The sequence below is a fragment of the Nonomuraea sp. NPDC049504 genome (assembly GCF_040676845.1).
GTDB lineage: Bacteria > Actinomycetota > Actinomycetes > Streptosporangiales > Streptosporangiaceae > Nonomuraea > Nonomuraea salmonea.
This window is the reverse complement of sequence record NZ_JBFAPT010000007.1, coordinates 167,725-278,516: the sequence shown is the minus strand read 5'-3', so window position 1 is coordinate 278,516 and position 110,792 is coordinate 167,725. Positions and strand designations below refer to the sequence as shown.

108 protein-coding genes, 1 tRNA gene, 1 pseudogene and 1 riboswitch (2 of these 111 only partly in view) are annotated in these 110,792 nt (G+C 71.6%); of the genes and pseudogenes, 59 read left to right on the top strand and 51 right to left on the bottom strand.

The window, feature by feature from the left end; genetic code table 11:
- The 3 genes in view from AB0K28_RS16570 to AB0K28_RS16560 are tightly spaced (at most 19 nt apart) and all read right to left on the bottom strand, a layout consistent with a single transcriptional unit that may run on beyond the window.
- Nucleotides 1-1,465 carry the 5' portion of an ABC transporter substrate-binding protein gene (locus AB0K28_RS16570; protein WP_364370260.1) on the bottom strand. 137 nt of this gene lie to the left of the window's left edge, so only the first 1,465 of its 1,602 coding nucleotides appear in the window; the start codon lies at nt 1,463-1,465; its stop codon lies off the left edge, out of view.
- Between the two features lie 19 nt (nt 1,466-1,484).
- The gene (locus tag AB0K28_RS16565) at nt 1,485-3,014 is read right to left on the bottom strand and encodes a hydantoinase/oxoprolinase family protein (protein WP_364370257.1); all 1,530 of its coding nucleotides are present in this window, start codon (nt 3,012-3,014) and stop codon (nt 1,485-1,487) included.
- On the bottom strand, nt 3,007-4,065 hold the full coding sequence (locus AB0K28_RS16560) for a DUF917 domain-containing protein (RefSeq protein WP_364370254.1): 1,059 nt from the start codon (nt 4,063-4,065) through the stop codon (nt 3,007-3,009). The genes AB0K28_RS16565 and AB0K28_RS16560 overlap by 8 nt, the downstream gene beginning before the upstream one ends.
- 139 nt (nt 4,066-4,204) lie before the next feature.
- Between AB0K28_RS16560 and AB0K28_RS16555 the strand changes: the two genes are divergently transcribed.
- The 4 genes from AB0K28_RS16555 (at nt 4,205) to AB0K28_RS16540 (ending at nt 9,960) form a co-directional block, all read left to right on the top strand.
- A complete protein-coding gene (locus tag AB0K28_RS16555) occupies nt 4,205-4,639 on the top strand; it encodes an RpiB/LacA/LacB family sugar-phosphate isomerase (RefSeq protein ID WP_364370251.1) in 435 nt (144 codons plus the stop codon).
- A gap of 149 nt (nt 4,640-4,788) precedes the next feature.
- Nucleotides 4,789-5,967 carry an amidohydrolase gene (locus tag AB0K28_RS16550; protein ID WP_364370248.1) on the top strand — a complete coding sequence of 393 codons (1,179 nt, stop codon included), beginning with the start codon at nt 4,789-4,791 and terminating at the stop codon, nt 5,965-5,967.
- A gap of 27 nt (nt 5,968-5,994) precedes the next feature.
- Complete coding sequence (locus tag AB0K28_RS16545; RefSeq protein ID WP_364370245.1) at nt 5,995-8,568, top strand: Tex family protein; 2,574 nt, start codon at nt 5,995-5,997, stop codon at nt 8,566-8,568.
- A 585-nt stretch (nt 8,569-9,153) separates the two neighbouring features.
- Entirely contained in the window at nt 9,154-9,960 is an 807-nt protein-coding gene (locus AB0K28_RS16540; protein ID WP_364370243.1) for a hypothetical protein, read from the top strand.
- Between the two features lie 146 nt (nt 9,961-10,106).
- Here AB0K28_RS16540 and AB0K28_RS16535 read toward each other — a convergent pair whose 3' ends face one another.
- From AB0K28_RS16535 to AB0K28_RS16525, 3 genes are read right to left on the bottom strand one after another with little or no spacing between them, the layout of a single operon-like run.
- Entirely contained in the window at nt 10,107-11,156 is a 1,050-nt protein-coding gene (locus tag AB0K28_RS16535) for a spore photoproduct lyase family protein (protein ID WP_364370241.1), read from the bottom strand.
- Nucleotides 11,157-11,192: 36 nt separating this feature from the next.
- Nucleotides 11,193-11,939 carry a DNA-formamidopyrimidine glycosylase family protein gene (locus AB0K28_RS16530; protein ID WP_345388714.1) on the bottom strand — a complete coding sequence of 249 codons (747 nt, stop codon included), beginning with the start codon at nt 11,937-11,939 and terminating at the stop codon, nt 11,193-11,195.
- Nucleotides 11,940-11,949: 10 nt separating this feature from the next.
- A complete protein-coding gene (locus tag AB0K28_RS16525; RefSeq protein ID WP_364370238.1) occupies nt 11,950-12,708 on the bottom strand; it encodes a TetR/AcrR family transcriptional regulator in 759 nt (252 codons plus the stop codon).
- A gap of 103 nt (nt 12,709-12,811) precedes the next feature.
- Here AB0K28_RS16525 and AB0K28_RS16520 point away from each other — a divergent pair, with 103 nt between their 5' ends.
- Together AB0K28_RS16520 and ilvD are read left to right on the top strand one after the other, a co-directional pair.
- On the top strand, nt 12,812-14,032 hold the full coding sequence (locus AB0K28_RS16520; protein WP_364370235.1) for a saccharopine dehydrogenase C-terminal domain-containing protein: 1,221 nt from the start codon (nt 12,812-12,814) through the stop codon (nt 14,030-14,032).
- 76 nt (nt 14,033-14,108) lie between these two features.
- Nucleotides 14,109-15,758 (top strand): dihydroxy-acid dehydratase, encoded by a 1,650-nt coding sequence (ilvD, locus tag AB0K28_RS16515; protein WP_364370232.1) that lies wholly within the window; start codon nt 14,109-14,111, stop codon nt 15,756-15,758.
- Nucleotides 15,759-15,994: 236 nt separating this feature from the next.
- On the opposite strand, the gene AB0K28_RS16510 is transcribed toward ilvD, so the two are convergent.
- From AB0K28_RS16510 to AB0K28_RS16480, 7 genes are all read right to left on the bottom strand, one after another.
- Entirely contained in the window at nt 15,995-16,888 is an 894-nt protein-coding gene (locus tag AB0K28_RS16510; protein WP_364370229.1) for a sigma-70 family RNA polymerase sigma factor, read from the bottom strand.
- Between the two features lie 9 nt (nt 16,889-16,897).
- Nucleotides 16,898-17,284, bottom strand: a complete 387-nt coding sequence (locus AB0K28_RS16505) for an STAS domain-containing protein (RefSeq protein WP_169789150.1) — start codon at nt 17,282-17,284, stop codon at nt 16,898-16,900.
- 41 nt (nt 17,285-17,325) lie between these two features.
- On the bottom strand, nt 17,326-18,303 hold the full coding sequence (locus tag AB0K28_RS16500; protein WP_364370226.1) for a phosphotriesterase-related protein: 978 nt from the start codon (nt 18,301-18,303) through the stop codon (nt 17,326-17,328).
- A gap of 59 nt (nt 18,304-18,362) precedes the next feature.
- Nucleotides 18,363-19,763 (bottom strand): methionine--tRNA ligase, encoded by a 1,401-nt coding sequence (locus AB0K28_RS16495; RefSeq protein ID WP_364370223.1) that lies wholly within the window; start codon nt 19,761-19,763, stop codon nt 18,363-18,365.
- A 137-nt stretch (nt 19,764-19,900) separates the two neighbouring features.
- A complete protein-coding gene (locus AB0K28_RS16490; protein WP_345388735.1) occupies nt 19,901-20,359 on the bottom strand; it encodes a universal stress protein in 459 nt (152 codons plus the stop codon).
- Between the two features lie 46 nt (nt 20,360-20,405).
- Nucleotides 20,406-21,020, bottom strand: coding sequence for a DUF998 domain-containing protein (locus AB0K28_RS16485; protein ID WP_364370221.1), 615 nt, complete (start codon nt 21,018-21,020; stop codon nt 20,406-20,408).
- A gap of 186 nt (nt 21,021-21,206) precedes the next feature.
- On the bottom strand, nt 21,207-22,130 hold the full coding sequence (locus tag AB0K28_RS16480) for an anti-sigma factor RsbA family regulatory protein (RefSeq protein WP_364370218.1): 924 nt from the start codon (nt 22,128-22,130) through the stop codon (nt 21,207-21,209).
- 179 nt (nt 22,131-22,309) lie between these two features.
- Here AB0K28_RS16480 and AB0K28_RS16475 point away from each other — a divergent pair, with 179 nt between their 5' ends.
- The gene (locus AB0K28_RS16475) at nt 22,310-22,864 is read left to right on the top strand and encodes a DUF1707 domain-containing protein (protein WP_364370215.1); all 555 of its coding nucleotides are present in this window, start codon (nt 22,310-22,312) and stop codon (nt 22,862-22,864) included.
- Here the strand turns inward: AB0K28_RS16475 and AB0K28_RS16470 are convergent.
- Nucleotides 22,834-23,946, bottom strand: a complete 1,113-nt coding sequence (locus AB0K28_RS16470; protein ID WP_364370212.1) for an aromatic ring-hydroxylating dioxygenase subunit alpha — start codon at nt 23,944-23,946, stop codon at nt 22,834-22,836. The genes AB0K28_RS16475 and AB0K28_RS16470 overlap by 31 nt on opposite strands.
- A gap of 64 nt (nt 23,947-24,010) precedes the next feature.
- Entirely contained in the window at nt 24,011-25,102 is a 1,092-nt protein-coding gene (locus tag AB0K28_RS16465; protein ID WP_364370209.1) for an NAD(P)/FAD-dependent oxidoreductase, read from the bottom strand.
- Between the two features lie 51 nt (nt 25,103-25,153).
- On the opposite strand from AB0K28_RS16465, the gene AB0K28_RS16460 reads away from it, so the two are divergent.
- Together AB0K28_RS16460 and AB0K28_RS16455 are read left to right on the top strand one after the other, a co-directional pair.
- The gene (locus AB0K28_RS16460) at nt 25,154-25,717 is read left to right on the top strand and encodes a TetR/AcrR family transcriptional regulator (RefSeq protein WP_364370206.1); all 564 of its coding nucleotides are present in this window, start codon (nt 25,154-25,156) and stop codon (nt 25,715-25,717) included.
- 88 nt (nt 25,718-25,805) lie between these two features.
- Nucleotides 25,806-26,177 (top strand): hypothetical protein, encoded by a 372-nt coding sequence (locus AB0K28_RS16455; RefSeq protein WP_345388751.1) that lies wholly within the window; start codon nt 25,806-25,808, stop codon nt 26,175-26,177.
- Nucleotides 26,178-26,697: 520 nt separating this feature from the next.
- Here the strand turns inward: AB0K28_RS16455 and AB0K28_RS16450 are convergent.
- Nucleotides 26,698-27,789 (bottom strand): glycosyltransferase, encoded by a 1,092-nt coding sequence (locus AB0K28_RS16450; protein ID WP_364370202.1) that lies wholly within the window; start codon nt 27,787-27,789, stop codon nt 26,698-26,700.
- Nucleotides 27,790-27,827: 38 nt separating this feature from the next.
- Here AB0K28_RS16450 and AB0K28_RS16445 point away from each other — a divergent pair, with 38 nt between their 5' ends.
- From AB0K28_RS16445 to AB0K28_RS16435, 3 genes are all read left to right on the top strand, one after another.
- Nucleotides 27,828-28,646 (top strand): PIG-L family deacetylase, encoded by an 819-nt coding sequence (locus tag AB0K28_RS16445; RefSeq protein WP_364370199.1) that lies wholly within the window; start codon nt 27,828-27,830, stop codon nt 28,644-28,646.
- A gap of 62 nt (nt 28,647-28,708) precedes the next feature.
- Nucleotides 28,709-29,764 carry a lysylphosphatidylglycerol synthase domain-containing protein gene (locus AB0K28_RS16440; RefSeq protein ID WP_364370196.1) on the top strand — a complete coding sequence of 352 codons (1,056 nt, stop codon included), beginning with the start codon at nt 28,709-28,711 and terminating at the stop codon, nt 29,762-29,764.
- A gap of 81 nt (nt 29,765-29,845) precedes the next feature.
- Nucleotides 29,846-33,241: a BTAD domain-containing putative transcriptional regulator gene (locus tag AB0K28_RS16435; protein ID WP_364370193.1), complete on the top strand. Its 3,396-nt coding sequence runs from the start codon at nt 29,846-29,848 to the stop codon at nt 33,239-33,241.
- Here the strand turns inward: AB0K28_RS16435 and AB0K28_RS16430 are convergent.
- A complete protein-coding gene (locus AB0K28_RS16430; protein ID WP_345388761.1) occupies nt 33,210-33,731 on the bottom strand; it encodes a hypothetical protein in 522 nt (173 codons plus the stop codon). The genes AB0K28_RS16435 and AB0K28_RS16430 overlap by 32 nt on opposite strands.
- A 167-nt stretch (nt 33,732-33,898) precedes the next feature.
- On the opposite strand from AB0K28_RS16430, the gene AB0K28_RS16425 reads away from it, so the two are divergent.
- Nucleotides 33,899-34,432, top strand: a complete 534-nt coding sequence (locus AB0K28_RS16425; protein WP_364370189.1) for a VTT domain-containing protein — start codon at nt 33,899-33,901, stop codon at nt 34,430-34,432.
- Here AB0K28_RS16425 and AB0K28_RS16420 read toward each other — a convergent pair whose 3' ends face one another.
- Nucleotides 34,433-34,633: a DUF1508 domain-containing protein gene (locus tag AB0K28_RS16420; protein ID WP_345388765.1), complete on the bottom strand. Its 201-nt coding sequence runs from the start codon at nt 34,631-34,633 to the stop codon at nt 34,433-34,435. It lies immediately after the preceding gene.
- A 110-nt stretch (nt 34,634-34,743) separates the two neighbouring features.
- On the opposite strand from AB0K28_RS16420, the gene AB0K28_RS16415 reads away from it, so the two are divergent.
- Nucleotides 34,744-35,583, top strand: coding sequence for a serine hydrolase (locus AB0K28_RS16415; protein WP_364370186.1), 840 nt, complete (start codon nt 34,744-34,746; stop codon nt 35,581-35,583).
- A 104-nt stretch (nt 35,584-35,687) separates the two neighbouring features.
- Here AB0K28_RS16415 and AB0K28_RS16410 read toward each other — a convergent pair whose 3' ends face one another.
- Nucleotides 35,688-36,479 (bottom strand): hypothetical protein, encoded by a 792-nt coding sequence (locus tag AB0K28_RS16410; RefSeq protein WP_364370183.1) that lies wholly within the window; start codon nt 36,477-36,479, stop codon nt 35,688-35,690.
- A gap of 193 nt (nt 36,480-36,672) precedes the next feature.
- Between AB0K28_RS16410 and AB0K28_RS16405 the strand changes: the two genes are divergently transcribed.
- Nucleotides 36,673-36,966 (top strand): hypothetical protein, encoded by a 294-nt coding sequence (locus AB0K28_RS16405; protein WP_345388771.1) that lies wholly within the window; start codon nt 36,673-36,675, stop codon nt 36,964-36,966.
- Nucleotides 36,967-36,973: 7 nt separating this feature from the next.
- On the opposite strand, the gene AB0K28_RS16400 is transcribed toward AB0K28_RS16405, so the two are convergent.
- Nucleotides 36,974-37,216, bottom strand: a complete 243-nt coding sequence (locus AB0K28_RS16400) for a DUF4235 domain-containing protein (RefSeq protein WP_364370180.1) — start codon at nt 37,214-37,216, stop codon at nt 36,974-36,976.
- A gap of 72 nt (nt 37,217-37,288) precedes the next feature.
- On the opposite strand from AB0K28_RS16400, the gene AB0K28_RS16395 reads away from it, so the two are divergent.
- Nucleotides 37,289-37,429 carry a hypothetical protein gene (locus AB0K28_RS16395; RefSeq protein ID WP_364370177.1) on the top strand — a complete coding sequence of 47 codons (141 nt, stop codon included), beginning with the start codon at nt 37,289-37,291 and terminating at the stop codon, nt 37,427-37,429.
- A gap of 14 nt (nt 37,430-37,443) precedes the next feature.
- Here the strand turns inward: AB0K28_RS16395 and AB0K28_RS16390 are convergent, their stop codons facing one another.
- Entirely contained in the window at nt 37,444-38,319 is an 876-nt protein-coding gene (locus AB0K28_RS16390; RefSeq protein ID WP_364370174.1) for an RNA methyltransferase, read from the bottom strand.
- Nucleotides 38,267-39,040: a DUF4184 family protein gene (locus AB0K28_RS16385; RefSeq protein WP_364370171.1), complete on the bottom strand. Its 774-nt coding sequence runs from the start codon at nt 39,038-39,040 to the stop codon at nt 38,267-38,269. Before AB0K28_RS16385 ends, AB0K28_RS16390 begins: the two co-directional genes overlap by 53 nt.
- A gap of 142 nt (nt 39,041-39,182) precedes the next feature.
- On the opposite strand from AB0K28_RS16385, the gene AB0K28_RS16380 reads away from it, so the two are divergent.
- From AB0K28_RS16380 to AB0K28_RS16325, 12 genes are all read left to right on the top strand, one after another.
- Complete coding sequence (locus AB0K28_RS16380) at nt 39,183-39,821, top strand: hypothetical protein (RefSeq protein ID WP_364370168.1); 639 nt, start codon at nt 39,183-39,185, stop codon at nt 39,819-39,821.
- A 225-nt stretch (nt 39,822-40,046) separates the two neighbouring features.
- Entirely contained in the window at nt 40,047-41,729 is a 1,683-nt protein-coding gene (locus AB0K28_RS16375) for a substrate-binding domain-containing protein (RefSeq protein ID WP_345388781.1), read from the top strand.
- 111 nt (nt 41,730-41,840) lie between these two features.
- Nucleotides 41,841-43,427, top strand: coding sequence for a sigma-70 family RNA polymerase sigma factor (locus AB0K28_RS16370; protein WP_364370166.1), 1,587 nt, complete (start codon nt 41,841-41,843; stop codon nt 43,425-43,427).
- A gap of 265 nt (nt 43,428-43,692) precedes the next feature.
- The gene (locus tag AB0K28_RS16365) at nt 43,693-44,064 is read left to right on the top strand and encodes a hypothetical protein (protein WP_355418680.1); all 372 of its coding nucleotides are present in this window, start codon (nt 43,693-43,695) and stop codon (nt 44,062-44,064) included.
- Nucleotides 44,061-45,191, top strand: coding sequence for a GNAT family N-acetyltransferase (locus AB0K28_RS16360; protein WP_364370163.1), 1,131 nt, complete (start codon nt 44,061-44,063; stop codon nt 45,189-45,191). The genes AB0K28_RS16365 and AB0K28_RS16360 overlap by 4 nt, the downstream gene beginning before the upstream one ends.
- 153 nt (nt 45,192-45,344) lie before the next feature.
- Complete coding sequence (locus AB0K28_RS16355) at nt 45,345-46,178, top strand: glycosyltransferase family 2 protein (protein WP_364370160.1); 834 nt, start codon at nt 45,345-45,347, stop codon at nt 46,176-46,178.
- Nucleotides 46,179-46,190: 12 nt separating this feature from the next.
- Entirely contained in the window at nt 46,191-47,132 is a 942-nt protein-coding gene (locus AB0K28_RS16350) for a glycosyltransferase family 2 protein (RefSeq protein WP_345388791.1), read from the top strand.
- On the top strand, nt 47,129-47,932 hold the full coding sequence (locus AB0K28_RS16345) for a polysaccharide deacetylase family protein (protein WP_364370157.1): 804 nt from the start codon (nt 47,129-47,131) through the stop codon (nt 47,930-47,932). The genes AB0K28_RS16350 and AB0K28_RS16345 overlap by 4 nt, the downstream gene beginning before the upstream one ends.
- A complete protein-coding gene (locus AB0K28_RS16340; protein ID WP_345388795.1) occupies nt 47,925-49,241 on the top strand; it encodes a polysaccharide biosynthesis C-terminal domain-containing protein in 1,317 nt (438 codons plus the stop codon). The genes AB0K28_RS16345 and AB0K28_RS16340 overlap by 8 nt, the downstream gene beginning before the upstream one ends.
- Before the next feature lie 86 nt (nt 49,242-49,327).
- The gene (locus tag AB0K28_RS16335) at nt 49,328-52,186 is read left to right on the top strand and encodes a hypothetical protein (RefSeq protein WP_364370155.1); all 2,859 of its coding nucleotides are present in this window, start codon (nt 49,328-49,330) and stop codon (nt 52,184-52,186) included.
- A gap of 84 nt (nt 52,187-52,270) precedes the next feature.
- The gene (locus tag AB0K28_RS16330; protein ID WP_364370152.1) at nt 52,271-53,167 is read left to right on the top strand and encodes an alpha/beta hydrolase; all 897 of its coding nucleotides are present in this window, start codon (nt 52,271-52,273) and stop codon (nt 53,165-53,167) included.
- The gene (locus AB0K28_RS16325; RefSeq protein ID WP_364370149.1) at nt 53,160-54,446 is read left to right on the top strand and encodes an acyltransferase family protein; all 1,287 of its coding nucleotides are present in this window, start codon (nt 53,160-53,162) and stop codon (nt 54,444-54,446) included. Before AB0K28_RS16330 ends, AB0K28_RS16325 begins: the two co-directional genes overlap by 8 nt.
- Here the strand turns inward: AB0K28_RS16325 and AB0K28_RS16320 are convergent.
- From AB0K28_RS16320 to AB0K28_RS16310, 3 genes are all read right to left on the bottom strand, one after another.
- Nucleotides 54,418-55,806, bottom strand: a complete 1,389-nt coding sequence (locus AB0K28_RS16320) for a xylan 1,4-beta-xylosidase (protein WP_364370146.1) — start codon at nt 55,804-55,806, stop codon at nt 54,418-54,420. The genes AB0K28_RS16325 and AB0K28_RS16320 overlap by 29 nt on opposite strands.
- Before the next feature lie 142 nt (nt 55,807-55,948).
- A complete protein-coding gene (locus AB0K28_RS16315) occupies nt 55,949-56,701 on the bottom strand; it encodes an SDR family NAD(P)-dependent oxidoreductase (RefSeq protein ID WP_345388809.1) in 753 nt (250 codons plus the stop codon).
- 30 nt (nt 56,702-56,731) lie between these two features.
- A complete protein-coding gene (locus AB0K28_RS16310; RefSeq protein ID WP_364370143.1) occupies nt 56,732-57,769 on the bottom strand; it encodes a phosphotransferase family protein in 1,038 nt (345 codons plus the stop codon).
- Nucleotides 57,770-58,046: 277 nt separating this feature from the next.
- On the opposite strand from AB0K28_RS16310, the gene AB0K28_RS16305 reads away from it, so the two are divergent.
- Both AB0K28_RS16305 and AB0K28_RS16300 read left to right on the top strand, forming a co-directional pair.
- On the top strand, nt 58,047-59,006 hold the full coding sequence (locus tag AB0K28_RS16305; RefSeq protein WP_345388813.1) for a GNAT family N-acetyltransferase: 960 nt from the start codon (nt 58,047-58,049) through the stop codon (nt 59,004-59,006).
- A complete protein-coding gene (locus tag AB0K28_RS16300; protein ID WP_345388815.1) occupies nt 59,003-60,127 on the top strand; it encodes a DegT/DnrJ/EryC1/StrS family aminotransferase in 1,125 nt (374 codons plus the stop codon). Before AB0K28_RS16305 ends, AB0K28_RS16300 begins: the two co-directional genes overlap by 4 nt.
- A 31-nt stretch (nt 60,128-60,158) precedes the next feature.
- On the opposite strand, the gene AB0K28_RS16295 is transcribed toward AB0K28_RS16300, so the two are convergent.
- Nucleotides 60,159-61,544 (bottom strand): PLP-dependent aminotransferase family protein, encoded by a 1,386-nt coding sequence (locus AB0K28_RS16295; RefSeq protein ID WP_364370138.1) that lies wholly within the window; start codon nt 61,542-61,544, stop codon nt 60,159-60,161.
- 71 nt (nt 61,545-61,615) lie between these two features.
- On the opposite strand from AB0K28_RS16295, the gene AB0K28_RS16290 reads away from it, so the two are divergent.
- The 10 genes from AB0K28_RS16290 (at nt 61,616) to lat (ending at nt 72,413) form a co-directional block, all read left to right on the top strand.
- Complete coding sequence (locus AB0K28_RS16290) at nt 61,616-62,254, top strand: pyridoxamine 5'-phosphate oxidase family protein (protein ID WP_364370135.1); 639 nt, start codon at nt 61,616-61,618, stop codon at nt 62,252-62,254.
- Between the two features lie 85 nt (nt 62,255-62,339).
- Nucleotides 62,340-64,745 (top strand): protein kinase, encoded by a 2,406-nt coding sequence (locus AB0K28_RS16285; RefSeq protein WP_364370132.1) that lies wholly within the window; start codon nt 62,340-62,342, stop codon nt 64,743-64,745.
- Between the two features lie 181 nt (nt 64,746-64,926).
- Nucleotides 64,927-66,483 carry a serine/threonine-protein kinase gene (locus AB0K28_RS16280; RefSeq protein ID WP_364370130.1) on the top strand — a complete coding sequence of 519 codons (1,557 nt, stop codon included), beginning with the start codon at nt 64,927-64,929 and terminating at the stop codon, nt 66,481-66,483.
- Nucleotides 66,484-66,621: 138 nt separating this feature from the next.
- Nucleotides 66,622-67,983, top strand: coding sequence for a hypothetical protein (locus tag AB0K28_RS16275; protein ID WP_364370127.1), 1,362 nt, complete (start codon nt 66,622-66,624; stop codon nt 67,981-67,983).
- Nucleotides 67,984-68,029: 46 nt separating this feature from the next.
- Entirely contained in the window at nt 68,030-69,130 is a 1,101-nt protein-coding gene (locus AB0K28_RS16270; RefSeq protein ID WP_364370124.1) for a DUF2510 domain-containing protein, read from the top strand.
- 69 nt (nt 69,131-69,199) lie between these two features.
- A complete protein-coding gene (gene orn, locus AB0K28_RS16265; protein ID WP_345388831.1) occupies nt 69,200-69,793 on the top strand; it encodes an oligoribonuclease in 594 nt (197 codons plus the stop codon).
- 67 nt (nt 69,794-69,860) lie between these two features.
- A tRNA-His gene (locus AB0K28_RS16260) sits at nt 69,861-69,936 on the top strand.
- A gap of 211 nt (nt 69,937-70,147) precedes the next feature.
- On the top strand, nt 70,148-70,372 hold the full coding sequence (locus AB0K28_RS16255) for a helix-turn-helix transcriptional regulator (protein ID WP_347699805.1): 225 nt from the start codon (nt 70,148-70,150) through the stop codon (nt 70,370-70,372).
- Nucleotides 70,373-70,543: 171 nt separating this feature from the next.
- Nucleotides 70,544-71,086: an HdeD family acid-resistance protein gene (locus tag AB0K28_RS16250; RefSeq protein ID WP_364370120.1), complete on the top strand. Its 543-nt coding sequence runs from the start codon at nt 70,544-70,546 to the stop codon at nt 71,084-71,086.
- A gap of 58 nt (nt 71,087-71,144) precedes the next feature.
- Complete coding sequence (gene lat / locus AB0K28_RS16245; RefSeq protein ID WP_364370117.1) at nt 71,145-72,413, top strand: L-lysine 6-transaminase; 1,269 nt, start codon at nt 71,145-71,147, stop codon at nt 72,411-72,413.
- A gap of 6 nt (nt 72,414-72,419) precedes the next feature.
- On the opposite strand, the gene AB0K28_RS16240 is transcribed toward lat, so the two are convergent.
- From AB0K28_RS16240 to AB0K28_RS16230, 3 genes are all read right to left on the bottom strand, one after another.
- Complete coding sequence (locus tag AB0K28_RS16240) at nt 72,420-73,640, bottom strand: NAD(P)/FAD-dependent oxidoreductase (RefSeq protein WP_364370114.1); 1,221 nt, start codon at nt 73,638-73,640, stop codon at nt 72,420-72,422.
- Nucleotides 73,641-73,733: 93 nt separating this feature from the next.
- Nucleotides 73,734-74,381 carry a hemolysin III family protein gene (locus tag AB0K28_RS16235; RefSeq protein ID WP_345388849.1) on the bottom strand — a complete coding sequence of 216 codons (648 nt, stop codon included), beginning with the start codon at nt 74,379-74,381 and terminating at the stop codon, nt 73,734-73,736.
- A 200-nt stretch (nt 74,382-74,581) separates the two neighbouring features.
- On the bottom strand, nt 74,582-76,114 hold the full coding sequence (locus AB0K28_RS16230; protein ID WP_364370111.1) for a penicillin-binding transpeptidase domain-containing protein: 1,533 nt from the start codon (nt 76,112-76,114) through the stop codon (nt 74,582-74,584).
- A 50-nt stretch (nt 76,115-76,164) separates the two neighbouring features.
- Between AB0K28_RS16230 and AB0K28_RS16225 the strand changes: the two genes are divergently transcribed.
- The 5 genes from AB0K28_RS16225 to AB0K28_RS16205 all read left to right on the top strand — a co-directional run bounded on the left by AB0K28_RS16225 (nt 76,165) and on the right by AB0K28_RS16205 (nt 80,645).
- Complete coding sequence (locus AB0K28_RS16225) at nt 76,165-76,986, top strand: fused MFS/spermidine synthase (protein ID WP_364370425.1); 822 nt, start codon at nt 76,165-76,167, stop codon at nt 76,984-76,986.
- Between the two features lie 434 nt (nt 76,987-77,420).
- A complete protein-coding gene (locus tag AB0K28_RS16220; RefSeq protein WP_364370108.1) occupies nt 77,421-78,371 on the top strand; it encodes an SPFH domain-containing protein in 951 nt (316 codons plus the stop codon).
- A gap of 3 nt (nt 78,372-78,374) precedes the next feature.
- Nucleotides 78,375-78,626 carry a hypothetical protein gene (locus tag AB0K28_RS16215; RefSeq protein WP_345388859.1) on the top strand — a complete coding sequence of 84 codons (252 nt, stop codon included), beginning with the start codon at nt 78,375-78,377 and terminating at the stop codon, nt 78,624-78,626.
- A complete protein-coding gene (locus tag AB0K28_RS16210) occupies nt 78,601-79,251 on the top strand; it encodes a GPP34 family phosphoprotein (protein ID WP_364370104.1) in 651 nt (216 codons plus the stop codon). The genes AB0K28_RS16215 and AB0K28_RS16210 overlap by 26 nt, the downstream gene beginning before the upstream one ends.
- A 236-nt stretch (nt 79,252-79,487) precedes the next feature.
- On the top strand, nt 79,488-80,645 hold the full coding sequence (locus AB0K28_RS16205) for a DUF418 domain-containing protein (RefSeq protein ID WP_364370101.1): 1,158 nt from the start codon (nt 79,488-79,490) through the stop codon (nt 80,643-80,645).
- 4 nt (nt 80,646-80,649) lie between these two features.
- On the opposite strand, the gene AB0K28_RS16200 is transcribed toward AB0K28_RS16205, so the two are convergent.
- Complete coding sequence (locus tag AB0K28_RS16200; protein ID WP_364370099.1) at nt 80,650-81,324, bottom strand: response regulator transcription factor; 675 nt, start codon at nt 81,322-81,324, stop codon at nt 80,650-80,652.
- Nucleotides 81,317-83,068 (bottom strand): histidine kinase, encoded by a 1,752-nt coding sequence (locus tag AB0K28_RS16195; RefSeq protein WP_364370096.1) that lies wholly within the window; start codon nt 83,066-83,068, stop codon nt 81,317-81,319. The genes AB0K28_RS16200 and AB0K28_RS16195 overlap by 8 nt, the downstream gene beginning before the upstream one ends.
- 161 nt (nt 83,069-83,229) lie before the next feature.
- Between AB0K28_RS16195 and AB0K28_RS16190 the strand changes: the two genes are divergently transcribed.
- The gene (locus AB0K28_RS16190) at nt 83,230-84,627 is read left to right on the top strand and encodes a serine hydrolase (RefSeq protein ID WP_364370093.1); all 1,398 of its coding nucleotides are present in this window, start codon (nt 83,230-83,232) and stop codon (nt 84,625-84,627) included.
- A gap of 220 nt (nt 84,628-84,847) precedes the next feature.
- Here the strand turns inward: AB0K28_RS16190 and AB0K28_RS16185 are convergent, their stop codons facing one another.
- The 4 genes from AB0K28_RS16185 to AB0K28_RS16170 all read right to left on the bottom strand — a co-directional run bounded on the left by AB0K28_RS16185 (nt 84,848) and on the right by AB0K28_RS16170 (nt 87,994).
- The gene (locus AB0K28_RS16185) at nt 84,848-85,411 is read right to left on the bottom strand and encodes a superoxide dismutase family protein (RefSeq protein ID WP_364370090.1); all 564 of its coding nucleotides are present in this window, start codon (nt 85,409-85,411) and stop codon (nt 84,848-84,850) included.
- Between the two features lie 85 nt (nt 85,412-85,496).
- On the bottom strand, nt 85,497-85,781 hold the full coding sequence (locus tag AB0K28_RS16180) for a 4a-hydroxytetrahydrobiopterin dehydratase (protein WP_345388873.1): 285 nt from the start codon (nt 85,779-85,781) through the stop codon (nt 85,497-85,499).
- Between the two features lie 53 nt (nt 85,782-85,834).
- Nucleotides 85,835-87,049 carry an aminotransferase class III-fold pyridoxal phosphate-dependent enzyme gene (locus tag AB0K28_RS16175; RefSeq protein ID WP_364370087.1) on the bottom strand — a complete coding sequence of 405 codons (1,215 nt, stop codon included), beginning with the start codon at nt 87,047-87,049 and terminating at the stop codon, nt 85,835-85,837.
- A gap of 30 nt (nt 87,050-87,079) precedes the next feature.
- Nucleotides 87,080-87,994 (bottom strand): carbohydrate kinase family protein, encoded by a 915-nt coding sequence (locus AB0K28_RS16170; protein WP_364370084.1) that lies wholly within the window; start codon nt 87,992-87,994, stop codon nt 87,080-87,082.
- 46 nt (nt 87,995-88,040) lie between these two features.
- On the opposite strand from AB0K28_RS16170, the gene AB0K28_RS16165 reads away from it, so the two are divergent.
- Together AB0K28_RS16165 and AB0K28_RS16160 are read left to right on the top strand one after the other, a co-directional pair.
- Entirely contained in the window at nt 88,041-88,661 is a 621-nt protein-coding gene (locus tag AB0K28_RS16165) for a TetR family transcriptional regulator C-terminal domain-containing protein (RefSeq protein WP_364370081.1), read from the top strand.
- 19 nt (nt 88,662-88,680) lie between these two features.
- On the top strand, nt 88,681-89,313 hold the full coding sequence (locus tag AB0K28_RS16160) for a class II aldolase/adducin family protein (RefSeq protein ID WP_364370078.1): 633 nt from the start codon (nt 88,681-88,683) through the stop codon (nt 89,311-89,313).
- A 6-nt stretch (nt 89,314-89,319) separates the two neighbouring features.
- Here AB0K28_RS16160 and AB0K28_RS16155 read toward each other — a convergent pair whose 3' ends face one another.
- A complete protein-coding gene (locus AB0K28_RS16155) occupies nt 89,320-90,888 on the bottom strand; it encodes a DUF885 domain-containing protein (protein ID WP_364370075.1) in 1,569 nt (522 codons plus the stop codon).
- A 22-nt stretch (nt 90,889-90,910) separates the two neighbouring features.
- On the opposite strand from AB0K28_RS16155, the gene AB0K28_RS16150 reads away from it, so the two are divergent.
- Nucleotides 90,911-92,119 carry a DUF4032 domain-containing protein gene (locus tag AB0K28_RS16150; protein WP_345388885.1) on the top strand — a complete coding sequence of 403 codons (1,209 nt, stop codon included), beginning with the start codon at nt 90,911-90,913 and terminating at the stop codon, nt 92,117-92,119.
- A 19-nt stretch (nt 92,120-92,138) separates the two neighbouring features.
- On the opposite strand, the gene AB0K28_RS16145 is transcribed toward AB0K28_RS16150, so the two are convergent.
- Nucleotides 92,139-92,744, bottom strand: coding sequence for an NAD(P)-dependent oxidoreductase (locus tag AB0K28_RS16145; RefSeq protein WP_364370072.1), 606 nt, complete (start codon nt 92,742-92,744; stop codon nt 92,139-92,141).
- 54 nt (nt 92,745-92,798) lie between these two features.
- On the opposite strand from AB0K28_RS16145, the gene AB0K28_RS16140 reads away from it, so the two are divergent.
- Nucleotides 92,799-93,155: a helix-turn-helix domain-containing protein gene (locus AB0K28_RS16140; protein WP_364370069.1), complete on the top strand. Its 357-nt coding sequence runs from the start codon at nt 92,799-92,801 to the stop codon at nt 93,153-93,155.
- 33 nt (nt 93,156-93,188) lie between these two features.
- Here the strand turns inward: AB0K28_RS16140 and AB0K28_RS16135 are convergent, their stop codons facing one another.
- From AB0K28_RS16135 to AB0K28_RS16120, 4 genes and pseudogenes are all read right to left on the bottom strand, one after another.
- The gene (locus AB0K28_RS16135; RefSeq protein WP_364370066.1) at nt 93,189-94,034 is read right to left on the bottom strand and encodes an alpha/beta hydrolase; all 846 of its coding nucleotides are present in this window, start codon (nt 94,032-94,034) and stop codon (nt 93,189-93,191) included.
- Between the two features lie 164 nt (nt 94,035-94,198).
- Nucleotides 94,199-94,624 (bottom strand): annotated as a pseudogene (locus AB0K28_RS16130) (hypothetical protein); the annotation flags it as partial.
- Between the two features lie 245 nt (nt 94,625-94,869).
- Nucleotides 94,870-95,010: riboswitch (cyclic di-AMP (ydaO/yuaA leader) on the bottom strand.
- Nucleotides 95,011-95,177: 167 nt separating this feature from the next.
- The gene (locus AB0K28_RS16125) at nt 95,178-95,378 is read right to left on the bottom strand and encodes a DUF5302 domain-containing protein (RefSeq protein WP_364370063.1); all 201 of its coding nucleotides are present in this window, start codon (nt 95,376-95,378) and stop codon (nt 95,178-95,180) included.
- 48 nt (nt 95,379-95,426) lie between these two features.
- Complete coding sequence (locus tag AB0K28_RS16120) at nt 95,427-96,896, bottom strand: MDR family MFS transporter (RefSeq protein WP_364370060.1); 1,470 nt, start codon at nt 96,894-96,896, stop codon at nt 95,427-95,429.
- 56 nt (nt 96,897-96,952) lie between these two features.
- Here AB0K28_RS16120 and AB0K28_RS16115 point away from each other — a divergent pair, with 56 nt between their 5' ends.
- Nucleotides 96,953-97,453, top strand: a complete 501-nt coding sequence (locus AB0K28_RS16115) for a PadR family transcriptional regulator (RefSeq protein WP_345388896.1) — start codon at nt 96,953-96,955, stop codon at nt 97,451-97,453.
- On the opposite strand, the gene AB0K28_RS16110 is transcribed toward AB0K28_RS16115, so the two are convergent.
- Nucleotides 97,446-97,601 carry a hypothetical protein gene (locus tag AB0K28_RS16110; protein ID WP_364370057.1) on the bottom strand — a complete coding sequence of 52 codons (156 nt, stop codon included), beginning with the start codon at nt 97,599-97,601 and terminating at the stop codon, nt 97,446-97,448. The two genes, AB0K28_RS16115 and AB0K28_RS16110, sit on opposite strands and share 8 nt — an antisense overlap.
- A 19-nt stretch (nt 97,602-97,620) precedes the next feature.
- Nucleotides 97,621-98,220, bottom strand: a complete 600-nt coding sequence (locus AB0K28_RS16105; RefSeq protein ID WP_364370054.1) for a class I SAM-dependent methyltransferase — start codon at nt 98,218-98,220, stop codon at nt 97,621-97,623.
- 121 nt (nt 98,221-98,341) lie between these two features.
- On the opposite strand from AB0K28_RS16105, the gene AB0K28_RS16100 reads away from it, so the two are divergent.
- Both AB0K28_RS16100 and AB0K28_RS16095 read left to right on the top strand, forming a co-directional pair.
- Entirely contained in the window at nt 98,342-99,295 is a 954-nt protein-coding gene (locus tag AB0K28_RS16100; RefSeq protein WP_345388900.1) for a rod shape-determining protein, read from the top strand.
- A 30-nt stretch (nt 99,296-99,325) separates the two neighbouring features.
- Complete coding sequence (locus tag AB0K28_RS16095) at nt 99,326-99,838, top strand: VOC family protein (RefSeq protein ID WP_364370050.1); 513 nt, start codon at nt 99,326-99,328, stop codon at nt 99,836-99,838.
- Here AB0K28_RS16095 and AB0K28_RS16090 read toward each other — a convergent pair.
- Nucleotides 99,835-100,125 (bottom strand): antibiotic biosynthesis monooxygenase, encoded by a 291-nt coding sequence (locus AB0K28_RS16090; protein WP_345388904.1) that lies wholly within the window; start codon nt 100,123-100,125, stop codon nt 99,835-99,837. The genes AB0K28_RS16095 and AB0K28_RS16090 overlap by 4 nt on opposite strands.
- A 60-nt stretch (nt 100,126-100,185) precedes the next feature.
- Between AB0K28_RS16090 and AB0K28_RS16085 the strand changes: the two genes are divergently transcribed.
- Together AB0K28_RS16085 and AB0K28_RS16080 are read left to right on the top strand one after the other, a co-directional pair.
- Nucleotides 100,186-100,818: a TetR family transcriptional regulator gene (locus AB0K28_RS16085; RefSeq protein WP_364370046.1), complete on the top strand. Its 633-nt coding sequence runs from the start codon at nt 100,186-100,188 to the stop codon at nt 100,816-100,818.
- Between the two features lie 42 nt (nt 100,819-100,860).
- The gene (locus tag AB0K28_RS16080) at nt 100,861-101,310 is read left to right on the top strand and encodes a hypothetical protein (protein WP_364370043.1); all 450 of its coding nucleotides are present in this window, start codon (nt 100,861-100,863) and stop codon (nt 101,308-101,310) included.
- An 84-nt stretch (nt 101,311-101,394) separates the two neighbouring features.
- Here AB0K28_RS16080 and AB0K28_RS16075 read toward each other — a convergent pair whose 3' ends face one another.
- From AB0K28_RS16075 to AB0K28_RS16060, 4 genes are read right to left on the bottom strand one after another with little or no spacing between them, the layout of a single operon-like run.
- Nucleotides 101,395-102,603, bottom strand: a complete 1,209-nt coding sequence (locus AB0K28_RS16075; RefSeq protein ID WP_364370422.1) for an ABC transporter permease — start codon at nt 102,601-102,603, stop codon at nt 101,395-101,397.
- Nucleotides 102,604-102,611: 8 nt separating this feature from the next.
- Nucleotides 102,612-103,307 (bottom strand): ABC transporter ATP-binding protein, encoded by a 696-nt coding sequence (locus AB0K28_RS16070; RefSeq protein WP_345409363.1) that lies wholly within the window; start codon nt 103,305-103,307, stop codon nt 102,612-102,614.
- Between the two features lie 8 nt (nt 103,308-103,315).
- A complete protein-coding gene (locus AB0K28_RS16065; protein ID WP_364370040.1) occupies nt 103,316-104,404 on the bottom strand; it encodes a peptidoglycan-binding protein in 1,089 nt (362 codons plus the stop codon).
- Entirely contained in the window at nt 104,404-104,931 is a 528-nt protein-coding gene (locus AB0K28_RS16060) for a hypothetical protein (RefSeq protein WP_364370037.1), read from the bottom strand. The genes AB0K28_RS16065 and AB0K28_RS16060 overlap by 1 nt, the downstream gene beginning before the upstream one ends.
- Before the next feature lie 152 nt (nt 104,932-105,083).
- Between AB0K28_RS16060 and AB0K28_RS16055 the strand changes: the two genes are divergently transcribed.
- Complete coding sequence (locus tag AB0K28_RS16055) at nt 105,084-105,740, top strand: response regulator transcription factor (RefSeq protein ID WP_345388918.1); 657 nt, start codon at nt 105,084-105,086, stop codon at nt 105,738-105,740.
- Entirely contained in the window at nt 105,737-106,990 is a 1,254-nt protein-coding gene (locus AB0K28_RS16050) for a HAMP domain-containing sensor histidine kinase (protein WP_364370033.1), read from the top strand. The genes AB0K28_RS16055 and AB0K28_RS16050 overlap by 4 nt, the downstream gene beginning before the upstream one ends.
- A gap of 86 nt (nt 106,991-107,076) precedes the next feature.
- On the opposite strand, the gene AB0K28_RS16045 is transcribed toward AB0K28_RS16050, so the two are convergent.
- Complete coding sequence (locus tag AB0K28_RS16045; RefSeq protein ID WP_364370030.1) at nt 107,077-107,490, bottom strand: RidA family protein; 414 nt, start codon at nt 107,488-107,490, stop codon at nt 107,077-107,079.
- A gap of 126 nt (nt 107,491-107,616) precedes the next feature.
- On the opposite strand from AB0K28_RS16045, the gene AB0K28_RS16040 reads away from it, so the two are divergent.
- Together AB0K28_RS16040 and AB0K28_RS16035 are read left to right on the top strand one after the other, a co-directional pair.
- Nucleotides 107,617-108,405: a hypothetical protein gene (locus AB0K28_RS16040; RefSeq protein ID WP_364370027.1), complete on the top strand. Its 789-nt coding sequence runs from the start codon at nt 107,617-107,619 to the stop codon at nt 108,403-108,405.
- A 23-nt stretch (nt 108,406-108,428) separates the two neighbouring features.
- Nucleotides 108,429-108,560, top strand: a complete 132-nt coding sequence (locus tag AB0K28_RS16035) for a hypothetical protein (RefSeq protein WP_364370024.1) — start codon at nt 108,429-108,431, stop codon at nt 108,558-108,560.
- A gap of 19 nt (nt 108,561-108,579) precedes the next feature.
- On the opposite strand, the gene AB0K28_RS16030 is transcribed toward AB0K28_RS16035, so the two are convergent.
- Complete coding sequence (locus tag AB0K28_RS16030) at nt 108,580-109,638, bottom strand: hypothetical protein (RefSeq protein WP_364370022.1); 1,059 nt, start codon at nt 109,636-109,638, stop codon at nt 108,580-108,582.
- Between the two features lie 32 nt (nt 109,639-109,670).
- On the bottom strand, nt 109,671-110,792 hold the 3' portion of the coding sequence (locus AB0K28_RS16025) for an ATP-binding protein (RefSeq protein ID WP_364370019.1). It continues 9 nt past the right edge of the window; 1,122 of the gene's 1,131 nt are visible here — the last part of the coding sequence; its start codon lies off the right edge, out of view; its stop codon occupies nt 109,671-109,673.

Here is a 110,792-nt window from a genome sequence, read left to right as displayed (position 1 = left end):
TCCGCTGCAGCTCCTCATAGGAGTCCGCGGCGGCCGAGACGTCCGTCGCGGTCAGCTCGGGCAGTTTGTCGATGGCCGCGTCGATCTCGGCGTTCTTGAGGTAGGACAGGTTGAACTGCGGCTTGTCCGCGCTCTTGAACACGTTGAGGAACCACGAGTAGGCGTCCGGATAGTCCGGGTACCAGTACATGACGAAGATGTCCTGGCCGCGCTTCTTGCCGAGGTCCCACTGCGCGCCCCAGTTCATGGGCTTGGCCTGGAGCGTCACGTTGAGCTTCTGCAGCGCCGAGCTGAGCAGCGTGACCAGCAGCTTCTGGTCCTCGTCGCCGATGCCGTAGGTGAGGCTGAGCTCCAGCTCGGGGTTGTCGGGGCCGTACCCGGCCTCGGCCAGCAGCTCCTGCGCCTTGACGAGGTCCTGCTTGGGCTGCATGTTCTCGGCGTGCCCGAGCAGGCCGGGCGGCACCAGGCCGCTCGCCTTGTGCCCCGCGCCCTCCAGCGCCGCCGACAGGCCGTCGTAGTCGATGGCGAGCTGCAGCGCCTGCCTGATCCTGACGTCCTTCGCCGGGCCCTCGGCGGTGTTGAAGAGCACCAGCAGGTTCTGGAACGACTCCGTCTCCTTCACCTGCACGCCCTGCGTGTCGCGCGCCTGGTCGAACAGCTGCGGGTTGAGCCGCTCCACGAAGTTCACCTCGCCGCGCTCCAGCAGCTGCCAGGCGGTGGTGATCTCGGGCGTGACGCGGAAGGTCACCTTCTTGTACTGCTCCGGCTTCCAGCCGCCCCAGTAGTCCTCGAACGCCTTGAGCGTGAGCTCGTTCTCCTTGCCCTTCTGCCAGGAGTCGATCGTGTACGGGCCGGTCCCGGCGGTCTTCTCTCCGTCGGCGTCCACCGCGTCCACATCGTAGATCCAGGCCGCGTAGCCGGAGGCGGCGACGAGGTCGAGCGGGGCGGCGTACTTGAGGTCGAAGACGACGGTGCTCGCGTCGGGCGTCTCGATCTTCTCGACCGGGTCCCAGATGTAGGCGGCGCCGCCCTTCTTGTCCTTCGTGCGCTCGATGGCCTTCTTGACGGCCTCGGCGTCCATCGTGGCGCCGGAATGGAACTTGACGCCCTGCCGCAGCGTGAACGTCCACTGCTTGCCGTCGCCCGACGACTTCCACTCGGTGGCGAGGCGCGGCTTTGCCTGCTTGGCCTGCGAGTCGTACCTGGTCAGGCCCTCGTAGATGTTGGACAGCGCGATGATCTCGTTGGAGTAGGAGGTCGCGGGGTCCCAGTCGGTGACCACGTCGTGGTTGGGGGCGTAGACGAACGTGCTGTCGTTGACCTGCCCGCCCGCCGGGGCGCCCGTGCTCGCGCGGGGCTCTGGGGTGCCGCCGGCGCCGCGTACCTGGCCGCCCGCGCACGCCGACGCGGTCAGAGCCAGGACACCGGCCACCCCGGCGACGAACAGTCGCTTGTGCCAGCGCATGGGGGGATCCTTTCGATATTCACCGGGCGAGGGGTCCGGCTGCTTTGACGTGCACCCGCACGGCGGGCTCGGAGAGATAGCTCAGCGGCACCTCGAGGAGGTCCACGATCTCCACCGTGGAGGGGTCGGCCCCCGCCGCCACGGCCCGCGTACGCGCCTCCTCTTTAGCGCTTTCGATGGCCTGTGTCCGGCTTTCTCCCGCAGGCAAGATCGTATCGACTCTGCCGCTCGCGAGGGCGATGGCGGCCCCCACCGCGTTGGCCACCTCGGCGTGCTCCGGCCTGATCACCCGGCTCACCCCGGGGATCTCGGCGGGCAGCAGGAACGCGCCGCCGCCCACCGCGACCAGGGGACGGTCGGCGCGGCCGAGCGTCATCCTGTCCACGGCGTCGGCGACCAGCTCGTCGGCGACCGCGACCGCGCCCGTCAGCACGTCGTCACCGCGCAGGCGCTCCTGCCAGTCGTCGGCGCCCGCCGGCACGCGGCCCGCCGCGACCGCGGCGTCCGTCATCGTCGCCGTCGTCCCGCCGAACACCAGCGCCTCCGTGGCGATCCGGTAGCCCACCGAGTCGGGGCCGAGCCCGCCGGGCCGGACCACGGTGCCGCCGCCGAGCGCGATGGCCAGGATGTCCGGCATGCGGAAGTTGGTGAGCACGCCGCCGATCTCGGTCGCCGCCGCCGACTCCCTCGGGAACCCGCCGACCAGCACCCCCAGGTCGGTGGAGGTGCCACCGACGTCCACGACGATCGCGTCCGGCACCCCCGACAGGTACGCGGCGCCGCGCAGCGAGTTCGCCGGGCCCGAGCCGATCGTGGAGACCGGCAGGCGGGCGGCCTGCTCCAAGGTCATCAGGGTGCCGTCGTTCTGCGCCAGGTAAGGGCGTGCGCTCAGGCCGCGCTCGGCCAGCGCCGTGACCAGGGCGTCGGTGACGTGGGCGGCGACGCCGTACAGGGCGGCGTTCAGCACGGTCGCGTTCTCGCGTTCGAGCAGGCCCAGCGAGCCGATCTCGTGGCTCACCGACACCGGCAGCCCGTACTCGGCCGCCACCAGCTCCGCCACCCGCCGCTCATGGGCGTCGTCGGCCGGGCTGAACACGCCGGTGACCGCCACCGCGTCCGCCTCGACGCCGTCGAGGAAGCGGCGCACGGCGTCCAGGTCGAGCGGGCCGATCTCGCGGCCGTCCACGTAGTGGCCGCCCGGCACGATCGCCTCGCCGGCCGAGACGACCTCGCGCAGGTCGTCCGGCCAGTCGGACAGCGGCGGCACCGCCGTGGTGGCGGGCGCGCCGAGCCGCAGCACGGCCACCCGGCCGAGCGCGCGGCGCTCCAGGATCGCGTTCGTGGCGTGCGTGGTGCCCAGCATGACCCGCGTGACGTCGGAGCGGTCCTCGACCTGCTCCAGTACGGCGTCCAGCGCGGCGCGCAGGCCGTCGGTCACCTGGGGGGTGGTCGGCCGCTTGGCCTTGGCGAGCACCCGGCCGTCCGCGTCCAGCACCACGGCGTCGGTGTTCGTGCCGCCGACGTCGATCCCGATGCGCAGGTCAGCCACGCGCGTTCAGCTCCTCAACGGGGACGTAGTCCAGGTCGTATCCGAAGGCACGCGGGCCCGCCGTCTCCAGGCCCTTGCCCGTACGCCAGAGCGGGTCGCAGGGCCAGGCGAGGACCGTCACCCGCTGGCCGTACCTGAGCGCCTCGGTCTGGATCGCGGCGGCCGTCTCGGTGTCCACGACCGTGATGAGGTCGGGCACCATGGCGCGGGCGCGGCCCTCCTCGATCGCGACGAGGTTCTCGTTCTGCAGCTCCAGGCTCAGGCGGCGGCCTCGGTCGTCGCCGGTGCCCTCGATGACGGCGGTGCCGCGGACGAAGCCGCCCGTCGTGTGCCGCTCGACGTCGGTCAGCTTGCCGGTGATCAGCCTGACCGCGCCCAGGCGCGCGCGCAGCGCCTCCAGGGGGTCCGACGCGCCCTGCGTGGCCCTGCCGACCTCCAGGGCGCGGGTCACCGTACCCTCGATGACCGCTCCCCTGGCCGTGGTGCCGGTGAGGATGAAGTCGGCCATCAGCGCGTGCGAGCCCACGGCCACGCAGACGGCCCGCGCGATGCGCTCCGACCAGAGGCCGTCGAGCGGGCGGATGGTGACCACGTTGCCCGCGACGTCCGACATGATCACGATGTCGGCGGGGACGCCCGCGACGTACATGGAGATCATCTGGACCTCGGGGAACGCGCGTCCCATGCCGTCGGCGTCGAGCAGTGGCAGGCCGAGCTGGGCCGCCCAGGCGACCGGCGCGACGCCGTTCGCGCCGCCGATCTCCGAGGACATGATCGCGGTCGGCGGGCGGCCGAAGACGCGCTCGATCTCCTCGGCGATGCGCTTGGGCTCGTCCTCGCCGTGGATCATCTCGTGGCTCACCGTCGGGGCGCCGATGCCGGACAGCGGCACCACGAGGGCGTCGTCCGCCAGGTCGTCCAGGGTGACGAGCGGGACGGGGCCGTGCTCGCGGATGGCGCGCACCGCCGCCAGCGATCCTGAACGGACGTCGCCCCCGCCGCCGGTGCCGAGCACGGCACAGCCACGCGCGAGGGCCTGGATGTCACTCACATCAATCCTCATTGGCGACACAACCAACCACATGGGCGCACATTCCGCCAGTCCAGCACGTTTCGCACGGGTGAAAACGATCCCCATGCACCGATTCCGTTGTCCTGGTATGTGTGGGGGCGAGGGATGGGAGGGCCGTATGCGCATTTCGGTGGCCGCCGACAGCAAGGACGGCGTGGCCGAGCGGGTCGTGGCGGAGCTTCGCGGGCGCGGCCACGACGTCGTCACGCACGGCGCGCTCAACGACGACGAGCGCGACGACTGGGCGTGGGCCTGCGAGCTGACCGCGCGCGACGTCGCCGAGGGACGTGCCGAGCAGGGCGTCGTGTGCTGCTGGACCGGCACGGGGGCGTCGATCGCGGCCAACAAGGTGCCGGGGGTGCGGGCGGCGCTGTGCGTGGACGCGTACACGGCCGACGGGGCCCGCAAGTGGAACGACGCCAACGTGCTCGCGCTGAGCCTGCGGCTGACCTCGGACGTGGTGCTCGACGAGATCCTCGACGCCTGGTTCGCCGGCCGCCCCAGCGACGACCCCGCCGACCAGGCCAACATCACCCACGTCGGCCGCATCTGACCGGCCGCATCTGACCGGCCGCGGGCGTCAGGGCCGCCGTCACGGGAGGGGCTCCTCCCCCGCATCCTCCGGCCGGGAGGACGGCCGGAGACGGTCCTGTCACCACGGACGCCGGGAAATCGTCGGTCCCTGGCCGTAGGGTGCTGGGCATGACCCTCGTCCTGCTCCGCGGCGGGCTGGTGTGGCGGCCCCGTCAGCCGGCCCTCGAGCCCGCCGACCTCCTGGTGCGCGACGGGCGCATCGCGCAGGTGGCGCCGCGCGTCGACGCGCCGCCGCAGGCGCGGGTCGTCGACGTCACGGGGCAGGTGGTGCTGCCCGGCCTGGTCGAAGCCCACTGCCACCTCGACAAGACGCTCTACGGCGGCCCCTGGGTGCCCCACTCGGCCGACGACACGCTCGCCGGCCGCATCGGCAACGACCTCGGCCGCCGCGCCGAGCTGGGCGTCCCGAGCGTGCCGCGCGTCAGGGCGCTGCTGGAGCGCATGATCGCCTTCGGCACCGCCCACGTGCGCACCCACACCGACATCGACCCGCAGGTGGGGCTGCGCGGCGTCGAGGCGGTCCGCGAGGCCGCCGCCGGCCTGCCGATCGGCGTGCGCCAGGTCGCCTTCCCCCAGCACGGCGTGCTCACCAACCCTGGCACGGCCGAGCTGCTCGAAGAGGCGCTGCAGAACGGCGTGGAGGCCGTGGGCGGGATCGACCCGGCGGGCATCGACCGCGACCCTGTGCGCCACCTCGACGTCGTCTTCGGGCTGGCCGAGCGCTACGGCGCCCACCTCGACATCCATCTCCACGACGGCGGCACCTTAGGCGGGTGGGAGCTGGAGCTGATCATCGAACGCACCCGCGTGCTCGGGCTGGGCGGCCGGGTGGCCGTCAGTCATGCGTACGCGCTGGGGCAGCTCGACGACGCCGCCCAGGGCCGGCTCATCGACGGGCTGGCCGATGCCGGGGTGGCGCTCGTCACCGCGGCGGTCTACAGCTTCCCCGTGCCGCCCGTGAAACGGCTGCGGGCCGCGGGGGTCACGCTCGCGTGCGGGCACGACGGCATCCGCGACCTGTGGGGGCCGTACGGCAGCGGCGACATGCTGGAGCGCGCCATGCATCTCGCCTACCGCAGCACCTTCCGCAGAGACGACGACATCGAGCTGGCTCTTGAGGCCGCCACCACGGGCGGCGCCCGCCTGCTCGGCCTCGGCTCCTACGGCCTGGCCCCCGGCGACCGCGCCGACCTGGTCGTGGTGCCGTGCGGGAGCGCGGCGGAGGCCGTGGTCGTTCACCCTGCGCGCACTCTGGTCATGAAGGACGGCGTCGTCCTGCACAATTGACCGGCGGGACCATCGAAAGGCAGGCAAGTGCTCTCTATTCACCAGCGGATCGCCGCAGAGCTCGGCGTGCGCGACGGCCAGGTGCAGGCGGCCGTCGAGCTGCTCGACGGCGGCGCGACCGTGCCGTTCATCGCGCGATACCGCAAAGAGGCCACCGGCGCTCTCGACGACGCGCAGCTGCGCACGCTGGAGGAGCGGCTGCGCTACCTGCGCGAGCTCGAGGAGCGCAGGACGGCGATCCTGGAGTCCATCGAGTCCCAGGGCAAGCTCGACGACGAGCTGCGCGAGCAGATCATGGCGGCCGAGACCAAGGCCAGGCTCGAGGACATCTACCTGCCCTACAAGCCCAAGCGGCGCACCAAGGCGCAGATCGCCCGCGAGCTGGGGCTCGAGCCGCTGGCCGACAAGCTGCTCGCCGACCCCTCGCTCGACCCCGCCGCCACCGCCGAGAGCTTCGTCACCGAGGGCGTCGCCGACGCGAGCGCTGCGCTCGAAGGCGCGCGGGCCATCCTCATCGAGCGCTTCGCGGAAGACGCCGACCTCATCGGCGGCCTGCGCGAGCAGCTGTGGACCCGCGGCCGGCTGGTGTCGAAGGTCCGCGAGGGCAAGGAGGAGGCGGGGGCCAAGTTCGCCGACTACTTCGACTTCGGCGAGCCGTTCCCCAAGCTGCCCTCCCACCGCATCCTCGCCATGTTCAGGGGCGAGAAGGAGGAGATCCTCTCCGTCACGCTCGAGCCCGACGACAGCCCCGACTACGAGATGCGCGTCGCCGCCAGGTTCGGCATTTCCGACCAGGGGCGCCCGGCCGACAAGTGGCTGGGCGAGACCGTGCGCTGGGCGTGGCGCACCCGCATCCTCGTCCACCTGGGCATCGACCTGCGCATGCGGCTGTGGCAGGCCGCCGAGGACGAAGCGGTGCGGGTCTTCGCCGCCAACCTGCGCGACCTGCTGCTCGCCGCGCCGGCCGGCGCGCGGCCCACCATGGGGCTCGACCCCGGCCTGCGCACCGGCGTCAAGGTCGCGGTCGTCGACGCCACCGGCAAGGTCGTCGACACCGCCACCATCTACCCCCACGAGCCCAAGCGGCAGTGGGACCAGTCGCTGGCGGTGCTCGGCGCGCTCGCCCAGCGCCACGGCGTCGAGCTGATCGCCATCGGCAACGGCACGGCCTCCCGCGAGACCGACAAGCTGGCCGGCGAGCTGGTCAAGCACATGCCGGGGCTCACCAAGATCGTTGTGTCCGAGGCCGGCGCGTCCGTCTACTCCGCCTCCCCCTACGCCTCGCAGGAGCTGCCCGAGCTCGACGTGTCGCTGCGCGGCGCCGTCTCCATCGCGCGGCGGCTGCAGGACCCGCTGGCCGAGCTGGTCAAGATCGACCCCAAGTCCATCGGGGTCGGCCAATACCAGCACGACCTCGCCGAGTCCAAGCTGTCCCGCTCGCTCGACGCCGTCGTCGAAGACTGCGTCAACGCGGTCGGCGTCGACGTCAACACCGCCTCGCCCCCGCTGCTCACCCGCGTGTCCGGCATCGGCGCCACGCTCGCCGAGAGCATCGTGCGCCATCGCGACGCCAACGGCCCCTTCCGCACCCGCTCCGCGCTCAAGAGCGTGCCGCGGCTCGGGCCCAAGGCGTTCGAGCAGTGCGCGGGCTTCCTGCGCATCAGGGGCGGCGACGACCCGCTCGACGTCTCCGCCGTGCACCCCGAGTCCTACCCGGTGGTGCGCCGCATCCTGACCTCGGCCAAGACCGACCTCAAGTCGCTGATCGGCAACACGGCGGCGCTGCGCTCGCTCGACCCGCGCGCGTTCACCGACGACACCTTCGGCCTGCCGACCGTCACCGACATCCTGCGCGAGCTGGAAAAGCCCGGCCGCGACCCGCGTCCCGCCTTCAAGACGGCCACCTTCAAGGAGGGCGTCGAAAAGCTGTCCGACCTGACGGCCGGCATGATCCTTGAGGGCGTGGTCACCAACGTGGCGGCGTTCGGCGCGTTCGTCGACGTCGGCGTCCACCAGGACGGCCTCGTCCACGTCTCGGCCATGTCCCGCACGTTCGTCTCCGACCCGCGCGACGTCGTCAAGCCGGGCGACATCGTCCGCGTCAAGGTCCTGGGGGTCGACATCCCCCGTAAGCGCATCTCCCTGACCTTGCGCCTCGAAGACGAGACCACGCAGGAGGGCACCGACACCCCCCGCAGGGGCGCCGGCCGCCAGGGCTCCCGCGACGGATCCCGCGGCGAAGGCGGCCGCGGCGACGGATCTCGCGGCGCCGGCGGACGGGGCGAGGGCGGCCGCGGCAACGGCGGACGCGGTGACAACGGACGCGGTGACAACGGACGTGGCGACAGCGGCCGCGGTGAAGGTGGCCGCGGAGATGGCGGACGCGGCCAGGGCCCACGTGGCGAGGGCGGACGCGGCGACGGAGGCCGCGGACAGGGCGGACAAGGCGGGCAGGGCGGGCGCGGCCAGGGCGGCAACGGCGGCGGACGCGGGCGCGGCGACGGAGGCCGCGGCGGCCAGCGCCGCCAGGACCGCCCGGCCCCGACGGGCGCCATGGCCGAAGCTTTGAGAAAGGCCGGCCTCGGCGGCGACTCCCGCTGACCACGAAACGGCGGTCCCGCCCCAAGCCCACGCTCCGGCCGGGACCGCCACCATGCATCCCCTGACCAGCCCCAACCCACACCCACGCTCGTGCCCGCGCTCGGGTCTCTCGGCTGGTGGCGAACGTGGGGCTGGGCGGGCTGGTGGGAAGGCGCGTGGCGATACGGTCTAAGGGTGAGCAGCACTGCGTTCGATACGGCGATCACTCAGGCTCGCGACCTGCTCAGGTGGCGCTCTCCGTTGCGTACCGAGCTCTGGGCGGCCAGGCTCACGGCCGGGCTGGAGGGGTCGGGGCAGGTGGAGGAGTTTCTGGGGCGGGCGGCCGAGGACGGTGGGATGGAGGCTCGTCTTGCTCTTGCTGCTCTCGCCGCAGTCAACCGCCCTACCGACGCCCCTGCCTGGGGTGACGAGGGCGAGGGCGCGACTTCGCCCGGCGACGAGGCCGACGGCTCGGTGTCTTCTGATGCTGAGGGTGATGGCTCCGTGGATACCGCTGGAGGTGCTGAGGGCGCTTCGGGCGTGAGTGGGCTGTTCGCGGTGGCTGGGCGTGGGGTGGCCGACACCTTGGCCGGGTGGGTGCGGCGGATGGGGCGGGTTCGGTGCGAGGGCGGCTGGTACGGGAAGGCCGACCCCTACGGCGAGCAGGTGCTGGCGGTGCTGTCGTTCCGGTACGACAACGGCAAGGAGCCGCACATCCTCGTCGTCGGCATCGACCAGCCCAGCGGCGGCCTGGCGGTGGACGCGCTGGTGGAGGAGGCGAAGTTCCTCGACGAGCTGGATCTGCGGCCGACGCCTCCCGAGAGCGTGGCGGCCAGGATGCTGGATGCGTTCGCGCTCACCGACCGCGTCATGGGGGCGCAGGTGGCCGACACCCTGCCGGAGGTACGGCCGTTCGCGATCACGCGGGCCCGCACCGTACTGGAAGGGGCGCGCCTTCGCGATACCGGATCGGCTGCCGGCCCGCAGCATGATGTGTCCGGCTCTGAAACGGGTTCGACTGCCGGAACGGCCGGCATCACTGAGACGGCGGCACCCGCCGAAACCACCGGCTCGGCTGGAGCGGCGGGAGAGCCTGGGCCGATGCCGGAGGGGCCCGGCGCGCGGGAGGCGTTCGAGGTGTTGATGGAGTTCGTCGGCGAGCGGACGTTGTGGTGGAGTCCGGCGCGGGTGTCGCAGTTCCTGACGCAGTGGCTGCCTCGGGAGGCCATCCTGTCCGACGCGGCGGTCGAGGCGATGCCCGAGGTGGTGCGGGCCTGGACGATGCGTCAGGGCGGCCACCCGGCCGTATTGCGGCAGATCGACCACGATGCTCCGCGCCTGCCGGCTCTCATGGCGGACGAGTCTCTCGCCTCACTCAACAAGCGCCTCGCTCTGGCCGCCCGTGAGGGTTAGCCCATCAGACGAACGGTCCTTGCATGACAGGACAGTGTGGGCAATCAAGGTCGACTGAAGGGTGTGGGCAGTCAGAAGGCCGACAGGACGGCGTGGGCGGTCAGAAGGCCGACAGGACGGCGTGGGCGGTCAGAAGGCGTGGGCGGTCAGAAGGCGTAGCGGATATTGCAATAAGGCAGGCGGGCGCTGATGAGGTCGGTGAGGGCTGCGACGTAGCGGCCCTTGTGGCCGGTGCGGTAGCGGACGTTCCAGCCGCCCGTCTGGGAGCGTTTCGGCTGCTGGAGGTCCGGGCGCCACAGCACTTCCTCGGCCTTCGGGTGCCAGCCCAGGTTGACCTCGTGCAGGCGGTCGTTGTGGGTCAGGAAGACGATCTCGGCGGCGAGCTGGGCGCGGGCCTCGGGGCTGAGGGCGTCGTCGAGGTGGGTGAGGAGTTCGGCCCAGTCGTCGAGCCACCCCTCGCGTACGACGACAGGGCTGAAGTTGACGTGCACCTCGTACCCGGCGGCCACGAAGTCGTTGATGGCCTCGATCCGGTCGGCGACGGGCGAGGTACGGATGTCGAGCAGCTTCGAGTCGGCCGCCGGCATGAGGCTGAACCGCACCCGGGTGCCGCCGCGCGGGTCCCAGGAGAGCAGGTCGCGGTTGACGTACTTGGTGGCGAAGCTGGCCTTGGCGTTGGGCAGCCGCCCGAAGAGGTCCACCAGGTCGCGCACGTTGCCGGAAATGGTGGCGTCGACCGAGCAGTCGGAGTTCTCGCCGATGTCGTAGACCCAGTCGCGCGGGTCGACCTGGTCGGGCTCGGGTTTGACGCCCTGCCGCCCGGCGTGGCGCTCGAGGTAGCCGAGGATCTTGTCGATGTTGGCGAAGACGGTGATGGGGTTGCTGTAGCCCTTGCGGCGCGGCACGTAGCAGTAGGCGCAGGCCATGGCGCAGCCGTTGGCGGTGGACGGCGCGATGAAGTCGGACGAGCGGCCGTTGGGCCGGGCGGTGAGCGACTTCTTGATGCCGAGCACGAGCGACTCGGTCTTGATGCGCACCCAGCGGGTGACGTTGGTCTCGTCGCCGTACAGCTCGGGGATGCGGTGGTGGCTTTCGACCTCGATCAGCTCGGCCCCGGGGAAGCGGGCGAGGATCTCCTGCCCTCGCGGCAGCTCTGCTGCGGCCGGTTCGAGGTATATGCGGCGGATATCCAGCAAAGAGTTACTGATCGTGATTGTCATCTCACTTCCAGGTTACCCGGGCTGGTCCACTGGACAGGCGTACGCGGTCCGGGAGGCGAGCTGCCAGGTCAGGACGGCGGCGCCGCAGCGGCGGCAGTGCTCGCGCTTGTAGACCCAGCGCTCGTCGGGCGCCGCCGGGTCGCTCACCACCTGCCCCGCGTCGCGCCCCAGGGCCATGTACGTCCGCGCCGCCTCCCACAGCCGCCCGGCCGTGGCGGCGTCGAGGTCGCGGGCCCCGGGATGCAGCCCGGTCAGGAAGAGCAGCTCCGCCCGCCACGCGTTGCCGACGCCCGCCCACACTTTCTGGTCGAGTACGGCCGCGCCGACCGGCCCGCGGAACGCCCGCAGCCGGCGTACCGCCTCCTCCTCCGGGGCGTCGTCGCGCAGCGGGTCGGGGCCGAGTGAGGCGCGCAGCGCGGCGACGCCGTCCGCGTCGAGCTGCTCGCAGGTGGAGGGGGCGATGAGGTCGTACGCGACGTCGTCCGTGGCCAGCCGCAGCCGGGTGCCCGCCCGGGGCGGTGTGCCGGGGTCGGGGTAGCGCAGGAAGATGCCGCGCATGCCGAGGTGCACGTGGACGGCCGGGGCGCCGTCGAAGTGGTAGAGCAGGTGCTTGCCCAGCGCCTCAACGGACCGCAGCGCCCGCCCGTCGTACGGCCCGGCGTCGAAGCGCCCCTGCGGCCCGGCCGCGCGCACGACCCGTCCGCCCAGGTCGGCGTGCTGTTCGCGGGCGTGGCGGTGGGTCAGATGTCCTTCCGGCATGCCGGAGTGCCTACCCGGATCCCGGCCTCGCCGCGCCGGGCGGGCGGGCGGGCTGACCCACTGCGCCGGAAGAGCGGGTGAGCTGGTCCTCCGCGCTGGACAGCAGCATGTCCAGCGCTGTCGGGTAGGCGCTGTCGTTCATGCGGGCCACCAGCAGGGGTGCGGTGGCGGCGATGTGGGGGTGGGTGGTAGCGGGCAGGCGGGCGTACGTGTCGCGCCAGACCTCCTCGTCGGCCTCGCGGGCCGCCGGGGGCAGGGCCAGGGTGGCGGCGTCGAGGATGGAGAACGCCAGGCTTTGGTCAATGAAAGCGTGATAAATCCGGACCGCGTCCTCATCCCCGAACCCCGCCCCCCGCAGGATCCCCAGGATCATCTCGTCCCCCGCCACCTCGTTGGGCCGCCCCGTGACCCGGGACGCGGTCAGCAGCGCCGCCTGCGGATGCGCCAGATAGGCGTGGTGGATGCGCAGCCCCAGCTCCCGCAGGTCGCCCCGCCAGTCACCGGTCGGCTCGAACCGGTTGACGGCGTGCCCGAACAGCTCATCCGCGATCGCCAGCACCAGGTCGTCCATGCCGCGGAAGTATCGATAAATAGTGCTCGCGTCGGCGCCGAGCGCCAGCCCGAGCCGGCGCGCGCTGAGTCCGGCGGCCCCGTGCTCGTGCAGCATGCGCAGCGCGGTCTCGACGATGAGGCCGTGCGTGAGCACCTGGCCCTGTTTGGTGGGACGCCGCCGCCGGCGCGCCGTCTCAGGCACCACCCGCTTGGCCATCCAGCTCACCCTCCTTATGCCAACGCCATTGACGTTGTTCAGCGTACGGGCGTTGGATGAGCGGACACACCCCCAAAAAGCTGCTAAAAGGGGATTTTTCGTCATGCGTATCCTTCTCGTGGGAGCAGGCGGCGTGGGCACCGCCATCACCCGGATCGCCGCCCGCCGCCCGTTCTTCGACCACATGGTGGTCGCCGACTACGACCTCCCCCGCGCCAAGGCCGCCGTCGCCGCCCTCGGCGACGCGGCCGCCAGGTTCACCCCGGCCAGGATCGACGCCGCCGACACCCGCGCGGTCACCGACCTGCTCGCCGAGCACCGCTGCGACGTGCTGCTCAACGCCACCGACCCGCGTTTCGTGCTGCCTCTGTTCGACGCCGCGCTCGCCGCGGGCGCCGATTACCTCGACATGGCGATGTCGATGTCCAGGCCGCACCCAGAGCGCCCGTACGAGGAGGTCGGCGTCAAGCTGGGCGACGAGCAGTTCGCCAGGGCGGGCGCGTGGACCGAGCGTGGCGGGCTGGCCCTGGTGGGCATGGGGGTGGAGCCGGGCCTGGCCGACGTGTTCGCCCGCTACGCCGCCGACGAGCTGTTCGACGAGATCGAGGAGATCGGCATCAGGGACGGCGGCAACCTGACCGTCGAGGGCTACGAGTTCGCGCCGTCGTTCTCGATCTGGACCACGATCGAGGAGTGCCTCAACCCGCCGCTGATCTACGAGAAGGACCGCGGCTGGTACACCACCGAGCCGTTCAGCGAGCCCGAGGTCTTCGACTTCCCCGACGGGATCGGCCCCGTGGAGTGCGTGAACGTCGAGCACGAGGAGGTCGTGCTGGTGCCGCGGTGGATCCCGGCGCGGCGGGTCACGTTCAAGTACGGCCTGGGCGAGGAGTTCATCGGCGCGCTGAAGACGCTGCACGCGATCGGCGTGGACCGCACGGACCCGGTCGAGGTGCGCACCGGGGACGGCACGGTCGAGGTGTCGCCGCGCGACGTGGTGGCCGCCGTGCTGCCCGACCCGGCCGGGCTGGGCGAGCGCATGCACGGCAAGACGTGCGCGGGCACGTGGGTCAAGGGCGTCAAGGACGGGCGGCCGCGCGAGGTGTACCTGTACCACGTGGTGGACAACCAGTGGACGATGCGCGAGTACGGCAGCCAGGCCGTCGTCTGGCAGACCGCGGTCAACCCGGTGATCGCCCTGGAGCTGCTGGCCGAGGGGGTCTGGAAGGGCACGGGCGTGCTGGGGCCGGAGGCGTTCGAGCCGCGCCCGTTCCTGGATCTGCTGGTCGCGTACGGCTCACCGTGGGGCATGCGCGAGCAGTGAGGGGGCCGGGCGACGGCACGGGAACGGGACGTTGGATCATAAAGGGGCCTCGACCCGTACCTGGGAGGAAGACCCCTTGAGCATCGCCGACGACCCCGACCGCGCACCGGCCCGCTCCCATCTGTACGCCATGGGCCTGTCGGAGGAGGAGATGCGCCGCCCCGTGGTGGGCATCGCCTCCACCTGGACCGGCACCATGCCCTGCAACCTCAACCATCGCGACCTGGCCGAGCACGTGGCGGAGGGGGTGCGCGCGGCGGGTGGCCTGCCGATGGAGTTCAACACGATCGCCGTCTCCGACAACCTCACCATGCACACGCCCGGCATGCGCACGTCGCTGATCAGCCGCGAGGTGATCGCCGACTCGATCGAGCTGATGGGGCGGGCCCACCAGTTCGACGCGCTGGTGGCCATCGTGGGCTGCGACAAGACCGTACCGGCCGCGATCATGGCCCTGGCCAGGCTGGACGTGCCGTCGGTCGTCCTCTACAGCGGCAGCATGATGCCGGGCCGCTGGCGGGGACGTGACGTGACGATCCAGGACATGTGGGAGGCGCTCGGCGAGCGCGAGGTGGGCCGCCTCGACCAGGCCGACCTGGACGACCTGGCCAGGCACGCCTGCCCCGGCGCGGGCACCTGCGCCGCCCAGTACACCGCCAACACCATGGGCGCGGTCGCCGACTTCCTGGGCCTCGCACCGTTCGGGATCGGCGACATCCCGGCGGTGGCGGAGGAGAAGAACGCGGCGGCCCGCCGCATCGGCGAGATCGCCATGGACGCGCTGGCCCGCGACGCCCGCCCGTCGCGGGTGCTCACCGCCGACGCGCTGCACAACGCGATCGTCTCGGTGGCGGCCATGGGCGGCTCCACGAACGCGGTGCTGCACCTGCTGGCGATCGCCCGCGAGGCGGGGCTGCCGCTGGAGATCGACCGCATCGGCGAGGTCTGCCGCGAGGTGCCGATCATCACCGGGCTCAAGCCGAGCGGCGGCGACGCGACCGCGCTCGACCTGTGGCGGGCCGGCGGCACGTCGCTGGTGGTGCGCCGGCTGCTGGAGGCGGGGCTGCTGCGTGAGAACGTCACGCTGGTGGACGGCCGCACGCTGCCCGAAGTGGCCGAGGCCGCGGTGGAGACGCCGGGCCAGCGGGTGGTGGCGAGCGCGGACGAGCCGTTCAAGAAGCGCGGCGCGCTGGCCATCCTGCGCGGCTCGCTGGCGCCCGACGGGGCGGTGCTCAAGCTGGGCGGCAAGGACGACTTCCGGCACGAGGGCCCGGCGAAGGTGTTCGACTCGGAGAACGACTGCTACGTCGCGATCCAGGAGGGCCGCATCGTGCCGGGCGACGTCATCGTGGTCAGGTACGAGGGCCCGGCGGGCGGCCCCGGCATGCGCGAGATGCTGTCGATCACCGGTCCGCTGGTCGGCCGGGGCCTCGGCACCTCGGTGGCGCTGGTGACCGACGGCCGGTTCAGCGGCGTCTCGCACGGCCTGGTGATCGGGCACGTGGCGCCTGAGGCGTACCACGGCGGGCCGATCGCGCTCGTGCAGGACGGCGACCCGGTGGTGATCGACAGCGCGGCCGGCACGCTCGACGTGCTGGTGCCGGAGGACGAGCTGGCGCGGCGCAGGGCGGCGTGGCGGCGGCCTGAGCGGGAGGTCGAGCGCGGCGTCCTGACCAAGTACGTCGCATCCGTCCGCTCGGCCTCGGACGGCGCGGTCACGGCCTGAACCAGGAGGGTGGGGGCACGCCCGGGGACCGGGCAGCCGCCCGGGACGGCTATGCTGCGCAGTGACGTTTCGCGTGCCCTCACCTGAATGGAGACCTGCCCGATGATGAAGGAGTTCGCCGCCGAGGTCGTGATGTGGCTCGTCCCGGTCGTGGTGCTGATCGGGGTGGCACTCCTCGTCACCGCCTGAACCCCCGGCGAGTCCCCTCAGTAGATCCAGGCAGGCTCAGGAGAGCTTCACGACGCCCAGGCCAGCAGCGGCCCTCCTTGTCTGAGCCGCTTCAGCGCCTGTTTCTCCAGCTGCCTGATGCGTTCCCTGGTCAGGCCCAGATGCGCGGCGATCGCGGTGTAGCTCTGGGCCTGCTCGCCGCTCAGCCCATACCTCAGGTTGATGACGAACGCCTCGCGCGGCGGCAGCGACGTGACCACCTGGCGCAGCTCGGCGCTGAGTGCGCGGCGCTCGGTCAGCTCCTGCACCTCGAGCCCGTCCTCGTCGGCGATCATGTCGCCGATCCTGCTCTCGCCGTGCTCGCCGACGGGCAGGTCGAGGCTCACGGTCTCCTGGCCCAGCCGGCGTAACGTGGCCACCTGCGCGGGCGTGCGTTCCGCCGCCGCGCTCAGCTCGGCGTCCGTCGGTTCCCTGCCCAGCTCAGTGGCCAGGCGCCGCTCGACGCGCAGCAGCCGCGACAGCTCCTCGGCGACGTGGGACGGCAGGCGTACGGTGCGGCTCTTGTCGTGGATGCCGCGCTCGATGGCCTGCTTGATCCACCACATCCCGTACGTGGAGAACTTGAAGCCGCGCCGGTAGTCGAACTTCTCCACCGCCCTGATCAGCCCCAGGTTGCCCTCCTGGATGACGTCGAGCAGCGGCAGCCCCCGGTAGGAGTAGCGCCTGGCGACCGCCACCACCAGCCGCAGGTTCGACCTGATCAGCTTCTCCTTGGCGCGCCGCCCGTCAAGGACGATGTGTTCGAGTTCGGGCGTGCCCGAACCACGCTCGATGAGATGGCCCGCGTACAGGCCGGCCTCGATCCGCCGGGCGAGATCGACCTCGTCGTCAGCGGAGAGTAAGGGGGTCTTGCCGATCTGCTCGAGGTACGTGCCGAGCAGATCGGGCTCTTCTGCCGCCATGCACGGGCACTACCCGGTAAACGGCGGCGAATTCCCTGCTTCGTTGAGTTCGGCGATGGCCAGCTCGGCCGTGCTGCGGATATCGAAGAACTTGTCGAGCGCGGTGATCGCGAACAGGTGCTTGCACCGGCCGTTGAGCCCGGACAGCAGCAGCCGCCCGCCGGAGGCGGTGACCGCTTTGTGCAGGTAGACCAGCACCGACAGGCCGGAGGAGTCGCAGACGCTCACGGCCTGCATGTCGATGACGAGCAGCGGCGGCTGGGTGAGATCGAGGGCCTTGGTCACGCGGTCTCGGACCTCGGCGGCGGAGCCGAAGTCGAAGTCCCCCGTCAACCGTGCGATGACGCAGGGTCCTTGGAGTCCGAGGCTTATCGACAAGGCCTGCTCCGAAGTCACCCAGTTCCACCTACCCGCGTCGCTCTCCCGACCCGACCACTCTATGAGAAGTAGCGCTTCGGGTTGAACACCAGCATCTGCTCAATCTGGTCGTCGGTCACACCCGAGTCCCGCAGTGCGGCCACGACGTCGTCGTGAATGTGATCGTAGCGCCAGTTGGGCGCGACCGCGTCGCGGGTCTCGTCCCAGGGCCCGCCGAAGTAATCCATGAAGCAGGCCGTGTCGTGGCTGAGGACCATGCGGTCGGTGTAGCCGCGGGCGGCGAGCGCGGCGACCGTGGCCACCCGCTGCGGGGTCGGGTTGTAGAGGTCGAGGCCGAAACGGTCCATGCCGAGCACGGCGCCGGTGTCGGCGAGCCGCATGAGGTAGTCGAGGTCGTTGCTGTCGCCGGCGTGCCCGATGACCACCTTGGTCAGGTCGACGCCCTCCTTGCCGAACAGGTCGAGCGCGAGCAGCCCGCTCTGGGTGAAGGAGTTGGTGTGCACGGTGATCGGCGCGCCCGTGCGCAGGTGGGCCTGGGCCACGGCCTTGCAGATGCGCTCGACGCCCGGCGTGAGCCCTTTGGCCTCGACCACGCACTTGAGGAAGGCCGCCTTGACGCCGGTGCCGGCGATGCCCTCGGTCAGGTCGCGCACGAAGTCGTCGATCATCGGGTCGGGGCAGTCGATGAGCAGGCCGGGGCCGCGGTGCTCGTACTGGTGGGGCACCTCGTCGTAGGAGTAGAGGCCGGTGGCGGCGATGATGTTCAGCTCGGGCACCTGGTCGGCGACGCGCTTGACGCGCGGGATGTAGCGGCCGAGCCCCCACACCGTCGGGTCGACGATCGTCCGCACGCCCTTGGCAGCCACCGCGCGCAGCTTGGTGACCGCGTCCGCCACCCTGGTCTCCTCGTCCCACCAGGCGCCCGCGCCGTAGTTGTCCACGTGCTCGGTGGCCAGCACGAAGACGTGGTCGTGCATCAGGGTCTGACCCATCGTGTTGACATCGACGGGGCCGCGTAGGGTTTCGACAGTGGGCATGCGCGCCTCCATACCAGGTGGTCGGTTGCGCGCAAACCTAAGCCGGACAGTCAAGATCGTCAAACTCCGCTGCGCGGGAACAACGGGCGCGGTTTCGCCAGCCGTTCACCGCCGACCGCCGCGGCCACGCGGCGGGCGGCCGTCGGCAGGAACGGCTCCAGCTGATCGGCCAGCTCCCTGCACGCTCCGACCAGCCGGCCCAGCGACACCTCCTGCCGGGCGCGCGGCTGCGCCCACGGCCTGGCGGTCTCGACGTACCGGTTGGCCTCCTCGACGATGCGCCACACCTCGATCGCCGCCCGCCGGAAGTCGAAGTCCGCGAGCGCCGCGTCCACCGAGATCTCGGCCAACGGTTCGTCCTGCGGCGGCACGTGGCCGTCGAGGAAGCGGTGCACCATGGTCGCGACCCGGCTGACCAGGTTGCCGAGGCCGTTGGCGAGGTCCTCGTCGGCCCGCGCGCGCAGTCGTTCCTCGGTGAAGTCCACGTCGCCCACGCGCGGCACCTCGCGCAGCAGCCACCACCGCACCGCGTCCACCCCGTACGCCGCCACCAGCTCCGCTGGATCGGCCGTCCCGCCCGCCGACTTGCTGATCTTGCGGCCGCCGGCCGTGATGTAGTCGTGCACGAAGACGGCGGTGGGCAGCGGCCGCCCGGCCGACAGCAGCATGGCCGGCCAGTGGACCGCGTGGAACCGGATCACGCCCTTGCCCACGATGTGCACCTTGTCCTGCTCGCGCACCCACCACCGCTCGTACGCGCCGGGCTCGTCCAGCGCCGTGACGTAGTTGGCCAGCGCGTCCCACCAGACGTAGATCACCTGGTCGGAGTCGCCCGGCACGGGGATGCCCCAGCCGCGGGCGCGGGCGGCCGAGCGGGAGACGCTGATGTCGGACAGCCCGGCCGCCACGAACGCCAGCACCTCGTTGCGCCGGGCCGCCGGCTCGACGCGCAGCCGCCCGCTGCCGATGAGGTCGAGCAGCGCGTCCTGGTAGCGGGAGAGCCGGAAGAACCAGTTCTGCTCCGAGACCGTCTGCAGCGGCCCTGGATGCCCGTCGGGGCAGGGGCCCTCCTGGTAGAACTGCTCGCAGCCCACGCAGTAGAGCCCCTCGTAGTGGCGCTGGTAGAGGTCGTGCGCGATCTCCTGCCAGATCCGCTCGACGCCGGCGCGGTGCGCGGGGTGCGCGCTGGTCCTGATGAAGGCGTCGAACGACACGTCGAGCGGCCCGCGCAGCGCCTCGAAGGCGGCGGCGTTGCGGTCGACCAGTTCGCGCACCGGCACGCCCGCCGCCTCCGCGGCCAGCACGTTCTTCAAGGAGTTGTCGTCGCTGCCGGTCTGGAACCGTACGGGCGCGCCGCGCCGCCTGTGGTGCCTGGCCAGCACGTCGGCCTGGACGAGCTCCAGCGCGTGGCCGAGGTGCGGCCTGGCGTTGACGTAGGGGATGGTGGTCGTGACGTACATCGGATGCCTCCCGAAGGGGCCCCGGACACGAAGAGAGGCCCCGGCTAGCAGGGCCTCAACGTGGACGTGCCGGTGAAACCCCCTAGGGGGCCATGATTCGGCGGCACGTCGCGATCATGCCGACACTATACGTCGTCTCACCCGTCCTTGCGGGGACCGGGGACGACCAGCACGGGCCGGTGCGCGTGGTGCAGCACCCGGTCGGACGTGCTGCCCAGCAGCAGCGAGCGCACCCCGCCCAGCCCTCTGGTGCCGGTCACGATGAGCGAGGCGTCCAGTTCCTCCGCCACGTCCACGATGGTCGACCAGACGGCCACGGAGTCCACGTCGCAGCGCGGGGTGGCGTCCAGCCCCGCTTCCCTGGCCAGCTCGGCGCCCTGCATGGCCAGCTCGCTCATCGCCTGCCCGATCGCCTCGTCCTCTGCGCCCGCCTGGTCGATCGTCACCATGAGCCCGGCCGACGCGCGGGCCGAGGTCATCGCCAGCCGCTCCCACACGGTCAGCACCACGGCGTGCTCCCCCGGGAACATCCGGCCCGCGAACTCGATGGCGGCCTTGGCGTCGTCGGACCCGTCGTACGCGATCAAAATCGTCATCTCCTTCCTCTTCCCGTAGTGCGGCTTTCACGCCTGACTTCTTGATCTAGGCGAGGGCCGGCACGCGGCGGGCGGAGGTCCGCAGCATCGCCATGCCCGCCAAGGCCAGCACGCCCAATTCGGTGACGACCACCACGCGCTGGGTCAGCCCGGCGGGGATGTCGTCGTTGGACAGCGGGATGCCGAACATGCGCACCACGTACGGGACCACGACCAGCAGCAGCGCGCCGACGGCGACCACGCTGAGCACGCGCAGCGCCTTCGCGTAGCGGACCCGCGCCTTGGCCAGCAGCAACCCGGCGAGCGGCATCATGACGAACGCGGCGAAAGCGGCATAGCGGTGGATGCCCCCCGACATCGACAGCGGCAGCCCCGGCCGGTCCGTCGGGAACGCGCCCACCAGGAACATGCTCGCGCCCCAGCCAAGCAGTAGCAGGACGACCCAGCGGTTCGCACCGGCCCGGCGCAGCGCCTCCGCGATCAGCGCGGAGCCCACAGCGAACAGGGTCAGCGCGGCGGGCAGCAGCCAGCCGGCCGACTGCCAGACGTACTCACTGATCACGGCGTGCATCGGGTCCAGGTTCGAGGCGGCGTGCAGCGTGAGCATCGCGCCGCTGCCGGCGCCGATGGCCGCGAATCCACTGACGAGCAATTCCTTCATGCCTTCAAAGCTCGTGGAAAGCGGCTTTTCCGAACATCGGAGATCGGCCCGAACTCGCCCTGAAGGATCCCCTAATACCTTGGGCTGACCTGCCCCTGGCCGTGGCCGTTGAGCTGGCGTTTCATGACCCTGGGTAGGGTCGGCCCCCTCAGGGTGCGGGTGGCCGTCCCCACGCCCGGGCGGGGGTCAGGAGGCGGAGTCGAAGTACGCGCGTACGGTGGTGGCGCCCGGGCGGGTGTGGACGCGTACGAGGTCGCTGAGCAGGTTGACGATCAGCAGGCCGCGCGAGCCCGACTGGCGCGGATCGACCGGGCGGCGGCCCACCAGCGGATCGGTGATGTGGCCGCGGTCGCTGACCTCGCACACCAGCCGCCCGTCGGCCTGCCACACGCGCAGCAGCCCGGCGCCGCCGCCGTGGTCGAGGCTGTTGGCGCCCAGCTCGGCCACGGTGAGCCTGATGTCGTCGAGCCGGTCGCCGGTGAAACCGAGGGCGGCGGCCTCGCGGGCGGCCAGGGCCCGCGCGGACGACAGGTTGGAGCTGTCGAAGTGCAGCGAGACGCAGCTCTCTGGCTCGTCGAACGGCCGGTTGTGGCCCTCGACGACCTGCTCGGGCGCGTAGTCGGCGCTCGTCCACGTGCCGGACGCGTCGCGCAGCACGGGGTGGGTGCGCGCGGCCTCGCCGATGACCTCGTCGCTCAGCGTGCGCACGTCGTACGGGCACATGATCGTCGCGGGCCGCCCCGCGAACGACAGGTTGATCAGTGCCTCGTGCTGCGCGCAGGCGGCGTACTCGTCGCGCGTGCGCTCCGGCCAGATCGGCTCGCCGATGATCCGCACGTGGCGGCCGGGATGCCGGTCGGCGAAGCCGCGCAGCACGGCGGGGATGATGCGGCCGGGGTTGCGTCCCGCCTCGGTCATGTCGAGCATGAGCACGTCGCGGGCGGCGGCGCCGAGCGAGCCCTCGATGAGCGCGAGCCTGGCGCTGGGTACGGCCACCGCGACGGGGTCGCCGGCGGCCAGGCCGTCGGTCACGAAGGCCGTGGTGGCAGCCACATATTCCCCATCACTCCGATAGAGCAGTGCGGGATGGTGGAACGGGTCTGCCGGCATCAGCCACAGGCTACCTAAGGTTGGTGTCTTCAAAGCCATCCGATGGGTACCTATTGGGTGTGAAGAGAGTCCAGGTGATTCAGCGCCCCCGTCCAGGACACCGTCCGTTGCCCCTCGATCTCCGCACCCCTTCAGGGCGGCAACTCCCCTTCTGAGTCAAGCGAACCTATGCTCAGGACATGTCGGAAATGCGGATGCGCGTCTCGGATGAGGACCGCGAGCAGACCGCCCAGCGGCTGCAACGCGCGTTCTCCGAGGGCCGCCTCACCCACCCCGAGCTCGACGAGCGGCTTGAACGCGCGCTCACCGCGAAGACGTACGCCGACCTGCTGGCCCTGATCGACGACCTGCCCGCGGACGAACCGCGGGTCGGCGACGTCGTGGAGCTCCAGCAGGCCAACGGCGCAGTCAAGCGCTCAGGCGACTGGGCGGTGCCCCGCCGCCTGCGGGCGGGCAGCAAGTACGGCACCGTCGACCTCGACTTCTCCGATGCCGTGATCCCGCACCAGGTGGTGGAGATCGAGCTCGACCTCCAGTACGGCAACGCCAGGATCACCGTGCCCGAGGGCGCGGTGGCGAACATCGACGGCTTCGAGAGCACCTGGGGCGCCACGCGGACCGACGACGTGCCGAGCAGGCCACGGCCAGGCGCCCTCTACTTCGTGATCACCGGCCGGGCGAAGTACGGCGGGCTCACCGTGCGCTATCCGCGCAAGCGCTGGTTCACCCACTGATGGAAGAGCGAGATGTGGTGCTCACTGGGCACGAGCACGCCGCCGTCCCGGTAGGCCCGTGACGACATGCCGGGCTGGGTGCGCTCGCACGCGTCGAAGTCCTGCTCGTTGACCCGGTGGAACAGCTCGACCGACAGCGACACGTCGGCGCCCGACGCGACCACGTCGGGGTGGTAGAGCCAGTCGCACTCGACGACCGTCCTGTCCACCGCCAGCGGGAACATGCGGTGCAGGATCACGTGGTCGGGCACCAGGTTGACGAAGACCTGCGGCTTGACGGTGATCGCGTAATAGCGGCGGTCCTGCTCCTGCGCCACGTCCGGCAGCTTGCCGAAGCCGGGGCTGCCGTCCACGGTGAACCCCGCGGCCCGCTCGGCGAACTCGGCGCCGTGGCCCACGTAGTACTGCGCCGCGTAGCCGCCGGCGAACTCCGGCAGCACGGCGGTCAGCTCCGGGTGGATGGTGGCGCAGTGGTAGCACTCCATGAAGTTCTCGACCAGGAGCTTCCAGTTGGCCTTGACGTCGTAGACGATGCGGCGGCCGAGCGCGAGGTCCTCGACGTGGTAGCGCTCGATGGCGGCGGGGTCGCCGAGCCGCTCGGTGGCGGCCCGGGTGACGGTCTCCTCGAACGAGGGCGGCTCGGCGGCCAGGCAGACCCAGGCGTAGCCGAGCCACTCGCGCAGGTGCACGGGGACCATTCCGTACGCGACCCGGTCGATGTCCGGCATCCTGGCCAGGTTGGGCGCGGCGGCGAGCCGGCCGTTCAGGTCGTAGGACCAGGCGTGGTAGGCGCACCTGATCGTCCGCTTGACCTCGCCGGCCTCCTCCAGACATAACCGCGCCCCACGGTGCCGGCAGACGTTGAGGAAGGCGCGCACCTGATCGTCGCGCCCGCGTACGATGATGACGCTCTCCCGGCCCACCTGAACGGTCCTGAACGCGCCCGGCTTCGCCAGATCCGCCGACCTGACGGCGCAGAACCAGAGGTTCTCGAAGATCTTCTCCTGCTCCTCGGCGAACACCTCAGGATCGGTGTAGGCGCTGCCTGGGAGCGTGGAGATCAGGCTGGACGTGATGGTCAACCGGCACCGCCCTTGTTGCGCATTACGCACCGAGTTGCTCTATATGCGACATAGTCGGGCGGCCTCAGGGGGCTGTCAAGAGGTAGTTGCTGTAGCGGCGCAACAACAGGGTGTAGATGCGGGTTGTGAGGCCGTCGGGCAGCAGTCCGGCGATCGGCCGCTGCATGTCGGTGGCCTCCGTGGCGGCCAGCCTGGCGGGTCTGCGCACCACCTTCGACCTGGCTTTCTCGTACGCCCGCAGGTCCCCGATCGACCGGCTGAGCAGCCAGGCGTCCTCCAGCGCCTGATTGGCGCCCTGGGCCATGGTGGGCGGCATCGTGTGGGCCGCGTCACCGGCCAGCGTGGTCGGCCCCCTCCCCCAGACCTTGGGGATCGGCTGGCGGTGGTGGGGGAAGAAGTCAATGTCCGCGATCGAGGCCAGCACCTTCGGCACCGGGTCGGCCCACTCCCCGAACCGCTCCCGCAGCCGCTCCACCACCTGCGGGTCGCCGGCCCAGAACGGCCGCCCCGGCGCCGACCTGACGTCGAACCACCACAGCAGCCGCCCCCTGCCCGCCGGGATCAGCCCGCACAGCCCGTGCCTGCCCGCGATCATCACCGCCCTGCCGGACTCGGTCAGCAGGGTCGGCTCGGTGGTGAACCCCTGCCAGGTGACCCACGGGCTCAGGGTGGCCGCGTCGGCGCCCCACAGGGCCGAGCGCACCGCCGAACGGCGGCCGTCGGCGCCCACCAGCACGTCGCCGCGTACCGTGCGGCCGTCGGACAGCCGCACCTCGGCCCGTTCCGGCACCACGTGCTCGGCGCGGGCGCCGTACGTCACCGGCACGCCGTCGGCCAGCAGCTCCACCAGCTCGCTGCGGGCGACGTGGACGACGGGATGCCCGAAGCGGCGCTCGGGGACGGTCAGATCGAGGGTGAGCAGGCGGCGGCCGTCGGGGGCCCACGACTCCAGCGTCTCCAGGCGGCGGCCCACGCCGGCCCAGTCCACCTTGAGCTCCTCCAGGATGGCCGTGCTGCCGGGCCAGAGCGAGACGGAGCCGCCGGCCGTGCGCGGCTCGGGCGACTCCTCATACACCTCGACGTCGTGGCCCTTGCGCAGCAACCCCCTGGCCAGGGCGAGCCCCGCGACCCCCGCGCCGATGACGACTACTCTCATAACGACCCCTGAATAGTGAGACGCTCGATATCGGATACTTGGAGTATCACAATGCCTGCGCGCGGTCGTAAACCCGACCCCTCGGTTGATCACCGCATCAGGCAGGCCGCTGCCGCGCTGGTGCTCTCCCACGGCCTCGACTTCACCATGGACGACGTCGCCGCCACGGCAGGCGTCGGCAGGGCGAGCGTGTTCCGCCGATACGGCGGCAAACGGGACATGCTCCTCGAAACCCTCGGCGGCCTCATGGACGTCCACGTCGCCGTCCCCGACACCGGCTCGCTCGCCGGCGACCTGAGCGTGGTGGTCGCCGACACGATCGCGCTGTGGCGGCGCCCCGAGGTGTCGCGCCTGGCCAGGCAGGTGTACGCCGAGGCGGGGCGCGACCCGGCGATCGCGGACGTCGTCCGCACCTCCATGCGCACCCGCATGGAGCGGTCGTGGGTCGTGTACGAGCGGGCGATCGCGCGCGGCGAGCTGCGGCCCGACGCGGACCTGTGGATGCTGACTGACATGTTCGTCGGTTTCATCACCTATCGGGGGATTTTCGAGCTCCCGCTACCCGAACCGGACGAGATCGTGCGAGCTTTGCTGCACGGCTTTACGCTGGGTTGATACGGGTGGTGTTAGTGGGGTGCAAGTGACGATCAAGTGATCGCCCATATGGTGCTTTTCGTAAGTTGAACCAACGAAGGGCACGTACATGACTCCCCCTCGTCGCCTCGCCGCTGTGGCCGCGACGCTCACTCTTGCCGCTCTCACCACCGCTTGTGGCGCGTTCGGCCAGGCCGTCGACTGCAACTCCGCGGCCCAGGAAGCCACCACGATCGTCACCGAGTGGAGCTCGGCGATCAGCGCGAGCGCGACCGACAAGGACGCGATCGGCGAGGCCTCCAAGACGGCGGCCACCAAGACCAAGGAACTGGCCGGCAAGTACGACGGCGAGGTCGGCGCCGCGCTGACCGACCTGGCCGACGGGTTCGCCTCGATCGAGGGCGGCGACCTGTCCAAGGCCAGCGAGTTCACCGGCAAGGTCAGCGGGTTCCAGAGCAAGATCGTCTCGGCCTGCTCCTAGCAGACTCGCGGTCGCCGTGAACACCTGTGGGGGACAGGTGCTCCGGCGGCCGCGTCCCGGCCCTGCCCGGAGGGCGTGACGTCACGGGGGCACCCACCACCCTCCACCCGGGGCCTGGGGAAAGCCCGCCACCAAGGTGGCGGGCTTCGCCGTTTCCACCCATCCCTACGCGCAGACCCCACGACCCCAACCGGCCTCCCTATGGAGAACCGCCGGCGCAGCCGAACTGACCGAGCCCGACGCCCACCCACCCCACCCAAGGGACACCCACCACCAGGGCGAGCGTTCGCTACGTGGCGCGGAGGGTGAGGGCGTGGGTGTAGACGCGGCCGAAGACGTCGAGCACGACGTCCGATTAGCCCGCCCCTCTCCCACCCAAAGGACGCCCGCCTTCACCGAGGCGAGCCCCCGCTACAAGGCGCGGAAAGCGTCGGTGCAAGCGCGACCGAAGACGTCAAACACCACGTCCCACGAGCCCACCCCACCCAAAGGACACCCGCCATCACCAAGGCGAGCCTCGTTACGAGGTGCGGAGGGTGAGGGCGTGGGTGTAGGCGTGGTCGAAACCGTCGAGGACGGCTTCCCAGGAGCCGGCGGTCGGTGGGGTGGTGCGGTTGTGGGCGGCGATGGCCACCCGCAGCTCCGGGTCGCGGCACAGGCGGGCGACCGCCCTGGCCAGATCGCCCAGCGTGCGGCCCAGCAGGCCCTCGACGCCGTCCTTGACGAAGTCGGCGACGCCGCTCTGCGCCCGCGCCACCACCGGCAGCCCGGCCGCGCGCGCCTCGAGGGCGGCGATGCCGAACGACTCGCGTGGCGCCGGCGCCACGAACACGTCGGCCGACTCCAGCACCTTGGCGATCTGCTCCCGGGTGTAGCGCCCGGGAAGGGACACCCAGGACGCCATGCCGTGGCGCTCCAGGAACCGCTCCATCTGCCCCCGTGCCGGCCCGTCGCCGACGATCGTGGCCCGCATGGGGATGTGGGCGGGCACCTGGGACCGGGCCGCCAGCAGCAGCTTCAGCAGGCGTACCGGCTGCTTGCGCGGAGCCAGCCGTCCGACGGCGACGACGTGCACGTCGGACCGGGAGTCCGGCGCGCCGGGCGGCGGCGCCCAGCCGGACAGGTCGAGCCCGTTGGAGACGACGCGGACCGGCACCAGCGGCCCGGCCACCGCGCGGATCGGGGCGGCCGCGGCGTTGCTGACCGTGGTGGCCACCAGCCGCCACCGCTCCCACCCGTACGCCAGCCGGAGCAGCCGATAGAGCGCCCGCGTCACCGGATCCCACATGCTGTGCACGGTCACCACGCACGGCACACCGGCGCGATGCGCGGCCCGCACCCCCATCCACGCGAACGGCGACACCGCCCCCGCGTGCACGTGGACGACGTCGGGACGCGCCGAGGTGATGCGCCGCGTGAGATGCCCCACCCCGAACGGGTGGACGGGCAGGTCGAACGGCATCGGGGCGACGATCCTGTGCACACCGGGCAGCGGCTCTCCCCTGGTCGCCGTGGCCACCGACACCTCGTGCCCGGCCTCCCGCTGCACGCGCACGAGATCGGCGACCTGGACCTCGATCCCCCCGAGTCGCGGCAGGTAACAGTCACTCACGTGAAAGATCCGCACCCCTCCCAGACTAATCTGGGCCTGTGCCTCCACGTACCGCTGTGTTCTTCCATGCCCACCCCGACGACGAGGCCCTGCTGACGGCGGGCACCATGGCGATGCTCGCGGCCGAAGGACACCGCGTGGTGCTCGTGGTGGCCACCGCGGGCGAGCGCGGCCTGGCCGAGATGGAGCCGGGCGACGAGCTGGGCGAGACCCGGCTCAAGGAGCTGTACGAGTCGGCCGCGCTGCTGGGCTGCGCCCGCGTCGAGTGCCTCGGCTACGGCGACTCGGGCCTGAGCCCGCAGGGCGGCGTCGCCGACGAGCGCCCCGACAACGCCTTCATCGACGCCGACACCGAGGCGGCCGCCAAGGCGCTGGCCGCGATCCTCCAGGAGGAGCGGGCCGACCTGCTGACCATCTACGACCCGGCGGGCGGCTACGGGCACCCCGACCACGTGCAGGTGCACCGGGTGGGCAGGCGGGCGGCGAAGATCGCGGGCACGGAGATCGTCCTGGAGGCGACGGTCAACCGCGACCCGCTGGTGCGGCTGCTGAAGCTGGCGGGGAAGGTCTACCGGTTCCCGCCGGAGTTCGACGTCCGCACGTTCGAGAGCGCGTACTCACCGGGCGAGGCCATCACCCACCGCGTCAACGTCCGCCGCTACGCCCGCCAGAAGCGGGCGTCCATGGCCGCGCACGCCTCGCAGGCCAGCGGCGGCGACAGCGACCGCACGCTCGCCGTGATGCTCAAGGTCCCGCGCCCGCTCTACCGCTTCGTCTTCGGCACCGAGTGGTACGTCCGCCGCGACCTGCCGCCGGGAGCCCGCCTGCGTCATCCCTTCGACGGGTGGCCCGCCTGACACCTACGCCTCATACCTGGGGGTGACGCGCGGCCCGCTGCCAACCGGCAGACTGGACCCCGATGAAGAACAAGTGGCTGCAGATCGCCTTGTCCGTGCTCTCGCTCGGCCTGGCCGTGCTGCTCGTCGTCTACCTGCCGGAGATCGTGCGGGCGCTGACCGGCAAGCCGGTCTCGTGGAGCGAGATCGGGGCGCTGTTCGCCACCCTCGGCGGCGGCGAGATCGCGCTGATGACGGCGCTGTGGCTGCTCAGCCTGCTGTCCTACACGTTCGTGCTGACCAGCTCGCTGCCGGGGCTCAACAACCTCCAGGGCCTGGCGCTCAACGCGGCGGGCAGCGCGGTGAGCAACCTGCTGCCGTTCGGCGGGGCGGTGGGCGTGGCGCTGTCGTTCGCGATGACGAAGGGCTGGGGGTTCACGAGCCGGGCGTTCGTGGTGATGACGCTGGTCAGCGGCATCTGGAACACGTTGTTCAGGTTCGTCCTGCCGGCCGTGGGCATCATCGCGCTGCTCGCCGCGGGCAAGGCGCCCAACTCCACCGTCGCCAACGCGGGCTGGACGGGCGCGATCTCCATTCTCGTGCTGTGCCTGGTCGTGGCCGCGGCCCTCTACTGGGACCGCGCCGCGCGGGCGCTCGGCAGGGCGCTCGACGGCCTCACCCGGCTGCTGCGGCTGAAGGTGCACGCCTCGGAGGCGTTCCACCGGCTGCGCGCCGACACCGCGGGCGTCGTACGCACCCGGTGGCCCGGGCTGTCGCTCGGCATGGTGTTCTTCCTCGGCTTCCAGTGGGCCATCATGGCGGCCTGCATGTCGGCCACCGGCGCCTGGCCCGGCCTCGCCGAGTCGATCGCCGTCTTCGCGCTGTCGCGGGTGCTGACCAGCGCCCTGATCACGCCGAGCGGCGCCGGGATCATGGAGAGCGGGGTGGCCGCGCTCCTCATCGCCTTCGGCGTGGGCGCCACGCCCGCCATCGCCACCGCACTGCTTTTCGGCTTCTGGACTTACACTATCGAGATCCCGTTCGGCGGCCTGGCTCTCGGCGCCTGGGCACTGCTGCGCAGGCGCGGCGGCCGGGACGCCGGCGCGGAGCCCCCGTCCGCGATCTCGAAGGCCACCTAGTGACAATCCCAAACCCATCGCGTGCTAATCGACCACGGCCCTTGTGCGTGATTCGTAGGCCCGCATAGCGTGGCGGCTGACATGGTGGCGTTCCGAGTTCTGGGGCCAGTCGAGGCGTACGAACACGACGACGAACTCGACCTCGGCGGGTTGCGACAGCGGGCCGTCCTGGCCCGCCTGCTCGTGGCCAGAGGTCAGGTCGTGCCCGTTGACACACTTCTTTACGATCTGTGGGACGACGACGCGGCAAAAGGCGCGCAGTCGGGCCTGCAGGTCTACATCTCGCGCCTGCGCAGGGTGCTGGAGCCGGGCCGTCCGCGCGGCGGCCCCAACCGGCTGCTGGTGACGGTCGCGTCCGGCTACGCGCTGCGCGTGGCGTCCGACCAGGTCGACGCGCTCAGGTTCGAGCAGCTCGTGCGCGCGGCCGGCGAGCACCTCGAAGAGGGCGATCCGCAGGCCGCCAGAGGCCGCCTGGAGAAGGCGCTCGGGCTGTGGCGCGGCACCCCCTACTCCGACTTCGCCGACCAGGCGTGGGCGGAGGCCGAGGTCAACCGGCTGACCGAGCTGCGCCTGGTCTCCCGCGAGCGCCACGCCGACACGGGGCTGCGGCTGGGGCTGCACGCCGAGACCGTCCCCGACCTCGAGGCGCTCACCACCGAGCATCCGCTGCGCGAGGAGGGCTGGCGGCTGCTGGCGCTCGGCCTCTACCGCTGCGGCCGGCAGGGCGACGCGCTGGCCGCGCTGCGCAGGGCGCGCAACATCCTGGCCGACGAGCTGGGCATCGACCCCGGCCCGGCGCTGCGCAAGCTCGAGTCCGACATCCTGGCCCAGTCGCCCGAGCTCGACCTCGCTCTGCCCGCCCGCGCCGCCAGGCCGGCCGCGCCCGTCACCGACACCTGGCCGCCGCGGCCCGCCGCGCACATCGAGCCGCCGCCGCTGGAGCCCGAGCCGTTCGTCGGCCGCGACGCCGAGCTGGCCAGGCTCACCACCGCGGCCTCGCGCACCGGCAGGTTCCAGGTCGCGGTCGTCACCGGTGTGGCGGGAGCGGGCAAGACGACGCTGCTGCGCCAGCTCGAAGGCAGGCTCGCCGCCGACGGCTGGACCACCGCGTCGGGTGCCTGCCCCGACTCCAGCGCCACCCCGCCGGGCTGGGCGTGGGTGGAGATCCTGCGCACGTTGATCGACATGACCGGCGCGGGCGAATACGCGCAGTTGCTCGCGCCGCTGCTCGACGACGCCGCCCCCGACCCCGACGAGGACGAGGCGTCCGGCGGGTTCCGGCTGCACCGCGCGGTCGGCGGCTACCTCGCCGGCGTGGCGCGGCGGGGGCCCGTGCTGCTGACGCTCGAAGACCTCCACTGGGCCGACGACCAGACGCTCGCGCTGCTGCGCGCGCTGCCCAGCCTGCTCGCGACCAGCCGGGTGCTGCTGGTGGTGACGTGCAGGGAGAGCGAGCTGGACGACCGCCAGTCCGACGTGCTGGCCGCGCTGGCCAGGCTCGGTCCCGTACGCGTGGGGCTGTCGGGGCTCGACCCGAAGGCGGTGGCCGAGCTGGTCAAGGCCACCTGCGTACGCGAGATCGACGAGGACGCGGTCGAGTCCATCGTCGAGCGCACCGGCGGCAACCCGTTCTTCGTCCGCGAGACCGTGCGCCTGCTCGACTCCGAGGGCGCGGCCGACCGCGCCAGCGCCACCGAGGTGCTCTCGCAGGTGCCGTCCGGCGTGCGCGACGTGCTGCGGCGGCGCATCTCGCGGCTGCCCTCGGGCGCGCAGCAGATCCTGCTGCAGGCCGCGGTCATCGGCCGCGACGTCGACCTCGACGTGCTGATCGCGGTGGCCGGCGACGAGGACGCGGTCATCGAGGCCGTCGAGGCGGCGCTGCTGGCCGGCCTGGTGACCGAGCCTGGTCCCGGGCTGCTGCGCTTCGACCACGACCTCGTCCGCGACACGATCTACTCCGACGCCTCGCGGCTGCGCCGCACCCGGCTGCACGCGGCGGTGGCGGCGGTCATCGAGCGGCACACGCCGTCCGACGTGGCGGCGCTGGCCCACCACTACTTCCTGGCCGACGCGGCCGGGAAGGCCGTCCACTACGCGGGCCTGGCCGCCGAGCAGGCCGAGCGGCGCTTCGCCCACCGCGAGGCGGCCACGCTGTGGGAGCAGGCGATCGCCGCGTTCGACCGCTCGCGCGCCGACGACCAGGGCGACCAGGCGCCCGAGCGGGCCAAGGAGCGGCTGCACCTGATGCTGCGGCAGATCAGGGCGCTCGCGCTGTGCGGCGACATGCACGCGGCGCGGCTGCTGCGCCGCCAGGCCATGGACGCCGCGCTGCCGCTGGGCGACCTCGAGATCACCGCGAAGGTGGCGGCGTCGCTGGCCGTGCCGCACAAGGGCATGGCGCGCGACTTCACCCGTACGGCGTGGGAGATCGTCGACGTCACCGAGCGGGCGCTCATGGAGCTGCCGGCCGGTGAGCAGCGGCTGCGCGCGAGCCTGCTGACCACGCTGGCCCTTGAGCTGGAGGGCTCCTCCTCGCCCGAGCGGGGCAGGCAGGCCTCGCTGGAGGCGCTGGAGCTGGCCCGGCAGAGCGGCGACCCCGCGCTGATCGCGGCGGCGCTGAGCGGGCGGCTGCGGCAGTCGTACGACATCCCGGCCGTCGACTCGCGCGAGAGCATCGGGCGCGAGCTGCTGGAGGTGGCGCAGCGCTCGGGGCAGATGGCCACGCAGGCGCTGGCCCACCTGGTGCTGCTGGAGTGCGCGGCGGCCAGGGGCGAGTTCGCCGCGGCCGACGAGCACGCGGCGGCCGCCGACCAGCTCGCCAAGCAGTACGACCTGTCCGCGCCCGCCGCGGTCGTCGTCTGGTACGCCGGGCAGCGGCTGATGATCTCCGGCGACTACGAGGGCGCCGAGCGGGCCTACCGCGACGCGGCCCGCATGACGGAGCGGGCCGGCATGCTGGAGGGCCGCCAGGACCTGCCGCTGATCACCACGTTCTGCCTGCACCTGGTGGCCGGGCGGGCGGCCGAGATGGTCGCGCCGCTGGCCGAGGCGCACCAGCGGGGCGCCAAGTGGACGCTCGACGCGTACGCGCTGGCCCTCGCCTCCGCCGGGCGGCTCGACGACGCCGGGGCCGTGGCCGCCACCCGGCCTCCCGTGCGGCCCGACTTCCTCTACGAGCTGGTCATGACCTGGCGGGCGCTGGCCGGCATGCTGCTCGACGACCGCGAGCGGATGGTCGACTGCTACGACAAGCTCAAGCCGTTCGCCGACCGGGTGGCGGGCGCCGGCACCGGCGTGGTCGCCCTGTGGCCGGTGGCGCTGACGCTCGGCGACCTGGCGATCCGCCTGGGGCAGCCCGACGCGGCCCGGCAGCACTACGAGAAGGCGCTGGAGGTCGCCGAGCGCATCGGCGTGCCGCGCTGGGTCGACGCGGCCCGGCAGTCGGTCAGCAGCTCACTTCGAAACGGGGGCTCTTGACGGTCTCGGCGCCCTCGGCCGACAGCTCGACCCGATACCAGCCAGGGGTGCCGTTGACCTCGGCGCGCCACTCGACGGTCCTGCCCGCCGTGGCGAAGCCGTCGTGGTCCGACAGGTAGGTGCGCCAGGTCTTGGTGGCGGGGCTGTAGCGGGTCAGCTTCCAGCGGTAGAGGACGGTGTCCTCGGGGTCGGGGTTGGCCAGGAAGGTGCGGGCCACGTACGACCCGGCGCAGCCTTCCGCGGGCAGGGTGCTCACCGTGAGGGCGCCGGGCTCCCCTGCGATGCCGCCGGCCAGCTGCTCGGAGGCGGGCATGGCACGGGCGGCCAGGGAGATCGGGGCGGGCTCGGCTGCCTTCCGCGGCTCGGCCGTGCCGGCGTTACTGTAGGCGGAGAAGCCGACGTACGCGCTGGTGAACGCCAGAGCGGCCACGAACAGCTTCGCGGCGTTCGACGTTCCGCTGGTCAGGACGGTTGCGCTTCTCGTCGGCATGGTCAGCACCCCTTTTGCTCACCCATAGAGTGAGACCGGGTGGTTGAGTAGCGGTTGTCGGTGAGTTGCACCCGTTGCGCGCTGCTTGCAACCCGGTATGGCACCGGCCGGTGGCGTGAATTAAGGTAAGGCTGGCCTAAGGATTCCGGAGGGGGGTGGGCCCGGACATGTGGTACCTGACGATGGCCGTCCCCGCTCCCACTGCGCCGTTCTGGTTCGGTTTGGAGTACTGGCAGGTCGGGGTCATCCTCATCATCGCCCTGTTCGGCGCGTTCCAGGTCTACTACTGGGTCGGCCGGAGGCTCGGCGAGAAGCTGTACGAGTCGCGCGTCGGCGTCAAGCTCGGCCGCGACCGCATCGCGAAGATCGAGGCCGTCGTCGAGCGCTGGGGCGCGCTCGCCGTCTACGGCTGCTTCTGGGTGCCGATGCTGCGCCACACGCTGCCCTGGGTGGCAGGGGCGCTGCGCGTCTCCTACCCCTGGTACGTCGTGGCCAGCGCGCTCGGCTGCCTGACCTGGGCGCCTTTGTGGTGGTTTGGGCTGACCGCCGTCGTGTGGGGATGGCTGGAGCTGGCCGCGCGGTCGCCCATCACGGCGGCCGTCGTCGCGGTGGTGGCCGTCGCCGGGGCGGCCTGGTTCATGATCCGCCGCCGGCGCCGCCGCACCACCGACGACCAGCCCTTGGTGACGCAGGACTCGTGACTACCCGGTAGCTGCCGGACTCGTCGTACGGTCCTCGATCGTCGCCTGCGGGGCGTTCCTGCGGAGGGTCTCGATGCCGTTTACGCATGCCACTTTGCTGGGGTATCCCTCCCCCACCGCCAGGGTCTGCCCGTTGTTCGCGACGAGTGCGAACCGGTATTCGCCCTGTTCATCCTCAGTGATGACGAACTTTCCCGCCATGGCCACCGCCCCCCGCCATATCGGATCTATGAAGGATTTACCCCCATCTGAGGGCGACGCGTGGCCTGGTTAGGCAAACGAATCCTTGATCTCCTGTCACCATGATTCTCATGCGTATTGGGGGTTTGATCAGCTCTGCGGTGGTCGCGCTGGTTGTCGGGTTCGGCAGCACTCCGGCCCAGGCCGCTAACGCGCCAGCCGTCAAGGCGAAAGAGGCGTACATCGTCGATTCAGCAGGAACGGTCCACCTCGGCAAGCGGGAGACCAGGCGGGTGCCGGTGGCCAGCCTGGTCAAGGTCATGACGGCGTACGTCGTGCTGCGCGAGGCCGACCTCAGCGACGTCATCACGATCAGCGCCGCCGACGTCAAGTACGCCGCCAAGGGCGGCGCCGCCACCGCCGGGCTGCGCAAGGGTGAGCGGTTCACGGTCAGGGATCTGCTGTACGCGCTCATGCTGCCCTCGGGCGCCGACGCGGCCAACGCCCTGGCCCGCCACTACGGCCCTGGCAAGACGGCCTTCATCGCCAAGATGAACCGCACCGCCCGCTCGCTCGGCCTCGCCGACACCCGCTACACGAACGCGGACGGCATGCCCACTCCCGCCAACGGCGGCTACTCCACCGCCGCCGACCAGGCCAAGCTGGCGCAGTACGCGCTGCGCAGCAGTATCTTCACGACCGTCGTCGGCGCCAAGGTGCACAGGGTGTCGAAGACCGCCGTGCACCGGGCGCACACCTGGCGCAACACCAACAAGCTCCTGTCGCGGGCGGACGGGGTGCTGGGCGTCAAGACCGGGTACACGAACGCGGCCGGCTACTGCCTGCTGTTCGCGGGCGAGCGCAACGGCCTGCAGATCGTCGGCGTCCTGCTCGGCGACCAGAACGAGCGCCGCTTCTCGACGGCGGAGAAACTCCTGGACTACGCCGGCGAACAGGTCGCCTTCGGCTGACCGGCCGACACCATCATGAGGCTTTCGGCCGACCGGCTAGGGGGTCGGCGGCCGGAGGTGCTTGCGGGCGCTTCGGCCGACCGGCGGGCGCCCGCCGGGGCCGGTCAGTCGAAGGTGATGGTGCCGTGGCCGGGATAGGCGTGCAGGCCGCTGGCGGCGCAGCCGAGGATGGCCGTGGGCGGTGCGATGCCGCCCCTGGCCCGCCGCCCGGCCAGCCAGCCCGTACGTACGGTGCCGGTGAGCAGCGTGTCGGCCGGGTGCCTGGCGACCAGGCGGTCGGCCTTGATGCCCAGTTTCGAGGTGCCCGCCGGGCGTCCCGTGGCGCCGAACCAGGTGATCCTGGCGGTGCCGCGTACCCGGCGGGCGGTGGCGCACGACGCCTGGGCGGTGGCCTTGACGTTCACCCAGCCCGACCGCAGGAACGTGGCCGAGCCGTCGGGCGAGGTGCACCCGGTGAACTCCAGGTAGCCGCGCGCCGAGATGCGCCGCGTCGTCAGCCCCACCCGAGGCGCGAACGTCAGCGGCCGCCCCGACGGCGTCGACACGGCACAGGTCAGCGCCCCGCTCCGCGCCCTCTCACCCGGCCACCGAGCCACCCTGGCCTCCGACGCCGCCCCGAACATCGCTCCCAGGGACCGGCCGAGCGCCGCCCCGAAGTCCGCCCCCGCGGACCGGCCGAGCGCCGCCCCGAACGCCGGCCCGAACCCCCGTCCCGCCGAGAACCCGAACGCCGGCCCGCCCGGAGCACCGGCGGTGGCCGGCCAGAACGGCGCCGCCAGCCGGAAAGGCGCCGCCCCACCCTCCGCGGAACCGGAAGGGGACGCCGTCGTGGCGTGTGACGGCGGGGCCAGCAGCCCCGTGGCGACGGTGAGCGTGATGATCCAAGCCCCGTTCATGGACCCTCCGGCCTGCGCGATGGACGCACGTATGGTAATCGAACGATTACAGTGTGCCTCATCGGCCGCGCCGTCCGTCCTCGTCTGCGGCCGGACGCCCCGCCACGACGCCGCTGTACGTTTTCCGATGGATTCGGCCCGCCGTCCGTTGCCGAGTAGGGTGAGCCACACACCCCTCCCTAAGGACACCCTGATGGCGGAATTCTTCGAGGTCCGCACTCTGATCGAGGGTCACGAGGCGGCGGCCGAGCTGGCGCACGGCATCCTGCTCGCCGGGCTGGCCACCTCGATCGACATCGCCGAGGTCCCGCACCCGTCCGCGGCCGACGCGACGACCTGGCAGCTCACCCTCGTCACGACCGGGCAGCAGGTGCCCGCGCTCGAACGTCACATGCGCAGCATCGGGGCGCGCCACCCCATCGACCGCGAGCCGATCGCCCACGACTTCAACGGCTACCCCGACTGGCTGAACGACGACAACCAGTGACGAGGGCTCACCGCCGCCGTTGAAAGGTCTTGGCCCCCGTACGCTGAACCGCGGCCCTGACCACCCCGAACACGGCTCCCTGCACGGCGGCGGCGACGAGCACCTCGGTCCACCCCCGGCTCAGGTCATCGGCATCGGGCGCCTCATCCTGCCCCGACACCATCGCCCAGGCCCGCCTGAACAACGCGGCGGCCACCGCCCCGCTCACCAGGCTCATCCCCAGCGACGTGACTTTCTCCACGGGCTGCATCCCCACTCCTTACGCTCGCGTGGCGTATGCCCGTGCCCCCTGAGCCGCACTTAAACGTCCCCCAGCTCAGGCATGGCGAAAAGGCCGGAGCTCACAGCAGCGCAGGGCGCGGCGTTCGCCGCCGCCGTGGACCGGACGCTCAGAAGAACGTCACTGGCGGCGGCCCTTGCCGTGGGTGACCGGCTGGAGATGGCGCATGTCCTGACCAGCTGATCCGAGCACAGAACTCAGGCAGAGCTCTGTACTGGATCTGTTGCGCGCATCAGGCCGTGGCAGGCGATTGCGGCGGCGGCCACGACGTTGAGGGAGTCGACGCCGGCGGCCATCGCGTCGGGGCTCATCGGGATGCACACCGCCTCGTCGGCCTCCTGGAGCCAGTGGGAGGACAGGCCGTCGCCTTCCGAGCCGAGGAGCAGGGCCACCCGGTCCGTGAGGCGGGCGCGGTCCATGGGGGTGGCGTGCTGGTCGGGGGTGAGGGCGAGGGTGTGGTAGCCGGCTTCGCGCAGGCGGGTCAGGCCCTCGAACCAGTCGTCCATGCGGGCGTACGGGATGGAGAAGACGGCGCCCATCGAGACCTTCACGGCGCGGCGGTAGAGGGGGTCGGCGCAGCGGGGTGACAGGAGGATGGCGCCTACGCCGAGGGCCGCCGCCGAGCGGAAGATGGCGCCGACGTTGGAGTGGTCGACCAGGTCCTCCAGGACGAGGATGCGGCGGGCCGGGCCTTTGAGGAGGGTGTCGACGGAAGGCAGGGGGAGGCGTTCCATGGAGGCGAGGGCGCCGCGATGCACCTGGAAGCCGGCGATGCCGGACATGAGCTCGTCGCTGACGACGTAGACGGTGGCGTCGCCGAGGACGTCCTGCAGCGGGGTGAGCCAGCGGCGGGTGGTCAGGACGGAGCGGATCGGGTAGCCGGCGCCGATGGCCCGCCTGATGACCTTCTCGCCCTCGGCGAGGAACAGGCCGCGCTCGGCCTCAAGACTCTTGCGCAGCTCGACGTCCCGCAGCCGGGTGTAGTCGGACAGGCGGGGGTCGTCGGGGTCGGTGACGTACTCAAGCACCTTCCGATACTGCCATGCGCCGCCTGACCTGCCAGACCAGCGCATAGCAGGCGAGGACCAGGCAGAGGCCGACCACGGTGCCCGCGCCGGTCTTGGTGATGACGCTGGCGATGCCGTGGCGGGGGCTGGGCTCGTCGATGAGCGGCCACACGAGGGCGCCGGCCAGCACGCCGAGCCCGGCCACGGACAGGACGGCGGCGCGGACGCGCGCGGGCAGGCGCAGCCGCTCGGGTACGGGCGCCGCCGCCATCCCGGACAGGCCCCGCCATCCCCACCAGATCACGACGGCGAGCCCGATGGCGGACGAGACGTACTGGAGGAGGCGGTAGAGGCTGATCACCCCCAGAACGCTCACCGACAGCCAGGCCCCCCATTCGATGACGCCGGTGGAGTGGGTGAAGGAGTCCCACAGGACGTGGGTAGCGGCCCCGGTCACGGCGCCGGCCGCCATGGGGAGCAGGCGCAGCCGCTCGGGGGCGAGGAGCGCGGCCCGCCCGGCGAGCGAGGCGGGCAGCAGCGCGATCAGCGGGTCGCGCAGCACGAGGTGGAAGAACGGCAGCAGGATGAGCACGGCGAGCGGGTCGATGGTGACGACGCCCAGCCAGGAGTGCCAGTCGCTGTAGTCGGGCAGGAACGGCAGGAAGAGCGGCAGGTCGGGCACCATGGCGCCGAACGCCAGCGCCCAGGGGTCGAGATATTTGCGGATCCGGGCCGACGGCCCGATGAGCGGTAAGACGGCGGCGATGTGGCTGGGCGTGAACGGCAACAGGACCTCCCCCTCATGATCGACCCCTCATTATGCGGGCGAACCTTGATCAGGCTTTGCCGCCGCCATTCCTCGTCACGCTCCGCAGTGGGTACGGTACGTATCGCTGTCGACGGCCGGATAAGCCGGAGTTCGGGGGTTCATGGTGCCTGATCAGCGGATTCATGAGCGTCCGGCCGCGTCAGCGGACTGGCTGCGCGCGGCCCGCGCCGCTCGTACGCTCTCGCTGGTCACGCTGGCCTGGCTGGGCGTGGAGAGCGCGCTCGGCCTGGCCGCGGGGCTCGCGGCGCACTCGGTCGCGCTGATCGGCTGGGGGCTGGCGGCCCTGGTGGAGGCGGCGGCGAGCCTGATCGTGGTGTGGCGGTTCACCGGCACGCGTACGCTGTCACCGCACGCGGAGCGCACGGCCCGCCGCGCGGTGGCGGTGAGCTTCTGGCTGCTGGCCCCCTACCTGGTCCTGCACGTGGCGCATGACCTGGACGCGGGGCATCGGGCGACGCCGAGCGTGCTGGGCATCGTGGTGACGGCGGTCAGCCTGGTCAGCATGCCGGCGCTGGGCCTGGCGAAGCGGCGGCTGGGGGCGCGGCTGGCGTCGGCGGCCACGTCGGGCGAGGGCACCCAGAACCTCATGTGCGCGGCCATGGCGGCCGGGGTGCTGGCCGGTTTGTACCTGAACACACTCGGGTGGTGGTGGGTCGATCCGGCGGTGGCGGTGCTCCTCGCGGCGGTCGCCGTACGCGAGGGGCGGCGCGCCTGGATCGGTCACACTTGTTGCCATTGATGGTCACCCTGCGTCATCGTCGCACCAAAAGGGCTGTTTTGCCACAGAGACCGCACCGAGTATCGTTCCCGGAGTATTGCGGAGCATCTCCCGCTAGGGTCTCCGGACGGTCTCTAAAACACCTAAGAGGACATCGTGGGGCGACACCGCACAGACGATCTCGATGGCGACTACAGAGCCGGCGAACCCGTCCCGCGCAGACGGCCGAGGAACGGCCGTGGCAGGGTGCTCGTCCCGCTGGCCGGCGCCGTCGCCATGGCCGTCCTGCTCGGTGTCGCGGCGTTCGTCATCTTCACCCGCGACCACGACTGCTCCGGCGGCAAGCTGCCGTTGAAGGTGGTCGCCGCCCCTGACATCCAGCCCGCGCTCAACAAGATCGCCGGCCGCTACAACAAGGCGCTGCACTCGATCGACGGCAGGTGCGTCGAGGTGACGGTGGCCAAGGAGGCATCGGCGCGGACCGCGAACGCGCTCGCGGCCGGCAAGGTCACCGCCGACTTCTGGGTGGCCGACTCCAGCCTGCTCATGGAGAGCATGCGCCAGACCCCGGCCGGTGAGGCGCTGCCGCAGGTGGAGGGGTCGATCGCGACGTCGCCCGTGGTGCTGGCGGCGGCCAAGTCGGCGGCCGGCAAGCTGTCGGGCGCGCTCCAGCCGAGCTGGACCTCGATGATCGCCGCCGCGAACGTGGCCAACGTGGACGGCCCCGGCAGGAAGGTCAGGGTGCTCGCCCTCGACCCGCAGAAGAACTCCGCCGGCCTCGCCGCGCTGCTGGCCGCGGCCGGCACGGCCAAGGAGGCCGGCCAGGACAAAGCGCTGGTGGGCGCGCTCAAGGAGCTGTCGGGCCAGCTCGCCGCCGACTCGAACGCGCTGCTGGCCAGCCTGACCGTCAAGCCGGGCAGCAAGGTGCCCGTGGGCGTCACCTCCGAGCAGGCCATCTACGCGCACAACAGCAAGAAGCCGGACGCGCCGGTCGTCGCCCTCTATCCCAAGGAGGGCACGCTCAGCCTCGACTACCCGGTGACGATCCTGACGAAGGACCCGGAGGTGCTGAAGGCCGCCGCGGACTTCAAGCAGGATCTGTCCTCGGAGTCGGCCAAGCGGACGCTGCGCGAGGCGGGCTTCCGCGGCACCGACGGCAAGCCGGGCGACGTGCTGGCGGAGGGCGACGGCTTCACCCAGGACACGCCGACCGCGCTGGACCCGCCGGACGGCGCGACCGTGGCGCGCATGGTGCAGACCTGGACCCGGCTGAACCTCGGCACCCGCCTGCTCACCCTGCTCGACGTCTCGGGCACGATGGCGCTGCCGGTGCCGGGCACCGGCATGACCCGCATGCAGGCCATCAACAAGATCGCCACCGAGGGGCTCGCGCTGTTCCCGGCCGGTTCCGAGATGGGCCTGTGGACGTTCTCCACGCACCTCGACGGCAAGGGCAAGGACTGGAGGGAGGACGTCCCGGTCGGGCCGCTCAGCGAGTCGATCGACGGCGCGCTCCGCAAGGAGGTGCTGGCCACGACGTTCGCGCAGATCAAGGCCAAGGCCACCGGTGACACCGGCCTGAACGACACCGTCAAGGCGGCCTACACCCAGCTCACCAAGACGTACAAGCAGGACAAGGTCAACACCCTGCTCATCCTCACCGACGGCGCCGGCAACGACGACCCGGACGGCGGCGTCAAGAACGCCGAGCTGCTGCAGTTCCTCAAGCAGACCTACAACCCGAAGCGGCCGATCAGCATCCTGCTCATCGCGTTCGGACCGGACGCCAAGAAGGGCAAGCGGCAGATGGAGGCGCTGGCCAAGGCGACGGGCGGCGAGGCGTACATCGCCGAGGACATCCTGCAGGTCCGTGACTTCTTCCTGCAGGGCATGGAACGCCGCCTCTGCACACCGAACTGCGACGGCTGACCCTTTCGCCCTTCATGCCCGTTGGGTATGGAGGGCGAACCGGTACGAACCAGGCCGCGTCCTCTCCGCGTGGGGCTCTAGTGCCCGTACTACCCGCGGGGAGGGAAATCCGTGCCTGGATGGCCGACCATCGATCGCGCCGACGACCAGGAGCTGATCGAGGCTCTGCGGCGTGCGGCCCCCGAAGCTCCCGCCACGCTCTACGACTCCTACGGCGAGCGCCTGTACGACTACGCCTACGCGATGGCCGCCGACCGCGACCTCGCCGCCGACTCCGTGCACGACGCGCTGGTCACCGCGCAGGGCTGCGTCGAGCGGCTGAAGGAGCCCGCCAAGCTGCGCGCCTGGCTGTACGCGCTGACCAGGTTCCAGGTACGCGCCCGCCTGGCCCACCGCCCCGGCACCCCGCCCGCCGGGCTGACGCTGCCCGACCCGGCCGAGCAGGACGACCCCGAGCTGGCGGACCTGGTGCACGAGACGCTGGGCGAGCTGCGCAGGGGCGAGCGCGAGGTGCTGGAGCTGTCGCTGCGCCACGGCTTGACCCCGGCGGAGGTCGGCGCGGTGCTCGGGCTGACCGGCCGCCAGTCGGCGAACCGGCTGAGCCGGGCCCGCGACCACCTGGAGATCGCGGCCGCGGCCGTCGTGCTGGCGCGGACCGGACGGGCGCACTGCCCCGACCTGTCGGCGATGGTGGACTCGTGGGAGGGCCCGCTGACCCCGCTGCTGCGGCGGCGGCTGTCGGGGCACATCGGCGGATGCGAGGTGTGCACGGAGGGGCGGCACCGGCAGGTCTCCGCGGCGCGGCTGCTGGACCTGGTGCCGGTGGCGTACCCCGGGATCTCGCTGCGCCGGCGGGTGATCGACACGTGCGTCAGCCCCGAGCTGGACCAGACGCGCGAGCTGATCAACGACCGCGGTGACAGCTTGGACCGCGCCGGATTCCCCGTGGTGGCCGAGTCGCATCCGCGCCGGCGCCGCTCGCGCCGCGTGGGTCCGCTCGTGCTGGCCGGCGCCTGCCTGCTGGCCGCGACGGGCGCGGTGGTGGTGATCAACGGCTCGAACGCCTCCGACGTCGGCACCGCGGCCCCCCGCCCGACCGTGACCACGCCGCCGCCCGTCGAGGAGAGCCCGGAGCCGACGGAGGACCTGGAGATCGACGAGGTCGAGCCGGCCCCGACGCCGTCGCCCAGCCGTACGCCGTCGGCGGCCCCGCCCTCGCGCGTGGCCTCACGACCCGCGGCTGGGCCGCCGAGGAGAAGACCCGCACCGCCGACGGCCACCCGCCGCCGCCCCGCGCCCAGCGCCCGGCTGGTCACCACATGCCCGCGGGCGATCACCGGTGCCGGCGAGATCGGGCTGCGGGCCCGCAACGCGGCGGTCTCCTGGGTGGCGACCGCCTCGCAGGGCCTGGACGTGGTCCCGGCCAGCGGTTCGATCAAGGCGGGGGCCGCCGCGACGGTCAGGGTGACGGTCGCCGACCCGTACGAGCCGGGCACCGGACGGGTCGCGTTCACCTCGAACGCGGGCACCGCCACGTGCGCGCTGTCCTGGCAGGGCGAGGAGCTCCCCGAGCCGCCGACCGACCAGCCGACGGCGAGCGAGGAACCGTCCCCCGTGCCCACGTCGGGGGTGGCCACCTCATCCGCCGATGAGACGGATGCCGAGGGCCTGCGCAAAGCAGAAGTCAACCCGCAGTAGATTGACAAATCTGATCGACAAACGGGTATAAATCGGACCCTGGCTCGAAGATCCTAGGCCACATAGGGCATTCTGGTGTGCTTGGGGACCGCTTCGGGGTGGGCGATCACTTGACCGTGTGCTGAAGGTCACACGAAAGACCCCGCCTGCCGGTAAACCGGCGCGCGTCGCCAAGCGTCGGCATTGACGTGTCCAGGCGCCGATTGGTCCCATGAATTGCGATCGTTCGGCGTCCTAACCAGCAAGGGCAGGAGAGAGACAGGAGATGCTCAAGCAGCACCGCAGAGCGCTGGCCTGGCTGGTCGCGCTCGCCTGCATCGCAGGAGCGGTCATCGCGCTGTTCGATATCGAGACACCGCTGCGCCCGTTCCTGATCTCCTTGTTCCTCCTGGTCGTGCCAGGAGCGGCAGTGGTGGGACTGTTGCGTGATCGTGACCCCCTTGCCGCACTCTCCGTGGGAGCAGCAGCGAGCCTTGTGCTCAACGTACTGCTCGCCCAGGCCATGCTGCTCTTCAACGCGTGGTCGCCCCGGGCCGGTGTCGCGACGGTCGCCGTGCTCGGTGGATTCATGTACGTGCTTCGGGTGTTGTACCGGGGGAAGAGCATGCAGACCGAACAGGGGGCCAGGGCAAGGTGAACATCCAGGTAGTCCGGCCCAGAGAACTCGGCGACTCCGAGCGCGCGCGCTGGCGTGAGCTGCAGAAGGCCGATCCGAGTCTGGACAACCCGTTCCTGTCGGTCGAATTCGCCGTGGCGATGGATCGTCTGCGCGACTACGTGAGGGTGGCGGTCATCTCCGACGGAGGCCGCATCGTCGGGTTCTTCCCGTACGAGCGGCACAGCTTCGGCATCGGCAAACCCCTCGGCGGCTTCCTCACCACCTGCCACGGCCTGATCTCGGTCCCCGACCTCAAGCTCGACGCCAAGGCCCTGCTGCGGGCCTGCAAGCTCAGCGTGTTCGACTTCGACCACCTCGTGGCCGGGCAGCCGACGTTCACCGCGTACGAGGCCGACGTCAGGCCCGCGCCCGTGATGGACTTCACCGCCGGCTTCGACGCCTGGCTGGAGCAGGTCAAGTCCAACTCGCCCAAGAACCTCAAGACGGTCAGGTACAAGGAACGCAAGCTCGGCAGGGAGCACGGCGAGCTGCGCCTGGAGTGGGCCTCGCCCGACCCCGAGGTGCTGCGCACCCTGCTGGCGTGGAAGTCCGACCAGTATCGAAGAACCGGCCGGGTGGACAGATTCGCCCAGCCGTGGATCGTCGAGCTGACCGACATGATGCATGCCGAGAACTCATCGGACTTCGCGGGCGTGCTGACCATGCTTTATGCCGGTGACGTGCCGGTAGCCGGGCATTTCGGCCTCCGTACGGCGACCACGCTTGTAGGGTGGTTCCCCGCCTACGACACCGAGTTCGGCCGCTATTCGCCGGGCATCGTGCACCATCTCCAGATGGCCGAGGCCGCCGCGAACGCCGGCCTGCACATGGTGGACATGGGCAAGGGCGGCAAGGAGTACAAGGACTGGCTCAAGAGCGGCGTCCTGTACGTCGCCGAAGGCCGCATCTCACGGCCGTCGCCGTCGGCGGCGGTCCACTGGATGGGCCGAACTCCTTTCAACAAGGCCCGAACAATTGTCATGGACCGGCCGTCTCTCTATAGGGCGGCCGACCGAGTGCTCAAGGGCTTCGGTCGGGTGCGCACCTCGATGCAACATCAGGAGCCATCCAATGCGGTAAGTCAGGAACCAACGGGAGCACGTTAGACCGCTCCCGGGCAAGACCCCCCGGCACAGCACCAACACCCTCACTCCACTGGATCCACCGATGCATCATTCGCCGGTTTCACCGTTCCCGCAGCACCCGGGGAGGGTCCGTGCCAGGCGCGTGATGCGGGTCCCGGAAGGAATTCCCTCGCTATGAGTCCCGAGATAACCAAGCACAACGGCAAGGTCCACTCCGCACCCCTGCGGTCGATGCCTCCGCCCTCCAGCTTCACGCCGGTCACTCCGCACCTGGCCATCTCCCCGACGGTCAGCGTGGTCGTGCCGGCGATGAACGAAGCCGAGAACCTCCCTCATGTGTTCGCCACCATCCCCCAGTGGGTGGACGAGATCGTGCTCGTCGACGGCAATTCCGTCGACGACACCGTGGCCGTCGCCAAGCGGCTGCGGCCCAACGTCAAAGTGGTGACCCAGACGGGCAAGGGCAAGGGCGACGCCCTGGCCGCCGGTTTCGACGCGTGCACCAGCGACATCATCGTGATGATCGACGCCGACGGCTCCACCGACGGCCGCGAGATCATCAACTTCGTGGGCGCGCTGGTCACGGGCGCCGACTTCGTCAAGGGCTCGCGCTACGCGGCCGGCGGCGGCAGCGACGACCTGACGCTCAACCGCCGCCTCGGCAACAAGATCCTCACGGGGATCGTCAACGTGATGTACCGCACCCAGTACACCGACCTCTGCTATGGCTACAACGCGTTCTGGGCGCGCCACCTGGACGTGCTCGACCTCGACTGCGACGGCTTCGAGGTGGAGACCCTGATGAACGTGCGGGCCGCCAAGGCCGGGCTGAAGGTGCACGAGGTGCCGAGCCACGAGCGCAATCGCATCCACGGCGAGAGCAACCTGCACGTCGTACGGGACGGCTTCCGCGTGCTCAAGACCATCCTGAAGGAGTGGCGTCGCCAGCCCACTCCCCCTCAGCCTGAGCCCGCCGCCACTCCCGCCGCTGATCGAGGCGTCGCTTAAAAAAGGATCTCTGTGAACACGTCTGTTGTCATCTGCGTCTACACCGAGGAGCGGTGGGAGGACATCAGGCAGGCAGTCGAGTCGGTCGAGAACCAGACGCGCCCGGCACACGAGCTGATCCTGGTGGTCGATCACAACCCCGACCTGCATCTCAAGCTCAAGCGCGAGTACCCGCAGGCCATCGTGGTGGAGAACACGCACGAGCAGGGGTTGTCCGGTGGCAAGAACACCGGTGTGGCCACGGCCAACGGTGAGATCGTCGCGTTCCTCGACGACGACGCCGTCGCCGATCCCGGGTGGCTGGAGGCTTTGGAGGAGGGCTTCCAGGAACCCGGTGTCGTGGGCGTGGGCGGCCGCACCGACCCCTTGTGGGCGTCGGGGCGGCGGCCCTCGTGGTTCCCGTACGAGTTCGACTGGACGGTCGGCTGCACCTACCGCGGCATGCCCGCGGTCAGGGCGCCGATCCGCAACGTCATGGGCGGCAACGCCGCCTTCCTGCGCGACGCGGTGTCCGAGGTGGGCGGTTTCCACAGCGGCATCGGCCGCAGCGTGCAAGGACGCAAGTCGCGCCCGCTGGGGTGCGAGGAGACCGAGTTCTGCATCAGGCTCTCGCAGCGCAAGCCGGGCTCGGTCATGCTCTTCGAGCCGCGCGCGGTGATCGGGCACAAGGTGTCCACACAGCGTGAGAGGTTCTCGTACTTCAGGTCCAGGTGTTACGCGGAAGGGCTGTCGAAGGCGCTGGTGACCCGCGAGGTCGGCACCCAGGACGGGCTGTCGAGCGAGCGGGCGCACGCCATGAAGACGCTGCCGCTCGGCGCGCTGCGCGGGGTCGGCGAGGCCCTGCGCGGTGACCTGGGCGGGCTCGGCAGGGCCGCCGCCATCGTCATCGGGCTGGCCTGGACGACCTGGGGTTACGTCGTCGGTTCCGTACGGCTGAAAGTGGCACGATCATGACTCGAGTACCGATCCTGATGTACCACTCGGTCACCGACACGCCCAACGACGACACCAAGCCGCACGCCGTGCGGCCGTCCGACCTGGCCGAGCAGCTCGCCTACCTGAAGGAGAGCGGCTTCACCCCGCTCACCCTGGGCGATCTGGTGGCCGCGCTCAACAAGAACAACGGCCGCTCGATGCCGGACAAGCCGATCGTGGTGACGTTCGACGACGGGTACGCCGACTTCCACAGCCACGCACTGCCGCTGCTGGACCGCTACAACTTCCCGGCCACGGTCTTCCTGACCAGCGGCTGGGTCTCCGACGCGGGCAAGGAGGCCGCGGGCCGGCCCCTGGACGACATGCTGTCCTGGGGCCAGGCCCGCGAGGCCGCGCAGACCGGCATCGAGATCGGCGGCCACAGCCACAGCCATCCGCAGCTCGACCAGCTCCGCATCGAGGACCTGCGGCAGGAGCTGCGCAGGAACAAGGGCCTGCTGGAGGAGAAGATCGGCGCGCCGGTCGCCACCATGGCCTACCCGTACGGGTACTCCAGCGCCCGCGTACGCCGTGAAGTGCGCAAAGCCGGATACTTTGCTGCTTGCGCCGTGAGCAACACGATCGCCGCCGATCGTCACGACATGCTCGCCATCCCCCGGTTGACGGTCGGCAAGGGCACGACCATCAACATGTTCAAGCGCGCCGTCGAAGGCACCGCCGTACCTCTCATCTACCTGCGCGAGCGCATCCTCACCAAGGGGTACGCGGTCGTGCGCAGGACGAGGTACGGGCTGCAGCGGGTGCGCGGAAATGTCTAGGGTCTGGGCGAGGGTCGTCACCGATCTGCGCAACCCGTTGTTCCGGCAGGGCTACGCGCTGATGGCCAACACGGTCATCACCGGCGTGCTCGGCATGGGCTACTGGCTGCTCGCCGCCCACTTCTACACGCCTGAGGAGTTCGGCCGCGGCCAGGCGGTGATCACCGCGATGCGGCTGTTCGCCTCGCTGACGGCGCTGGGCTTCGTGGGCGCGCTGGCCCGCTTCCTGCCGATCGCCGGCCGCCGCACGCCCGAGCTGATCCTGCGCGGGTACGGCCTGGCCGCCGCCACCGGCGGGGTCGCCGCGGTCGGCTTCCTGCTGACGCTGCCCTTGTGGGGCAAGACGTACTCCGTGCTCGCCGGGTTCGGGCCCGGCCTGTTCTTCCTGGGGTCCGTGGTCGTGTGGGCGGTCTTCACGCTCCAGGACGTCGTGCTGACCGGGCTGCGCAGGGCTCCGTTCGTGCCGCTGAACAACCTGGTCTTCGGCCTGGTCAAGATGGGCCTGCTGGTGGCGCTCGCCGGGGCGCTGCCCTCCGGCGGGATCTTCGTCTCGTGGGTCATCCCGACCGCGCTGGCGCTGATCCCGGTGCAGTGGCTGATCTTCGGCGTGGTCGTACGCCGGCACGTCCGCGAGTCGGACCCCGTGAAGGAGCCGCCCAGGCTGCGCGAGGTCGGCCGCTTCCTGGCCGGTGACTTCCCCGGCACGCTGTCCATCCTGGCCATCGTCTACCTGGTGCCCGTGGTGGTGGCGACGCAGGTGGGCGAGGCCACGTTCGGCCGCTTCTCGATGGCGCACACGCTGGCCAGCATGATCGAGCTGCTGGCCATGAACATGGCGGTGTCGCTGACCGTCGAGGGCTCCTTCGACCGGGCGGCGCTGGCGGAGAACTGCCGGCGGGCGCTGCGGCGGGCGTTCATGATCGTGGTGCCGATCATCACGGTCGCGGTGCTGGGTGCGCCGCTGATCCTGCGGATCTTCGGCTCCGAGTTCGCCGAGGAGGGCACGTTGCTGCTGCGCCTGATGGCGCTGGCGGTGCTGCCCCGGGTGCTGATCGAGGTGTACCTGAGTGCGCTGCGCGCGCAGAGCCAGGCGCGGACGCTGGCGATCGTGCAGATCGGGCTGGCCGTGCTGGTGCTGGTGTCCACGCTGCTGCTCTTCCCGTACTTCGGGGTGAACGCGGTCGGGTACGGTCTGCTGGTCAGCGAGGTGCTCGTCGCACTTGTGATCTTTGGAAATCTCCGCAAGATTCTCAAAGTGGACGAAACTGGTCGGTCGCCTGTCACCCAGGGGTCATCCGGGGCCGCATGATGGTCAACGTGAGGCAACGGGACGGCGATGGCAAGACCACGGGGACCAGCTCCCCGGACGTTCGTGGTGACAAGGAGGAGTCGGACGTGCCCTTCGATCCGGACGCTACGGGAGTCATCCCGAAGCTGACGTTCGAGCCCCCGTCCGGTGAGGGCCCGAACGCGGCCGAGGAGGCCCCGAAGGGCGCCGACGGCGAGGGCACCGAGACCGAGGGCACCGAGGAGAAGGGCTCCACGGACAAGGGCGCTGCGGACAAGGACGCTGCGGACAAGGGCGCTGCGGACGAGGGCGGCCCCGACGCGGAAACGACCACGGCGATCCGGCTCCCCCTCCCGCTGCCCGCCCCTGACACCCACACCACCGACACGAACCCGGCGGGCGTCAAACCCCCGGTCGTCGCGGAGCCTCCGAAGCCGCCGGCCTCCGACGCCGGCGAGGAGGTCGGGGGCACGCAGCCCATGAAGGTGCGGCCCGCCACGCCACCGAAGCCCGCCGACGCACCCAAACCCGCCGACGCGCCCAGCACGACGAGCGCCACGACCGAAGGCGCCCCTTCCGGCATGCCACCCGCCGGCGGGGCGGCCGCGCCGTCCGGCGGCGCGCCGGCCGCCTCCCAGGCGCCCGGTGGGGCGCGGAGCCTGGCGGACCTCGTGCAGCCGATGACCGTCCCCGGGCCGCCCGGTGGCGGGGTGGCGGTGCAGAGCCCGCCGGTGAGCAGCCCGCCGGTGAGCAGCCCGCCGCTCCCTCAGCAGGCGCCCTACGGCGGGCCCCAGCGGCAGCAGGCGCCCAAGAAGGGGATCGGGGCGCGGCTGGGGGCGCTGGTCGCCAGCGCGCCCAAGTGGCTGCCCGTCCTGCTGGTCCTTGAGGGCCTCGTCATGTACATCCTCGCGCTCAAGGTGCCCCCTGGGCCCTGGCGTGGGGTCGATCCCGCCGACATCGACGGGCTCGGACTGATCTCGGCGCTGCCGGCGACGGCGTTCATCGCCATCCTGATCATGATCGTGTCGTTCTTCGTCACGGTCTCCCAGAGCACCGACCGCAAGTTCCTGCTGCTGTTCCAGATCGCCGCCATCACGTTCGCCCTGCACGGCGCGGGCGCGCTGGTGGCCGACGAGCCGCGCTTCCCCACGGCGTACATCCATGCCGGTTTCGTGGAGTTCATCGGCAGGACCGGCGAGACCGCGATCAACATCGACGCCCGCATGGGCTGGCCGGGCTTCTTCGCGCTGTTCGCCTTCGTGACGAAGGCGGCCGGCATCAGCGACATGACGACGATCCTGCAGTGGACGCCGCTGCTGTCGAACCTGCTCTACCTGCTGCCGTTCGTGCTGATCCTGCGCCAGGTGGTGGCGACGACGCGGGCCAGGTGGTTCGCGGCGCTGCTGTTCGTGCTGGTGCAGTGGATCGGCCAGGACTACTTCTCCCCGCAGGGCTTCACGTTCGCCCTCTATCTGGCGTTCGTGGCGATCCTGCTGCGCTGGTTCGGCCGGGTGGAGCAGCGGACGAAGCCGGTGCCGCCCAAGGGCCTGCGCAAGTGGATCGGCAAGCTGGACGCGATGACGCCGGGCGAGCTGGCCAACACCGGCACGTTCCGCGCCGACAAGCTGCTGATGCTGATGCTGCTCATCGCGCTGTTCCTGGCGTCGGTGGCCTCGCATCAGATCACGCCGTTCATGATGCTGGGCGTGGTGACGGCGTTCCTGCTGTTCAAGCGGACGACGCTGACGTGGGCGCTGCCGTTCTTCCTCGGCCTGATCGTGCTGGCCTGGATCAGCTACCTGACGGTCGGCTTCTGGGCCAGCCAGATCGACACGATCTTCGGCGGCCTCGGCAACATCCTGCAGAACCTGCGCAGCAACACCGGTGACCGCATCGAGGGCACGGACCCGGCGCACGCGATGGTGCTGCAGGCCCGTCTCGGCATCCTCGCGGTGATCCTGGCCTGCGCGGCGGCCGGGTTGTTGCGCCGGCTGCGGCGCGGGGTGTTCGACCGCTCCGCGCTGATCCTGCTCTGCGTGCCGGTGCTGGCACTCGGCCTGCAGAGCTACGGCGGTGAGATCGGGCTGCGCATCTACATGTTCGCGCTGCCGGGCGCGTGCCTGCTGGCCGCGTACGCGTTCTTCCCGAACCTGCCGGCCGACAGCGCGGACGTGCGCGAGGAGACGGTGCCGCTGCGCAAGCGCAACGTGCGCTTCAACCCGCAGCTCACCAAGCGGATCTCGCTGGTGCTCGCGGCGTGCTTCGCGGTGGTGTTCGCGATGGCGTTCCTGCTGGCGAGGTACGGCAACGAGAAGTTCGAGCGGGTCACCACCGGCGAGGTGGCGGCGCTGCACTACGTCTACGACCACGACAAGCCGAGCGCCCGCGTGCTCTACCTGGTGCCGAAGGAGGGCCCCGAGGTCACGCCGACGCTGCCGTGGGGCGAGCGGGACATCGAGCGGGTGAGCTTCTCCGAGCAGGCGCTGGTGTTCAAGGACCCGTCCAAGATCGAGAACGCGGTGGCGAAGCTCAAGAGCGCGCCGCGTAACTCGTACCTGATGGTGAGCCGGGGCCAGGTGAGCTACCTGCAGCTCAACGAGGGCTTCCCGGCCGACTGGGGCGAACGGTTCCGCGCGGCCCTGGACAAGTCACCCGACGTCAAGCGGGTCTACGCCAACCAGGACGCGGCGCTTTACACGTGGAAGAAGTTCGTCAGAGGCACCGAGATCCCGGAGCCGAACCCGTACGAGGGCAGGGGCGACCCGACCTCGCCGTGGACGCCGGTGGGCATCGCCGCGCTGGCGGTGACGTGGGTGGCGCTCTTCAGCTACGAGATCATCCGCCTCAACGGCCCCAACCGGGCGCCGCGGGCCCGCAAACGCCTGTTGTTCCTGGCCGTGCCGGCGTTCGCGGTCGCGCTGGCGGTGATCGTGGAGAGATTCCTCTACATCGCGGCGAACAACTGAGCGGCGTAGTACCTGAGGGGTACGTTCCTGGTCCACTCCGTGGCGTGACGACGATGACGGGGGGCGCTTCGTAGCTTCGGCTGCATGCGCTTCCCGTTTCGCCGCAGCCTGCTCATCGCGTCTCTAACGGTCTCCTTAGCGGCTCCGCTGTCCAGTGCCGAGGTTCCCGCTCCCGAGCCCGTCCAGCCGCCTTCAGGGCTGTCCGAGGCCCGTTACGCCGCCGTCCGGCAGGGCATCCTGGCGGCCGAGCGGATGGCGGCCGGGCACGGGCATCGGCGCCGTGCGGAGGTGCTGCGGGCGATGGCCGATCCCGCGCGGCGGTTCCTGTTCTTCGACGGGCGGGACGGCGGCAGGGCGGCGGAGGTGTTCGGCGATCCGGCCACGGCCGAGCGGGTCGCGGTGCTGGTGCCGGGCTCCGACACGAGCCTCGACCGGTACGGGCGGCTGCGTTCCGGTGCTTCTGCCCTTGCTTCTGCCCTGCACGAGGAGCTGGGCGGGCGGGCGGCGGTGGTCGCGTGGCTGGGGTATCGGACGCCCGGCACGTACGAGGCCGCTCTGCTCACCCCCGACCGGGCCGACGCGGCGGCGCCCGCGCTGCGGGCCCTGGTGGACGAGCTGGGGCCGGCCCGGGTGTCGCTGCTGTGCCACTCGTACGGCGCCGTGGTCTGCGGGCGGGCCGCTCCTGATCTGGACGGGGTGGCGAGCATCGTCCTGTTCGGCGCTCCCGGCACCGGCACCACCGGCCCGCTGGGCACCCAGGCCCCGGTGTGGGCGGCCAGGGCCGGCGGCGACTGGATCGCCCGCGTGCCGCACGCCCGGTTCGACCTGCCGTTCGTCACGCTGGGCCTGGGACTCGACCCGGTCGATCCGGCGGCCGGGACGCGCGTCTTCCCCGCCGGGGACGGCGGGCACAGCGACTACCTGCGGCCCGGCTCCCCGGCGTTGCGTGCCATCGCGCGGATCGTCTCCGGCGATGCGTGAGCTCCTCGAGCGCGTCGAGCGCGCCACCCCGGCGGGGCGGGACCGGGCCGTGGACGGGTTGCGCGCGCTCGCCATCGGCGGCGTGGTGCTCGGCCACTGGCTGGTGACGGCCCTGGTCGCCGACTCCGGCACGCTGCGCGGTGCGAGCCCGCTGAGCGCGCTGCCGCAGCTGGCCCCGGCGTCCTGGCTGTTCCAGACCTTGTCGGTGTTCTTCCTGGTGGGCGGGCTGGTCGCGGCGCGCGGCTGGGCCCGCTCCACCGAGCGCTACCGCGTGTGGCTCGGCCGGCGGCTGGCGCGCCTGTTCGGACCGGTCGTCACCGTGGTCGCCGTGTGGACGGTGGCCGCCGTGACCATGCTGGCCTCCGGGGTCTCCCTGGACGTCGTGCTCGCCCTGGCCAGGCTGGTCTGGTCGCCGCTGTGGTTCCTGCTGGTCTTCGCGGCACTCACGGCCCTGACCCCCCTGGCCACCAAGTCAGTCTCACTCAGGACCGCGACAGCACCGCCCAGGCAATCCCCCGCTCCCACCACGACAGCACCGACCCAACCGGCCCTCGCCCCGACCGCGACGGCGCCGACCCGGCAGATCCCCACCCCGACCACAACGGCACCGACCCAGCAGGCCCCCGCCCCCACCACGTCGGCATCGGTCCGGCGGGCCCCTGCCGTGACCGTGGCGGTGCTGGTGGTCGTGGTCGCGCTGGTCGATGTGGGCCGGTTCTGGGCGGGTGGGCCTGGGTGGCTGGGGTGGGTGAATGTGGTGGCGGGGTGGTTGGTGCCGTACTGCCTCGGGGTGTCCTGGGCGGGTGGGATGCCGTCCCGGCGTACGGGGTGGGGCCTGCTGCTGGGCGGCGGCGCAGCCACCGTCGCGCTCGTGCTCGCAGCCGGTTATCCGGCCTCGATGGTGGGTGTGCCGGGGGCGGCGGTGTCCAACCTCGATCCGCCCACGCCGGCCGTCGTCATGTTCGGGCTGGCGCAGTGCGGGGCGGCGCGGCTGCTGGCCGATCCGTTACGCCGGGCGCTGCGCCGCCCCCTGGCCTGGGCCGCCGTCGCCCTGGTGAACGTGCACGCGATCACGATCTTCCTGTGGCACCAGACCGCGATGATCGCCGTGACGGCGCTCGGCCTGCTGACCGGCCGGGTGCTGCCCGGCCTGCACACCGCCCCTGAGTCGGCGGCCTGGGTGGCGGCCAGGCTGACCTGGCTGCCGGCGTTCGGGGCGGTGCTGGTGGCGTGCTGCGCGCTGGCGGGGGTCAGGCGCCGCCGCGCCCCGACCACTTGATCTCGTACGGCCGCAGGCTGACCTGACGCCCGTCCACGGTGGCCGTGACGCTCCGGTCGCTGGTGTTGACCATGACGAGTTGCTGCTCCTGCCCGATCGCCTTGACCTTGGGGTCGGACGAGCTCACCTCCTCGGCCTTCACCCCGGCGGGGAACCACCGGGTGAAGCCGCTGAGCAGCCCCGCCATGGGCATCTCACCGCCGACCTTGGGCGCCCAGAGGCAGCCGGGGCACTCGCCCTCGCCGTCCTGCTGGGGGTTCCAGTAGAGGGCGGTGGTGACGCCGCTCTTGACGAACTCCATCAGCGCGCTCGCCTGCACGGCCGTGCGCTTGTCCTCGCTCCATCCGGAGTTCTCCGGCTCGACGTACCACTCGGCCCACCACACCGGCTTGTCGCCGCTCTTCTGCCGCAGCCAGGTGGTGATCGCGCTGAACTTGGCCTGCGCGCTGAAGTCGTCGGGCACGTTGCCCTTGTCGCTGGTCATGGAGGCGCCGTCGACCACGATGAAGTCGGCGCCCTTGTTGTGCTCGATCCAGTATTCGATGGCGTCGAGCGCCCGCTGGTCGACGGTGCCCCAGGGCCCGGTCAGCTCCGACGGCCCGGTGCCCGACAGGGTGCCGATCGGCACGTAGGGCCCGCCGACCTTGATCTGGGGATCGACCTTCTTCAGCGCGTCGTAGACCTTGTTGTACAGCTCGGTGTAGCCCTCGGCGTCCCAGCGGTTGGTGTCGGCGTTCCAGAAGCCCTTGAACTCGTTCCAGACCATGTAGTGCTTGACCGTCGGGTACTGCTTCGCCACCCGCGCGGCGAGCTTGGCGAAGTCGTCGAAGTGCTCCTTCTTGGGCGCGACCGTGTGGTTCTTGCTCCAGTCGGTGCGGCCGGCCTGCCCGCCCTTCATCCAGTCGGGGGCGCAGCACAGCGTGATGACCGGCATCGCTCGCGAGGACGCCATGAACGTCAGCCGCCGGTCGAGGTCGCGGAAGTTGAACTGCCCGGGGCTCGGCTCGGGGTTGCCCACGCCCCAGCCCATGATGTGCTGGTTCTGCAGCATGGGGACCCGGCCGAGCACGCCTCTCGCCTGCTCGGCGACGTGCTCCGGCTCGTTGTCGGCGCTGAACTGGGTGTGGGTGATGCCCCAGCGCGGCCACTTGTCGAACGCGGGCGGCGCTTCCAGCGTGGGGGCGGGCTGGGTGGGCACGGACGTGGCGACGTCGCTGCCCTTGAACTCGGTGCGGGCCTGAGTGCGGATGGCGGCGTAGATCATGATGCCCGCCACCAGCACGACCGCGAGCGCGCCCGCCCCGATCGCGATCGGCCACGGCGATCGCCTGCGCGCGTGTCGGCCCTCGGTCGGAATCACTGAACGCTCCTCATCCTCACGAGATGTTAGGGGGAACAACGAACCTACAAGGTCCGGAAAGTGACGAGGGCCGGGCTGCGTGCCCGGCCCTCCTCACGGTAGTGGTCCCGCTTGCGAGGCGCTTGCCGTTGATCTGGACTCGTCAGCCGACGTTCGGCGGGCGCTGCCCGGTGACGGGTCCCGGCACGCCGGCGTACCGGTACGGCACGGGCTGCCGCCCCGGCTGCACGACGAGGAGGGTGCCTGGGATGTCGGTGTAGAAGGCGCTCTCGACGGCGGCGGCGACGTCGTCGGCCGTGAGCAGGGGGAAGCCGGCGTTGGCGAACAGCTCGCGGGTTTCGGCCACGAGCGGCGTGTCGGTGAAGCCTGGGCAGACCGCGCCGATGCGGACGTTCTGGGCGGCCAGCGGCTCGGCCAGCGCCCTGACCAGGCCCACCACCGCGTGCTTGGTCATCGTGTAGACGGGGTCGCCGGCGAAGCCCACGAGCCCGGCCAGCGAGGCGGTGGCCACGATGGCGCCGCCGCCCGAGCGTACGAGCAGCGGCACACTGGCCCGCACGCCGAACACCACGCCGTCCACGTTGACCCCGACCACCTTGCGGTAGCGCTCGGCGTCGAAGTCCGCGAAGTCCACTTTGCCGGCGATGCCGGCGTTGAGGTGCACGAGGTCGAGCCGGCCGTAGCGGCGCTCGGCCAGCGCGACGGCCTCAAGCGACGCCTCCTCCTGGCTGACGTCGGCGGCCAGCCAGGCTCCGTCGACCTCCTTGGCCAGCCGCTCCACGCCCTCGGCGTCGAGGTCGACCAGGACGCAGCGGGCGCCGCCCGACGCCAGGCGCCGCGCGACGGCGGCCCCGATGCCGCTCGCCGCTCCGGTGATGAGTGCAACAGTGCTCATGACGCTCCTTGCCTGGGGGGTTCGAGGCGTTCAGTGCTGGTCGAGCATGCGATGGGCGCGCGAGATCAACGTGGGCACGGCCGCGCCGATGCGGTCGAAGCCCTCTCCCACGGTCTTACCCTGACGGAAGCGCGCGTGGATACCCTCCACGATGACGGCGAGCTTGAAGTTGCCGAACGCCACATAGAACCCCAGGTCGGATATCTCGCGACCCGACACCTTGGCGTAGTGGGCGGCGAACTCCGCCGCGTTCATGAATCCTGGCGCCACCGTCACGTCACCGGCCACGGGGATGCGCGCCCGCTCCTCGTCGTCCCTGTCATGCCAGTACGTCAGCGTCAGCCCCAGATCGGCCAGCGGGTCACCGAGCGTGGACATCTCCCAGTCGACCACCGCCGCGATCTCCAGGTCGCCGAGCCGCAGCAGCGTGTTGTCCAGCCGGTAGTCGCCGTGGACCAGCGTGCCGGGCGCCTCGGCGGGCAGCCGCGCGCGCAGCCGCTCGACCAGGCGGTGGTAGTCGGGCAGGTCGGCCGTCTTCGAGCGCTCCCACTGCTGGCTCCAGCGCTCGAGCTGCCTGGCCATGTAGCCCTCCGGCCGGCCGAAGTCGCCGAGGCCGACCTCCCTGTAGTCGACGGCGTGGATGGCGGCGAGCACCTCGGCCAGCCGCTCCGACAGCCGCTGGACGCGCTCGGGCGCCGGGTCGCCGAGCTCGTCGCGGGTGCGTACGGCGGCGCCCTCGACGTACCCCATGAGGTAGAACGGCGCCCCGATCACGTCCTCGTCGGCGCAGAACGCGACCGGCTCCGGCACCGGGACGGGCGTCGGCGCGAGCGCCGAGATGACCCGCCACTCGCGGCGCATGTCGTGGGCGGTGGGGAGCACGTGACCGAGGGGCGGCCGGCGCAGCACCAGCCGTCGTCCCGGGGCCTCGACGAGGTAGGTGAGATTGGACCTGCCGCCCGAGATGAGCGAGACGGAGCCGGGCTCGCCGGCGTCGGGCACGTTCTGGCCCATCCAGGCGACCAGACGGGGGTGGTCGATGCCGGGCACGGTCCCAGATTCGGTCATGAACACACATTAGAACGTCACTCGGTCCTGAGCGCTAGCTGGGAATCTTGTAACGTTCCGGAGCTGCGGCGACCGCAGGGGGCGAGATCCTTTACTCTGGGTAATACACCCCTGGCCACATGCTGGACAGAGTGCATGCCGACAGTAGGAGCTCATGCGCGTCACCCTTGCCCTGCCTCGTGAACTGGGTCAGCCGGAAGTGACCCGATGGCGTGCCCTGCAGGAAGCGGACACCGCCTTCGACAACCCCTTCCTATCCCCAGAATTCACCCTCATCGTGGGCGAACTCCGAGACGTCGTACGTGTCGCCGTCATTTACGACGGTCCGGAAATAGTGGGATTCTTCCCCTTCGAACGGCATCCGCTCGGCATCGGGAAACCCGTGGCCGCCGGCCTCACCGACGCCCAGGGCCTGGTCCACGCGAAAGACGTCGAGATCGACCCGATGCGGCTGATCAAGGAGTGCGGGCTCTCGGTCTACGAGTTCGACCACCTGGTCGGCGGGCAGCCGCTGCTCAACGCGCGCGCCGAGCGGCACCCCTCGCCGATCATCGACCTGCGCGAGGGCTGGGAGCCCTACACCGAGACGCTGAAGAAGCAGTCCGGCAAGACCTACAAGTCCACCCTGGCCAAGTCGCGCAAGCTGCAGCGCGAGATGGGCACGCTGCGTCACGACTACGCGACCAGCGACCTCGCGCCGCTGCGCACGCTGCTGAACTGGAAGACCGACCAATACCGGCGCACCGGGCGCACCGACAGGTTCGCCCACAAGTGGATCGTCGAGCTGGTCGAGCGGCTGCTGGCCACCCGCACCGAGACGTTCGCCGGGGTGCTCGACATGGTCTACGTCGACGACCGGCCGGTGGCGGGCCACTTCGGGGTGCGCACCCGCACCACGCTGGCCGGCTGGTTCCCCGCCTACGACACCGCGTTCGCGAAATACTCCCCCGGGCTCATCCACCACCTGGCGATGGCCGAGCGCGCCGCCGCCGACGGCATCCAGATCATCGACATGGGGCGGGGCCAGAAGGAGTACAAGGACAAGCTCAAGAACGGCCAGCTTGAGGTGGCCGAGGGCCGGGTGGCCAGGGCCGGCGTGGCGGCGGGCGTCCACTGGATGATGCGGGTGCCGGTGCGCAAGACCAGAGCCACGGTGATGGCCAATCCGGTGTTGCTCAAGACCGCCGACAAAGCATTGAAAACGTACGGGAGACTGCGTACTGTCCTACAAGGGTGAAACGCATCGCAGAGCGTACAGACCGTCACTGTCTGTCGCTTCCGTCCAACCGGCTGGGGCTCTACCTCGCGCTGCGTCACTGGTGCACCCCCGGCCAGCGGCTGCTGATGTCACCCATCTCGGCGGACGAGATCCTCTTCCTCGTGCTGGCGGCCGGCCTGCTCCCGGTGATCGCACCGCTGTCACCCCGTGACGGCAACATCGACACCTCGCGCGTCGACCTCGCCGGCGTGGACGCGGTGCTGACCACCAACCTGTACGGCCTGCCCGACGACGTCCCCGCCTTCGCCGGGAAGATCCTCATCGAGGACGTCGCCCACGCCATGGAGACCGACCTCGGGGGCCGCCCGCTCGGCACGTTCGGGCAGGCCGGGGTCTTCAGTCTGTCTAAGCATCCGTCCGCCGGCTCGGGCGGCGTGCTGGCCGTCGAGCACGAGTCCGACCTCAAGGCGCTCACCCGCGCCCGCGACGCGCTGCTCGTCCCCGGCTCGCTGCGCGCCGACATGCTGAGCGTGGCCACCTCCATGGCCCGCCAGGCGGCGCTCAAGCTCGACCTCGTACGCCCCGCGCTCGCGCTCGCCCGCCGCCTCGGCCTGATGGAGCCGCGCGACGGCTACCGCATCCCGCTCGCCGCCGACCGGCTCAAGGAGGCGCTCAAGCAGGTGCCGGTGCTGCCGCCCTTCGACCCGTGGGTCCGCGCCGACCTGCACCACTACCGGGCGCGCAGGAGCCGCCTGGTGCGCTGGTACCAGGCCAGGCGGGTGGCGCGGGTGCCGCGCGACCGCGCGCGCCGGCTGGCGGGCGTGCAGCGCCTGGCCGAGCTGCCCACCGTCGCGCCCGCCGTGCTCGACGACCTGTCCAGGCCCTTGTTCCGGGTGCCGCTGCTGGTGCGCGACCGCGACGCGGCGATCGCCGAGCTGGAGCGGGGCGGGGTCTCGACCGGCTACCTGTACGACCCGCCGTACGACGACTACGCCCCCGGCTTCACCGACCCCTCGCCCGACCCGCTGCCCGCGCGCTGGTGGGCCCGTCACGTGCTGCCCGTCGACCCGATGTACACCTTCCGCTCACTGCCCGTCCTCAGCCGGCTGGAGCCACCGGAGCGCGGCCCGCACGGCTGACCGGCTCAACCGACCGGCTCAACTGACCGGCTCAACCGGCGTCGCGGATCAGCTCGGCGATGATCCGGCAGCCGCGCCGCACGTCGGCCAGGGACGCGGAGCCGTACCCGATGACCAGGCCGTGCAGGCGGGGCTCCGCGTGGTGGTGGCGGAGGGTGGAGTCGAGCAGCACCCCGCGCCGCGCCGCCCGCTCGATCACCACGGGCACCAGGTCGGGCGGCAGCTCGGCGAGCACGTGCAGCCCCGCCGTGTCGCCGCGCAGCCGGCAGAGCGGGCCGAGCAGCTCCACCACCGCGGCCCGGCGGCGGGCGTACTCCAGGCGCATCCTGCGCAGGTGGCGGTCGAGGTCGCCGCGCTCGATCAGGGTCGCCACCGCCTGCTGGACGGGGCCGCTGGTGCGGTCGGCCACCGCCACGCGCAGCGCGGCCACCTCGGCGACCAGCTCAGGGGTGCCGACCAGCCAGCCCACCCCGACGTCGGGGGCCAGCGTCTTCGACAGCGTGCCGAGCAGCACGACGCGGGCCGGGTCGAGGCCGTAGAGCGCGGGCAGCGGGGCCACGTCGTAGCGGAACTCGGCGTCGTAGTCGTCCTCGACGATCGTCGCGCCCGTGCGCCTCGCCCAGGCGAGCAGCCGCTCCCTGCGCGGGATCGGCAGGCGGCCGCCCAGCGGATATTGATGCGCCGGGGTGGTGTAGAGCAGGCGCAGGTCCGTGGGCAGGCGATCGACGATCACGCCGTCCTCGTCCACCCGGCACGGCACCACCTCGGCGCCCCTGGAGCCGAAGATCACCCGAGCCGCCGGGTAGCCGGGGTCCTCCACGCCGGCCTTCGTGCCGGGCTCCAGGAGGATGCGCGCGACCAGGTCGAGTCCGTTGCCGGTGCCCCTGGTGACCAGGACGTTCTCCGGGCCGACGACCATGCCTCTGGCCCGCCTGAGGTGCTCGGCGAGCAGCTCGCGCAGGCGCGGCAGGCCGTACGGGTCGGGCGAGGCGCTCGGCGGCAGGTCGGCGGCCTTGCGCCAGGCGCGCTTCCACGCGGCCCGGTCGTAGTCGCGCACCCAGGGGCTGCCGGGCGTGAGGTCGATCGCGCCGTCCGGAGGCGGCGGCGCGGCCGGCGCGCGGGGACGCTCGGCCGGTCCCGCCTCCTGCGGGACTCCAGGGGTGAGGTCGGCCACGAAGGTGCCGGAGCCGTGCCGGCCATCCAGCCAGCCCTCCGCGTAGAGCTGCTGGTACGCCTCCGTCACCACCGTCCTGCTCACCCCGAGCTGCACGGCCAGCGCCCGGGTGGACGGCAGCCGCTCACCGGGCGCGAGCGCGCCGTCCAGCATGGCCCGGCGCAGCCGCCCGGCGAGCTGGGCGGTCAGCGGCTCGGCCGACGTGCGGGAGAGGGAGAGCGGCAGGTCAACGGGCGTACGCATGGAAGTGGTCTCTACAAAGGCGGCGATAGTGGCCCTACAGCGTAGGTCCACTTCGTGGCTACGGTCGAATCATGCTCTCCACCACTCCGCGGACCACGCTCGGACGCTCCAAGGAGCGCGGCAGCACCGACAGGAACGACCTGTACGAGGTGCTCGACACCGGCCTGATCTGCCACCTCGGCGTGATCGTGAACGGCCACCCGATGGTGGTCCCCACCGGCTACGGCCGCATCGGCGACACCCTCTACCTGCACGGCTCCACCGGCGCGGCCTCGCTGCGGGCCGGCGAGGGCGGAGAGGTCTGCGTCACGGTCACCCACCTCGACGGCATCGTGCTGGCCCGCTCGATCTTCCACCACTCGGTCAACTACCGCTCGGCGATCATCTACGGCCGGGCCAGGCCGGTGACGGACCCCGACGAGCGCATGGAGGGCCTGCGCGCCCTGTCGGAGCGGCTCGCGCCCGGCCAGTGGGACTACGTCCGCCGCCCTTCGCGCAAGGAGCTGGCCGCGACCGCCGTCCTCGCGCTGTCGCTGGAGGAGGCGTCGGTGAAGATGCGCAGCGGCGGGCCGAAGGACGAGGAGGAGGACTACGCGCTGCCGGTGTGGGCCGGCGTGCTGCCGCTGGTCACCTCGTGGGGCGAACTCGAGCCGGATTCGGTGCTCCCAGAAGGTATCGCCACGCCTGTTCACATCCTCCACCGGGAGTAGTTCCATAATTCCGGAACCACCTGGCAAACCAGACCCCTTGATCACACGTCTCATCAGGTGGGCCGGCTCCTGATGGGAGAGGCATATGGAGTGGAGCGCTCCCGGTTATACAGAGGTCAAGCAGCTCGGGGCGGGTGCCAGCGGGCGCGTCGCGCTGGCCGTGCACGACGACACCGGGCTCGAAGTAGCGATCAAATATCTGTCCCGCAACCTGCTGCGCGATCCCGCGGCGCTGGCCAGGTTCCAGTCCGAGGCGCGGCTGCTCACCACGCTGCGCGATCCCCACATCGCCACGATGTGGGAGTACATCCAGGACGCCGGCGGCGCCGCCATCGTCATGGAGCTCGTCAACGGCGTCTCCTTACGCGCCCTGTTACGCGAGAACGGCACCACCGAGCCTGAGGCGGCGCTGGTCGTGCTGAAGGGCTCGCTGCTCGGCCTGGCCAAGGCGCACGCGCTGGGGCTCGTGCACCGGGACTACAAGCCGGAGAACGTGATCGTCCGCGACGACGGCGTCAGCAAGCTCGTCGACTTCGGCATCGCGGTCCGCCAGGGCAGCGCGACCAGGGCGGAGGGGACGCCGCCGTACATGGCGCCCGAGCTGTGGGAGAACGGGCCCGCCTCGCCCGCCACCGACGTGTACGCCGCCACCGCCGTCTTCTTCGAGTGCCTGACCGGGCACCGCCCCTACCGCTCGACCGAGCCGAGCGTCCTCGGCTACCAGCACCTCCACGCCCCCGTGCCCTTCCACGACGCGCCCGAGCCGGTGCGCGAGCTGGTCAGGCGCGGGCTGGCCAAGGACCCGGCGCGGCGGCCGGGCAGCGCCCTGGAGTTCGTGGCCGAGCTGGAGTCCACGGCGCGGGCGGCGTACGGGGAGGACTGGGAGGAGCGCGGCAGACGGCGGCTGGCCGCGCTCGTGGCCCTGCTCGCGCTGCTGCTGCCCAGGCCGCAGGCGTCCACCCCCGAGGTGACGACCTCGCTGGCGCGGACCGTCTTCCGCGGCATGCGGTCGAACGCGCGGCGGCTGACGATGGGCGGCGCGATCGCCGCCGCGGCGGCCGTGGCCGTGGTGGTCGTGCTCATCAACCGGCAGCCGCCGGTCGAAGAGGCGGCGGGGGCGGCGGCGGTCGTACCGCCGAGTGAGATCGCGACGCAGCCCGCCACCGGGCCGCCCGCGACACCCGCCGAGACCGAACCGACGCCTGGGCTGTCGGCTGGGCCGACACCTGAGCCGTCCGGCCCGGAGCCCGAGGCGACGCCGCAGGTCGTGCCGCAGGGCTCGCCTGAGGCCGGCGAGCCGGAACGGGCCAGGCCCACGCGGAGCGCCCGCGTCCCAGGACCGGACGACGCGCGGCCCGAGCGCCCGTCGTCCTCCGCCCCCACCGGCACCGAGCCGACCGAGCCCACCGTCACACCCACCCCCACGCCCACCCCCACTCCTACGCCCACCCCGACTCCGACCCCGACCCCGACCCCGACGGAGACCGGCGAGCCCGTCACCTCCGTGCAGGCCGTGTCGCTCGGCCGGATCACGGTCGGCTCGGACGGCGTCGCCCGCAGCACGCTCTCGCTCCGCACCAGCGGCGAGGGCCGCGTCACCGCCACCGCCGCCTGGACGGCCGCCGGCGAGGACGGCCGGACCCAGCGCGTCAGGCTCAGCGGCGCGCGCACCTACACCCGCACGCTGACCTGGTCGATGGGCGAGCGCCCGTGCGGTAAGAGGGTCTCCCTGGCCGTCACCACCTCGCCCGCCGCACCCGGAGGCCCCGCGACGGCGACGGTGTCCGTGCCGCCCTGCCCGACCCGGGTGACCGCGCTGAACGTCGCGCTCAACCTGCCCGCCGCGCCCGCGCGCACCGCCACGGCCCGGGTCAGGGTCACCGCGAGCGGCACGGGCGTGATCCCGGTGCGGGCCAGGTTCGCGGTGAACGGGGAGTCGATGGGGACGCGGACCGCGCGGTTGTCGGGACGCACGTCCTACGCCGAGTCGTTCGCCCTCGCCCTGCGCTCCCGTCCCTGCGGGTCCACGCTGTCGGTCCAGGTGAGCGCGGGCGGCAGGACCGACACCGCCCGCGTCGCGGTGCCCTGTCCCCCGCAGGTGCGCAGGGTGGCCATCGTGGCGGCCGGCGCGGACGGCGGCCTGCGCGCGCAGGTCAGGGTGACCACCGCGAACACCCGGCCGGTACGGCTGACGGTCAGGTTCGCGGCCGGTGAGGGCGGCGGCGCGCAGACGGTCACGCTGTCGGGCGCGACCTCCTACAGCCGGTCCTTCAGCCACCCGGCCAAGCTGCCCTGCGGCACGCGCTGGTCGATCACGGCCGTCACCGCTCCGGCGGCGGCGGGCGGCGCGGCCACCCGTAGCGGCAGCACACCGCCCTGCCCCAGGGAGGAGGAGCCCGAGCCGCAGTCCTCCCCCGTACCGCAGGACAGCCCGTCCAAGGAGCAGCCGCCGGCCGAGCGGACCCCGTCAGAGGAGGCCCGTCCCAGGTGAACGCGGTCGCGGGCGGCTGCGTGAGCGCCGCCGCCCGCCGCGCGCGATCCGGTGGTCAAGGCATGATCAAGTGATATTTCTCCGCATGTCTGGATTTAGGTAGCGGGATGGTGCTCGCTTCTGGTTAAGCTACGGTCCGTTTGATGAGGGTGGGGGCCCACAGACTCCAGAGGAGACCGTTATGCACGGTGATGGGCCATGGGGGGTCCCCGGGTACACGGAGGTGCGCGAGCTGGGCTCGGGCGCCGCCGGCCGGGTGGTCCTCGCCAGGCGCGATTACGACGGCGTCGAGGTGGCCATCAAGTACCTCAGCGACGAGCTGAGGTCGGACGTCTCGTTCGTCGCCAGGTTCCGGCATGAGGCGCGGCTGCTGGCCACGGTGCAGAGCGCGTACCACGCCAGGCTGATCGACTACGTCGAGTCCGGATACGGCGCGGCGATCGTCATGGAGCTGATCGACGGCGCCTCGCTGCGCGAGCTGATCAGGGCCGAGGGGCCGACGGGGCCCGAGGCGGCGCTGACCGTGCTCAAGGGCTCGCTGCGCGGCCTGTCGTCGGCGCACACGATCGGCATCGTGCACCGCGACTTCAAGCCCGAGAACGTCATGGTGCAGCGCGACGGCACCAGCAAGCTCGTGGACTTCGGCATCGCGGTCAGGGTCGGCGAGGGGGCGAGCGCGGCGGGGACGCCGCCGTACATGGCGCCCGAGCAGTGGGCGGGCGCCCCGGCGAGCCCCGCGACCGACGTGTACGCCGCCACCGTCGTCTTCTTCGAGTGCCTGACCGGCAACCGGCCCTTCCGCGCCCAGAACGTCGCGGCCCTGGCCCGCCAGCACCAGAGCGCCGCCCCGCCGGTGGGCGACGTGCCCGAGCCGCTGCGCGGGCTGGTCGAGCGCGGCCTGGCCAAGCGGGCGGACGACCGTCCCGCGTCGGCGCAGGCGTTCCTGGCCGAGCTTGAGGAGATCGCGGCGGCCGCGTACGGGCCCGACTGGGAGGAGCGGGGCCGCCGCCGCCTGGCCGCCCTGGCCGGCGCGCTGGTGGCGCTCTTCCCGACGGCGCTGGCCGACGAGCCGGCGCAGGCCGACACCTCGCTCGCCGAGACGCGCTTCCCCGAGCCGAAGGGCCTGCTCAGCAAGCTGCCCGCCAAGATCGCGGTCGCCGTGGTCGGCGTGGGCGTGATCGTGGGCGCCGTGGTGTTCGCGGTCGGGAACAGGTCGGACGAGACCGTGCTGCAGGCGCAGACCACGGAGGTCACGCCGACCACGGCCGAGCCGGGCACGCCTGAGCCCGTGGAGACGGAGCCCGAGGAGGAGCCGAGCGAGCCGGAGGAGACCGAGGAGGCGCCGCCCACGTTCGCGGAGGAGACGCCGGCGACCGTCCCGTCGGTGACGCGGTCCCAGGCGCCGCCGGCCGTGCGGCCCACCAGGACGCCGAAGGCGACCCCGACCAGGACGCGGCCGACCCGCCGCCCGGTCAGGACGCCCGCTCCGAAGCCCACGCCGACGAGCACGCCGACCGACGAGCCGGAAGAGCCCGACGAGCCGCGGATGACCGGCGACATCGACGACCCCAGGGGCGTCACGCCGGACAGCACGCCCACGCAGACGTCGAGGCCCGCCCCGACGATCAACCCGCCGACCCGCGACCCCGATCGGCCCACCAGCCGGCCGACGCAGTCCGGCGGGACGTCCCCTGAGTCGCCGCGCGTGCAGACGCCGACGGACGACGTCCCCCGCTGAAAGGCGGGCACGGAGAGAAGCTGCTCGGGCTCGCCCTCGTGACGAGGGGCGCGCCACCGGTCACACTTGCGGTGAAGGGCCGCAGGACGGGACCAAGCCGAAACAAGCGTTGATGGGCGCCGGGGGGCACGAACGGCGATGAACAACCCTGGAAACGGTATCGCCGGGTTCCGGCTCACCGAGCACACGTGGATGACCGAACTCGGCAACTGGATCGACGCCATCTCGCCCGACGGCCGACGGGCGGGCGCGCTGCTGTTCGATCCCAAGATCATCGGCCTGCCCGGCGTGCGCGACCGGGTGGTGCAGGCCGTCATGACGGATCAGCGGCTGGTGATGTCCGGGATGGGCGGGCTCATCCCGGTGGCCGACGTGGTGGCGGCCGGCGATCAGGTGTGGCTGCTCACCGCGCAGGCGGTCAGTCCCACGCTGGCCGACCTGCTGGCCGCCGGGCCCGTGGACCCGAACGGGGCAGCGTCCCTTCTGGTCGAGACCGCTCAGACGCTGCAGGCGCTGCACGCGTCCGGGGTGACGCACGGCTCCGTGCACCCCGGCACGGTGGTCGTGACGGCCGAGGGCGTGTCGCTGTTATCCGAGCGCGGGCTGTCGGACGCCATCCGCGCCCGCGTCTCGCCGCCCGAGCGGGACGCGGCCGGCTGGGCGTCGCTCGCGCGCGGGCTCGCGGCCTCGCTCGGTCCCGGCGCGCCGGCCGACCTGTTCGAGCGGGCCGCGGCCGCCGCGACCGCCCTGGGGCTAAGTGCGGCCAGGGACCTGCTGGTCAACGAGCGGGGCAGGCTGCCGGGCGGGCGGATCAGCAGGGACGGTTTGGCGCGGGCGGCACGCGGGCGGTCGGCGTTCGCGCAGCCCCCGTCGTACGCGCGGGCGCCGGTGCCCGTCCCCCAGGACGAGGGCGACATCGTCACCCTCCTGCACGTTCCGGCAGGATCGGTGCAGCCTGTCCACTTCGGCCCCGGGGTGGGCGCAGAGACCGGCACCCAGTCGCAACGGCCGGAGACGCCGGTCGAGCGGATCTGGCGGGAGGGCCGCGACGAGGCGGCCACCCTGCAGCGCACGGAACGCCAGGGCAGGGCCGCGCGGGCCAGGCGGCGGCGCACGATCCTGGCCGGGGTGCTCTTCGCGGTCATCATGTCCGGGGCCGTGCTGGCCTGGCTGCGGCTGGGCAACGCGCCCGACCTCGCCGTCAAGTCGCTGAACGTGGTGGCGCCGAAGAAGACGCAGGGCTGCGACAGCGCGGTCCTGGTCACGGCGACCGTGGTCACCAACGGGGCGCCGGGCGAGATCACGTACGAGTGGCGCAAGAACCTGGACGACGAGGTGGTGAAGGGGACGTTGCGTACCGAGTCCGACAAGACGTCGTACAAGGTGCCGCTGCGGTGGACGTTGCAGGGCAGGAGCAACGTCAAGGCCACGGCCACGCTGCGCATCCTCACCCCTGGCCCGGTGCGCAGCGACAAGGCGAGCTTCACGTACAAGTGCTGATCACCGCCCTGTGCGTGGCCAGGCGAACCTGACTAATCTGGCGACCATGACCACGCAGACCCCCGCGGGCTGGTACCCGGACCCCTATGGAGAGCCGCAGCTCCGCTGGTGGGACGGCACCCAATGGACGGACGCCACACACGCCCAGGAGCCGGGTCCGGCCCAGCAGCCCTCCGGTCCCCAGTCGCCTCTCCCCCGGTCCCAGGCGCAGACAGCGCCCCAAGCAGGGCCGGGATGGGCGACGACACCGGCCAACCCCACGTTGCAGTTCGGCCAGCCGACGTACGGGCAGGCCGCCTACGGCGCGCCGGCGCAGCAGCAACCGCCGTCGGGCGCGCACTGGGGCGGCACCCCGCTGCCCGGCCCCGGCTACGGGCCGCCGCCCAAGCAGAGCAACCCGCTGCCGTGGATCTTCGGCGGGCTGGCGGCCCTGATGGTGCTCGCGCTGATCGTGGTCGCGGGCATCTTCTTCATCAACCGCGACACCACGCCGAGCGCCGCGCCGACGCCGACGTTCGAGCCGGAGCGCCCGCCGTCGCAGGAGCCCCCGTCGCAGGGGCCCCCGTCGCAGGAGCCGCTGCCCAGCCAGGGCGCCCAGTTCCCGCAGCCGTCCGGCGACCGCGTCACCGACGCCCGCGCCGGCGTCTCGTTCGAGGTGCCCGAGGGCTGGACGGTGCCGCGGTGGGAGGCGGTCAACAACGGCAGCCCGGTGGAGCAGCAGTTCTCCGCGGCGGTGCAGAAGATCGCGCAGGAGAACTACCGGGGCCAGTCCGACTGGGTGGGCAACGTCTACACGGGCGTGCTCAACGAGCTCTATCCCTACAACGGCGTCTCCGGCATGAGCGAGACCGCCAAGGCCGTCTTCGTGCACTTCACGACCCAGTACTACGGGCCCGCCCACGAGAGCAAGGTCGTCACCGACAAGAAGACGAAGATCGGCGACAAGGACGCGTGGGTGCTGGAGTTTCAGCTCGACTTCACGAAGGTCGCCGAGGACAACGGCTACAAGTGGAAGAAGGAGAACGGCGCGATCGTGCTGATGGACCGGGGTGCGGGCCAGAGCCCGGCCATCGTGTACGTCTCCGTCCCCGACAACCTCGGCACCGGCGTGGTCGGCGAGGTTCTCGACTCGCTCAAGCCCGCCTGACAGGTGGCACTAGGCTGATGGATGTAACAAGCGGGCGGATTGCTCCGAGCCGCTGGGCGAGGAGATCGAATGAGTGACTTGCTGGTCTGGATCGACTGCGAGATGACCGGGCTCGACCTGAGCCGCGACGCGCTCGTCGAGGTGGCGTGCGTCATCACCGACAGTGAGCTCAACCAACTGGACGAGGGCGTCGACGTGGTCATCAAGCCGCCGCCGGAGTCGCTGGAGCAGATGTCCGAGGTCGTACGCGAGATGCACACGGCCTCAGGGCTGCTGCCCGAGCTGGCGGGCGGTGTGACGTTGTCGGAGGCGGAGTCGCTGGTGCTCGACTACATCCGCCGTCATGTGCCCGAGCCGAAGAAGGCGCCGCTGTGCGGCAACTCGATCGGCACCGACCGCACGTTCATCGCGCGCGACATGCCCGGGGTCGATGGTTATTTGCATTACCGGATGATCGACGTCTCCTCCATCAAGGAGCTGGTGCGCCGGTGGTATCCCCGGGTCTACTTCGCGGCGCCGGAAAAGCAGGGCGGACACCGTGCTCTGGCGGACATCACGGAGAGCATCAGGGAGCTGCGCTACTACCGCGCGGCCATCTTCGTGGGTCAGCCGGGGCCCGATTCCGCGACCGCCCGAGCACTCGCCGAGCGTGTCACGGGCTAAAGGAGTGGCGTAAAGACTCCCGAACCCCGCTACACTTTTCCTGTGCCGCTTCTCGCGGGCGGCCATGGTGGGTGTAGCTCAGTTGGCAGAGCGCCAGGTTGTGGTCCTGGATGTCGAGGGTTCAAGTCCCTTCACTCACCCCATGTGGGCGAGGTTCCGCACCTTGTGACCTGAGAGATCGTCTCGGTCGCGGGTTGGGGCCTCGCCCTTTTCATTGTTCCGGTCATCGTCCGCGTTTTTCCCGGGCAACACCCCCAAAACATGACAATGCGGGTTATGCTCGCTGTCTACTGCCAACGCCGGGAGCACGGGGGCCATCGGCGATCACCGTCCGCGCGCGCCCTCGGAGGCCGGATGAGAGTCGACGACGCAGCGTTCGAAAGCGTGTTCACGTCCCTGAGCAAACGCGAGGCCGAAGTCATGGACCTGATCGCGACGGGTCAGTCCAACGGGCAAATCGCCCAGCGGCTGTTCCTGAGCGAGAAGACGGTCAAGAACCACGTCAACCGCATCTACGCCAAGCTCGGCGTCGACTCCCGGGTGACGGCCATCGGGCTGTGGCTGTCACGCCAGGAGTGACACCGGGCGTCTGAGACGGCGCGGCCGCCCCCGGGCCGCGTCGCTCCCGCCTCGTCAGGGGCGTGCCGGGCCGCACGCCCCGCGCCCACGCGCGCTCCGCGGCCGGTGGGTCACCGACTTTTGACTCCGCACTGGTCTGTTTGCGGGAACGTCGCGGAAAGCAGACCAGGCATGGGAGATATCACGCGCTCGTGGTGGTTGCTGCTGGTTCGCGGTATCGCGGCTGTCATCTTCGGCATCCTCGCGCTCATCTGGCCAGGGCTCACCTTGCTCGCCCTGGTCATCTTCTTCGGCGCGTACGCCCTCGTCAGCGGTCTTTTCGCACTGTTCGCCGGGTTCCGCCACGGGGCGCAGTCGCGGGCCTGGCTGATCTTCTCGGGGATCATCGGCATCGTGGCCGGCCTCGTGGCGCTGGCCTGGCCCGGCATCACCTCGATCGCGCTGCTCTTCGTCGTCGCCGTCTGGGCGATCGTCTCCGGCGTCTCCGAGATCGTGGCCGGCATCCAGCTGCGCAAGCGGATCGACAACGAGTGGCTGCTCATCCTCGGCGGCGCGCTGTCGGTGATCTTCGGTGTGCTGCTGCTCGCATGGCCCGGCGCGGGGCTGCTCAGCCTGGCGTGGTTGATCGGGATCTTCGCCGTCCTGTACGGCATCGCGATGATCGCTCTTGCTTTCCGCGTGAAGAACTTCACTTCTGGCGCTCCCGTACCGTAAATTTTGTATACGTGACGGCATTCCTCAAGAGGAATGTCAGAATCGCTGTGGAGGCGCCATGGACGTACACACCCGCCTTGCCCGCCACCTGCTCGTCGACGGCTACCGTCTCGTGCTCGACCTGGAGCTCAGCCGGGGCTCCTGGCTGGTCGACGCCCGCGACGGTCGTCGATATCTGGACTTCTACACGTTTTTCGCCTCAGCCCCCTTGGGCGTGAACCCCCCGTTCGACCCCGACTTCGCGCAGCTCCTCGGCCAGGTCGCGCGGAACAAACCGGCCAACCCCGACATCTACACCGAGCACCTCGCCGACTTCGTCGACACCTTCAGCCGCGTGCTCGGCGACCCCGACCTGCCCCACCTGTTCTTCGTCGAGGGCGGCGCCCTCGCCGTGGAGAACGCGCTCAAGACCGCCTTCGACTGGAAGAGCCGGCGCAACGAGGCCGCGGGACGCTCGCGCGACCTCGGCACCAAGGTCATGCACCTGACCAAGGCCTTCCACGGCCGCAGCGGCTACACGCTGAGCCTGACCAACACCGAGCCGGGCAAGACCGACCGCTTCCCCCAATTCGACTGGCCGCGCATCGACGTGCCCGCCATCCACTTCGGCGACGTCGAGGCCGCCGAGGAGCGGGCGCTGGCGCAGGCACGGGAGGCGTTCGAGCGCGACCCGTACGACATCGCCTGCTTCATCGCCGAGCCGATCCAGGGCGAGGGCGGCGACAACCACATGCGGCCCGAGTTCCTGCGCGCCATGCAGGACCTGTGCCACCGCCACGACGCGCTGTTCATCCTGGACGAGGTGCAGACCGGCGGCGGCACCACCGGCACGCCGTGGGCCTACCAGCAGCTCGGCCTCGAGCCCGACGTCGTCGCCTTCGCCAAGAAGGTGCAGGTCGGCGGCATCATGGCGGGCCGCAGGGTGGACGAGGTGCCGGACAACGTCTTCCAGCGGAGCGGCCGCATCAACTCCACGTGGGGCGGCGGGCTGGTGGACATGGTCCGCAGCCGCGGCCTGCTGGAGATCATCGAGCGCGACGGCCTCATCGAGCGCGCCGGGACCCTCGGCGCCACGCTGCTCGAACGCCTGACGAAGCTGGAGGCCGAGCACCCCGAGACCGTCTCGAACGTACGGGGCCGCGGTCTCATGTGCGCCTTCGACCTGCCCGACGCGGGCGCCCGCGACTCTCTGATCACCCGGCTCAGGGAGGAACACGGCGTGCTGGTGCTCCCGTGCGGGCCCAGGTCCGTACGCCTGCGCCCGGCGCTCAACATCCCCGAGACCGACGTGGACCACGGCCTGGCCGCCCTGTCGGCGGCCCTTTAGCCGGTCCTACTGCGTGACGCTGGCCCTGCTGCGGTGCGGGCCGGCGTACCGCCAGAAGAAGTTGAGCAGCACGCCCGCGCGGTTGCGTCCGCCCAGCAGGTACGCCACGTGCACGAAGATCCACACCAGCCACGCCGGCAGGCCGCGCATGGTCAACCCGTTGGCCAGCTGCAGCACCGCCTCCGCCTTGCCCACGGTCGCCATGATGCCGGGGTCGCGGTAGGAGAACGGCTGCAGCGGGCGGCCCCGCCAGGCCGCCGCGATCTGCCTGCCCACGTGCTTGCCCATCTGGATCGCCGGCTGGGCGAGCTGGGGCAGCACGTCGGGCGGCGCGGCCAGGTCGCCGGCCACGAAGATCTCCGGATGGTCCGGCACGGTGAGCGTGTCGGTGAGCGTGACCCGCCCGCCCTTGCCCTGCGGCAGCGCCCACGAACCCACCTCGGGCGGCGCGGTGACGCCGAGCGCCCACACGGTGACGTCGCTGGGCAGGCGGGTGCCGTCGGCCAGCACGACCGCGTCGGGCTCGACCGAGGCCACGGTGGCGCCGAGCCGCAGGCGCACCCCGCGCCTGCGCAGCGCCTCCGCGGCGGCGTCGCGCAGCCGCGGCTTGTACGGCGCCAGCACGTAGTCGAACCGCTCGACCAGCGTCACGCTGGTCTGGTCGTCGCGCAGCTCGGGATGCGTCAGCGGGATCGTGTTGCGGCGCAGCTCGGCCAGCGTGCCGGCCATCTCGACGCCGGTCGCGCCCGCGCCCACCACCACGACGTGCATGCTCTCGCGCCGGCCCGCCGCGGTGTCCTCCAGGTGGTGCTGGAGACGGCGGCGCAGCACGGCGGCGTCGCCGAGCGAGTAGATCGGCAGCGCGTTCTCATGGGCGCCGGGGACGTTGAGCCAGTTGGTGGTGACGCCGGTGGCCAGCACCAGGTAGTCGTAGTCGAGCGAGGTGCCGTCCTCGAACTCCACCCGCCGGTCATCCGCCAGGATCTTGCTCAGCGAGCCCCGCCTGGCCCGCACGTTCGGCCAGCGGGCGGCGTACGTGCGGGTCGGGTAGGACACGTCGGAGGTGCTCATGCCGGCCGTCGCGACCTGGTAGAGCAGCGGCTGGAAGGTCGCGTACGGGTTGCGGTCGACGAGCGTCACCAGCGCGCCGCTCCTGGCCAGCTCGCGGGTCGCGGCCAGCCCGGCGAAACCCGCGCCCACGACGACGACCCGTGCTCTCTTGCCCATGACATGGTCCTTCCCCCTGAGAAGCGTCATGGATGCCTATGGGCGCGCCAGCTTCTCTTAAACCACGGGCCGGACAAGTCGCAGGTCGGTGCGTCAGACGTGGGAGTAGACCACGATCGACACCGCGATGTACTGCACGAGGTAGGCCGCCACCGTGAACGCGTGGAAGACCTCGTGGAAGCCGAACCAGCGGGGTGCGGGGTCGGGGCGGCGCAGGCCGTACACGACGGCGCCCGCCGAGTAGAAGACGCCGCCGACCGCCACCAGCACGACGGCGGCCACGCCCGCGCCCTCCAGGAGCTGGGGCATCACGAAGACGGCGGTCCAGCCGAGTGCCAGGTAGAGGACGGTGTAGAGCCAGCGGGGGGCGTTCATCCAGAACACCCGGAACAGCACGCCGGCCAGGGCGCCGCCCCAGATCACCGACAGCACCACCACCCGTGGGGTGCCGTCGAGTGCCAGCAGGGCGAACGGGGTGTAGGTGCCGGCGATGATCAGGTAGATGTTCGCGTGGTCGATCCGGCGCAGGAACTCCGCGAGGCGGGGGCCGAGCGTGCTGCGGTGGTAGGTGGCGGAGATGCCGAACAACAACGCCGAGGTGATCGCATAGATGGCGGAGGCCAGCCGGGCCTGCAGGGTGGGGCCGAGCGCCACGAGCACGAACCCGGCGACCAGCGTCACGGGCAGCGCTCCAGTGTGCAACCAGCCTCGCAGCCTGGGCTTGGCGGTGATGGTCGTCATGAAACCTACGGTACCGTAGGTTACTAGTCGGAAAGGTATCGGGACCCGTAGAACAAGGGCGAAACGCTTGAGCCGCTGGGAGCGGCGGGCGAGGTGCGGAAGGCCGCCGGAAGTGGCGGGCCAGGTGCGGGAGACCGCTGGGGAACGCCTCACAAGCCGCCGCCTGGGGAACGCCTCGCAAGCCGTGGCTGGGGAGCGCCTCACAAGCCGCTGAAGAAGCGGGCGGCGATCGGGACGGCGGCGGAGCGGCCCGAGCCGCCGTGCCGGACGAAGACGCAGAAGGCCAGATCGTCGCGGAAGCCGATGAACCAAGCGTGCGACGTGCCGTCCGGCACCTCGGCGGTGCCCGTCTTGCCAGAGACGTCGGCGGGGAGTCCCGCGCCACCGGCCGTCCCGTGGTCGACCACGGCGGCCATCATGTCGCGCAGCGCGGAAACCAGCCGGGAGTCCATCACCACGTCGCCGTGCGGGACGCCGTCGATGCGGCGTACCTGCTCCTTGGACAGCAGCCGCGGCGAGCGCCAGGTGCCGCTCTCGACGGCGGCGGCCAGCGCGGCCATGCACAGCGGGGTGGTGACGACCTCACCCTGCCCGATGGCGTCGGCGGCGAGCATGTCGGGGTCGTCGGTCTCCGGCACCGCGCCGCAGCTGCCGCCGATGCCGGTCGCGATGGACCGGCCGAACCCCCACTCCTCGGCCGCCACCCGCAGGTCCGCGCTGGTCAGCCTGGTCGTCGTCTGCTCGACGAACGTCGTGTTGCAGGAGTGCGCGAACGCGTCGGTGAAGGTGACGACACCGCGGTCCACCTCGCCGTCGTTGCTGTAGAGGCGGTGGAACGGGATCTGGTACGTCCCGGGGCAGCCGACCTGGGCCTGTGGGTCGAGCCCGCTCTTGAGCAGGGCCGCCGCGGTGATCGTCTTGAACACCGAGCCGGGCGGGAAGACGTCGCGCACGGCGCTGTAGTTGTCCTCCAGGCGGTCGGCCAGCGCCAGGATCTCGCCGGTGCTGGGCCGGATGACGATGATCGTGGAGTCGTCCACGCCGTCCAGCGCCCGCGCGGCCGCCGCCTGCACCGGGCGGGACAGGGTGGTGCGCTCGACCTCGGCCTCGGGTTTGCGGGTGAGCAGCCGCTGGTCGGGGCGTCCCGGCGCCTTGGCGACCAGCGCCCAGCCGTGGTTGGCCTGCTCGAACTCGGGCCTGAGCGGTTCGAGGTACGCCTCCGCGTAGCTGTCGACCGGGATCTTGTCGCCCTCGCTGGTGACCAGCTCGGCCGGGGAGGCGTCGATCTCGGTCAGCTCCAGCGTGCCGCCGTCCTTGAGCAGCGGGTGCAGCGTCTCGGGGGTCCATAAGACCTTCCACGCGCGGTCGCGCACGGCCATGCGCAGGACCCCGTCGAACGGCCACTCCCCCAGCTCCGCCAGCACCCGCACCCCCGAGAACGGCACCTCGGCGCTCTCCTCCCCCGTGCCGCGCAGCGCGCCCGGGGTGAGCTGGAGCGACTCGACCTGCAGGTCCTCGCTCAGCTCCCGATGCCGTACGGAGAAGTCGCCGGGAGGCTGGTGGACCAGCCGCGCCATGGCCAGCAGGTCCCCTTTGCCCCAGGCGGCGAAGTACGCGGCGGCCGTCTGAGCAGCGCTGCCTTTGATCCGGTTGGATGCGATGACGGCGAAAGCACCGGCCCCAACTATCGCGACAACGGCGATAACGAGCACAATCAGCCTTCGACGTCGCATACGGTGCTCCCAGGAGGCGATGAGACGTGGCACGTGGACAGCGGGAACCTATGCCCGGCCGTTATCCGGTGACGTTCGGAGAGATCGAGCTGCTCCGAGACCTCGACCGGCAGGACGGCTGGGTGCTGTCCAAGGATGGCGTACCGCAGTCGTATGTTGATCTACAAGACCCGACATTTCTCGAATTTGAGTATGTACGACTCATAGCGGATGTGATCGACCTTTTGCCGGAAGGGCCGCTGAGCTGCGTACATGTCGGCGGCGGCGCCTGCACGATCCCCCGCTACGTCTCCGCCACCCGGCCCGACTCCCGCCACATCGTGATCGAGCCCGACGGGCTGCTGGTCAACCTCGTACGCGAGCAGCTCGACCTGCGCTCGGTGCCCAAGCTGAAGGTCATCGTCGCGGGCGGGCGCGAAGGCACCGGCAAGGTCTGGGACACCACCGCCGACCTGGTGGTCCTCGACGCGTTCAGCGGGGCGACGATGCCGGTCGAGCTGGCCACCGCCGAGTACATGGGCGACATCGCGCGCGTGCTGCGGCCCGGGGGCACGCTGCTGATCAACCTGGCCGACGGCAAGGGGCTCGCGTTCGCCAAGCGGCTGCTCGCCACCGTGACCGGCACGTTCCGGCACGTCGTGCTGCTGGCCGAGCCCGGCGTCATGCGGGGGCGGCGGTTCGGGAACCTCATCGTGGCCGCCTCGCGTACCGAACTGCCCACCGACCTGCTCACCCGGCGCGCGGCCGGCGGGCTGACGCAGGCGCGCTGCGTGCACGGCGAAGCGCTGACGAACTTCATCGCCGGCGCCGCCGCCATCAACGACGGTGACGCCGTGCTCGCTCCGGTGCCGCCGCCCGCCGTCTTCGGCTGAACACCGGTTTCGCGCTTCCGGCGGCCGGGCCGCCGACGTGGCCCACTGCCTCATCGAGGGCGACGACCTCTGCGAGGCGCACCCCGCGCCGGACGGCGACCCGCACAGGACCGCGATGACCGAGGCCAACCTGGCCGCCGTCTGGGCGAACTACGCCGCTCTCGGCTACCGCCGGCTCATCTACACCAACACCGTGAGCGTGCTGGAAGCCGACCTCATCACACGCGATCACACGCGCGACGTCCGGCGGCCCCGCCCGGATCATCGGCGTCATGCCGACCGCCACCGACACCACCGCCACCGACACCACCGCCCCCGCCCAACCGCCCGCAGCGGCCGAGCGCGGAAGGGTCGCCACGGGAGGGGTTTCCTCTTCCTGGAAAAAGTGATATCACTTTGCTAGCAAGGTGAAGTCACGTAGAAGGGGTGAGACGATGGCGGAGACATCGGGCGGGGTCGCTCTTGAGAGCACCGTCGTGGAGATGCCGGCACCGCGCACGAGCGAGCGCCCGGTCAGGGCGGCCAACGGGTTCGTGATGCTGGCGGTCTCGACGCTGGTGTTCCTGGCCGGCGTGGCGCTGCTGGTGGTGGGCATCGCGCTGCTCGCCTCGGGGGCCGGGCAGGGCGGGCTGTTCACGATGATCGCCGGCGCGCTGGTGATGGCGATCGGGTTCGTGATGTTCTTCGGGCTGACGGCCGTGGCGCCGGGCGAGGCCAGGGTGGTGCAGCTGCTCGGCCGGTACGTCGGCACGCTGCGCACCCCCGGCTTCCAGTGGGTCAACCCGATCACCGCCCGCCGGCGGGTCTCCACGAGGATCCGCAACCACGAGACGGACGTGACGAAGGTCAACGACGCCGACGGCAACCCGATCCAGATCGCGACCGTGGTGGTCTGGCAGGTGGAGGACACCGCACAGGCGGTGTTCGAGGTGGACGACTTCTTGGAGTTCGTGGCCATCCAGGCCGAGACGGCGGTCCGGCACATCGCGGGCAGCTACCCGTACGACGCGCACGGCGACCCGCGGCTGTCGCTGCGTGACAACGCCGACGAGATCAACGAGCAGTTGTCGGCGGAGATCGCGGCGCGGGTGTCGTCGGCCGGCGTCAAGGTCATCGAGTCGCGCATCATCCACCTGGCCTACGCGCCGGAGATCGCTCACGCCATGCTCCGCCGCCAGCAGGCGGGCGCGATCGTGGCGGCCAGGCAGCGGATCGTCGACGGCGCGGTCGGCATGGTCGAGATGGCCCTGGAGAAGCTGGCCGAGCACGAGGTGGTCGAGCTGGACGAGGAGCGCAAGGCGGCCATGGTGAGCAACCTGCTCGTGGTGCTGGTCGGCGACCGCGACACCCAGCCCGTCGTCAACGCCGGCACGCTCTACCAGTAACCCGTGGAACGCAAGAAGATCCTGCTCCGGCTCGACCCGGTAGTGCACGACGCGCTCGCCAAGTGGGCCGCCGACGAGCTGCGCAGTACGAACTCCCAGATCGAGTTCCTGCTGCGCAGGGCGCTGGCCGAGGCGGGACGCCTGCCCGAGGGGGTGGGGCGGATACGCCCGCGCGGGCGCCCGCGCAAGACACCCGACGGCGAGAGCCGCGATGAGGAGGAACCACCCGATGCAGACGCCGGTGAGGCATCATGAGCCGCTGACCCGATCGGCCTTCCTGCTGGCCTTCGACCTGCGCAAGGACCGGCTGGTCCAGCACATGGAGCTGGGCCACCTACTGCGCGCCGCCGCGCTCGCCGAGCTGCTGCTCCAGGGCAGCCTGGCCGATGACGGGGGCAAGGCCAAGGCCGTGCGGCCGCCCGCCGGCCTCGCCCCCGCCTCGCTGCCCGCGGCCGTCTGGGAGGAGATCTCCACCTCTCCGCCGCGCTCCTGGCGGCGCTGGATCCGCAAGGACCACGCGAAGGCGGTCACGCTGGTCCGCGACGAGCTGGCCGCCGACCGGCTGATCCGGGTGGAGCGGCGGCGGGTGCTGCTGTTCCCGGTGGAGCGGGTCGTGCCGCGCCGTCCGTACGTCTCGCGCCGGCTCGCCGAACGGGTGAGCAGGGCCGTGCGCGGCGGCCGGCCGGTGAGCCGCGTCGAGCCCGACCTCCGGGTGCTCGCCGCGCTGGCGGCGGCGGCCCGCATCAGATCGGTCGTCGGGGACGGCGGTCCGCACGACGGCCGCGACCGCGTCGAACAACTCGCCAAGCCCGTCGAACCGATCGCCACCGCCCTCCGCAAGATCATCGACGCCATCAAGAGATCAGCCAGCGAAGGCTGACCCGCCCCGCCGGCCCCGCCCACCCGAGGACCGGGCCGCCACCGGGAGGGCGGCCTCCCGGCACACCTTCCACGAGACGCACGACGCTGCACCGGACGGCCCTCTCCGCAGACCTCCAGGAGGCCGTCCGACCGGGGCGGCCTCTTCACGCAGCTCCCGGCCCCGCACGACGACAGCGGCGATCGCCTCCCCGCGTACCTCCAGTGAGCACGACGACATCCCAGAGGGGGAGTCTCATGACCGTGTCCACGCAGGCGCCGGCCGTGCCGGCTGGCACTGTTTCCCGAGCGCTGGCGCCCGATCTCGCCAGGGGCGCGATGTTGCTGGCGATCGCGTTCGCGCACGCGCCGCTGTTCATCGACGGCACCAGCAAGAGCCCGCCCCTGGCCGGCGTCATCACCGACGTCTTCCACTTCCTGTTCGTCAACAACCACGCGCGGCCGCTGTTCGCGTTCCTGTTCGGCTACTCGCTGGTCCAGCTGCTCGACCGGCGGCTCGCGCGCGGCGCCGGCTGGGTGGGGGCGCGCAAGCTGCTGCGCCGCCGCGGCTGGTGGCTGGTGGTGTTCGGGCTGGCGCACACGGCGCTGCTGGTCCCGATCGACATCCTGGCCGGTTACGGCGTGACCGCCCTCATCCTGGTCCCCCTGCTGCGCCGCTCGGACAGGGCGCTGTTGTGGACGGCCGGGCTCACGCTGGTGCCCGCCACGCTGCTGACCGGGGCCGCCATGTGGCTGCCGATGTCGCAGGGCCGGCACACGTACGACGCGAGCAGCGTGGCCGTCGAGCCGGGCGGCTCCTACGCGGCCGGGCTCGTCGAGCGGGTCTCCGTGTGGCCGCTCGCGCTGATCATCGAGCTGCTCCTCGTGATCCCCGGCGTGGTGCTCGGCATGTGGGCGGCCCGCCGCCGCTTCCTCGACGAGCCGGAGCGGCACCGCCCGTTCCTGGTGCGCGTGGCCGTGCTCACCACCGTCGTGTCGATCGCCGGCTCACTGCCCGCCGCGCTCATGCACGCCGGCGTGTGGACCGATCCGTCCGGTGCGGCACTGTGGGCGGCGGTCCTGGCCCAGCCGCTCACCGGGTACGCCGGCGGCATCGGCATGGCGGCGATCGTCGCCCTCATCGCGATCAGGGCGGCGAAGCGGCGCGGCCGGTTCACCACCATGGTCGAGTCGCTCGGCCAGCGGTCGATGAGCATGTACCTGTTCCAGTCGGTCGCGTTCGTCCTGCTCTTCGCCCCGTACGCGCTGGGCCTCCAGGACGACCTGGGCAGGACGGGCGCCACGCTGGTCGGCGCGGCCACCTGGGCGCTGTCGCTGCTGCTGGCCGACGTGATGCGGCGGGCCGGTCACCGGGGCCCGGCCGAGCTGCTGCTGCGGCGCCTGGCCTACCGCTGAGCCGTCAGGGCTCCGGGCCGAGGTAGGCCAGCACCGCGGCCACCCGCCGATGCACGTCGCCGCTGTTCTCCAGGCCGAGCTTGGTGAAGATGGCGTTGACGTTCTTCTCCACCGACGAGATCGACAGGTGCAGGGCGCGGGCGATGGCGGCGTTCGTCCGGCCGTGGGCCATCTCGCGCAGCACGTCCCGCTCCCGCGCGGTCAGCTCCTCCTGCTGGCCGCGCACGTCGCGCCTGGCCAGCAGGCCCTCCACCACCTTGGGGTCGATGACGGAGCCGCCCGCGGCCACCGCCTGGATCGCGCCGAGCAGCTCGTCCAGGTCGCCGACGCGGTCCTTGAGCAGGTACGCGTACCCCTCGGTGCCGTGCTTGAACAGCTCGAACGCGAACAGGGCGTCCGAGAACTGCGACAGCACCACCACGCCCACCTCGGGGTGCGCGGCGCGGATGCGGTGGGCGGCGTCGATGCCCTCGAAGCCCTGCCGCCACTGCCCGCCGGGCATCCTGATGTCGGTGACGACGACGTGGGGGCGCAGGCGGCGTACGGCGTCGAGCAGCTCGTCGGCGTCACCGACCGCGCCGACGACGCTCACCTCGCCCGACAGCTCGAGCAGCCGCCTGGTGCCCTCGCGGACGAGGTAGTGGTCGTCGGCCACCACCGTGCGGATCTGCTCAGCCATCGACGGGCACCCATGCGTCCATCCGAGTCCCCTTCCCCGGTTCGCTGTCCACGGTCAGCCCGCCGCCGAGCGCGTCGAGGCGGTCGGCGAGGGTGGCGAGCCCTCTGCGAGCCGCCGTACGCGGGTCGAAACCCGCGCCGTCGTCGGCCACGATGGCGCGCAGGCGTCCGTCGTCCTGTGACAGGCGCACGTCGATGTGGCCGGGTTCAGCGTGTTTGAGTGCGTTGGCCACGCCCTCGCTGACCGTGAAGTACATGGCGCCCTCGACCTCGTCGGTGAAGCGGCGGGCGCGCAGCGGCGGCGGCGCGCTCACCGTCGTACGGACGGGCAGCCGCGAGCAGCGCTCCTCCACGGCCTCGACCAGCCCGCCCTGGCTGAGCGATGACGGGTGGATGCCGGCGGCCAGCTCGCGCAGGTCGTCGAGCGTCTGGCGGGCCTGTTCGCGCAGGTGGGTCAGCATGTCGGGGCCCGCGCCCGTGGCCCTGGCGAGTTCGAGCCCGGCGATGAGGGCGACGAGCTGCTGCTGCACGCCGTCGTGGATGTTGCGCTCGATGCGGCGCCGCTCGGCCTCCTGCGCGTTGACCAGGCGGGTGACGAGCCCGGCGCTCTGGATGGCGAGCCCGGCCGGCACGGCGAGCGCTTCGAGCAGGCGCCGGTCGGTACGCGTGAGCGGCCCGCCGTCCCTGGGCCCGCAGGCGATGCGGCCGAGATCGCCGGGCACGGGCAGCTCAAGGGCGGCCGGCCCGTCCTCCTCGCCGGCGACCACGCGGGTGCCGTCGGCGAGCGTGACGGCCGCCCACCTGAGGTCGAGCCCGGCGCGGATGGCGGCGGCGAGCCGACCGAGCTGCTCCACGGGCTCGGAGGTGCCGGCGAGCGCGGTGCCGAGGTCGGACAGCACCTCGTCCGCGGTCGGCCGCAGGTCGAACACGAGGTGCAGGCGCGAGCCCCTGATGCCGACGCGGACGTCGAGCAGCCGGTGCCGGAAGATCGCCACGGTGATCGCGGCGGGCAGCGCCCCGACGATCGCCAGCATCCCGACCATGATGACGGGCCAGGCCTGCTCGTGGGCGCCGAGCGAGCCGCCCAGGCCGAAGAAGAGCGCGACCACGCCGGCCAGGGTGGCGGCGGTGCCGCCGACGATCCACGCGTACTGGCCGCGCTCCCCTGGCGCGCTGCGCCGCCAGCGCACCACGAGCCCGCAGAACACGACCACCGCCATGATGATCACGACGAGCTGCCCGGCGGCCTGAACGAGCCCGACGGCGAGATCGAGCGGCGTCGTGGGGCCGCCCGGCGGGCCGTAGGGGTTCTCGGCCATCAGCACGGTGCCGGCGGTGTGCACGACGAGCGCGGCGGCGGAGATCCACGCCACCGGACGCCAGCGCCGCGAGGGCAGCCGGCCGTCGGGGAAGAGCAGCGGCACGAAGACCCAGGTCAGCGCGTAGAAGGGGGCGTAGAGGGCGGTGAGCGGGACGACGAGCAGGTCGGGTGCGCCGCGCGCGGCCAGGCCGACGCCGAGCCCGCCCAGCCCGAACAGCAGCGCGGCGGTCAGCAGCAGCGGGCCGTAGCGCAGCTCGGGCCGCCGCACGGTCAGCAGCCAGCCCAGCGCGGGCAGCGGCAGCGCGATCACGACGTAGACCCACTGCGTCGCCGGGGCGGGCAGCCCGCTCTCCAGGAGCGCGCCCGTGGTGGCGGTCGCGGCCGCGGTCAGCGCCGTCAGCCCGGCCAGCGGCCTCGAACTCATAGGCTCCCATCGTGGCGAGCGTGCGGGTGGGCGTCTATGAGGTTATCCGCATATTTCGTACGGCCACCCGCACCTGCCACGACGGTGGCTCACACGGTGGTCCCCGGCCGGGCGACGGCGATCGAATGGTGGTCACGTAGCCGACCCCCGAAGGAGGGTGCATGACCACCCGATCGAAGCCCGCCCGGTTCCTCGCCGCCGCCACGCTCGCGGCGACCATGGCGGTGACGACAACGGTGACGACAACGGTGACGACGACGCTGACGACGACGGCGGCTCACGGGAGCGCCGCCGTACCCGCCCAGGCCGCAGGCACCTCCGCGGCGGGCGCCGTCGCGGCGCCGGCGATCCCGGACACGCCGGCGGGCAAGCAGCTCGGCTGGGTGCTGGAGGCGGTGTCCCGGGCGCCGCTCCCCGAGGCCGAGCTGCGCGCGCACTTCACCGCCGGTTTCCTCGCGAGCATCCCGCCGGCCCAGCTCAACCAGGCGCTGACGACGTTCAAGGGCATGAAGCTGGAGCGGCTGACGTCCGCGCAGGACCGGCAGCTCGTGGCCCGCGTGCTGGTCGGCCGCACCCCGATCGACCTGGCGCTCACCGTCGACGGCGGCGGGCTGATCGACGGGCTGCGGTTCGGCGCGCCTGAGGTGCGCAACTGGAGCGAGGCGGACCGGCGGCTGCGCGCGATCGCGCCGCGCACCGGCTTCCTGGCGGCCGAGCTGACCGCCGGCGGCGGATGCCGCCCCGTGCACGCCATCGCCGCGGGCAAGCGCCTGCCGCTCGGGTCCATGATCAAGCTGTACGTGCTCGGCACGGTCGCCCAGCAGATCAAGAGCGGCCGGTTCGGCTGGGACACCGAGCTGACGATCACGCGGGAGCTGAAGAGCCTGCCGGGCGGCGAGCTGCAGGAGCGGCCCGACGGCAGCAAGGTCACCGTGCTTGAGGCGGCCAAGCTGATGATCTCGATCAGCGACAACACGGCCACCGACCTGCTGATCCACAAGGTGGGCCGCAAGGCGGTCGAGCGGACGCTGCGCTCCTGGGGCGTGCGCGACCGGCGCAACGAGCCGCTGCTGACCACCAGGGACCTGTTCGTGCTCAAGGGCGTGAAGTATCCGCGCCACGCCAGGAAGTATCTGGCGATGAGCGACGCGAAGCAGCGCTCCTACCTGGAGAAGGTGGTGGCCGGGCAGGACCTGTCGGCGTTCGAGCTGTACACGGCGCCGCGCGAGCTGGACACCGTGGAGTGGTTCGCCTCCCCCAAGGACATCTGCCGCGCCTACGCCGAGCTGGTGAAACTCGGCGACGAGCGCGTCGGGCAGGTCATGTCGATCAACGACGCCGGGCTCGGGCTGGACAAGAAGGCGTGGCCGACCGTGTGGTTCAAGGGCGGGTCCGAGCCCGGCCTGTCGGACCTGAGCTTCCTCGCGCGGACGGCCGGCGGGAAGACGTACGTGGTGGTGGCGATGGGGGCCGACGGGAAGGCCCCCATCAGCGAGGCGGCGACGCTCGACCAGGTGGCCGTGGCGCGCGGCGCCTTCACCCTCGCCAACGGCTCCTGACGCACCCAGAACGGCCGGGCGCCCCGCCCCGGACGGGCGCCCCGCCCCGGACGAGCGCCCCGCCCCGGACGAGCGCCCCGCCTCGGACGAGCGCCCCCACGGGCGAGCGTCGCTGCGGGCGAGCGTCGCTGCGGGCCTCCAGCGGCCAGGCGCCCGGCTCCGGGCGGGCGCCTGGTCTGGGTGGGCGCCTGGTCTGGGTGGGCGCCTGGTCCGGGCGGCTCTACTTCAGGGTCAGGCAGGCGACGCGGTCGCCGGCGGTGCCGACCTGGGGGCCGGACTTCTTGGTGGCCTTGGAGTGGATGACCAGGGAGCCCGGCAGCTTGGCACGTTCCAGCGCCCAGTCGTTGCGCGCGGCCGAGCGGCCCTGGCCCTCCTCGTTGGTGGTGAAGTCGAGCCACACCTCGCTCACCGGGTCGATCTGACCGGGGTGGTGCTGGTAGTGGGGGCCGGCGGCCTCCGGGTCGGTGCCGCACGGCTTGGCGTGCAGGTGGGCGCCGTACGTGCGGCGCGGCCGCAGCCCCTCGACCACGAGCGAGGTGCGGGTCTGCCCGCCGGACGACTCCACGGTGATGCTGGCCTGCGCCCCCTGGGGGGCGAGCTTGCGGTCGTAGACGATGGCCGCGGTGTCGTCCTTGGAGAACTCGCCCGCCGCGCTGAGGTTGATCGTCTCCTCGGGCGCGGTCTTGGCGTTCTGGACCGGCGCGGACGGCCCCGCGCACGACGTGATGGAAGCCGCCACAGTGGCGGTCGCCGCCAGGCTGAGCAGGAACGCGGACACACGCATGAGACCCCCCATGAATCCGAGCCCTTCCGGCACGCGGGCTCCGAGAGGCACCCACTCTAACGAGTGACCGGGCCGCTACGTATCGTCATTCCGCTGCAGCACCATGTTTTGCCACGATCTCGTCGATGTGTGCCGCCAGTGTGACGTCCTTGTCCGTCAGGCGGCCCGCCGAGTGGGTGGTGAGCGCCAGGTGCAGCGTGCGCCAGCGGATGTCGATGTCGGGGTGGTGGTCGAGCTCCTCGGCCCGTACCGCGATCTCGTCCACGATGCGGATCGCGGTCGGGAAGTCGGGCGCGGTGACCGTACACCTGATCTCCTCGCCCACGCGCTGCCAGGCCGGCACTCCGGCGAGCTTGCTCTCGATGTCCATGGCACCACCGTACGGCGGCGCCCCCGTGAGCGTCCGGAGGCGCCGTCGTGGTGTCAGCCGAAGTGCGCCCTGGTCTCCGCGAAGGCCTGGTCGGTGCCCTCCAGCGCGGCCGCCACGTCCTCCTCGGTGTGGGCGGCCGACAGGAACCAGTTGTGCCAGGGGTGCAGGTAGACGCCGTGCCGCAGGCAGGCGTCCGTCCAGTGCATGGCCACCGACAGGTCGGCGTCGCCGTCGAAGCTGAGCCACGGGATCGTCACGGGGCCGGTCTGGTTGATCGTGAACCCGTGGGACTTGGCCTGCGCGTACAGGCCCTCCCTGAGCTGGGTGCCGGCCCGCTCCATGGCGGCGATGCCGTCGGTGTCGCGCAGGGTCTCGATCGTGGCCTTGGCCGCCGCCATCGCCACCGCCGAGAACCAGAACGAGCCGGTCGAGTAGAGCTGCTGGGCCGCGCCGCGCAGCGCGTCGGTGCCGGTGACGGCGGCGATGGGGTAGCCGTTGGCCATCGCCTTCGACCAGGCGGTCAGGTCGGGACGCACGCCGTACGGCTCCCACGACCCGCGCAGGTCGATGCGGAACCCGGCGCGGACGTCGTCGATGACCAGCGCCGCGCCGATGCGGTCGGCCAGGGCCCGCGCGCCGCGCGCGAAGGCGGGCTCCACCAGCTCCTGGTCCTCGAACGAGTCGTGCTTGAAGGGCGTGACGATGATCGCCGCCACGTCGCCCTCGACGGTGGCGGCCGCGGCCTCCAGCGACTCCAGCGAGTTGTAGGCGAACTCGACGAGGTCGGCCCGCTCGTTCGGGGTGGTGCCGGCGGGCGACGGCGTGCACCACGGGTCGGCCCCGTGGTAGGCCCCGTGCGCCATCAGCACCTTCGTCCTGCCGGTCGCGGCCCGCGCGACCATGAGGGCCTGGGTGGTGGCGTCGGTGCCGTTCTTGGAGAACATCGCCCAGTCTGCGCTGGGGATGGTGTCCACCAGCAGCTCGGCCAGCTCCACCATGATCGCGCCAGGCCCGTTGAGGCAGTCGCCGAGCGCGGCCTGCCGGGCGGCGGCCTCCTCGACGCGCGGGTGGTGGTGGCCCAGCACGACCGGGCCCCAGCTGCACATGAAGTCGATGTACTCGCGGCCGTTCGCGTCCCACTGGCGGCAGCCCTGACCGCGCTCGAAGAACTGCGGGAAGCCGGGGGCGAACAGGGCGGCGTTGAGGTGGCCGTACATGCCGCCCGGGACGACCTTGAGTGCGCGCTGACGAAGCTCTGCGTCGGTCATGGAGTGAATCCTCAAGGAAGGAGACGCCCTTTACAGGAGGGCGAGGGTGGAGTCGAGATCGGTCAGCCCGGCGTCGGAGCCGAGGCCGGTGGCGACGCGGGCGGCCGCGGCGGTGCCCCAGCGGGCGGCGGTCAGGACGTCGCGGTCGTGGAGCAGCCCGGTCAGGAACCCGGCGCAGTACGCGTCACCGCACCCGGTCGTGTCGGCCACCTCCGTCTTGAGCGCCGGCACCCGCTCCTCGCCGTCCGCCGTGACGACGAGGCTGCCCGCCTCCCCTTGGGTGACGAGCACGCCACGGGGGCCGTCCGCGAGCAATGCCCGCGCGGCGGACGTCACGTCGGGTTCGCCGGTCATGAGCAGGGCCTGCGACTCGTTGGGCAGGACGTAGTCCACGTGCGGCAGGAACGCCCTGGCCATGCCCAGCAGGTCGGGCATCTCCGACAGCAGGTCCATCGTGACGATGGTGCCGGCCGCGCGCAGCTCGTCGAGCAGGGCGAAGAAGGCGGGGTCGCCGAGGCCGAACGTGACGTCCATGCCGCCCAGGTGCACGGCCCTGGCGCGGCGCAGCACGGCCACGTCGAGGTCGGCGTAGGCGACGGTGAGGTTGGCGCCCGGCACATGGAAGCTGGGGCGGCCGCCGTCCGGCCTGATGGGCAGGATCGAGGCCGCCGTGCGCTCCCCTGCCCTGCGGGCCAGCGCGGAGGTGTCGACGCCGCGCTTGGCCAGCACCATGAGCAGGAAGTCGGCGAGCTCGTCGTCGCCGACCGCTCCCATGGTGACCACGTCGTTGCCCAGCTTGACCAGATCGACCGCGGTGCCCGCGGCCGCGCCCGCAGCGGTCAGGCGGATCTGGTCGACCAGCACGGTGTCCTGGCCCTCGGGGATGTGATCGACGGGCCTGGCGAGGATGTCGACGATGTGGACGCCGACGGTGACGACGGTCATAGTCTAAATAGACAGACGTCCGAATAAAAAGTCAACGGAGGGGCCGATGCCAAAGATCGTCGATCACGACGAGCGCAGGCGCGAGGTCATGTCAGCGGCGCGCCGGGTGATCGTCAGGGACGGCATCGACGCCGCCACCACCCGCGCCATCGCCAAGGAGGCGGGCTACTCCAACGGGGTGCTCGCCCACTACTTCGCCGACAAGGACGAGATCCTGCTCTCCGCGCTGCGGCAGTCGCACGAGCGCATCCGCACCCGCCTGACCGCCAAGGTCGAGGAGGCCTCCGGGCCGCTGGCCGCCCTGCGCGAACTGCTCCTCGACAACCTGCCCCTGGACGCCGACCGCGCCCAGGAGACCCGCCTGGAGGTCAGCTTCTGGAGCCGCAGCCTCGCCACCGAAGAGCTGGCCGAGGTCCAGCGCGCAGAGGCGAGCGACCTACGAGCCGCCGTCCGCGCCCTGCTCGACCGCGCCCATGAGGCCGGCGAGCTGCGCCACGGCGCCCCCAGCACCCCCAAGGACCCCAGCACATCCGACGAGCTCGACGACCTCGCTGAGGAGTTGCTGGCGCTGGTCGATGGGTTGAGTTTGCATCTGCTGCTCTATCCCGGGCGGTTGAGCCGGGAGCGGGCTGAGCGGATCATGCTGGGCGCGATCGAGCGCCTGTGATGGACTACATTCCCGGCATATGACCTTTCGCGAGCAATTGTGCGAGTACGGCCGCCGCGCCGTAGAGCTGGGCCTGGTCATCGGCACGTCCGGGAACCTCAGCGTGCGCGAGGGCGACCGGATCGCGGTGACCCCGTCGGGCGTCGCGCTCGACCGGCTGACCCCCGAGATGTGCCCGATCGTGGACCCGGCGGGCCGGCTCGTCGAGGGCGACCTGCAGCCGTCCAGCGAGACCCCCATGCACCTGGCCATCTACGAGACCACCGACGCGCGGGCCGTGGTGCACACGCACTCGGTCTTCGGCACGGTGGTGGCCACGACCATGACCGAGCTGCCGCCGGTGCACTACAACACGCTGCTGCTCGGCGGGGTGGTCAGGGTGGCGCCGTACGCCACGTACGGCACTCCCGAGCTGGCCGCGAACGTGCGCGCCGCCTTGGAGGGCAGGCGGGCCGCCCTGATGGCCAACCACGGCGGGGTGAGCATCGGGGCGACGCTGGAGGAGGCGTTCGAGGCCACGCGGGTGCTGGAGTGGCTGTGCGAGGTGTACGTGCGCGCGTCCGGCGTCGGCAAGCCGGCCGTCCTGACGGACGAGCAGCTCACCGCCGTGGTCGAACGCGCGCTCAACCCGCCCGAGTTCCCCCGGGCCTGAGCGGCGTCACACCAGCGCGACCTGCTCGGCGAGGCCGAGCGGGAGCCCGCCCGAGCCCGCGATGCGGTCGTGGAACTCCTTCAGGGTGCCGCGGAACGACTCCCGGATGCGGTCGATCTCGATGGCGCCCGTCAGGTAGGAGGGGGCCTGCGTCGGCCAGGCGCAGTAGCGGTTGACCTCGCCCTGCGCGGTGCCGGGCGACAGCGACGACTTGGTCGACATGAAGCTCTCCGCCTCCTCGATCGACATCTCCTCGCAGTGCAGCGCGGTGTCCACGATGATGCGGGCGGCCCGGAACATCCGGAAGTCGAGGTGCGCGAGCAGGGTGGCCGGGGTGTCGAAGTAGCCGTGCTCCTGCAGCAGCTTCTCGACGTAGAGGGCCCAGCCCTCGGTGAAGTACGGCGTCCTGAAGACCTTCCTGACCGTACGCGGGTTCTCCGCGATGTACGACAGGTGCCAGTGGTGCCCCGGGTACGCCTCGTGCACCGCGATCGACGGCATCTGGGCGTGCGCGTTGGTCCGCAGCCGCTGGCGTACCTGATCGGGGGTGAAGTCGTCCGGCGTGAACGGCACGAAGAAGACGCCCTGCCGCGAGGAGCTGAGCGGCGGCGGCGCCATGTAGTGGGCCACGGACAGCACCGGGCGGTTGTACTCGGCGGACGGCAGCACCAGGCACTCCTCGCCGTCGGCGAAGGTGACCAGGTCGTGCTCGCGGACGAACGCCTGGGCGCGCCTGGTCTCGGCCTCGTACTCGGCGCGCATCTCGTCGAGCGTGGCCGGGTGGTCGTCCATGAGGAACTCCATGGCGGCCCGCCAGTCGCGGCTCCCGTTGACCTGGACCGCGACCTCCTGCATGCGGGCGTCCAGCTCGGCCCAGGCGGCCCTGCCCTTCTCGTGCAGTTCGGCGGCGCCGTAGCCGAGCATCTCGCGCTCGCGCAGCAGCGTGGTGTAGAGCCGCTCCCCCATGCGCCAGGTGCCGCCGCACTCGAAGGTCTCGAGGAAGGTGACCAGCTCGTCGAAGGCGCGCGCGGCCGGCTCGGCGGCCTCGGCCAGGCGGGCGCGCAGGTCGGGGTCCTCGACCATGGACGGGATCGTGCGGGTGAGGAAGTTCCGGCCGGTACGCGCCTGCCCGAGCCCCCGCTTGACCAGCAGCGGGGCGGCCAGGTCGGGGTCGAGGTTGGCGCGGCAGGCGGCGAGCACGCCGGGCACCTCGGCCAGCCGCGACAGCGCGGCGCTCACCAGCTCGGGCTCGGGCTTGAGCCGGTGCTGGAAGGGGGCGTACATGGAGGTGAAGATCGTGCCGAGGTAGACGCTCGGGTCGCGGCGCCACTCGGGCCAGGCGGCCTCCGCGATGGCGCCTCTGAGCTGCGACAGGACGAGGTCCCTGTCGATCGCGTCGTCCAGGGTGGAGGCTTCTCGGGCCGAGAGGCGTTCGAGCCAGCGGACCTGCTCGCGCTCGCGGTTGTGCCAGGCGTCAGCGGTCCAGTCGCCGAGTGTGTGATCGTAGCCGTCGGCTCCCAGCGTGGCGGCGACGATCGGATGGTCGGAGAAGTACCACTTGAGAAACTCGTCCACCGATGCACCATATCCTGAGCAAATGCCCCTCCAGATCACTGGCGCGCTAGGTGACCCTGACCTGATCCGCCTCCCCTGGGAAGTCCCGCTGCAGGACTGGCCGCAGCACCATCTGGTCGATCTGCCGCGCGGCATCTCGCGGCACGTGGTCCGCTTCGCCCGGCTCTCCGGCAAGGTGTACGCGATCAAGGAGATCAGCGAGCGGTACGCCAAGCGGGAGTACCAGCTGCTGTGGGACCTGGCCAGGCTGGACGCGCCCGCCGTCGAACCCGTCGCGTACGTCACCGGCCGTGAGGACGGCCTCGACGCCGCGCTCATCACCCGCCACCTGCAGTTCTCGCTGCCCTACCGCGCGGTCATGTCGGGCACCCTGCGCCCCGACACGCTCACCCGCCTGCTCGACGCGCTGGCCGTGCTGTTGGTGCGGCTGCATCTCAACGGCTTCTACTGGGGTGACTGCTCGCTGTCGAACACGCTGTTCAGGCGGGACGCGGGCGCGTTCGCGGCGTACCTGGTGGACGCCGAGACCGGCGAGATGCACCCGATGATCAGCGAGGGTCAGCGGCTCGGCGACATCGACACCGCGCACACCAACATCTTCGGCGAGATGCTCGACCTGGAGGCCGGCGGGCTGCTGCACCCGTCGATCGACCCCATGGAGACCGCCGAGGACATCGTGGCCCGCTACCACCGCCTCTGGAACGAGATCAACGAGAGCGAGATCATCGAGGAGGTCGACTGGCACCGCGTGGAGCAGCGCATCAGGCGGCTCAACCTGCTGGGCTTCGACGTCGCCGAGATGATGGTGCGGCGCAAGGTCGGCACAGGCCGGCTCATCGTGCGTCCCAAGGTCGTGGACGCCGGGCACCACCAGCGGCGGCTGCTCAGGCTGACCGGCCTCGACGTCGAGGAGAACCAGGCCAGGCGGCTGCTCAACGACCTCGACGGCTTCCGGGTGGCCAAGGGCCTGCGCCACGAGGACGAGGCCATCGTGGCGCACCGGTGGCTGGCCGAGGTGTTCCAGCCGACGGTCGAGGCGATCCCGGCCGAGCTGCGCGGCAAGCTGGAGCCCGCGCAGCTCTTCCACGAGATCCTCGACCACCGGTGGTACCTGTCGGAGCAGGCCGGCGCCGATGTCGGGCTGGCCAAGGCGGTGGATTCGTACGTGGACAACATCCTCGTGCACAAGCCCGACGAGCGGGCGCTGCTACCGAAGGACGCTGATCAGTGAGCCCGATCAGTAGGCCCGATCAGTAGGCCACGCAGATGCGCTTGCGCACGTTGGCGTTCTTCTCCAGCTCGTCGGCGATCGCGACCGCGTAGTCCTCTGCGCTGATGAAGCTGCGGCCCTGCTCGTCGCTGAGCAGGGTGTCGCCGCCCACCCTGAACACGCCGGTGCGCTCCCCCGGCGCGATCTCCGCCGCCGGGGAGACGAACGTCCAGTCGAGGTCGTCGACCTCGCGGTAGAAGCGCAGCAGGGCCCGCCCGGCCAGCGCCTCCTTCTTGTAGAGCTCGGGGAACTCGGGCGTGTCCACGAGGTCCTGACCGGGGGCCACCTGGAGGCTGCCGGCGCCGCCGACCACGATCAGCCGGCGCACCCCTGCCGCGCGCAGGCCGTCGATGAGCGCCGTGTTGGCCTCGATGAACGGCGGCTCGGGCTCGGTGCCGTCGCGCGGCGGGGCGATGGCGGAGACGACGGCGTCGTGGCCGGGGGCCAGGGTGGCGGTGTCGCGGACGTCGCCCTTGACGGGGCCGCCGCTGCGGCTGACGCCGGTCACCTCGTGGCCGCGGTCACGGAGCTCGGCGGCGATGCGCTGCCCGACCATGCCGGTCGCGCCAAAGACAAGGATCTTCATACGGCCAAGAGTATCCATCGGGTACTGGTTACTTCATCGTGCTATAAGTACCTCATGGATACTGGCGACGTCTTCGATCCCGACTGCCCGACCCGGGTGGTCCTCGACCGGATCGGCGACAAGTGGTCGGCCCTCGTGCTGCTCTGCCTCATCGGGGGGCCGATGCGGTTCACCCAGCTCAGGGCGCGGATCGGCGGGGTCACACCCAAGGTGCTGACCCAGACGTTGCGGGCGATGGAGCAGGACGGGCTGCTGACGCGCGAGGTGTTCGCGGAGGTGCCGCCGCGGGTCGAGTACACGCTGACCGGCCTCGGGCGCTCGCTGCACGGGCCGATCTCGGTGGTGGCCGAGTGGGCGGAGGACAACGTCCACGAGATCATGCGCTGCCGCGAGAAGCACGCGCGGCTCTGATCGGCCCCAGCGGGCCGACCAGAGCCGGAGGGTTCAGGACGCGGTCAGCTTGGTGATCTCGGCGACGATGTCGGGCCACAGCGCCTTCGGCAGGTCATGCCCCATCCCCGGATACGTCACCAGCCGCGCCCCCGGCACCGCCTCCGCCGTCGCCCGGCCGCCGGCCGCCGGGATCAGCGGGTCGGCCTCGCCGTGGATCACCAGCGTGGAGGCGCGGACGCCGGCCAGCGCCTGCGTACGGTCGCCCGACGCCCTGATCGCCGCGAACTGCCGGGCCGTGCCCGCCGGATCGAAGCAGCGGTCGTAGGCCAGGCCGGCCCGTTCCCTGATGGCCTCCTCGTCCAGCTCGTAGCCCGGTGAGCCGATCGTCGACCAGGTCACCACCGACTGGTCGAGCACGCCGGCGCGGTCGGCCGGCGGCGGCGTCATGAGCGCGGTCATCGCCTCGGGGGTGGGCGGGGCGACGTCGGGTCCCGGCGTGGACATGATGGAGGTCAGGGTCAGCACCCGCTCGGGGTGCTCGATGGCCAATGTCTGGGCGATCATGCCGCCCATCGAGGCGCCCACGACGTGCGCGGACGGCCAGCCGATGGCGTCCATGAACGCGGCGGTGTCGGCGGCCATGTCCGTCAGCGAATACGGCGCGGGCGCCCCCGGCTGGGGGACGCCCGCGTCGTGGATGTGCGTGGACAGTCCCGCGTCGCGGTTGTCGAACCGTACGACGTGGTGTCCCTGCTCCGCGAGGAGCCGGCAGAACCCTTCGTCCCACTGGATGAGCTGGGCGCCGAGCCCCATGATCAGGAGGAGCGGCCGCCCTGTGGGTGCGCCGAAGCTGTCATAGGCGATCTCAATGCCGTTTGCGGCTACACGGGTCGTCACGCAGGCCAGAATGTCATTCTGGTACACGTGGCGTAAAGCCGTCAGCGGGCGGCCGGTACGGCGATGCCACCGGCCTGGGAGTCCTGCTCCTGGTCGGCGGGCGGGGGCGCCGGGTTCCTGTCACGCCTGGACCAGGCGCCGGTCGAGAACGGGACCGGGTGGTTCTTCTTGCCCACGCCGTCGCCCCACTTGGTGATGACGTACTCGACCTCGATGTGGCCCTGGCCGCCGACGCCGTCCACACCGAGCGTGCTGGAGTTGAACCTGCCGCCGGTCAGCTCGGCGAACGTCTTGGCGTCGAGATCGAGCATGATGCCGCGGTTGGAGGGCTCGCCCGGCCCGCGGTCACCGACGAAGAAGGGCGCCTTCTTGCCCTTGTAGACCACGTAACCCTCGGTCATCAGCGGCCAGCTCGGGCTGGCCGCCAGACCCTTCTGCATGGGCTTGCCGCTGGCCGGCAGCCCGGTGTCACCGGCCCGGCCGGAGGCGTCGTCCCAGAAGTACGAGGCCGTGGTCGAGCCCTTGAGCAGGATCTTCCTGTCTTTGTCGGGGGTGTCGGCGTGCGCGGCCGTACTGGCGCAGGTCAGCATGCCGACGCAGCAGGCGGTCAGCGTGGCGAGGGAACGCAGGCTGAAACGAGCAGACATGAAGCAGCAAACCCTTCACGAGGGGACGGGGGAGTTGCGCTCGGGCGCGAGGGGATGGGGGCGCGGCGGGGCGGGGGACCCCGCGGCGCTACGCGGAGCGCAAATGACGAGCCTGGGGAAGGGGGCCGCTCAGCGGGCGGCCGTCAAAGAGCGGTCTGGGGGTACGACGCGCTGGAACATGTAATACGTGATCCTCTCCATCACGCCTACCGGGTTAGCTGACGGGTTCGGGCGGTGGAGTTGCCCTACCGGCCGCGCGGGCCGGATTCACCCCGAATGCGGGTGGTTCCCCGGTTCCCGAATGGTTCGGGATTCGGCGCCAGCCGGTCGTCCGTCTTGGGTAAGGACTAGGTCACCGGCTGGTAATGGCGAACACTCTAACGACGGGATCGGACACCCGCAAACGTTTCACCACGAATCGGACAAAGATCTACCTTCAGCGGGAATGCATACAAAAAGGGGGCACGGCATGCCGTGCCCCCTGAGGATTCAGTCCTCAGCCGCCGCTCTTGCGCCTGAACGATCTCTTATTGGCAGCCGGACCGTGCGCCCCGTGAATCTTCGATGGGTCGACGCCCCTGCCACCCGCGCCCGAGCCCGCCTGCTGGCTGCGCTTGCGCTCCAGCGCTTCGCGGAACTTGCGCTTCATCTCGTCCTCGGGAGTTTCGCTGACTTCCGGCTCCGGTGTATCCGCCATGAGGACCTCCATGGTGTTGGGGACACTCAAAGCTTCGCACGCCCCCGCTCATGACGCGAAACCGGCCTCCACCGTGTCTTCAGGCCGCCGCGGCGGCCGGTCCGCCGGCTCTGCCGGGTCCGCGAGCCGCCTGTCGGGCAGCGCCACCAGCGCGACCAGGGCGATCACCGCGCCCGCCACCCCGAGCGACGGCACGACCAGCGCGGCTGCGGAGGCGTGCGCGGCTGCGGCACCCGCCCCGGGTACGCTCGCGGCGAACTCCGCCGTGTAGAGCGTGCCGCCGACGGCCAGCGCCACCGAGCCGCCGATCTGCCGGAAGAAGGCCAGGTTCGCCGAGGCGACGCCGAGGTGGCGCGGCTCCACCGACTGCTGCGCGGCCACCGTCAGCCCGGACAGCATCGGCCCCATGCCGAGCCCCAGCGGCAGCATCCACAGCGCGACCGCGAGGCCGGGGCTGTCCACCGCCAGGTTGAGGCAGAGCAGCGCGCCCGCGACCAGCAGGAACGGCGAGACGAGCAGCCACGGCTTGTACCGCCCGGTCCGCGACATCAGCGCGCCCATGAGCACGCTGCCGGCGACCATGCCCAGCGTCAGCGGGTAGATCCGCAGCCCCGACTCGGTGGCGGCCACGCCCAGCGCCTCCTGGAAGTAGCGGGGCAGGAAGACGACACCCGCGTACATGCAGAAGGCCGTGACGAACGAGGTGAGGTTGACCAGCGTGTACGACCGGTTGGCGAACAGCTCCATCGGCATGATCGGGCTGGCCGCGCGCCGCTCGACCGCCACGAAGACGGCCAGCAGCACCAGCGCCAGCAGGATCGGCCCCGCCACGGCCACGTCGGTCCAGGTGTGACCGTCGAGCCCCTTCTCGGTCAGGCCGAGCAGCAGGGACGTGACGGCCACGGTGAATACCGCGATGCCGGCGTAGTCGGGCCTGCCGCCGCCGGTGCCGGGCCGGCGCGGCAGCCGCAGCACGATGATCGCGATCAGCACGAGGCCGATCGGCACGTTCACGTAGAACGCCCAGCGCCAGCTCGCGTGGTCGGTGAACAGCCCGCCCAGGAACGGCCCCGCCAGGAACGACAGCCCCATCACGCCCCCGAGCGCCCCCTGCACGCGGGCCCCGCCCGAGCCGGGCGGGAACATCTCCATGACCAGCGCGATCGACAGCGGCAGCAGCGCGCCCGCGCCGAGCCCCTGGAGGGCGCGGAAGGCGATGAGCTGCGTCATGTCCTGCGCCGCCCCGGACAGCGCCGAGCCGATGAGGAACACCGCCATGCCGATCAGCAGCAGCGGCTTCCTGCCGTGCTGGTCGGACAGCCGCCCGTAGAGCGGCACGGTGACCGTGGAGGTCAGCAGGTAGGCGGTCACCGCCCACGTGTAGAGCGGGCCGCCGCCCAGCTCCGCCACGATGCGCGGCAGCGCGGTGCCCACGATCGTCTGGTCGAGCATCGCCAGGAACATGCCGCCGAGCACGGCGAGCAGGACGACGACGCCACCCTTTTTGTCAGCTCTCACAGGTGAAGAGTGATATGTAACTTCTGACATGTCAAGTCTTCGATATGCTGGCCACCATGTCCCTACGGATCGCGCTGCTCGGGCTGCTCTCGGCCGTGGGCCCGGCCAGCGGCTACGACCTGGCCAAGACGTTCGACCAATCGCTCAACCACGTCTGGCAGGCCGGGCACACGCAGATCTATCCCGAGCTGGTGAAGATGACCGCCGACGGGCTCGTGGAGGTCGAGTCGGAGGGCGCGAGGGGCCGCAAGATCTACCGCATCACGCCCGATGGCCGCCGCGAGCTGGGCGGGTGGATGGAGGAGCACGACGCCGCGATGACCGTGCGCAGCGAGGTCGCGCTCCAGGCGTTCCTGCTGCACCTGGTGGACCGCGACCAGGCCGTCGCCGTGCTCGAGCGCATCAGGGCCCGCTACGTGGCGCGGCTGGAGAAACTGGAGTCGTTGCGGCCCGGCGAGTTCGGCCACCACGCCCACACCCTCGGCCTCGCCATGGCCCGCACCGGCCTCCAGTGGGCCGACGACACCCTCGCCGACCTCAGGCGTCCCGTCACCTGATCCAGCCGCGCCCGGCGGCCATGACGCCGGCCGCGGCCTGGTCACCACCCTGGTCCACGTCGTGCGAGGGGCCGTGCTCGCTCGGCGTCACCGTCCTCGGCGGGCACCTGCCCCGCGACCTGCCGCTCTCCCCCGTCGTGGACGTCATCCGCCTCGGCCACTCGTTGTCAGGCGGTGAAGGCCAGGAGGCGGAAGATCGGGTCGGGGGCTTCGGACGTGCTCTGGCCGTGGCCGGTGAAGCGGGTCTCACCACACGGCCGCAGCCCGTGCCGGGCCGCCGCCTCGATCACCGTGGCGGCCCCGTCGGCGGGCCGCCGGTCGACGGGCATGCTCGCGTCATGGGCGGCGCGTTTGTCGACGGTGGTGACGTACACGCCGCCGGGGCGGAGGACGCGGGCGGCCTCGGCGATCACCGGGCGGGCGTCGTCGAGCAGGTGCAGCAGCCAGATCGTGGTGACCGCCGCCACCGACCGATCCCGTACGGGCAGCAGGCGGCCGTCGCCCAGCACCACCGGCACCCGGCCGGCGGCGAGGCGGGCCATCCCGGTGGAGGCGTCCACCCCGAGTACCCGCAGCCCGGCCCCGGCCAGCTCACGCGTCACCAGCCCGGTGCCGCAGGCGACGTCGAGCAGGGTGCCGCCGCCGGGCAACGAGCCGGGCAACGAGCCGGGCAACAACTCGCGCACCGCCCGCGCGGCCGCCCGCGCGCGGGGCAGGCCGCCGCGCGTCTCGTCGTAGCGGGCGGCCTCCCGGTCGTAGTCGAGCACGCGTCAAGTATCGCGGCGCTAACGCCGATTCGGTAAAAATGCCCGGTTCTCTTCCTGGTGTTGCGTTGGAGCGGCTCAGGAAATATGTCCTGCGATGAGTGTTTTCGGTCGTGATTTGGCGATGGACCTCGGAGCCGCAAGCACGCGCATCTACGCCAAGCGCAAGGGCATCGTGCTCGATGAGCCCTCGGCGGTGATGTGCGACGGCCGCACCGGGAAGGTCATCGGCTACGGCGCGGAAGCCGCCGCCCTCGGGGGCGGCGGCCGTACGTGCTGGCCGGTACGCGGCGGGCTGCCCGCCGACACCGAGCTGGCCCGGCGCATGATCCGGCACTTCCTGCGCAAGGTGCACTGGCACCCCTACTCCCGCCCGCGCGTCGTCATGGCGCTGCCCGGCGACTCGACGCCGATCGACCGGGCGGCACTGCGCGACATCGCGTACGAGGCGGAGGCCAGGATCGCCCGGCTGGTGCCGCACGCGGTGGCGGCGGCGCTCGGCGCGGGCCTGGAGCTGTCGGACTGCACGGGGCACATGGTGATCGACATCGGCCGCGACAGCGCACGCATCGCCGTGCTGTCGGGCGAGTCGGTGGTGGCGTCGGGCTCGGTCCCGTACGGGGGGCTGGCGGTCAACCGGGCGATCGCCAGGTTCGTCGAGCGGGAGCACGGCCTGCTGCTCGACGACGACGAGGCGGAGTCGGCCAAGCGCCGGTCCTCGGGCACGAACCCCGAGGTCACCGTGCGGGCCAGGGACCCGGAGACCGGGCGCGAGCACGACCTCGTGTTGCCCGTACAGAAGATCTTCGAGGCCACCGAGCCGTCGTTCGAGTCGATCGCGCGCACGGCGGTGGAGACCGTCGAGCGCTGCCCGGCCGAGCTGGCCGCCGACCTCGGCGTGCGCGGCGCGGTCGTGGTGGGCGGCGGCGCGCTGCTGCGCGGCCTCGGCCGGTGCCTGCGCGGGGCCCTGTGCATGCCGGTACGCCGCGCGGACCGCCCGCTGGAGGCCGTGGCGCTCGGGCTGGGCCGCTGCGTGGACGAGCTGGGGCTGATCGGGAGGTTCCGCAGCCGCAGGTGAGCGACCCCCCGTTCCGACAGGAGGTAGGCCATGACCGTCCGCGGCATCGATCACGTCGGGGTCACCGTGCCCGACCTGGAAGCGGCCACCGCGTTCTTCGTCCGGGCGTTCGGCGCCGAGGTGCTCTTCGACACCCTTCCGCGCGAGCGGGGACCCAAGGGCGGCTGGGCGACCGAGCGGCGCCTCGGCGTGCCGCAGGGCACGGCCGAGGTGGCGGTCCGCATGCTGCGCCTGCCGGGCGGGCCCGGCATCGAGCTGTTCGAGTTCAGCGGGCCCCGGCAGGGCGGGCCCGTGGTGCCGTGTGACCTGGGGTGGCAGCACGTCGCGGTGTACGTGGACGACCTGGACGAGGCGCTGCGGCTGGTCACCGAGGCGGGCGGGACGGCGCTGTCGGAGCCGGTGCCGTTGCCGGGTCCCGAGGCGGGCCCGCACAACCGGTTCGTCTACTGCCGGACGCCCTGGGGTGCGACGGTGGAGCTGGTCACGTATCCGAATCCGCAGGCGTACGAGAAGGAGACGGACCTGCGCCGCTGGCGTCCTTAGCGCTCGTCGATGATCTCTCCCTCCTCACTCGTCGGGTCCTTGACCAGGGCGAACGCCGGTCCTGCCTCGGGCAGGTCGTGGGCGACCGCGACCACCGCCTCCAGGGCGGCCTGGGACTCCCAGACCCAGGAGTCGACCCAGGTGCGCTCGTCGGGCCGCATGAGCCGAGTCTCGGACAGGCCGGGGAAGCGGGCGCGTACGGCGCTGATGAGGTCGGCGCGCCTGGCGAGGATCTGGTCGGCGTCGGCGGGGTCGGCGGTGAAGCGGACGATGCGGAGCACGGACATGGTTGGAGTCCTTCGCTAGAGTTGACTTCTAGTGACTAAACTAGAGTTAAACTTCAGCGAATGAGCGATGTCAAGAGGGCGGGCAAACGCGCCCAGAAGGCCAGAGAGACCAGGGCGCGCATCTTGCGGGCCGCCGGCGAGCTGTTCGTCCAGGACGGCTACGGCGCCACCAACCTGCAGGACGTCGCCACCAGGGCGGGGGTGGCCGTCCAGACCATCTACTTCGTCTTCGGCAACAAGCGCACGCTGCTCAAAGAGCTGGTCGACGTCACGATCGCGGGCGACGACGAGCCGGTGGCGACCATGGACAGGCCCTGGTTCAAGGAGGCACTGGCCGCCCCGACGGCCGCCGGGCACCTGCGGGCGCTCGTCCACGGGTCGTCCGCCGTGCTCGCCAGGGTCGCGCCGATCATGAAGGTGCTCGACACCGCCGTCACCATGGACCCCGAGGTCGCGGCGGAGTGGACGCAGGACACCGACCCCCGTCACGTCGTGCACACCGCCGCCGCGCGGAGCCTGATGGCCAAGCCGGGCGCCCGCGCCGACGTGCCGCCCGAGCAGGCCGCCGACGTGCTGTACGGGCTGCTCAGCCCCGAGCTCTACCTGCTGCTCGCGGGGGCGCGGGGCTGGCCGCACGAGCGGTTCGAGGAGTGGGTGCACGACACGCTGGCGGCCCAGCTCCTCGACCGCTGAAACCCCCTCGATCGCCGCGAAGGTCCTCGATATGGTCGAAGGGTGCGCTCCGGCCGTCACGCCCTTTCCGCGGTGCTCATCTGCGCCGCGGCGATGACGGCCTGCACCGTGGGCTGCACGGCGGCCTCTGATCTGCCCTCTTTCGAAGAGGCGTCGCGGCAGCTCGACCACGACGCCGACACCCTCCTCGGCGCCGGCCTCAGCGGGCCGGCGGTGCGCCTGCTCGACGACGAGACGTGTGTGCCCGGGCAAGTGCGGCACGCGGTCCGCGCCGAGGGCGACCTCGCCGGCCCCTCCGACGGGCTGCTCGCCCGCCTGGACGCGCTGGGCTACGACCGCGTCGCCGACGACGCCGATCTGCGTGACGACGCCGAGGACGTCGCGGTCTTCCGCAACCCGCGCACCCAGGTGACGTTCGAGCTGACCCTGCGCCCCGAGGACGGCGACGGCGTCCGCGTGATCGGCAGGACCGTCTGCTACGCGACCGGCTGACGCCAGGCGCGCGCCGAAGCCTCCGTCCGGCCCCGGACGAGCATCACGGGCTCGCCGACGTCTCCCGCCGGCACCCGGCGCACGTCACGGGGTCGCCAGTGCCTCCGTCGGGGACAGGCGGGAGGCGCGTACGGCCGGGTAGAGGCCGGCGGCGGCGCCGATGGCGAGAGTCGCGGCCAGCCCGCCCGCCGTCGCCCAGGCGGGCACGACCGACGGCCAGCCGCTGTAGAGCGCGTACGCCGTCGTCACCCCCGTCCCGAGCAGCACGCCGCCGATCCCGCCCAGCGCCGACAGCAGCAGCGACTCGGCCAGGAACTGGGTGCGGACCTGCCCCCTGGTCGCGCCGAGCGAGCGGCGCAGCCCGATCTCGGCCCGGCGCTCCAGCACGGAGATGACCATCGTGTTGGCCACGCCGACCCCGCCCACGAGCAGCGCCACCGCCCCGACGCCCAGCAGCAGCCCGGCGAACGCCTGGCTGGTCGCCTGCTTGGCGGCGAGCGCGTCGGACGGGCGGGAGACGTCCACCTCGTTGGGCGCCTGCGGGTTGGCGGTGGCGCCGAGCACCTCGCGTACGGCCTCCAGCCGCGCCTCGTCGGAGCGGGTGTAGAGGGTGGTCGGATGCCCGTCGAAGCCCAGCCGCCCCTCGGCCACCGGCCACCCGACCAGCACGCCGCTGTCGAGGTCGGGGGCCAGTGCCACCGGCTCCAGCACTCCGACCACGGTGAACCTGACGCCGCCCACCACGATCTGGGTGTCCTGGCCGGGCGCGCCGATGCCGAGCCGCCGCGCGGCATCCGCGCCGACGACGGCGGCCGGGTAGCGCTCGGTGGCCGCGTTCAGCCAGGTGCCGCCGCTCAGCGTGGCGCCGATGGTGGCGGGCAGGTCGAGGCGGGCGGCGTACGTGCTGAGGCCGCCGGTCTGCGCCTCCGGGATGCGCTCCGAGCGGTAGACCTTGGCCTCGGAGACCTTCCCGACCGACGACACCGCCCGTACGGGGCCGATGCGGTCGATCATCGCCTCGGCGTCCATCGGCAGCTGCGCGGCCTCCCCCATGAGCGTGGTGCCCGAAGTGACGGTGAGCAGGTTCGTGCCCAGCGCGGAGAGCTGGCGGTCCAGCTCGGCGCCCGACGAGGACGAGAGCCCGACCACGCCGACCATGGCGGCGATGCCGATGGCGATGCCGAGCGCGGACAGGAACGCCCGCAGCGGCCTGGTCCGCAGGCCGATCGCGCCGACCCGCAGCACGTCGCGGGCCCGCATCCGGGCCGGGACGGGCCGGGGCCGCACCTCCATGAGCGTCATCAGGCCCCGCCCTTCCACAGCCGCACGGGTTCCTGCGCCGAGTCGGAGACGATCTCCCCGTCGCGCATGCGGACCTGACGGGGCAGCCTGTCCGCGATCTCCCTGTCATGAGTGATGATCACGATGGTGGTGCCGGCCGCGTTCAGCTCGCGCAGCAGCTCCATGACGCCCGCGCCGGAGACCGAGTCGAGCGCCCCGGTCGGCTCGTCGGCCAGCAGCAGCGGCGGGTCGCCCGCCACGGCCCTGGCGATCGCCACCCGCTGCCGCTCGCCGCCGGACAGCTCGTGCGGCTCGTGGTCCATGCGGTGTCCGAGCCCGACCCGTTCCAGCGCCTCTGCCGCGCGGCGGCGCCGCTCGGAGCGGCTCATGCCGGTGTAGACGAGGCCGTCGGCCACGTTGTCCAGGGCGGGGACCCGCGGCGCGAGGTGGAAGGACTGGAAGACGAAGCCGATCGTGGTGGCGCGCAGCGCGGAGAGCTGGTTGTCCGTCAGCGCCGAGACGTCGTGACCGTCGATGTGCACACTGCCCGTCGTGGGCCGGTCGAGGGTGCCGATGACGTTGAGCATCGTCGACTTGCCCGACCCCGACGGGCCGGCGATGGCGACCAGCTCGCCGTGGCCGATCCGCAGCGACACCTCCCGCAGCGCCGCCACCCCTCCGGGATACGTCCTGGACACGCCGGTGAGAGCGATCATCTCGTACGTCACTTCGGCATCCCCACGGTCATGCCCTCCGCCAGCCCGTCGCCGGACACCTCGACCTTGCCCCCGGCGAACAGGCCGGTCTCGACCGCGACGTACCGGGACCTGCCGCCCTCGACGACCTCCAGGCCGTACCCGCCCTCCTGGAGCGCGACGAGCGCCGCGACCGGCACGGCGAGCACGTTCTCGCGCTTGGACGCGGTGAACGTGACGTCGACCGCCGCCTTGTCCAGCCCGCGCGCCGCCTTGGCGTTGCCGATCGACACCAGCGCCTCGACCCGCGTCTCCGGGTCCTGGTTCTGGCTCTCGGCCGGCACGATGACGGTGGCCACCTCGGTCACCTTGCCCTTCACGCTCTCGCCGTCCGGCAGCGTGACCTGGACCTTCGCGCCCTTCTTCGCCAGCCGCTGGTCGTCGGAGCCGAGCTGCACGGTGATCACCTTCGAGGTGCCCGTGTACGCGAGCACCTGCTGTCCCGGCTGCGCCGGCCCGCCCTCCTCGGCCTGCAGGCTCTCCACGCGCACCTTGCCGGGGGCGAACACCACCCGGCCCAGCTCCACCACGCCGGTCTCCGGCAGGCCGCGGTCGTCCTGCCACTCCATGACGGCCTGGGCGGTGTCCCAGGTGAACTCGTCGTCCACGGTGAAGCCGTCGTAGCCGAGCTTGTCGAGGTTGCGTTCCAGGCTCTCGACGTCCTTGCCGGTCATCCCGGCCTTCAGGTCGCGGTAGGCGGGGGTGCCGCCGTACATGAGGGTGACCGGCTCGTCGTCCACGCGGTAGAGCGACTTGCCGCGGCTGATCGTCGCGCCGCTCCCGGGCAGCCAGGTGATCGTGCCGGGCCTGCGGGCCACGGCCGTGGTGACCGGGCCGTAGCCGAGCTCGCCGTCGGCGTCCGTGGTGTCGTTGAGCGTCTGCCTGGTGACGGTCGCGGTGGCCGGTGGCAGGGCGCTCGCCGAGCCGGTCGGGCTCGCGCCGCCCTCCAGCAGGCCCGCGCCGTTGACGGCGACCAGCGCGCCGCCCGCGACCGCCACCACGGTCAGCAGCGCGGCCACCAGCCCGCCGCGCCGCCGCCGCTTCCTGGGCGGCTCCATCAGGAGTCTCCCATGCCGGCCTCGCCGGCCTCCTTCTGGCACTTCTTCCTGGCGGACTCGAAGTCGGGGTCGCCGCCGACCTCCGGGGTGATCCGCATCATGCCGCCCTCGGGGTCGGGGTAGCTCTCGACGCCGTTGTCCCGCATGCACTGGGCGAGCTTGCGCAGGCTCTCGGCGGCCTTGCCGTTGCCGCCGCGCCCCGCCTCGCCGCTCGGCGCGTACTGCTTGCACGCCTCCTGGGCGGCCTCCACCTTCTCCCGCGGGGTGTTCTTGTCGAACCGCATCGTGAACCGGCCGTCCTCGGGGTCGGGCACGTCGATGCCGTTCTCGCGCATGCACTGGGCGAACTTGAGCGCCTTGTCCTTCCTGTCCTCGCTCGGCTGTGCGCTCGCGGTGGCCTGGGTGCCGGTGCCGGACACCGAGGCCACGTCCGACCCGGCGTCACCGCCCGAACCGCACGCCGCCAGCAGTGCCGCCATGAGCAGCGCGGCCCCGACGGCGGGCGCGGTGCGTCTTCTTCCTCGCATGAAGCTCTCCTTCGTGGCACGAACGTCGTACGAGGCCAGATGCAACAGTCCGGGCTGTTTCCTCCGCGTTTCCACCGGCGGCTTACCTGGAGCGAACGCCGCATCAGCCACACTCGGCTTTGTCAGCGAACGAAAGGGGCCTGAGTAACGTCATGCGGGTGCTGGTGGTGGAGGACGAGCCGCTGCTCGCCGACGCGATCGCCGAGTGGCTGCGTGAGGAGACGCACGCGGTCGACCTCGCGCACGACGGCGCGGCCGCGCTCGAGCGGATCGCGGTGAACGACTACGACGTGGTCGTGCTGGACCGGGATCTGCCCCGCGTGCACGGGGACGAGGTGTGCAGGGAGATGGTGGCCGCCGCGTGCGCCGCGCGGGTGCTGATGCTCACCGCCGCCGCGCAGCTCGACGACCGGGTGAGCGGGCTGTCGATGGGCGCCGACGACTACCTGACCAAGCCGTTCGCGTTCCAGGAGCTGGCCGCCCGGGTGCTGGCGCTGGGCCGGCGCTCGCGCCCCGCCGTGCCGCCGGTGCTGCGGCGGGCCGGGATCACGCTCGATCCGGCGCGCAGGGAGGTGTTCAGGAACGGGCGGTTCGTGCCGCTGTCGAAGAAGGAGTTCGCGGTGCTGACCGAGCTGATGCGGGCGGACGGCTGCGTCGTCTCGGCCGAGCAGCTCCTGGAGAAGGCGTGGGACGAGAACGCCGACCCGTTCACCGGCGCGGTCCGCCTGACGATACTCAAGCTGCGCCGCAAGCTGGGCGACCCGCCGGTCGTGGAGACCGTGCCCGGCGTCGGATACCGCATCCCTTGAGCCTCCTGATGCCCGCCCGCCTGCTGCGCAGAGCGCGGCCCACACTGCGGCCCACGCTGCGGCCCACACTGCGGCCCACACTGCGGCTGCGGCTCACGCTCGTGTACGGCGCCCTGTTCCTGCTGGCCGGGCTGACCCTGCTCGCGGTCACGTACCTGCTGTTCGACCAGCAGCTCAAGGGCATCTTCGACAGCCAGTACGCCTCCGAGCCGGGCCGGCACAAGCAGGTCATCCTCACCAGGAACGGCGTCACGATCCAGGGCGAGGCGGCCCTGGAGTGGCTGCGCGACCAGCAGACCGGGGTGCGCGACGCCGCCGTCACCTCGCTCATCACCCAGGGCGTGGTCGCGCTGCTGGTGGTCGGAGCCGCCGCCGTGGCGCTCGGCTGGGTGGTCGCGGGCCGCGTGCTGGCCCCGCTGAACCTGGTCACCGACACCGCCCGCAGGATCGCCGCCGCCCCCATGGCCGAGCGCGGCCTGTCCGAGCGCATCGCGCTGCGCGGGCCGGACGACGAGGTGAAGGACCTGGCCGACACGTTCGACACCATGGTGGAGCGGCTCGACCGCTCGTTCGACGGGCAGCGCAGGTTCGTCGCCAACGCCTCGCACGAGCTGCGCACGCCGCTGACGCTCAACCGGGCGCTGGTGGAGCTGGCCATGCACCGCCGTACGGCGTCGTCCGACGTCAAGGAGCTGGGCGAGAGCCTGCTGGAGATCAACGCCCGCCACGAGCGGCTGATCAGCGGGCTGCTCCTGCTGGCGCGCACGGAGCAGGAGCTGGCCGACCGGGCGCCCGTGGACCTGGCGGACGTGGTCACGCACGTGATCGAGCAGAACGCCGACGCCGCCGCCGCTGCCGGGGTGAAGCTGGACGAGGCCACCGGCCCCGCCCCCACCACCGGCGACGCGCTGCTGCTCGAACGCCTCGTGCACAACCTGGTGGAGAACGGCGTCCGCTACAACGTGACCGACGGCGCCGGCTGGGTGCGGGTGACGAGCAGGACGGTCTCCCGGGAGACGGTCGAGGTGGAGGTCGCCAACACGGGGCCCGCCGTGCCGCCGTACGACGTGCCGCTGCTGTTCAAGCCGTTCCACCGGCTCGGGGACGAGCGGGCGGTGACGGGGACGAGCGCCGGGCTGGGGCTGTCGATCGTCCGGTCGGTGGCGGTGGCGCACGGCGGGGACGTACGGGCGCGGCCCCGCGACGGCGGCGGCCTGGTCGTGGTCGTCTCACTCCCCCGCGCCCGTTGAGCGGCGGGCCGGCAGATCCTCCAGGCTGGTCGCCGGATGCCCGGTCAGGGCCGGACCGGCACCCTGACGACGCCCCGGCGCGCCGCTCACTCGGCTCCGGCGATCACCGCCACCGCCTCGACCTCCACGAGCTGGTCGCTGTAGCCCAGGACGGTGACGCCGAGCAGCGTGCTCGGGGGCTCGTGGTCGCCCATGTACTCCCTGTAGACCTGCCAGGCCGTCACCAGGTCTTTCTGGGAGGTGCCGGCGACGTAGACGGTCGTCTTGACGACGTCGGTCAGCTTGGCGCCGGCGCCTTCGAGCGCGGTGGCGAGGTTGCGCATCACCTGGTGGGTCTGGCCGGCGTAGTCGCCGACGGCCACCGTGGCGCCGTCGGTGTCGAGCGGGCAGGCGCCGGCCACCCAGATCGAGCGCAGCGGCGCGTCCACGGTGGCCGCGTACGCGTATTCGACCTGCTGGGCCAGCTGGTCGTTGCGGATGAGTCGAACACCTGGTGTCATGGGTGTTTTCCTACCATTCGGCGGGATGACGGCGCATCTCGATTGCGGTTGGATGACCGTGTCACCCGAGCATGCCCGGGTCGCGTCCTTTCTCGGGTGACTCGTCCGTCCCAAGGAGAGCCTGTCGTGCGTGTCGTGCCGGTCGTCTTATCCGCCGCCGTGGTGTTCTCGTGCCTGCCCGTACCGGCCACCCAGGCCGCCGCAGCGATGAACGCCACAGTGCCGTACGTGTGCACGGTCGTCGCCACCGGCGCCAAGCAGGACGTCTCCATCGACGTGGAGCTCACCGTGCCCGCCCAGGCGCAGCCCAACGAGGAGCTGACGATCGGCTGGACCGGCGCGTACACCACCGGCTCCGAGCTGCTCGCCCCCGCCACCGGGCTGGAGGGCGACATCAAGATGTACGCCTACGCCGGCATCAGCGGCATCCCGAACTTCACCTCGGCCACCGGCGTCGCCGAGATCGGCACGGTCATCCCCGACGAGCCCATCCCGCTGCCCACGACGACGGTCGACCTCAAGACGACCCCCAGGAACACCGGCACCGGCCAGGTGCACGCCGCCTCAGTCAACTTCGGCCTGCGTCCCACGGAACCGCTGATCGAGTGCGAGATCGAGGACACCAGCGGCCGGACCGACTACCCCATCACCGTCGGCACGGCCGGCCAGGACGACGACGACACCACCCCCACCCCCGACGACTCGGACAGCACCACCCCCACCGATCAGGAGACCGAAGAGGACACGTCGGAGACCACCACCGAGGAGACGCCAGAAGAGGCGCCCTCGGGCGGCGTGGACACGGGCGCCGGCGGTCTCGCCGGCCCGGACGGCCGGGCGCTGATGGGCATCGGCCTGGTGATCCTGCTGGCCGCGCTCACCGGCCTGCGCCTGCGCCGCCCCCGCCGTTCCTGAAAGCCTCCGAGGCGGGCGCGTTCGTGACCACCTCCGTGGAGATCTTCAAGGCGTACGACTCCAGCCTGCACCATTTACGGGATGCGGGCTACACCGGCCCCAACTACTACTACGACAACCACCTCACCGGTTGTGAAGGCCGGCGTGGTCTTTGATCCATGGTGCGGGTAGGCATCACCCGGTCCACATCTCAATGATCCCGTCCGGGCTCGCCGCGAACCCGCATCCCCACGCGGCGGCCTGGGCGGACACCGCGTCGAGCGCGGCTTGTGGCAGAGGCGTCGGCGTACTGTCGGGGACCACGACGAACCGTACGTGGTCCTGCTCCGCCTCCACCCGCACCGAAACTCCCCGTGCCGGAGAGGTCGGCGCCTTCAGCACCGTGCCGAGGAGCAGCAGCAGGTCTCTCATGGCAGAGGCGGACACCCGCGCCGCCGCGCCGGGCCGGTCGAGCGCCGCGTCACGGACCGTGATGGTGAGCCCGCGGGCGCGCCCTGCGACGACGGTTTCCGCCAGAGCGCGGCGCAACCGGCCCCCGGCGTCGCCGTGTCCAGGTCTGGCCAGGGCGCGCAACCAGGTCGCCCCCTCCATGGTCCGCTCTCGAAGCTCCGGATCGGCGATCGCGTCGATGCGCAGCAGCGTGTCCAGGGTCTGCAGCACGTGGTCGTGCAGGGAGCGGGCCTGGCGCTCTCTTTCCCGCTCGACGGCCAGCCGGGTGGCTTGTGTGATCGCTTCGGTACGGGCGGCGCTCAACTCCGCGCCGTCCCTGGTGAATCTGACCGCGCACAACCTGCCGATCGTCGGGTTGATCAGGTAGCCGCCGACGACCACGAGCGCCGGCAGCACCGGCTCGTCCCGCATGAGCACCATCGCCGTCGCGTACGTGCTTCCCCAGACAGCGCCGCACGCCCATGCGCCCGCCAGGCTCCGGCAGCTCAGCCCGAAGGTGAAGGACAGCAGCACCGTGTAGGGGTAGGCGAAGAAGCTCCAGCCGAGGAACCCGCCGGGGGCGGCTTGAAGGCCGGCCAGCAGCGCCGCCGTCCCGAGTGGCAGATCGAGTGCGAGCGTTGCGGGGTGCGGCAGGCTGTGCCGGCGCTCCCACGCCAGGACCACCAGCGCCCCCAGGGTGAGAGCGGCGGCCAGCGCGAGCCCTTGTGCGGGATGCGGCAGCCGCCACAACGCGGTGGGCAGGGCGGCCCACATGAGCACGACCGCGCCGAGGCGAATGGTCACCGCTACAGCCCTCAGGGATCGGTCGCCGCCGGTCAGGTCGAGGCTGGTAGCCACAGCGTCACCACCGTGCCCCATGCCGGCCGGGATTCGATCGTGGCCCGTCCTCCGGCCTGGGCGATCCGGCCGCGGATGGAACCGTCAAGCCCGATTCCCGGCGGTACGCTGCCGGTGTCGAAGCCGCTGCCCGCGTCGGCGACTATGACGGCCAGCCCGGTGGCATCCTTGCGGACGGTCAGGCGGGCATGCCTGGTGCCGGCGTGTTTGCCGACGTTGTTGAGGGCCTCTCTGGCGCCTTCCACCAGTGCGTCCACCTGGGCGGGCGACAACGCGGGCAGTCGTTCGGGAAGGTCTGCGGAGACGACGAGCCCCAGGCGGGTCTTTTCCTCGATCAGCCGCCGCAGCCCGGACAGCAGATCGCCGTCCGGGGGACGTTGGCGGCCGGCCAGATGCTCGCTCATCCAGGCGATGTCTGTGCGGAGTTGCTCCCGCAGCCGCGTCTCGCGCACGGCGTCGGTGCCGACGAGTTGCCGCAGTGTCTCGACCAGCCGGCCGTCGATGGACTCGGCGAGGGCGGCGCGCTCACGCCGGACGGCGAACTCCTGCGCGTGCCGCGCCGCCTGCTCGTACGCCTCGTCCCGCTGACGGCCGAGCCGGCGCAGCCGGGCCGACACGATCCAGGCGATGGCCGTGACGGCGGTGATGTTCATGGCTTCGGTCAGGGTGTTCCAGGCGACGGCCCCGCGTTCCCCGACGATGACGACGGTCGCGAACGCGGACAGCAGCCCGAGCCAGCCGCCCGAGGCGACCGCGGCCCACAGGGGCCAGGGCGCGGCACCGAAGACCAGAGCCAGCATGATGACGTGGTTGTAGACCAGCAGGCCGGACAGGGAACTCTGCGCGAGGGCACAGGCGCACATGGCGATGCTGTAGCAGGCGAGATCACGCAGCGCCCGGGGCCGCGTGATCCGGCGGGACCGCCGGTATCCGTATGCCGTGACCAACGAGTAGCCGCCGGTGGCCAACAGCACGGCGGGCAGCCACCGGGCGGAGGGACCTGCCGAGAGCGTGGGCGTGACGAGCAGCACGCAGGCGCCGGTGCGGGACAGGGCGGCCGCATACGCGAGAACAGCCTCGTGTCGAACGGCCGCCGATAA

Excerpts from the sequence above, each read along its gene's own strand:
- AB0K28_RS16555 (WP_364370251.1), top strand. The coding sequence starts at position 4,205 with ATGCGCATTTCGGTGGCCGCCGACAGCAAGGACGGCGTGGCCGAGCGG.
- AB0K28_RS16550 (WP_364370248.1), top strand. The coding sequence starts at position 4,789 with ATGACCCTCGTCCTGCTCCGCGGCGGGCTGGTGTGGCGGCCCCGTCAG.
- AB0K28_RS16540 (WP_364370243.1), top strand. The coding sequence starts at position 9,154 with ATGGGGCGGGTTCGGTGCGAGGGCGGCTGGTACGGGAAGGCCGACCCC.
- AB0K28_RS16530 (WP_345388714.1), bottom strand. The coding sequence starts at position 11,939 with ATGCCGGAAGGACATCTGACCCACCGCCACGCCCGCGAACAGCACGCC.
- AB0K28_RS16525 (WP_364370238.1), bottom strand. The coding sequence starts at position 12,708 with ATGGCCAAGCGGGTGGTGCCTGAGACGGCGCGCCGGCGGCGGCGTCCC.
- AB0K28_RS16520 (WP_364370235.1), top strand. The coding sequence starts at position 12,812 with ATGCGTATCCTTCTCGTGGGAGCAGGCGGCGTGGGCACCGCCATCACC.
- AB0K28_RS16510 (WP_364370229.1), bottom strand. The coding sequence starts at position 16,888 with ATGGCGGCAGAAGAGCCCGATCTGCTCGGCACGTACCTCGAGCAGATC.
- AB0K28_RS16500 (WP_364370226.1), bottom strand. The coding sequence starts at position 18,303 with ATGCCCACTGTCGAAACCCTACGCGGCCCCGTCGATGTCAACACGATG.
- AB0K28_RS16495 (WP_364370223.1), bottom strand. The coding sequence starts at position 19,763 with ATGTACGTCACGACCACCATCCCCTACGTCAACGCCAGGCCGCACCTC.
- AB0K28_RS16490 (WP_345388735.1), bottom strand. The coding sequence starts at position 20,359 with ATGACGATTTTGATCGCGTACGACGGGTCCGACGACGCCAAGGCCGCC.
- AB0K28_RS16485 (WP_364370221.1), bottom strand. The coding sequence starts at position 21,020 with ATGAAGGAATTGCTCGTCAGTGGATTCGCGGCCATCGGCGCCGGCAGC.
- AB0K28_RS16480 (WP_364370218.1), bottom strand. The coding sequence starts at position 22,130 with ATGCCGGCAGACCCGTTCCACCATCCCGCACTGCTCTATCGGAGTGAT.
- AB0K28_RS16475 (WP_364370215.1), top strand. The coding sequence starts at position 22,310 with ATGTCGGAAATGCGGATGCGCGTCTCGGATGAGGACCGCGAGCAGACC.
- AB0K28_RS16465 (WP_364370209.1), bottom strand. The coding sequence starts at position 25,102 with ATGAGAGTAGTCGTCATCGGCGCGGGGGTCGCGGGGCTCGCCCTGGCC.
- AB0K28_RS16460 (WP_364370206.1), top strand. The coding sequence starts at position 25,154 with ATGCCTGCGCGCGGTCGTAAACCCGACCCCTCGGTTGATCACCGCATC.
- AB0K28_RS16455 (WP_345388751.1), top strand. The coding sequence starts at position 25,806 with ATGACTCCCCCTCGTCGCCTCGCCGCTGTGGCCGCGACGCTCACTCTT.
- AB0K28_RS16440 (WP_364370196.1), top strand. The coding sequence starts at position 28,709 with ATGAAGAACAAGTGGCTGCAGATCGCCTTGTCCGTGCTCTCGCTCGGC.
- AB0K28_RS16435 (WP_364370193.1), top strand. The coding sequence starts at position 29,846 with ATGGTGGCGTTCCGAGTTCTGGGGCCAGTCGAGGCGTACGAACACGAC.
- AB0K28_RS16430 (WP_345388761.1), bottom strand. The coding sequence starts at position 33,731 with ATGCCGACGAGAAGCGCAACCGTCCTGACCAGCGGAACGTCGAACGCC.
- AB0K28_RS16425 (WP_364370189.1), top strand. The coding sequence starts at position 33,899 with ATGTGGTACCTGACGATGGCCGTCCCCGCTCCCACTGCGCCGTTCTGG.
- AB0K28_RS16420 (WP_345388765.1), bottom strand. The coding sequence starts at position 34,633 with ATGGCGGGAAAGTTCGTCATCACTGAGGATGAACAGGGCGAATACCGG.
- AB0K28_RS16415 (WP_364370186.1), top strand. The coding sequence starts at position 34,744 with ATGCGTATTGGGGGTTTGATCAGCTCTGCGGTGGTCGCGCTGGTTGTC.
- AB0K28_RS16410 (WP_364370183.1), bottom strand. The coding sequence starts at position 36,479 with ATGAACGGGGCTTGGATCATCACGCTCACCGTCGCCACGGGGCTGCTG.
- AB0K28_RS16405 (WP_345388771.1), top strand. The coding sequence starts at position 36,673 with ATGGCGGAATTCTTCGAGGTCCGCACTCTGATCGAGGGTCACGAGGCG.
- AB0K28_RS16400 (WP_364370180.1), bottom strand. The coding sequence starts at position 37,216 with ATGCAGCCCGTGGAGAAAGTCACGTCGCTGGGGATGAGCCTGGTGAGC.
- AB0K28_RS16395 (WP_364370177.1), top strand. The coding sequence starts at position 37,289 with ATGGCGAAAAGGCCGGAGCTCACAGCAGCGCAGGGCGCGGCGTTCGCC.
- AB0K28_RS16390 (WP_364370174.1), bottom strand. The coding sequence starts at position 38,319 with ATGCGCTGGTCTGGCAGGTCAGGCGGCGCATGGCAGTATCGGAAGGTG.
- AB0K28_RS16380 (WP_364370168.1), top strand. The coding sequence starts at position 39,183 with ATGGTGCCTGATCAGCGGATTCATGAGCGTCCGGCCGCGTCAGCGGAC.
- AB0K28_RS16365 (WP_355418680.1), top strand. The coding sequence starts at position 43,693 with ATGCTCAAGCAGCACCGCAGAGCGCTGGCCTGGCTGGTCGCGCTCGCC.
- AB0K28_RS16355 (WP_364370160.1), top strand. The coding sequence starts at position 45,345 with ATGAGTCCCGAGATAACCAAGCACAACGGCAAGGTCCACTCCGCACCC.
- AB0K28_RS16345 (WP_364370157.1), top strand. The coding sequence starts at position 47,129 with ATGACTCGAGTACCGATCCTGATGTACCACTCGGTCACCGACACGCCC.
- AB0K28_RS16340 (WP_345388795.1), top strand. The coding sequence starts at position 47,925 with ATGTCTAGGGTCTGGGCGAGGGTCGTCACCGATCTGCGCAACCCGTTG.
- AB0K28_RS16330 (WP_364370152.1), top strand. The coding sequence starts at position 52,271 with ATGCGCTTCCCGTTTCGCCGCAGCCTGCTCATCGCGTCTCTAACGGTC.
- AB0K28_RS16325 (WP_364370149.1), top strand. The coding sequence starts at position 53,160 with ATGCGTGAGCTCCTCGAGCGCGTCGAGCGCGCCACCCCGGCGGGGCGG.
- AB0K28_RS16315 (WP_345388809.1), bottom strand. The coding sequence starts at position 56,701 with ATGAGCACTGTTGCACTCATCACCGGAGCGGCGAGCGGCATCGGGGCC.
- AB0K28_RS16310 (WP_364370143.1), bottom strand. The coding sequence starts at position 57,769 with ATGACCGAATCTGGGACCGTGCCCGGCATCGACCACCCCCGTCTGGTC.
- AB0K28_RS16295 (WP_364370138.1), bottom strand. The coding sequence starts at position 61,544 with ATGCGTACGCCCGTTGACCTGCCGCTCTCCCTCTCCCGCACGTCGGCC.
- AB0K28_RS16290 (WP_364370135.1), top strand. The coding sequence starts at position 61,616 with ATGCTCTCCACCACTCCGCGGACCACGCTCGGACGCTCCAAGGAGCGC.
- AB0K28_RS16285 (WP_364370132.1), top strand. The coding sequence starts at position 62,340 with ATGGAGTGGAGCGCTCCCGGTTATACAGAGGTCAAGCAGCTCGGGGCG.
- AB0K28_RS16280 (WP_364370130.1), top strand. The coding sequence starts at position 64,927 with ATGCACGGTGATGGGCCATGGGGGGTCCCCGGGTACACGGAGGTGCGC.
- AB0K28_RS16275 (WP_364370127.1), top strand. The coding sequence starts at position 66,622 with ATGAACAACCCTGGAAACGGTATCGCCGGGTTCCGGCTCACCGAGCAC.
- AB0K28_RS16270 (WP_364370124.1), top strand. The coding sequence starts at position 68,030 with ATGACCACGCAGACCCCCGCGGGCTGGTACCCGGACCCCTATGGAGAG.
- orn (WP_345388831.1), top strand. The coding sequence starts at position 69,200 with ATGAGTGACTTGCTGGTCTGGATCGACTGCGAGATGACCGGGCTCGAC.
- AB0K28_RS16255 (WP_347699805.1), top strand. The coding sequence starts at position 70,148 with ATGAGAGTCGACGACGCAGCGTTCGAAAGCGTGTTCACGTCCCTGAGC.
- AB0K28_RS16250 (WP_364370120.1), top strand. The coding sequence starts at position 70,544 with ATGGGAGATATCACGCGCTCGTGGTGGTTGCTGCTGGTTCGCGGTATC.
- lat (WP_364370117.1), top strand. The coding sequence starts at position 71,145 with ATGGACGTACACACCCGCCTTGCCCGCCACCTGCTCGTCGACGGCTAC.
- AB0K28_RS16240 (WP_364370114.1), bottom strand. The coding sequence starts at position 73,640 with ATGGGCAAGAGAGCACGGGTCGTCGTCGTGGGCGCGGGTTTCGCCGGG.
- AB0K28_RS16235 (WP_345388849.1), bottom strand. The coding sequence starts at position 74,381 with ATGACGACCATCACCGCCAAGCCCAGGCTGCGAGGCTGGTTGCACACT.
- AB0K28_RS16230 (WP_364370111.1), bottom strand. The coding sequence starts at position 76,114 with ATGCGACGTCGAAGGCTGATTGTGCTCGTTATCGCCGTTGTCGCGATA.
- AB0K28_RS16225 (WP_364370425.1), top strand. The coding sequence starts at position 76,165 with ATGCCCGGCCGTTATCCGGTGACGTTCGGAGAGATCGAGCTGCTCCGA.
- AB0K28_RS16220 (WP_364370108.1), top strand. The coding sequence starts at position 77,421 with ATGGCGGAGACATCGGGCGGGGTCGCTCTTGAGAGCACCGTCGTGGAG.
- AB0K28_RS16210 (WP_364370104.1), top strand. The coding sequence starts at position 78,601 with ATGCAGACGCCGGTGAGGCATCATGAGCCGCTGACCCGATCGGCCTTC.
- AB0K28_RS16205 (WP_364370101.1), top strand. The coding sequence starts at position 79,488 with ATGACCGTGTCCACGCAGGCGCCGGCCGTGCCGGCTGGCACTGTTTCC.
- AB0K28_RS16200 (WP_364370099.1), bottom strand. The coding sequence starts at position 81,324 with ATGGCTGAGCAGATCCGCACGGTGGTGGCCGACGACCACTACCTCGTC.
- AB0K28_RS16195 (WP_364370096.1), bottom strand. The coding sequence starts at position 83,068 with ATGAGTTCGAGGCCGCTGGCCGGGCTGACGGCGCTGACCGCGGCCGCG.
- AB0K28_RS16190 (WP_364370093.1), top strand. The coding sequence starts at position 83,230 with ATGACCACCCGATCGAAGCCCGCCCGGTTCCTCGCCGCCGCCACGCTC.
- AB0K28_RS16185 (WP_364370090.1), bottom strand. The coding sequence starts at position 85,411 with ATGCGTGTGTCCGCGTTCCTGCTCAGCCTGGCGGCGACCGCCACTGTG.
- AB0K28_RS16180 (WP_345388873.1), bottom strand. The coding sequence starts at position 85,781 with ATGGACATCGAGAGCAAGCTCGCCGGAGTGCCGGCCTGGCAGCGCGTG.
- AB0K28_RS16175 (WP_364370087.1), bottom strand. The coding sequence starts at position 87,049 with ATGACCGACGCAGAGCTTCGTCAGCGCGCACTCAAGGTCGTCCCGGGC.
- AB0K28_RS16170 (WP_364370084.1), bottom strand. The coding sequence starts at position 87,994 with ATGACCGTCGTCACCGTCGGCGTCCACATCGTCGACATCCTCGCCAGG.
- AB0K28_RS16165 (WP_364370081.1), top strand. The coding sequence starts at position 88,041 with ATGCCAAAGATCGTCGATCACGACGAGCGCAGGCGCGAGGTCATGTCA.
- AB0K28_RS16160 (WP_364370078.1), top strand. The coding sequence starts at position 88,681 with ATGACCTTTCGCGAGCAATTGTGCGAGTACGGCCGCCGCGCCGTAGAG.
- AB0K28_RS16150 (WP_345388885.1), top strand. The coding sequence starts at position 90,911 with ATGCCCCTCCAGATCACTGGCGCGCTAGGTGACCCTGACCTGATCCGC.
- AB0K28_RS16145 (WP_364370072.1), bottom strand. The coding sequence starts at position 92,744 with ATGAAGATCCTTGTCTTTGGCGCGACCGGCATGGTCGGGCAGCGCATC.
- AB0K28_RS16140 (WP_364370069.1), top strand. The coding sequence starts at position 92,799 with ATGGATACTGGCGACGTCTTCGATCCCGACTGCCCGACCCGGGTGGTC.
- AB0K28_RS16125 (WP_364370063.1), bottom strand. The coding sequence starts at position 95,378 with ATGGCGGATACACCGGAGCCGGAAGTCAGCGAAACTCCCGAGGACGAG.
- AB0K28_RS16115 (WP_345388896.1), top strand. The coding sequence starts at position 96,953 with ATGTCCCTACGGATCGCGCTGCTCGGGCTGCTCTCGGCCGTGGGCCCG.
- AB0K28_RS16110 (WP_364370057.1), bottom strand. The coding sequence starts at position 97,601 with ATGACGTCCACGACGGGGGAGAGCGGCAGGTCGCGGGGCAGGTGCCCG.
- AB0K28_RS16100 (WP_345388900.1), top strand. The coding sequence starts at position 98,342 with ATGGACCTCGGAGCCGCAAGCACGCGCATCTACGCCAAGCGCAAGGGC.
- AB0K28_RS16095 (WP_364370050.1), top strand. The coding sequence starts at position 99,326 with ATGACCGTCCGCGGCATCGATCACGTCGGGGTCACCGTGCCCGACCTG.
- AB0K28_RS16090 (WP_345388904.1), bottom strand. The coding sequence starts at position 100,125 with ATGTCCGTGCTCCGCATCGTCCGCTTCACCGCCGACCCCGCCGACGCC.
- AB0K28_RS16085 (WP_364370046.1), top strand. The coding sequence starts at position 100,186 with ATGAGCGATGTCAAGAGGGCGGGCAAACGCGCCCAGAAGGCCAGAGAG.
- AB0K28_RS16075 (WP_364370422.1), bottom strand. The coding sequence starts at position 102,603 with ATGGAGGTGCGGCCCCGGCCCGTCCCGGCCCGGATGCGGGCCCGCGAC.
- AB0K28_RS16070 (WP_345409363.1), bottom strand. The coding sequence starts at position 103,307 with ATGATCGCTCTCACCGGCGTGTCCAGGACGTATCCCGGAGGGGTGGCG.
- AB0K28_RS16065 (WP_364370040.1), bottom strand. The coding sequence starts at position 104,404 with ATGGAGCCGCCCAGGAAGCGGCGGCGGCGCGGCGGGCTGGTGGCCGCG.
- AB0K28_RS16060 (WP_364370037.1), bottom strand. The coding sequence starts at position 104,931 with ATGCGAGGAAGAAGACGCACCGCGCCCGCCGTCGGGGCCGCGCTGCTC.
- AB0K28_RS16055 (WP_345388918.1), top strand. The coding sequence starts at position 105,084 with ATGCGGGTGCTGGTGGTGGAGGACGAGCCGCTGCTCGCCGACGCGATC.
- AB0K28_RS16045 (WP_364370030.1), bottom strand. The coding sequence starts at position 107,490 with ATGACACCAGGTGTTCGACTCATCCGCAACGACCAGCTGGCCCAGCAG.